Origin of the sequence: Kitasatospora sp. NPDC097691 (assembly GCF_040302665.1) — a bacterium.
GTDB lineage: Bacteria > Actinomycetota > Actinomycetes > Streptomycetales > Streptomycetaceae > Kitasatospora.
This window is the reverse complement of sequence record NZ_JBEORY010000013.1, coordinates 1-115,343: the sequence shown is the minus strand read 5'-3', so window position 1 is coordinate 115,343 and position 115,343 is coordinate 1. Positions and strand designations below refer to the sequence as shown.

At 74.2% G+C, this 115,343-nt stretch carries 87 protein-coding genes, 2 tRNA genes and 1 pseudogene; 50 read left to right on the top strand and 40 right to left on the bottom strand.

The genetic code is table 11. The features are described 5' to 3' along the window. Positions 1-32 precede the first annotated feature (32 nt). Positions 33-554, top strand: a pseudogene (locus ABTY56_RS12370) (LacI family transcriptional regulator); the annotation flags it as partial. A gap of 116 nt (positions 555-670) precedes the next feature. Here ABTY56_RS12370 and ABTY56_RS12365 read toward each other — a convergent pair. From ABTY56_RS12365 to ABTY56_RS12340, 6 genes are all read right to left on the bottom strand, one after another. Beyond that, positions 671-744 (bottom strand) — tRNA-Pro (locus ABTY56_RS12365). A 100-nt stretch (positions 745-844) separates the two neighbouring features. Then, the gene (locus tag ABTY56_RS12360) at positions 845-1,789 is read right to left on the bottom strand and encodes a metallophosphoesterase (RefSeq protein ID WP_350628589.1); all 945 of its coding nucleotides are present in this window, start codon (positions 1,787-1,789) and stop codon (positions 845-847) included. A 256-nt stretch (positions 1,790-2,045) separates the two neighbouring features. After that, the gene (panD, locus tag ABTY56_RS12355) at positions 2,046-2,417 is read right to left on the bottom strand and encodes an aspartate 1-decarboxylase (protein WP_350628587.1); all 372 of its coding nucleotides are present in this window, start codon (positions 2,415-2,417) and stop codon (positions 2,046-2,048) included. Positions 2,418-2,507: 90 nt separating this feature from the next. Continuing rightward, positions 2,508-3,767, bottom strand: coding sequence for a beta-ketoacyl-[acyl-carrier-protein] synthase family protein (locus ABTY56_RS12350; protein WP_350628586.1), 1,260 nt, complete (start codon positions 3,765-3,767; stop codon positions 2,508-2,510). Then, a complete protein-coding gene (locus ABTY56_RS12345) occupies positions 3,764-3,982 on the bottom strand; it encodes an MbtH family protein (protein ID WP_350628585.1) in 219 nt (72 codons plus the stop codon). The genes ABTY56_RS12350 and ABTY56_RS12345 overlap by 4 nt, the downstream gene beginning before the upstream one ends. 151 nt (positions 3,983-4,133) lie before the next feature. Beyond that, positions 4,134-10,778, bottom strand: a complete 6,645-nt coding sequence (locus ABTY56_RS12340) for a non-ribosomal peptide synthetase (RefSeq protein ID WP_350628584.1) — start codon at positions 10,776-10,778, stop codon at positions 4,134-4,136. A 427-nt stretch (positions 10,779-11,205) separates the two neighbouring features. Here ABTY56_RS12340 and ABTY56_RS12335 point away from each other — a divergent pair, with 427 nt between their 5' ends. Beyond that, positions 11,206-11,730: a hypothetical protein gene (locus ABTY56_RS12335; protein WP_350628583.1), complete on the top strand. Its 525-nt coding sequence runs from the start codon at positions 11,206-11,208 to the stop codon at positions 11,728-11,730. A gap of 155 nt (positions 11,731-11,885) precedes the next feature. Here ABTY56_RS12335 and ABTY56_RS12330 read toward each other — a convergent pair whose 3' ends face one another. Beyond that, positions 11,886-13,505, bottom strand: a complete 1,620-nt coding sequence (locus ABTY56_RS12330) for an AMP-binding protein (RefSeq protein ID WP_350628582.1) — start codon at positions 13,503-13,505, stop codon at positions 11,886-11,888. 276 nt (positions 13,506-13,781) lie between these two features. Between ABTY56_RS12330 and ABTY56_RS12325 the strand changes: the two genes are divergently transcribed. The 4 genes from ABTY56_RS12325 (at position 13,782) to ABTY56_RS12310 (ending at position 28,691) form a co-directional block, all read left to right on the top strand. Beyond that, complete coding sequence (locus ABTY56_RS12325) at positions 13,782-20,102, top strand: non-ribosomal peptide synthetase (protein WP_350628580.1); 6,321 nt, start codon at positions 13,782-13,784, stop codon at positions 20,100-20,102. Beyond that, the gene (locus ABTY56_RS12320) at positions 20,099-26,587 is read left to right on the top strand and encodes a non-ribosomal peptide synthetase (protein WP_350628579.1); all 6,489 of its coding nucleotides are present in this window, start codon (positions 20,099-20,101) and stop codon (positions 26,585-26,587) included. The genes ABTY56_RS12325 and ABTY56_RS12320 overlap by 4 nt, the downstream gene beginning before the upstream one ends. Before the next feature lie 144 nt (positions 26,588-26,731). Next, positions 26,732-27,790 carry a guanitoxin biosynthesis L-enduracididine beta-hydroxylase GntD gene (gntD, locus tag ABTY56_RS12315; protein ID WP_350628578.1) on the top strand — a complete coding sequence of 353 codons (1,059 nt, stop codon included), beginning with the start codon at positions 26,732-26,734 and terminating at the stop codon, positions 27,788-27,790. Between the two features lie 124 nt (positions 27,791-27,914). Beyond that, positions 27,915-28,691: an SDR family NAD(P)-dependent oxidoreductase gene (locus tag ABTY56_RS12310; protein ID WP_350628577.1), complete on the top strand. Its 777-nt coding sequence runs from the start codon at positions 27,915-27,917 to the stop codon at positions 28,689-28,691. A 90-nt stretch (positions 28,692-28,781) separates the two neighbouring features. On the opposite strand, the gene ABTY56_RS12305 is transcribed toward ABTY56_RS12310, so the two are convergent. Next, positions 28,782-30,518 carry an acyl-CoA dehydrogenase family protein gene (locus ABTY56_RS12305; protein ID WP_350628575.1) on the bottom strand — a complete coding sequence of 579 codons (1,737 nt, stop codon included), beginning with the start codon at positions 30,516-30,518 and terminating at the stop codon, positions 28,782-28,784. A gap of 202 nt (positions 30,519-30,720) precedes the next feature. On the opposite strand from ABTY56_RS12305, the gene ABTY56_RS12300 reads away from it, so the two are divergent. After that, positions 30,721-31,737, top strand: a complete 1,017-nt coding sequence (locus ABTY56_RS12300) for a ferritin-like domain-containing protein (RefSeq protein ID WP_350628574.1) — start codon at positions 30,721-30,723, stop codon at positions 31,735-31,737. A gap of 33 nt (positions 31,738-31,770) precedes the next feature. Beyond that, positions 31,771-33,030: a beta-ketoacyl-[acyl-carrier-protein] synthase family protein gene (locus tag ABTY56_RS12295; RefSeq protein ID WP_350628573.1), complete on the top strand. Its 1,260-nt coding sequence runs from the start codon at positions 31,771-31,773 to the stop codon at positions 33,028-33,030. Positions 33,031-33,179: 149 nt separating this feature from the next. Here ABTY56_RS12295 and ABTY56_RS12290 read toward each other — a convergent pair whose 3' ends face one another. Continuing rightward, positions 33,180-33,515: an acyl carrier protein gene (locus ABTY56_RS12290; RefSeq protein WP_350628572.1), complete on the bottom strand. Its 336-nt coding sequence runs from the start codon at positions 33,513-33,515 to the stop codon at positions 33,180-33,182. A gap of 303 nt (positions 33,516-33,818) precedes the next feature. Here ABTY56_RS12290 and ABTY56_RS12285 point away from each other — a divergent pair, with 303 nt between their 5' ends. Continuing rightward, positions 33,819-34,394, top strand: coding sequence for a hypothetical protein (locus ABTY56_RS12285; RefSeq protein ID WP_350628571.1), 576 nt, complete (start codon positions 33,819-33,821; stop codon positions 34,392-34,394). An 87-nt stretch (positions 34,395-34,481) separates the two neighbouring features. Here the strand turns inward: ABTY56_RS12285 and ABTY56_RS12280 are convergent, their stop codons facing one another. The 3 genes from ABTY56_RS12280 to ABTY56_RS12270 form a co-directional block, all read right to left on the bottom strand. Next, positions 34,482-35,495: a class I SAM-dependent methyltransferase gene (locus tag ABTY56_RS12280; protein WP_350628570.1), complete on the bottom strand. Its 1,014-nt coding sequence runs from the start codon at positions 35,493-35,495 to the stop codon at positions 34,482-34,484. 67 nt (positions 35,496-35,562) lie between these two features. Further along, complete coding sequence (locus ABTY56_RS12275; RefSeq protein WP_350628569.1) at positions 35,563-36,732, bottom strand: class I SAM-dependent methyltransferase; 1,170 nt, start codon at positions 36,730-36,732, stop codon at positions 35,563-35,565. 216 nt (positions 36,733-36,948) lie between these two features. Then, complete coding sequence (locus ABTY56_RS12270) at positions 36,949-38,211, bottom strand: helix-turn-helix domain-containing protein (RefSeq protein ID WP_350628656.1); 1,263 nt, start codon at positions 38,209-38,211, stop codon at positions 36,949-36,951. 611 nt (positions 38,212-38,822) lie between these two features. On the opposite strand from ABTY56_RS12270, the gene ABTY56_RS12265 reads away from it, so the two are divergent. Next, the gene (locus ABTY56_RS12265; RefSeq protein WP_350628568.1) at positions 38,823-39,275 is read left to right on the top strand and encodes a GatB/YqeY domain-containing protein; all 453 of its coding nucleotides are present in this window, start codon (positions 38,823-38,825) and stop codon (positions 39,273-39,275) included. A 189-nt stretch (positions 39,276-39,464) separates the two neighbouring features. Here ABTY56_RS12265 and ABTY56_RS12260 read toward each other — a convergent pair whose 3' ends face one another. Beyond that, positions 39,465-41,723 carry a transglycosylase domain-containing protein gene (locus tag ABTY56_RS12260; RefSeq protein ID WP_350628567.1) on the bottom strand — a complete coding sequence of 753 codons (2,259 nt, stop codon included), beginning with the start codon at positions 41,721-41,723 and terminating at the stop codon, positions 39,465-39,467. 501 nt (positions 41,724-42,224) lie between these two features. Here ABTY56_RS12260 and ABTY56_RS12255 point away from each other — a divergent pair. Next, complete coding sequence (locus tag ABTY56_RS12255; protein WP_033333275.1) at positions 42,225-42,548, top strand: WhiB family transcriptional regulator; 324 nt, start codon at positions 42,225-42,227, stop codon at positions 42,546-42,548. 109 nt (positions 42,549-42,657) lie between these two features. Here the strand turns inward: ABTY56_RS12255 and bagB are convergent, their stop codons facing one another. Further along, complete coding sequence (bagB, locus tag ABTY56_RS12250; RefSeq protein ID WP_350628566.1) at positions 42,658-43,827, bottom strand: ATPase BagB; 1,170 nt, start codon at positions 43,825-43,827, stop codon at positions 42,658-42,660. After that, positions 43,824-44,912, bottom strand: coding sequence for an ATPase BagA (bagA, locus tag ABTY56_RS12245; RefSeq protein ID WP_350628565.1), 1,089 nt, complete (start codon positions 44,910-44,912; stop codon positions 43,824-43,826). The genes bagB and bagA overlap by 4 nt, the downstream gene beginning before the upstream one ends. Positions 44,913-45,125: 213 nt before the next feature. Here bagA and sp36 point away from each other — a divergent pair, with 213 nt between their 5' ends. The 5 genes from sp36 to ABTY56_RS12220 all read left to right on the top strand — a co-directional run bounded on the left by sp36 (position 45,126) and on the right by ABTY56_RS12220 (position 47,833). Next, positions 45,126-45,284, top strand: coding sequence for a Sp36 family protein (sp36, locus tag ABTY56_RS12240; protein WP_094743074.1), 159 nt, complete (start codon positions 45,126-45,128; stop codon positions 45,282-45,284). After that, entirely contained in the window at positions 45,281-45,748 is a 468-nt protein-coding gene (locus ABTY56_RS12235) for a RidA family protein (RefSeq protein ID WP_350628564.1), read from the top strand. Before sp36 ends, ABTY56_RS12235 begins: the two co-directional genes overlap by 4 nt. A gap of 63 nt (positions 45,749-45,811) precedes the next feature. Continuing rightward, positions 45,812-46,696 carry an NUDIX hydrolase gene (locus tag ABTY56_RS12230; protein ID WP_350628563.1) on the top strand — a complete coding sequence of 295 codons (885 nt, stop codon included), beginning with the start codon at positions 45,812-45,814 and terminating at the stop codon, positions 46,694-46,696. 86 nt (positions 46,697-46,782) lie between these two features. Then, entirely contained in the window at positions 46,783-46,956 is a 174-nt protein-coding gene (locus tag ABTY56_RS12225) for a hypothetical protein (RefSeq protein WP_350628562.1), read from the top strand. A gap of 43 nt (positions 46,957-46,999) precedes the next feature. Further along, entirely contained in the window at positions 47,000-47,833 is an 834-nt protein-coding gene (locus ABTY56_RS12220) for an MBL fold metallo-hydrolase (RefSeq protein ID WP_350628561.1), read from the top strand. A 108-nt stretch (positions 47,834-47,941) separates the two neighbouring features. Here ABTY56_RS12220 and ABTY56_RS12215 read toward each other — a convergent pair whose 3' ends face one another. Together ABTY56_RS12215 and ABTY56_RS12210 are read right to left on the bottom strand one after the other, a co-directional pair. Then, the gene (locus tag ABTY56_RS12215) at positions 47,942-48,616 is read right to left on the bottom strand and encodes a Crp/Fnr family transcriptional regulator (protein WP_030240972.1); all 675 of its coding nucleotides are present in this window, start codon (positions 48,614-48,616) and stop codon (positions 47,942-47,944) included. Positions 48,617-48,799: 183 nt separating this feature from the next. Continuing rightward, positions 48,800-49,816: an ArsR/SmtB family transcription factor gene (locus ABTY56_RS12210; RefSeq protein WP_350628560.1), complete on the bottom strand. Its 1,017-nt coding sequence runs from the start codon at positions 49,814-49,816 to the stop codon at positions 48,800-48,802. A gap of 111 nt (positions 49,817-49,927) precedes the next feature. Between ABTY56_RS12210 and ABTY56_RS12205 the strand changes: the two genes are divergently transcribed. After that, positions 49,928-50,752, top strand: a complete 825-nt coding sequence (locus tag ABTY56_RS12205; protein WP_350628559.1) for an isocitrate lyase/PEP mutase family protein — start codon at positions 49,928-49,930, stop codon at positions 50,750-50,752. 102 nt (positions 50,753-50,854) lie between these two features. On the opposite strand, the gene ABTY56_RS12200 is transcribed toward ABTY56_RS12205, so the two are convergent. Together ABTY56_RS12200 and ABTY56_RS12195 are read right to left on the bottom strand one after the other, a co-directional pair. Continuing rightward, positions 50,855-51,472, bottom strand: coding sequence for an RraA family protein (locus ABTY56_RS12200; RefSeq protein ID WP_350628558.1), 618 nt, complete (start codon positions 51,470-51,472; stop codon positions 50,855-50,857). Positions 51,473-51,566: 94 nt separating this feature from the next. Continuing rightward, entirely contained in the window at positions 51,567-52,355 is a 789-nt protein-coding gene (locus ABTY56_RS12195) for an alpha/beta fold hydrolase (RefSeq protein WP_350628557.1), read from the bottom strand. A 165-nt stretch (positions 52,356-52,520) separates the two neighbouring features. Here ABTY56_RS12195 and nth point away from each other — a divergent pair, with 165 nt between their 5' ends. The 4 genes from nth to ABTY56_RS12175 all read left to right on the top strand — a co-directional run bounded on the left by nth (position 52,521) and on the right by ABTY56_RS12175 (position 56,267). Next, positions 52,521-53,417, top strand: coding sequence for an endonuclease III (nth, locus tag ABTY56_RS12190; protein ID WP_350628556.1), 897 nt, complete (start codon positions 52,521-52,523; stop codon positions 53,415-53,417). Continuing rightward, positions 53,414-54,148, top strand: coding sequence for an NUDIX hydrolase (locus ABTY56_RS12185; protein ID WP_350628555.1), 735 nt, complete (start codon positions 53,414-53,416; stop codon positions 54,146-54,148). Before nth ends, ABTY56_RS12185 begins: the two co-directional genes overlap by 4 nt. A gap of 64 nt (positions 54,149-54,212) precedes the next feature. Further along, complete coding sequence (locus ABTY56_RS12180; RefSeq protein WP_350628554.1) at positions 54,213-55,397, top strand: MarP family serine protease; 1,185 nt, start codon at positions 54,213-54,215, stop codon at positions 55,395-55,397. 171 nt (positions 55,398-55,568) lie between these two features. Next, complete coding sequence (locus ABTY56_RS12175) at positions 55,569-56,267, top strand: metal-dependent hydrolase (protein WP_350628553.1); 699 nt, start codon at positions 55,569-55,571, stop codon at positions 56,265-56,267. Between the two features lie 64 nt (positions 56,268-56,331). Here ABTY56_RS12175 and ABTY56_RS12170 read toward each other — a convergent pair whose 3' ends face one another. From ABTY56_RS12170 to ABTY56_RS12140, 7 genes are all read right to left on the bottom strand, one after another. After that, complete coding sequence (locus ABTY56_RS12170) at positions 56,332-56,541, bottom strand: hypothetical protein (RefSeq protein ID WP_350628552.1); 210 nt, start codon at positions 56,539-56,541, stop codon at positions 56,332-56,334. A gap of 155 nt (positions 56,542-56,696) precedes the next feature. Continuing rightward, positions 56,697-57,785, bottom strand: a complete 1,089-nt coding sequence (locus ABTY56_RS12165) for an alpha/beta fold hydrolase (RefSeq protein WP_350628551.1) — start codon at positions 57,783-57,785, stop codon at positions 56,697-56,699. Positions 57,786-57,874: 89 nt separating this feature from the next. Beyond that, on the bottom strand, positions 57,875-58,351 hold the full coding sequence (locus tag ABTY56_RS12160) for a phage holin family protein (RefSeq protein WP_350628550.1): 477 nt from the start codon (positions 58,349-58,351) through the stop codon (positions 57,875-57,877). Between the two features lie 271 nt (positions 58,352-58,622). After that, positions 58,623-60,134 (bottom strand): Na+/H+ antiporter NhaA, encoded by a 1,512-nt coding sequence (gene nhaA / locus ABTY56_RS12155; RefSeq protein ID WP_350628549.1) that lies wholly within the window; start codon positions 60,132-60,134, stop codon positions 58,623-58,625. A gap of 441 nt (positions 60,135-60,575) precedes the next feature. Next, entirely contained in the window at positions 60,576-62,534 is a 1,959-nt protein-coding gene (gene acs, locus ABTY56_RS12150) for an acetate--CoA ligase (RefSeq protein WP_350628548.1), read from the bottom strand. 242 nt (positions 62,535-62,776) lie between these two features. Further along, complete coding sequence (locus ABTY56_RS12145) at positions 62,777-65,212, bottom strand: SulP family inorganic anion transporter (protein ID WP_350628547.1); 2,436 nt, start codon at positions 65,210-65,212, stop codon at positions 62,777-62,779. A 506-nt stretch (positions 65,213-65,718) separates the two neighbouring features. Continuing rightward, positions 65,719-66,726: an ATP-binding protein gene (locus ABTY56_RS12140; RefSeq protein ID WP_350628546.1), complete on the bottom strand. Its 1,008-nt coding sequence runs from the start codon at positions 66,724-66,726 to the stop codon at positions 65,719-65,721. A 222-nt stretch (positions 66,727-66,948) separates the two neighbouring features. On the opposite strand from ABTY56_RS12140, the gene ABTY56_RS12135 reads away from it, so the two are divergent. Continuing rightward, the gene (locus tag ABTY56_RS12135; protein ID WP_350628545.1) at positions 66,949-67,839 is read left to right on the top strand and encodes a Fic family protein; all 891 of its coding nucleotides are present in this window, start codon (positions 66,949-66,951) and stop codon (positions 67,837-67,839) included. A gap of 408 nt (positions 67,840-68,247) precedes the next feature. Here the strand turns inward: ABTY56_RS12135 and ABTY56_RS12130 are convergent, their stop codons facing one another. Then, complete coding sequence (locus tag ABTY56_RS12130) at positions 68,248-69,045, bottom strand: HAD family hydrolase (protein ID WP_350628655.1); 798 nt, start codon at positions 69,043-69,045, stop codon at positions 68,248-68,250. A gap of 829 nt (positions 69,046-69,874) precedes the next feature. On the opposite strand from ABTY56_RS12130, the gene ssd reads away from it, so the two are divergent. The 7 genes from ssd to ABTY56_RS12095 all read left to right on the top strand — a co-directional run bounded on the left by ssd (position 69,875) and on the right by ABTY56_RS12095 (position 75,916). Then, positions 69,875-70,999 carry a septum site-determining protein Ssd gene (gene ssd / locus ABTY56_RS12125; RefSeq protein ID WP_350628544.1) on the top strand — a complete coding sequence of 375 codons (1,125 nt, stop codon included), beginning with the start codon at positions 69,875-69,877 and terminating at the stop codon, positions 70,997-70,999. Positions 71,000-71,088: 89 nt separating this feature from the next. Continuing rightward, entirely contained in the window at positions 71,089-72,492 is a 1,404-nt protein-coding gene (locus tag ABTY56_RS12120; protein WP_502893092.1) for a TadA family conjugal transfer-associated ATPase, read from the top strand. 386 nt (positions 72,493-72,878) lie between these two features. Continuing rightward, the gene (locus ABTY56_RS12115) at positions 72,879-73,715 is read left to right on the top strand and encodes a type II secretion system F family protein (RefSeq protein ID WP_350628542.1); all 837 of its coding nucleotides are present in this window, start codon (positions 72,879-72,881) and stop codon (positions 73,713-73,715) included. A gap of 209 nt (positions 73,716-73,924) precedes the next feature. Beyond that, positions 73,925-74,494, top strand: a complete 570-nt coding sequence (locus ABTY56_RS12110) for a type II secretion system F family protein (protein ID WP_350628541.1) — start codon at positions 73,925-73,927, stop codon at positions 74,492-74,494. A 42-nt stretch (positions 74,495-74,536) separates the two neighbouring features. Beyond that, entirely contained in the window at positions 74,537-74,809 is a 273-nt protein-coding gene (locus ABTY56_RS12105; RefSeq protein WP_350628539.1) for a DUF4244 domain-containing protein, read from the top strand. Positions 74,810-75,014: 205 nt separating this feature from the next. Then, positions 75,015-75,359, top strand: a complete 345-nt coding sequence (locus tag ABTY56_RS12100) for a TadE family type IV pilus minor pilin (RefSeq protein WP_350628538.1) — start codon at positions 75,015-75,017, stop codon at positions 75,357-75,359. Continuing rightward, positions 75,347-75,916, top strand: a complete 570-nt coding sequence (locus ABTY56_RS12095; RefSeq protein ID WP_350628537.1) for an Rv3654c family TadE-like protein — start codon at positions 75,347-75,349, stop codon at positions 75,914-75,916. The genes ABTY56_RS12100 and ABTY56_RS12095 overlap by 13 nt, the downstream gene beginning before the upstream one ends. Here the strand turns inward: ABTY56_RS12095 and ABTY56_RS12090 are convergent. Continuing rightward, complete coding sequence (locus ABTY56_RS12090; RefSeq protein WP_350628536.1) at positions 75,911-78,340, bottom strand: DEAD/DEAH box helicase; 2,430 nt, start codon at positions 78,338-78,340, stop codon at positions 75,911-75,913. The genes ABTY56_RS12095 and ABTY56_RS12090 overlap by 6 nt on opposite strands. 222 nt (positions 78,341-78,562) lie before the next feature. Here ABTY56_RS12090 and bldG point away from each other — a divergent pair, with 222 nt between their 5' ends. The 13 genes from bldG to ABTY56_RS12025 all read left to right on the top strand — a co-directional run bounded on the left by bldG (position 78,563) and on the right by ABTY56_RS12025 (position 96,237). Further along, a complete protein-coding gene (bldG, locus tag ABTY56_RS12085; RefSeq protein WP_049659132.1) occupies positions 78,563-78,904 on the top strand; it encodes an anti-sigma factor antagonist BldG in 342 nt (113 codons plus the stop codon). 160 nt (positions 78,905-79,064) lie between these two features. Continuing rightward, positions 79,065-79,487, top strand: coding sequence for an ATP-binding protein (locus tag ABTY56_RS12080; protein WP_350628535.1), 423 nt, complete (start codon positions 79,065-79,067; stop codon positions 79,485-79,487). 131 nt (positions 79,488-79,618) lie between these two features. Further along, a complete protein-coding gene (locus ABTY56_RS12075; protein ID WP_350628534.1) occupies positions 79,619-79,987 on the top strand; it encodes a cyclophilin-like fold protein in 369 nt (122 codons plus the stop codon). A gap of 196 nt (positions 79,988-80,183) precedes the next feature. After that, complete coding sequence (locus tag ABTY56_RS12070) at positions 80,184-80,957, top strand: hypothetical protein (RefSeq protein ID WP_350628533.1); 774 nt, start codon at positions 80,184-80,186, stop codon at positions 80,955-80,957. A gap of 357 nt (positions 80,958-81,314) precedes the next feature. Beyond that, entirely contained in the window at positions 81,315-82,847 is a 1,533-nt protein-coding gene (locus ABTY56_RS12065) for a DUF7059 domain-containing protein (protein WP_350628532.1), read from the top strand. 156 nt (positions 82,848-83,003) lie between these two features. Beyond that, positions 83,004-83,462, top strand: a complete 459-nt coding sequence (locus ABTY56_RS12060; protein WP_350628531.1) for a DUF3592 domain-containing protein — start codon at positions 83,004-83,006, stop codon at positions 83,460-83,462. Positions 83,463-83,830: 368 nt separating this feature from the next. Continuing rightward, a complete protein-coding gene (topA, locus tag ABTY56_RS12055; RefSeq protein ID WP_350628530.1) occupies positions 83,831-86,701 on the top strand; it encodes a type I DNA topoisomerase in 2,871 nt (956 codons plus the stop codon). A 259-nt stretch (positions 86,702-86,960) separates the two neighbouring features. Then, positions 86,961-90,584: a dTMP kinase gene (gene tmk, locus ABTY56_RS12050; RefSeq protein WP_350628529.1), complete on the top strand. Its 3,624-nt coding sequence runs from the start codon at positions 86,961-86,963 to the stop codon at positions 90,582-90,584. Between the two features lie 255 nt (positions 90,585-90,839). Then, positions 90,840-92,051, top strand: a complete 1,212-nt coding sequence (locus ABTY56_RS12045) for a DNA polymerase III subunit delta' (RefSeq protein WP_350628654.1) — start codon at positions 90,840-90,842, stop codon at positions 92,049-92,051. A gap of 275 nt (positions 92,052-92,326) precedes the next feature. Next, entirely contained in the window at positions 92,327-93,487 is a 1,161-nt protein-coding gene (locus ABTY56_RS12040; RefSeq protein ID WP_350628528.1) for a hypothetical protein, read from the top strand. A gap of 150 nt (positions 93,488-93,637) precedes the next feature. Beyond that, positions 93,638-95,326: an alpha/beta hydrolase gene (locus ABTY56_RS12035; RefSeq protein ID WP_350628527.1), complete on the top strand. Its 1,689-nt coding sequence runs from the start codon at positions 93,638-93,640 to the stop codon at positions 95,324-95,326. Between the two features lie 105 nt (positions 95,327-95,431). Beyond that, positions 95,432-96,082, top strand: coding sequence for a leucine efflux protein LeuE (gene leuE, locus ABTY56_RS12030; RefSeq protein ID WP_350628526.1), 651 nt, complete (start codon positions 95,432-95,434; stop codon positions 96,080-96,082). A gap of 81 nt (positions 96,083-96,163) precedes the next feature. Continuing rightward, positions 96,164-96,237 (top strand) — tRNA-Thr (locus ABTY56_RS12025). A 126-nt stretch (positions 96,238-96,363) separates the two neighbouring features. Here the strand turns inward: ABTY56_RS12025 and ABTY56_RS12020 are convergent. From ABTY56_RS12020 to ABTY56_RS11995, 6 genes are all read right to left on the bottom strand, one after another. Further along, a complete protein-coding gene (locus ABTY56_RS12020) occupies positions 96,364-96,936 on the bottom strand; it encodes a YbaK/EbsC family protein (RefSeq protein ID WP_350628524.1) in 573 nt (190 codons plus the stop codon). A gap of 358 nt (positions 96,937-97,294) precedes the next feature. Then, positions 97,295-98,908, bottom strand: coding sequence for a hypothetical protein (locus tag ABTY56_RS12015; RefSeq protein ID WP_350628523.1), 1,614 nt, complete (start codon positions 98,906-98,908; stop codon positions 97,295-97,297). Further along, positions 98,902-99,798, bottom strand: a complete 897-nt coding sequence (locus ABTY56_RS12010; protein ID WP_350628521.1) for an ABC transporter ATP-binding protein — start codon at positions 99,796-99,798, stop codon at positions 98,902-98,904. The genes ABTY56_RS12015 and ABTY56_RS12010 overlap by 7 nt, the downstream gene beginning before the upstream one ends. Before the next feature lie 126 nt (positions 99,799-99,924). Next, positions 99,925-100,509 carry a TrmH family RNA methyltransferase gene (locus tag ABTY56_RS12005; protein ID WP_350628519.1) on the bottom strand — a complete coding sequence of 195 codons (585 nt, stop codon included), beginning with the start codon at positions 100,507-100,509 and terminating at the stop codon, positions 99,925-99,927. Beyond that, the gene (locus tag ABTY56_RS12000; protein WP_350628517.1) at positions 100,506-101,150 is read right to left on the bottom strand and encodes a class I SAM-dependent methyltransferase; all 645 of its coding nucleotides are present in this window, start codon (positions 101,148-101,150) and stop codon (positions 100,506-100,508) included. Before ABTY56_RS12000 ends, ABTY56_RS12005 begins: the two co-directional genes overlap by 4 nt. A gap of 210 nt (positions 101,151-101,360) precedes the next feature. Then, a complete protein-coding gene (locus tag ABTY56_RS11995; RefSeq protein WP_350628516.1) occupies positions 101,361-101,828 on the bottom strand; it encodes a carboxymuconolactone decarboxylase family protein in 468 nt (155 codons plus the stop codon). 241 nt (positions 101,829-102,069) lie between these two features. Between ABTY56_RS11995 and ABTY56_RS11990 the strand changes: the two genes are divergently transcribed. Continuing rightward, entirely contained in the window at positions 102,070-102,267 is a 198-nt protein-coding gene (locus tag ABTY56_RS11990; RefSeq protein ID WP_350519837.1) for a hypothetical protein, read from the top strand. Between the two features lie 56 nt (positions 102,268-102,323). On the opposite strand, the gene ABTY56_RS11985 is transcribed toward ABTY56_RS11990, so the two are convergent. Further along, entirely contained in the window at positions 102,324-105,089 is a 2,766-nt protein-coding gene (locus ABTY56_RS11985) for a lysylphosphatidylglycerol synthase transmembrane domain-containing protein (RefSeq protein ID WP_350628514.1), read from the bottom strand. A gap of 56 nt (positions 105,090-105,145) precedes the next feature. Beyond that, entirely contained in the window at positions 105,146-105,907 is a 762-nt protein-coding gene (locus tag ABTY56_RS11980; protein WP_350628512.1) for an SDR family oxidoreductase, read from the bottom strand. A gap of 241 nt (positions 105,908-106,148) precedes the next feature. Between ABTY56_RS11980 and ABTY56_RS11975 the strand changes: the two genes are divergently transcribed. From ABTY56_RS11975 to ABTY56_RS11960, 4 genes are all read left to right on the top strand, one after another. Beyond that, positions 106,149-107,072 carry a helix-turn-helix transcriptional regulator gene (locus ABTY56_RS11975; RefSeq protein ID WP_350628510.1) on the top strand — a complete coding sequence of 308 codons (924 nt, stop codon included), beginning with the start codon at positions 106,149-106,151 and terminating at the stop codon, positions 107,070-107,072. A gap of 107 nt (positions 107,073-107,179) precedes the next feature. After that, on the top strand, positions 107,180-107,446 hold the full coding sequence (locus tag ABTY56_RS11970) for a UBP-type zinc finger domain-containing protein (RefSeq protein ID WP_350628509.1): 267 nt from the start codon (positions 107,180-107,182) through the stop codon (positions 107,444-107,446). 128 nt (positions 107,447-107,574) lie between these two features. Continuing rightward, positions 107,575-107,847: a hypothetical protein gene (locus ABTY56_RS11965; protein WP_350628507.1), complete on the top strand. Its 273-nt coding sequence runs from the start codon at positions 107,575-107,577 to the stop codon at positions 107,845-107,847. A 174-nt stretch (positions 107,848-108,021) separates the two neighbouring features. Further along, positions 108,022-109,014 (top strand): sigma-70 family RNA polymerase sigma factor, encoded by a 993-nt coding sequence (locus ABTY56_RS11960; protein ID WP_350628506.1) that lies wholly within the window; start codon positions 108,022-108,024, stop codon positions 109,012-109,014. Here the strand turns inward: ABTY56_RS11960 and ABTY56_RS11955 are convergent. Beyond that, the gene (locus tag ABTY56_RS11955) at positions 108,907-109,401 is read right to left on the bottom strand and encodes an STAS domain-containing protein (protein ID WP_350628505.1); all 495 of its coding nucleotides are present in this window, start codon (positions 109,399-109,401) and stop codon (positions 108,907-108,909) included. The genes ABTY56_RS11960 and ABTY56_RS11955 overlap by 108 nt on opposite strands. A gap of 97 nt (positions 109,402-109,498) precedes the next feature. Here ABTY56_RS11955 and ABTY56_RS11950 point away from each other — a divergent pair, with 97 nt between their 5' ends. Beyond that, positions 109,499-109,990: an NUDIX domain-containing protein gene (locus ABTY56_RS11950; RefSeq protein WP_350628503.1), complete on the top strand. Its 492-nt coding sequence runs from the start codon at positions 109,499-109,501 to the stop codon at positions 109,988-109,990. A gap of 54 nt (positions 109,991-110,044) precedes the next feature. On the opposite strand, the gene ABTY56_RS11945 is transcribed toward ABTY56_RS11950, so the two are convergent. The 3 genes from ABTY56_RS11945 to ABTY56_RS11935 form a co-directional block, all read right to left on the bottom strand. Next, a complete protein-coding gene (locus ABTY56_RS11945; protein WP_350628501.1) occupies positions 110,045-110,803 on the bottom strand; it encodes a Clp protease N-terminal domain-containing protein in 759 nt (252 codons plus the stop codon). A 122-nt stretch (positions 110,804-110,925) separates the two neighbouring features. Next, on the bottom strand, positions 110,926-111,669 hold the full coding sequence (locus ABTY56_RS11940; protein ID WP_350628499.1) for a tyrosine-protein phosphatase: 744 nt from the start codon (positions 111,667-111,669) through the stop codon (positions 110,926-110,928). 129 nt (positions 111,670-111,798) lie between these two features. Next, positions 111,799-112,545 carry a VC0807 family protein gene (locus tag ABTY56_RS11935; RefSeq protein WP_350628497.1) on the bottom strand — a complete coding sequence of 249 codons (747 nt, stop codon included), beginning with the start codon at positions 112,543-112,545 and terminating at the stop codon, positions 111,799-111,801. Between the two features lie 559 nt (positions 112,546-113,104). On the opposite strand from ABTY56_RS11935, the gene ABTY56_RS11930 reads away from it, so the two are divergent. Both ABTY56_RS11930 and ABTY56_RS11925 read left to right on the top strand, forming a co-directional pair. Then, the gene (locus ABTY56_RS11930; protein ID WP_502893091.1) at positions 113,105-113,944 is read left to right on the top strand and encodes an RNA polymerase sigma factor; all 840 of its coding nucleotides are present in this window, start codon (positions 113,105-113,107) and stop codon (positions 113,942-113,944) included. Next, complete coding sequence (locus tag ABTY56_RS11925) at positions 113,941-114,987, top strand: hypothetical protein (protein WP_350628495.1); 1,047 nt, start codon at positions 113,941-113,943, stop codon at positions 114,985-114,987. The genes ABTY56_RS11930 and ABTY56_RS11925 overlap by 4 nt, the downstream gene beginning before the upstream one ends. Positions 114,988-115,343 lie beyond the last annotated feature (356 nt).

Sequence of the window (115,343 nt, the reverse complement as noted above, 5' to 3'; positions counted from 1 at the left end):
GTCCGGGCTGGGTCGGTCCGGCAGGCTGCGGCACCCGGCTCCGGGTGGAGAAGGCCATGGCCGATCTCGGCTACGTCCGCTGGCAGGCGTCCGGGGAGAACGCGGCGCACTGGCGGAGGAACGGGTTCGCCACCTGGCTGTTCCACCCGGCGGCCACCGGCTGGTACCCGAAGAAGGCTCCGGAGGAGGCCCGCCCGGTGCCGGTGCTGGCCGAGCCGTGGCCCGGCATCCCGGCCCGCGGCCGGGGAGCGGCCGGCCGCGCGCAGGCCTGCTGGCTGCCGATCGCGCCCGGTCTCACCCCGCACGGGTTGCGGCACGCGCACAAGACGATGATGGACGAGCTGCGGACGCCGCCGAAGCTCAAGGACGAGCGGATGGGGCACGAGGACGGCTCGGTCCAGGCCCGCTACTCCCACATCACGGCGGAGATGCGGCGGGACCTCATGGAGGGGCTGACCCGGATGTGGCTCGCGTCACTCGGCGCCCGCCGGCGGATGTCGCCCGGCTCGCCCGTGGCGGTTCTCGACGCCTTGCTGAGGGTGCCTCAGCGGTAACCCCGGGAGATCGGTTTTCCGGAGGATTTCTCCCAGGATTCTCCCGAGAGTGCCCGGAAAGCCAGTCAGGGCCGGTCTCCCTTGCGGGAGACCGGCCCTGAGCTGGTCTTACTGGGTCGGGGTGGCGGGATTTGAACCCACGGCCTCTTCGTCCCGAACGAAGCGCGCTACCAAGCTGCGCCACACCCCGGTCTTGCGGTTTGTCGCTCCGTCTCCTTCGCGACGAGTAGAACTCTACCGGACGCTCGCCGAGACACGAAATCCGGTTTCGGGCGGGCGTCCGGTGGGGGTCAGTGGGGGGCCGGGGTGAGGGTGAGGAGGGTGGCTTCGGGGGGGCAGGCGAAGCGGACGGGGGTGTAGCGGTTGGTGCCGCAGCCGGCGGAGACGTGGAGGTGGGAGCGGTGGCCGCCGGCGGTGTGGGTGGAGAGGCCCTTCACGCGGCGGGTGTCGATGTCGCAGTTGGTGACCAGGGCGCCGTAGAAGGGGATGCAGAGCTGGCCGCCGTGGGTGTGGCCGGCCAGGATCAGCGGGTAGCGGTCGGCGGTGAAGGCGTCGAGGACGCGCAGGTAGGGGGCGTGGACGATGGCGAGGGAGAGGTCGGCGTCGGGGGAGGGGCCGCCGGAGACCTCGCTGTAGCGGTCGCGGCGGATGTGCGGGTCGTCGAGGCCGGTGAATTCGAGGTCGAGGCCGTTCACGGTGAGGCGGCCGCGGGTGTTGGTCAGGTCGAGCCAGCCGGCTGCGTCGAAGCCGTCGCGGAGCTTCTCCCACGGGTTGTGGACGGCGCCGCTGATGCCGCGCCCGGCCGTGCCGTCGGGGTTGTTCATGCCGTGGATGCCGCTGCGCATGGCCTGGAGGTAGCGGGCCGGGTTCTTGCGGGCCGGGCCGTAGTAGTCGTTGGAGCCGAAGACGTAGACGCCGGGGAACTCCATGAGCGGCCCGAGCGCGTCGAGGGTGGCGGGGACGCCGAGCGGGTCGGAGAGGTTGTCGCCGGTGTTGACCACGAGGTCGGGGCGCAGGGCGGCCAGGCTCTTCAGCCAGCGCTGCTTCTTGCCCTGGCCGCTCACCATGTGGATGTCGGACACCTGCAGGATCCGGAGGGGGCGGGCGCCGCGGGGGAGGACGGGGACCTCGACCCGGCGGACGCGGAAGGCCCGCACCTCGTACCCGGCGGAGTAGGCGAGGCAGGCGGCGCCGGCGGCGGCGATGCCGAGGGGAACGGAGTACAGCGGTCGCATCAGCCCATGCTCTCAGACGGTCGATCAGCCGGTGACGTCCGGCTGCGGCGGCGGCGAGCGGGGGATGAGCGGCGGGGTTGTCGGGCCGGGGCGGCACCTCGTGGCGGGCGTACGCGCCGGGGCCGCCGGTGGTGAGCGGGCGAGGCGGCGGTGTCGGGGTCGAACCGGCTCGACGGGTTACGGCATCCGGGGGGCGGGGGGAAGCAGAGGTGCCCGCCGGAGTGTGTGCGGCGGGCACCCGGGGACGGGGCGGCGGTCAGGACGCCGGGTCGACGCCGACCTTCACCACCGCGTTGGACTTGTCCACGAAGACGACGGCCGGCTTCAGGTCCGCGGCCTCGTCGTTCTCGACCGAGGCGTAGGCGATGATGATCACGGTGTCGCCCGGGTGGACCAGGCGGGCCGCGGCGCCGTTGATGCAGACCACGCCCGATCCGCGCTCGCCCTCGATGACGTAGGTCTCCAGGCGGGCGCCGTTGTCGACGTCGACCACGTGGACCAGCTCGCCGGGCAGCAGGTCGGCGTTCTCCATCAGGACCGGGTCCAGGGTCAGGGAGCCGACGTAGTGCAGTTCGGCCTGGGTCACGGTGGCGCGGTGGATCTTCGACTTCAGCATGGTGCGTCGCACGTTCTCAACCTCACAGTGTGGTTTTCGGCAGGGCACGGAACAGGGCGGTACGGAGGTACGGAGGTACGGGGGCCGGCGGTCCGGCGGGTTTCAGCGGGTGAAGGCGAGCGACACGTTGTGACCGCCGAAGCCGGAGGCGTTGCAGAGGACGGCGGCGGGCCCGGCGGGCAGCTCGCGCGGGGCGTCCCGGACCAGGTCCAGGTCGAGGCCCTCCTCCGGGTGCTCCACGTTGACGGTCGGCGGGACGACGCCGTCGGACAGGGACAGGACGGCCGCGACCGCCGCGAGCCCGCCGGCGGCGCCCAGCAGGTGGCCGGTCATCGACTTGATCGCCGAGACCGGGACGGCCCCCGGCCCGAACACGGTGCGCAACGCCGCGGCCTCGGCCGCGTCGCCGGCCGGGGTGGACGTGGCGTGTGCCTGGACGTGCCGGACCTCGGCCGGGTCGAGCCGGGCGTCGGCCAGGGCCCGGCGCAGCGCGGCGGCGAGGCCGCCGCCGTCCGGGCGCGGGCCGGTGGGGTGGTGCGCCTCGGAGGACTGGCCGGCGCCCGCGAGGACGCCGTACCGGTGCGCCCCGCGGGCCCGGGCGTGGCGCTCGCTCTCCAGCACCAGGACGCCCGCGCCCTCGCCGAGGACGAAGCCGTCCCGGTCCCGGTCGAACGGGCGGGAGGCGCGGTGCGGCTCGTCGTTGCGGCCGGAGAGCGCGCGCATGGCGGCGAAGGCCGCGGCGACCAGCGGGTGGACGCCCGCGTCCGCGCCGCCCGCCACCACGACGTCGGCGCGGCCGAGCCGGATCAGGTCCAGCGCGGTGGCGATGGCGTCGGCGCCGGCCGCGCAGGCGGTGACCGGGGCCGACGCCTGCGCCCGGGCGTTGACGTCGAGGGCGGCCAGCGCGGCGGTGTGATTGCCCATCAGCATCGCCACGGCGTGCGGCGAGACCCTGCGCGCCCCGCGGGTGCGCAGCTCCTCGTGGTTGTGCACGACGGTGTGCACGCCGCCGATGCCGGTGCCGAGCACCACCGCGACCCGCTCCGGGTCCGGCGTGTCGGGGGTGCCGGCCGGCCCGGCGTAGCCCGCGTCCGCCCAGGCCTCGCGGACGGCGGCCAGGCCGAAGGCGCCGACCCGGTCCACCCGGCGGGCGAGCACCCGGTCCAGCAGCTCCCCGGGTTCGGCCGCGGCCCGCGCCGCGATCCGGACCGGGAGCTCCGCCGCCCAGGGGTCGTCCAGGGCCGCAACGGCTCCGCGCCCGGCGAGCAGCGCCGGCCAAGTGTCCTTGACCGTCGCTCCGAGGGGGGTGACCGCGCCGAGTCCGGTCACCACCACGGCTCCACCGCTGCGGTCGTCCGTCATGCCGGCTCGGACTCCATGGCGGCGACCAGGCTCTGCGGCCGGATGTCGGTCCAGTTGTGCTCGATGTAGTCCAGGGCCTCCTGGCGCCCGGCCTTCTCGTGGGCCACCGTCCAGCCCGCCGGGACCTCGGCGAACGCCGGCCAGAGGGAGTGCTGCCCCTCCTCGTTGCGCAGGACCAGGAACGTGCCGTCCGGGTTGTCGAAGGGGTTCTGCATCAGACTCGTGCCTTTCGTTGCGGGTCGCTCTGGGGGCTTGTCGCGTTGCGGGGCTTGTCGCGTTCCGGAGGGTGCGGTCTGCCGGTCTGCCGGTCTGCCGGTCTGCCGGAGTGCCGGAGTGCCGGAGGTGCCGGAGGGGACGGTGGTGCGGTCAGTCGGCTTCGGGGTCGGTGAAGCCGGGGGAGGCGGGGGAGCCGGAGGGGACGGCGGCCGGGACGCACAGTGCGGCCAGGCGGCGCGGGGTGCGCTGCTGGAAGACCGCGCGGATGTCGACCGGGGAGCCGAACGCGGCCTGGATCCGGCCGGACAGCCGCAGCGCCGCCAGCGAGTCACCGCCGCGGGCGAAGAAGTCGTCGTCCGCGTCCAGGGGTTCGACGTCGGCGGTCGGGCCGGACGTGGCCGCGATGGCCTCGGCCGCCAGCACCGCCAGGGTGTCCCGGGCGGCCCGCAGGGTGTCGGAGTCCGGCAGCAGCTCGCCGACCTTCGCCGTCGGCCGCTCCGCGATGGCGTGCAGCAGCGCGAGCAGCAGTTCGCCGGCCCGCTCCGCGAGCGCGGTCGGGACCAGCTCCGGCCGGTGGCTGAGCGCGAGGTGCAGCCGCTGCTCCGGGGTGACGGTCAGCCGGACCGGGTAGTGGTACGGGTCGTGGCCGTGGGTGTCGGTGATCCGCAGGCCGCCTGACGGGCCGGATGAGCCTGCCGAGTCCGCCGACCCGCCTGATACACCGGACGAGCCCGCCGACCCGCCGGACCCCGACCCGACCGGCTCGGCGGCCGCGTAGTTCTCGAACACCAGGCAGCTGTCGAAGAGTTCGCGCTGACCGGCGCGACCGGCGGCGCGCAGGATCTCGCCGAGCGCCAGGTGCCGGTGCGGGGCCAGTTCGGTCTGGTCCCGGTGGAGGTCACGCAGCAGGGCGTCCAGCCCGGAGTCCGGGTCCAGCCGTACCGGGACCGGCGTGGTGTTGACGAGCAGGCCGACCAGGTCCTCGTGTCCGGGCAGGTCCGGGGTGCGGATCGATCCGGTGGCGCCGAAGACCGGCCTGCGGGCGCCGGTGAGCCGGTGCAGGGTGAGCGCCCAGGCCGCCTGGACCACGGTGTTGAGGGTGACGCCGTGGCCGCGGGCCGCCCGGCGGAGCGCCTCGGTGGTCTCCTCGGGGAGTTCCGCGGTGCGCCGCAGCGGCTGGGCGTGCACCCGTGCGGGGTCGGCGTCGGGGGCCAGCAGGGTCGGTCCGGCCCCGGACAGCGCCTTCTGCCAGGCGGCGCGCGAGGCCTCGCCGTTCTGCCGCTCCAGCCAGCCGAAGTGCCGCCGGTAGGGGACGGTGTCGGGCAGGCCCGTGTCGTCGCCGCGGTGCCGGTACAGGTGCGCCAGGTCCCGCAGCACGATCGCGCTGGACCGGCCGTCGACCAGGATGTGGTGGAGCGTCAGCACCAGCAGGTGGCGGCGCTTGCCGAGGCGCACCAGCAGGCCGCGGACCAGGGGGGAACGGGCCGGGTCGAACGGCTGCCGCCGTTCCGCGGCGAGCGTCTCCCGCCGCCGGGCCGCGTCGGCGCGGCGCAGGTCGAGTTCGCGCCAGGGGGCCTCGACGTGCTCGTCCAGGACCTGTACGGGCTCGCCGGAGGGCAGGAGCTCGAACCGGGCGCGCAGTGCCTCGTGGCGCCGCACCACCGCCTGGAAGGCGGTGCGCATCCGGTCGGCGTCCAGCTCGCCGTCGAGCTCCAGCACGGTCTGGACGGTGTGCAGGTCGGGGGCGCCGTGCTCGTAGCGGGCGTGGAACAGCAGGCCCTGCTGGGTGGGGGTGAGCGGGAGGACGTCCGCGACCGGGCCGTTCTCGGCGAGGGCGTCCAGCTCGTCCTGGGTGATCCGGACCAGCGGTACGTCCGAGGGGGTGATCCCGTGCGCGGCGGGCCGGCCGGCGAAGGCGGCCAGGGCGCGCAGTGCGGCGGTCCACTCCTCGGCCAGGGCCCGGACCTCGGGTTCGGCCAGCAGACCGGGGGCCCAGGACCAGGTGGCGGTCAGCCGCAGACCCTCGCCGCCGTCCTCGGCCACCGCGTTGACCTCCAGCGGGTGGGCCATCGGCTGGTCGGGGTGGACGGGCGGGGCGGCGGTCTCGCCGGCCGGGCGCCAGTCCGCCTCGGGGCCGGCGGTGAACCGGCCGAGGTAGTTGAAGGCGAGCTGCGGGTGGGGGAGGCCGCCGAGGGCGGCGCGGCCCCGCTCGTCCAGGTAGCGCAGCAGCCCGTAGCCGAGGCCGTGGTCGGGTACGGCGCGCAGGTGTTCCTTGACCGCCTTGAGGGCGCGGGCCAGGCCGGCGTCGTCGAGTGTCGCGGTGCCGGGGTAGGCGTCGGTGTCGGTGCCGGCGGCGCCGGGGGTGAGCAGGACGGGGTGCAGGGTGGTGAGCCAGCCGACCGTCCGGGTGAGGTCCAGGCCGTCGAGGTCCCGGCGGCCGTGGCCCTCCAGGTCGACCAGCAGCCCGTCGGTGCCGCGCGCGCGGGCGGCGGCCAGCGCCAGCGCGGTCAGCAGGACCTCGTCGGGGCCGGCCCGGAAGGCCGCGGGCAGCGTGGTGAGCAGCGCTTCGGTCTCGGCGGGGGTGAGCTCGACGGTCAGGCTCCGGGCGGTGCCGTGCACGTCGCGGGCCGGGTCGGCGGCGCGGTCGGTGAGCTGGGGGCCGGCCTCGGCGAGGGTGCGCCGCCAGTGCTCCAGCTGCGCCGCGACGTGCGGGCGTCCGGAGGCGTCGGCCAGCGTCTCGTACCAGCGCCGCAGCGAGGTCGGCACCGGGTCGAGCCGGGCCGGGGCGCCGGTGCCGGCGGCCAGCCAGGCGGCGTGCAGGTCGGGGAGCAGGACGCGCCAGGAGACGGCGTCCACGGCCAGGTGGTGGACGACGACGAGGAGGCGGCCGGAGGCGGTGCCGGCGTCGAACCAGATTGCCTGGAGCAGGTTCCCGGTGCGCGGGTCCAGTCGGCCGGCGGCGTCGGCGGCGTGCTCGGTGACCGCCGCGGCCAGGGCGTCGGGGGCGAGCCCGGCGACGTCGACCCGGCGGACCCGGTCGGCGGCGATGTCGGCGGCGGTGCCAGTGCCGGCTCCAGTGCCGGCTCCAGTGCCTGCGCCGACCGCCGGGACGGTCAGCGACCAGTCCTCGGTCAGTCGCATGCGGAGCGCGCCGTGCCGGTCGAGCAGGGCCTGCACCGCGCCGGTCAGCCGTTCCAGGCCGAGCCCGGCGGGGACGGTGAGCAGCGTGGACTGGTTGAACGAGTCGACGGGGCCGCCGAGTTCGCGCAGCCGGTGGACGATGGGCGGCGCCGGGAAGTCGCCCACCCCGTCGTCGTGGGTGACCGGGGCCGCCGTGCCGGCCGTGGTGCCGGACAGCGTGGCGAGCGCGGCCGCCGTCCGGTGCTCGAAGACCTGCTTGGCGGTGAGTTCGAGGCCCGCACCGCGCGCCTTGGCGACCAGCTGCAGCGAGGTGATGGAGTCGCCGCCGAGCTCGAAGAAGCCGTCGTGGACGGAGCGCACGTCGCGGTTCAGCACCTCGCCGAACAGCTTGACCAGCAGCTTCTCGACCGGGTTGCGCGGCGCGCGGCCGGTGGTGCGGTCCTCGGCCCGGTCGGGGACGGGCGGCAGCGCGGCGCGGTCCAGCTTGCCGTTGGGCGTGAGCGGGATCTCCGGGACGGCGACGAAGGCGTCCGGCACCATGGCGGCGGGCAGCCGTGCGGCGACGTGCTCGCGCAGCTCCTCGGCCCCGGGCGCGCCGCCCGAGCTGCCTGTGCCGCCCGAGCTGCCTGTGCCGCCCGAGCTGCCTGTGCCGTCCGTGCTGCCTGCGCCATCCGTGCTGCCCGTGCCGCCCGCGCCACCCGCGCCGTCCGTGCTGCCCGTGCCGCCCGCGCCGTCCAGGACGAGGTAGGCGACCAGCCGGTCGGCCTGCGGGCCGCTCCGGACGACGACCACGCAGTGCCGCACCGCCGGGTGGCGGCAGAGCTCCGCCTCGATCTCGGCGGGTTCCACCCGCTGGCCGCGGATCTTGACCTGGTCGTCGGCGCGGCCGAGGTAGACGAGTTCGCCGTCGGCGCCCCACCGGGCGATGTCGCCGGTGCGGTACATCCGCTCGCCCGGCGCGCCGAAGGGGTTGGCGACGAAGCGCTCGGCGGTCACACCGGGGCGGCGGACGTAGCCGCGTGCCAGGCTCGGCCCGGCGATGTACACCTCGCCGGGCACGCCGACCGGGACGGGGCGCAGCCAGGTGTCGAGGACGTGCATCGCGGCGCCCGGGATCGCCCTGCCGATCGGGACGGCGCCGGGGGCGATCCGGTCGTCGGGCCCGCTGCGGAACTCCATGCAGCCGACGGTGGCCTCGGTCGGGCCGTACTCGTTGACGGCGGTGGCGGTCGGGTTGCCGGTCCGCCAGGCGCTCAGCATCGCGCCGGACAGCTGCTCGCCGCCGACCACCAGGTCACGGGTGGGCGAGAGCCAGGCGTGGGTGTCGGCGAGCAGCGGCATCTGGCTGGGCGTCACCTTGGCGAAGGTGGCCGGGCCGAGGTCGGTGGGCGCGGCCTCGGTGAGCTCCGCCATGTGCACCCGGCCGCCGGCGGTGAGGCCGCCCCAGACGCCGGTGACGGTGAAGTCGAAGGAGATCGGCGACTGCACGATCGCGGTCCCGGCCAGGCCCGGGTAGGTGTGCCGGGCGAACTCCAGGTAGACGCCGACGGAGCGGTGCTCGACCTGGACGCCCTTGGGGCGGCCGGTGGATCCGGAGGTGTAGATCAGGTAGGCGCCGTTGCCGGGGCGCAGCGGGCGGACGCGCTCGGCGTCGGTGACGTTCCCGTTCGGGTGCGGCTCGGCCAGCAGGTCGGCGGGCCGCAGGTGGGCGATCGGGGGGTCGGTGGCCGGCGGGTCGGTGGGCCGTGGGTCGGCGGGCTGCGTGCCGTCGGCCGGGAGGTCGGCGGGGTCGGCGGGGTCGCGGTCGGTGAGCACCGCGGCGGGCCGGGCGTCCCGGAGCATGAAGGCGACCCGCTCCGCCGGGAGCGCCGGGTCGATCGGCAGGTAGGCGGCGCCGGACTTCAGCACGCCGAGCAGCGCGACGACCAGCTCGGCGTCGTGCGGCAGCAGGACGGCGACCACGGACTCGGGGCCGATGCCGCGGGCGATCAGGGCACGGGCGATCCGGTTGGCGGCCGCGTTGGCGTCCCGGTAGCTGAGTGCGCGGTGCCGGTCGGAGAGCGCGACGGCGTCCGGTGCCCGGTCGACCCGGGCCTCGAACAGTGCGGGCACGGTGGTCTCGGGTGCCGGGCCGCGGGCCGGGACACCGGGGACGGGCAGGGCGGCCCGGGCGGCGTCGTCGAGCAGGTCGAGGGCGGCCACCGGGGTGTCCGGTGCGGTGGCGAAGGCGGTGAGCGCGGCCTCCAGCCGGCGCAGCACGCCGCGGGCCGTGTCGGCGTCGAACACCTCGCGGCGGTGGGTGAGTTCGAGGATCAGCCGGTCGCCGGGGACGACCACCAGGCTGAGCGGGTAGTGGGTGGAGCCGTGGGCGCCGTCCGGGTCGGCGGCCGCCGGGTCGTCGGCGAGCGGGGAGATCCGCAGGCCGGCCGTCGGCCGGGCGGCACCGTCGTCGCTGCCCGGGTCGGCGAGGGCCAGGAAGGTGTCGAAGAGGGTGCCGTGCCCGGCGGACCGCTGGATGTCGGGCAGCGGGAGGTGGTGATGGTCGGTGAGCGCCGACTGCTCGCGCTGCACCCGGTGCAGGAGGGCGTGCAGTGGCTCGGCCGGGTCCAGGCGCACCCGCACCGGGACCGAGTTGATGAGCAGTCCGACCATCTCCTCGACCCGCGGGGCGGCGGCCGAGCGCACCGAGACGGTCTGCCCGAAGACGACGTCGGTCTTCCCGGTCAGTGAGGCGAGGGCGAGCGCCCAGGCGGTCTGGGCGACGGTGTTGAGGGTCAGGCCGCGGGCGCGCGCGGCGTCCCGGACGGCCGCGGTGAGCTCGGCGGGGAGTTCGGCGGCGACCAGGTCGGGGAGGTCCTCGGCCGCGCCGGTGTGCTCGGGGCCGGTCAGGGTGGGCGCTTCGAGCCCGGCGAAGGCCTGCTGCCACGCCTGCTCGGACGCCCGGACGTCGCGGTTGGCGAGCCAGGCCAGGTAGCCGGTGGGCGGGACGGCCTTCGGCAGGGCGGTGTCGTCGCCGCCGGCCGCGTAGATCGTCACCAGGTCGCGCAGGACGGTCGACAACGACCAGCCGTCGAGCAGGATGTGATGATGCGTCAGGATCAGGACGTGCGACTCTGGGGCCGTCCGGACGATCGAGAAGCGGATCAGCGGCGGGGCGCCGAGGTCGAAGCCGCGCAGCCGCTCCGCGGCGAGGTGCCGGGCCAGTTCGGCGTTCGTCCCGCGGGCCGGCTCGGCGTCCGCGCCGGCGTCCGTCCCACGGCGTGCTTCGGCGCCCGCCTCGACGCCCACCGCGGTGCCCGCCTCGACGCCCACCGCGGTGCCCGCCTCGACGCCAGGGCGGCCACCCGCTGCGGCCTCCGCCCCACCGGACAGGTCGAGTTCGGTGATCGGCACGGTGACCTTGCGGTGCACCAGCTGCACGCCCTGCCCGTTCTTCCGCTGCTGGAAGGAGGCGCGCAGCGCGGTGTGCCGACGGACCACGGCCCGGCAGGCGGCGCGCAGGCGGTCGCGGTCGAGCGGGCCGTCCAGGCGCAGCGCGGCCTGGCTGACGTACTCGTCGATGCCGCCCTGGCCGAGCAGCGAGTGGAAGAACAGCCCCTCCTGTAGGGGCGCGAGCGGAAGGACCGCTTCCAGCGGTGAGTCGTGGGCAGGCACTGGGTGATCTCCAACCGGGGCGGGTTGCGGTCGCACGGTCCGCGGGCGACGTCCGGCACGGACCGGCCGGGATCGCCGGGGGGACGGGAACTGCAGGGCCGTCCGGCCGGCCCGCGTCGGCCATGCTTCCGGCTGTCGTGCGGCCCGGCCAGGCAAGTGCCCGGCAATCGAAATTGCATTCCAGCTGCCGATCGGGTGTAACGGTCTCCACCAGGGGAATTCGGTTCTGCGGAGGCGTCCGGAAGGCCTTTGCGAGGCCTCCGGGAGGCGTTCGGAAGACTTCCGCAGGACGTCCCTGTCCCACCGGCGGGGGCTGCAGTAGGGTGCCTCTGCGCCGTTCCGGCCGATGTTCCGGCCGCCGCTTCGATCGCCTTTCCGATCGCCTTTCCGATCGCTTTCCGATCTCCGTTCTGACGAGGCCGCGCCCGTGCTCACGGCGCCGGCGCCGCCGCGGGCGCCTCACACACGATGGGATTTCCCCGTGAAAGACAACATGGTCGAGATTCTGACCGCAGCCGTTCTGGTGTTCGGGCTTCTCCGCGAGTTCCGGGATCAGAGACTGACCCTCGCCCCGTGGCTGCTTCCGGTGATTCCGATCGTGGTCGGAGCCCTTCAGGACGACCTGATCGACCACGACAGGAGCGGCGCCTCGATCGGGCTCGGCGCCGCGATCACCGGCGTCGGTCTGGTGCTCGGCGTGGCGTACGGCGCGCTGCTGCCGCTGAGCCGGGACGCCGCCGGGCACACCGTGTTCAAGGGCGGCCTGTACGCCGTGGCGGTCTGGGCGGGCCTGTTGGTCTCCCGGACGGCCTTTTACAAGCTCGGGCAGAACCAGGACATCGAGACCGGGTTCGGCTTCCTGGCCATCTCGTTCGGCGCAATGCTCCTGGCGCGCACGCTGGTTGTGGCCGTCCGGTCCCGGAAGGGCCTCCCCGCCGGCTCGCCGGCCTGACGCGGCGGGCCGGCGCCCAAGGGTCGGCGTTCACGGCCCACCCGGGGCCGGCGGCTCACGTCGCCCCCGGGGCCGGCCGCTCACGTCGCCCCCGGGGCCGGCCGCTCACGTCGCCCCCGGGGCCGGCCGGTCGAGCCGCCCCGGGGGTCGGCCGGTCAGGCCGGCGTGAGGCTCCGGATGTCGCCGCCCAGCTCGCCGGCGGTCAGCGCCGCCCACATCACCCGGCGGCGCGGCTTGCCGCTGGAGGTGACGGCGAGGCCGCCGCGCGGCACCTCGACCGCGAGCAGGTCGGCCTCGTTGCCCAGGGCCTCGGAGAGCACCGTGTGCGCGGCGGCCTGCCACTGCGGGTCGGGCTTCTCCAGCACGACCACGCCGGTCGCGCGGTCCTCGCGGTGGCCCAGCAGGACCGCCACCCGCCGCTGGGGGATGCCGAGTTCGTGCAGCCGGGCCTCCAGGCTCTCGGCGAAGACCATCTTGCCGCGGACCTTGACGCCGTCGCCGAGGCGGCCGACCACGTAGAGCTGGCCCTCGTGCAGGAAGCCGGCGTCGCCGGTGTGCAGCACCCCGCCGTCGAGCACCGTGCCGGAGGCCGTGCCGGCGGCGCCCTGGTAGCGGGTGCCCAGGGTGTTGCCGCTCACCAGCACCTCGCCGACGACGCGGTCCGGCACCTCGGCGCCCTCGTCGTCCACGACGGTGACCCGGACGCCGCGCAGCGGGCGGCCGCAGCCGACGAAGCGTCCGGCCTGGTCGCCCTCCAGGGTGACCTCGCTCCAGCCCTCGCCGATCGGCAGGCCGGTGACCGCCAGGGTGGCCTCCGCGCCGCCGTACGCGGGCAGCAGTGCGCGCCGGTCGAAGCCGTGCGGGCCGAGCAGTGCCTCGAAGCCCTCCAGTACCTGCGGGTCGATCCGCTCGGCGCCGAGGATCAGTGAGCGGAAGGACGAGAAGTCCAGGCCCTCCAGCTGGGCCGGCTTCACCCGGTGCAGGATGTACGCCAGGCCGAAGTTGGGCATGGCGGTGAGGCCGACCCTGTTGTCGCTGATGCACCGCAGGTAGCGCAGCGGGGAGCGGATGAAGTCCTCCGGCTGCATCATCCAGCCGTCGCAGCTCATCGTCACGAAGTTGACCATGCAGCCGATCAGGCCCATGTCGTGGTGGACCGGCAGCCAGGAGACGCCCGAGTACTCCGGGAACCACTCCAGCCAGCGGTGCATCGCGTTCACGTCGTTGGTCAGCGCCTCGTGGCCGACCAGCACGCCGCGGGAGCGGCCGCTGGAGCCGGAGGTGAACTGCAGCAGCGCGAACTCGGCCGGGGGGTACGGCTTCGGGGCCGGCTCGACGCCGTCGATGAACGCGTCGAAGACCACCGGCTCGGGCAGGTCGAGGCCTTCGGTGACGGTGCGCACCGAGGCCTGCGACTCCTCGTCGCAGACGATCACCCGGGGCTGGGCGGTGTCGAAGAGGGCGCGAGCGTGCTCGGCGTACTCGCTGCCGCGCTGGAACGCGAACGGCGGCGCGATCGAGCACGGCGTGCAGCCGGCCGCGATGGCGCCGAAGAACGTCGCCACGAAGCCGGGGCTGCAGCGCTGGACGACCGCCACCACGTCGCCGTCCTGCGCGCCGGCGGCGCGCAGCGCCTCGGCCGTGCGCAGCACCTTGTCGGCCAGCTCGGCGTAGCTGTGGAACTCCCAGGAGTCACCCGGACCGGCGAAGTGCAGGCCGCGATCCTCCGAGGCCTCCTCGACCCAGTCCAGCAGGGCCCTGTCGGGGATGCTCATTGACCGATTCCTCCCAGATCCTTGCATTCGTCGGAGCAACGTGGCTGCCGCCCACGGCCGCATCCTCCGGTTCGTACGGGCCGGAGGCCAGGAATCGAGCGGGCAACTCCGGTCCGCCGCACGGCCGGTACCAGCAAGGTCGATTGCCGGTCAGTTTCCTGGCCGTATCACTGCGCGCGCGCAAGCATCGGCGGCGAGAACCGTCAGCGCGGTCCCCGGGCAGCGGCCGGGGGGCCGCCCGCGCCGCCGGCCGACCGCCGTGGAGAGGAGCCAGGTGTGTACCGGGAAAGCGATCGAGAAGGATCCGGTTCGCACTCGTCGACCCGCGGGGCCGGGAACCGCACACCGCTGACCGCCGCCGGCCGGGCGCTGTGGCTCGCCCAGCAGTTCGCGCCGGACTCGCCGAGGTTCAACCTGGTTCGCCGCTTCGAGATCCGCGGCCCGCTCGACCCCGAGCTGTGGCACCGGGCGATCCGGCAGGCGCACGCGGAGAGCCAGGCCTTCGAGGTGCGCCTGGGCGAGGGCGCCGACGGCCCGTACCAGGAGCACCTGGGCCGCTCGAACGCCGGCTGGGACGTCGTCGACCTCTCCGACCGGGCCGACCCCGAACTGGCCGCCCACCGGTGGATCGCCGACCGGATGAGCACCACCTACGACCTGCGGCGCGGCCCGGTGGGCGAGGACGTGCTGCTGCGGCTCGGGGCCGCCCACTGGTTCTGGTACAGCAGCTACCACCACGTGCTGACCGACATCCAGGGCCTGGCCATCCTCACCGAGCGGATCAACGAGCTCTACAAGGCGATGGCGGCCGGCGCCGAGCCGGGCGGCCGCCCACTGCCGTCCTCCCTGCTGCTGCCCCTGGAGGAGGCCGCCTACCTGGCCTCGGAGCAGTACGAGGCGGACCGCGCGTACTGGCTGGAGCGGATGGCCGACCGGCCCGAGCCGGTCACCGTGGCCCCCCGCGCCGCCGACTGGGTGGGCGACGTGCTGCGCGCGCAGACCCTGCTGACCTCGACCCGCGCGACCGCCCTGCGCAAGCTCGGTCGGCGCCGGCGCACCGACTGGACAGCGGTGGTCGCGGCCGGGGTCGCCGCCTACCTCGGCGGGCTGAGCGGCCACCAGGACCTGGTCCTCGGCCTGACCGCGACCGTCCGGCGCACCGACACGGCCCGCGCCACCCCGGGCATGCTCGCCAACGAACTGCCGCTGCGCGTCCGGCTGGAGCCGGACATGACGGTGGGCGAGCTGATCGACCACACCTCCGCGCGGCTCGGCGAACTGCTCACCCACCAGCGCTTCCCGCACGAGCACATCCGCCGCGAGCTGGGCATGCGGGACGCGGGCGACCGGCTGTTCCACGCGGCGCTCAACCTGGTGCCCACCGGCGACCGCACCGAGCTGGCCGGCTTCCCGGCCACCGTGACCGGCCTCAACGCCGGCCAGGTCCCCGACCTGGTGCTCACCCTGTTCCCCGACCCGGCCGGCGGGCAGCACGTCCGCCTGGAGGGCAACGAGGCCCGCTACGACCAGGCGGACCTGGACGCCCACACCGTACGGCTGCTGGCCTTCCTGCACCGCCTGGCCGAGGCCGACCCGGACACCCCGCTGGCCCGGCTGCAGCTGGCGACGGCCGTCGAGCAGGACCGGGTGCTGAACGACTTCAACGACACCGAGTGGCCGACCGAGCGGATCACCCTGCCCGGGCTGTTCGAGCGCCAGGCCGCCCGCACCCCGGACGCCGACGCGGTGGAGTTCGAGGGGCGCACCCTCACGTACCGGGAGCTCGACGCCCGGGTGAACCGCCTGGCGCGGATGCTGCTCGAACGCGGGGTGCGCCGCGGCGGTTTCGTCGCCGTCGCCCTGCCGCGCGGCCTGGACAACCTGGTGGCGCTGCTCGCGGTGATGAAGGCCGGCGCCGTCTACTTCCCGGTGGACCCCGGCTACCCGGCGGACCGGGTGGACGGGATGCTCTCCGACGCCCGGCCCGACCTGATGGTCACCCGGCACGCCGACGGGCTCCCGGTCCGCGACGGCCTGGCCGCGGTGCACCTCGACGACGCCGGGGTGGCCGCCGAGCTGGACGCCGCCGACCCCGCCGAGCCGGCGCCGCCGACCGCGCCGACCCCGGCCGACATCGCGTACATGATCTACACCTCGGGCTCCACCGGCCGCCCCAAGGGCGTGCTGGTGCCGCACACCGGCCTGGCCGACTTCGCCGAGTCCCAGCCCGGCGTGCTGGCGCTGCGCGCGGGCGAGCGGGTGCTGATGATCAGCTCGCCCAGCTTCGACCCGTCGATGTGGGAGCTGTCGGTCTGGCTGATGAGCGGCGGCTGCGCGGTGATCGCCCCGCCGAAGCTGCTGCCCGGCCCGCAGCTGGCCGAGTTCATCGCCGAGCACCGGGTCGGCTGCGTGGGCACCGTGCCGTCGGTGCTGGCCGCCTTCCCGCCCGGCTCGCTGCCGGACGACCTGGTCATCGCGGTCGGCGCGGAGGCGCTGCCCGCCGAGCTGGTCCGCCGCTGGGGCGGCGCGCACCGGCTGCACAACGTGTACGGCGCCACCGAGAGCACCGTGTTCACCACCATGACCGGGCCGCTGAGCGGCCCCGGCACGCCGTCGATCGGCTCGCCGCTGCACAACGCCCGGGTGTACGTCCTGGACGCGCTGCTGCGCCCGGTGCCGCCCGGTGTCACCGGCGAGATCCACCTGGCCGGCCCCGGCGTCTCGGTCGGCTACCACCGCCGGCCCGACCTCACCTCGCAGCGCTTCGTCGCCGACCCGTGGGGCCGGCCCGGCAGCCGGATGTACCGGACCGGCGACAACGGCTCCTGGGGCCCGGACGGCAAGCTGCACTTCGTCGGCCGCAGCGACCACCAGGTGAAGATCCGCGGCTTCCGGGTCGAGCTCGGCGAGGTGGAGTCCAGACTCGCCGCGCACCCCTGCGTCGCCCGGGCCGCGGTGGTGGCCCGCGCCGCGCAGGGCAGTGCGCGCCGCCTGGTCGCCTACGTGGTGCCCGCGCCCGACGCCGAGGTGGAGCCCGCCGAGCTGCGCGCCTGGGTCGGCCGGACCCTGCCGGAGCACATGGTGCCCGCGGCGGTCGTCGCCCTGGACGCGTTCCCGCTCACCTCCAACAACAAGATCGACCGGGACGCGCTGCCGGAGCCCGACATCCGCGGCGGCGCCACCCGCCGGCCGCCGCGCACCCGCACCGAGACCGTGCTGTGCGAGCTGCTGCACGAGGTGCTCGGCGCGGAGGAGATCGGCATCGACGACGGCTTCTTCGACCTGGGCGGCGACTCCATCGCCGCCGTCCAGCTCGCCGCCCGGGCGGTCAACCGCGGGCTCGCGCTCACCCCGCAGGACGTCCTGACCTACCGCACGGCCGCCACCATGGCCGCGGTCGCCGACGGCGGCCGGGCCGCGGACCTCGACCGGTCGCTGCTGACCGACGCCGGCGGCCCGGCCGAGGGCCTGCCGCTGACCCCGCTGCAGCGGGGCATGCTGTTCCACTCGCTGTACGCCGACGACACCGGCGCCGACCCGTACATCGGCCAGATGGTGTTCGACCTGACCGGCGGGATCGCACTCGACCGGCTGCACGCCGCCTGCGACGCCCTGGTCGCCCGGCACGACGCGCTGCGCGCCCGCTTCGACCTCGACGAGCTGGGCGAGGCCCGCCAGACCCTTCCGGCGCGGGTCACGGTGCCCTGGGCCGAGCACGACCTGCGCGGGCTCGACGCCGAGGAGCAGCGCACCCGCACGGCCGAGCTGCTGGCCGCCGACAAGGCGACCCGCTTCGACCTGGCCCGGCCGCCGCTGCTGCGGTTCGCGGTGATCAGCACCGCCGACGACCGGCACCTGCTGGTCTTCACCAGCCACCACGTGCTCTTCGACGGCTGGTCCGTCGGGATCATGCTGAAGGACCTGTTCGCGGCCTGCTCCGACGGCTCCGAGCCGTCCGAGCAGGTGTCCTTCGCGGCCTACCTGCGCTGGCAGGACCGCCAGCCGAAGGAGACCACCGCGGACGCCTGGAAGCGCGCGCTGGCCGGGGTCGAGCAGCCCTGTCTGGTCGCCCCCGGGGCCGCGCTGACCACCGAGATGCCCGCGCTGACCCGCCGGGCGCTGTCCGAGGAGCTCTCCGCGGACCTGGCCCGCACCGCCCGGACGGCCGGCCTGACCGTCAACACCGTCTTCCAGGGCGCCTGGGCGGCCCTGCTCGGGCAGCTGACCGGCCGGGACGACGTGGTCTTCGGGACCTCGGTCTCCGCCCGGCCGCCGCAGCTGGCCGGGATGCAGGACCTGGTCGGCCTGGTGATGAACACCGTCCCGGTGCGGGTCAGGCTCTCCGCCGAGCGGGCACTGGCCGAACTGCTCACCGAGGTGCAGGCCGAGCAGGCCGCGCTCGGCGCGCACCACCACCTGGGCCTGGCCGACATCCAGCGCGGCCTCGGTCTCGGCGAACTCTTCGACACCACCATGGTGTTCGAGAACGCGCCGGCCGACCGCGAGGCGATCCGCCGGGCCCTGCCGGGGGTGGAGATCGCCGTCGCCGAGTCCGACCGCACCGGTGTCACCCACTACCCGCTCAGCCTGATCGTCCACCCCGGTCCGCGGCTGCGCCTGGAGCTGACCCACCGCCCCGACCTGTACCCCGCCGAGCAGGCCGAGGCGCTGCTGGAGCGGTTGGAGCGGTACCTGACGGCCTTCGTCGCCTCGCCCGAACTTCCCCTCGGGCGCGTCGAGTTGGTCGACGCCGAGGAACGCCGCGCGCTGGTCGGGGCCTGCAACGAGACGGCCGTGGCGCACGAGGAGGGCACCCTGCACGGGCTGTTCACCGCGCAGGCCCGCCGCACCCCGGACGCCGAGGCCGTGGTGTACGGCGAGCGCCGGGTCGGCTACGGCGAACTCGACGCGCTCTCCGGCCGGTTGGCCGCCACGCTGGCCGCCGACGGGATCGGCCCGGGCGACGTGGTCGCGGTGGCGCTGCCGCGCGGCGTGGACCTGGTCGTGGCGCTGCTCGCGGTGCTGCGCACCGGCGCCGCCTACCTCCCGCTGGACCCGGAGTACCCGCCGGAGCGGGTGCGGGCGATGACCGAGGACGCCCGCCCGGCGCTCACCCTGGACGAGCGCACCTTCGCCGAGCTGTCGGCGCGCGAGACCGCGGGCCCGGCGCCGGACCGCGCGGTCGACCCGGCGCACACCGCGTACGTGATCTTCACCTCCGGCTCCACCGGCCGCCCCAAGGGCATCGTGGTCGCCCACCGCGGCATCGTGAACTACCTGCGCTGGATGCAGCGCCGCTTCCCGCTGGCACCCGGCGACCGGGTGCTGCAGCGCACCTCGATCAGCTTCGACCCGTCGGTGTGGGAGATCTTCTGGACCCTGCACGTCGGCGCGACGATGGTGGTCGCGCTGCCGGAGGCCGACCAGCACCCCGGCTACCTGCCGGAGCTGATCCGCACCGAGCGGATCCACACCGCGCAGTTCGTGCCGTCCACCCTGGAACTGTTCCTGCTGGAGCCCGGCGCCGCCGCGTGCGACAGCCTGCGCCAGGTGTTCTGCGGCGGCGAGAAGATGACCGCCGGTCTGGTGGAACGTTTCCGCAAGGCCAGTGACGCCGGCCTGCACAACCTGTACGGCCCGACCGAGGTCTCGATCTACACCACCACCTGGCAGGCCGGGTCGGAGACCGGCACCGCCGACGTCCCCGTCGGCAGCCCGGCCGACAACCTGCGGGTGTACCTGCTGGACGGCGCCCTGCGCCCCGTCCCGGCCGGCGTGCCCGGGGAGATCTACATCGCCGGCACCGGCGTGACCGACGGCTACACCCGCCGGCCGCTGCTGACCGCCGAACGGTTCGTCCCCGACCCCTTCGGCCCGCCCGGCACCCGGATGTACCGCACCGGCGACCTCGGCGTGCGCCGCCCCGACGGAGCGGTGCGCTACCTCGACCGCGCCGACCACCAGGTGAAGATCCGCGGCCACCGGATCGAACTCGGCGAGATCGACTCGGCGCTGTCCGCCGTGGACGGCATCCGGCAGGTCGCCACGGTGGTCCGCGAGGACGTCCCCGGCAGCCCGCGGATCGTCTCGTACGCGGTGCCCGAACCCGGGGCGCTGCCCGACCTGGAGACCGCCCGCAAGCAGGTCGCGGAGCACCTGCCCGAGTACATGGTCCCGACCGCGATCGTGTCGCTGACCGCCCTGCCGCTCACCCCCAACGGCAAGCTCGACCGGACCGCCCTGCCCGCCCCGCAGGCCGGCCGACGGGAACGGCGCGAGCCGCGCACCGACCGCGAGCGCCTGCTGTGCCGCCTCTTCACCGAGGTGCTCGACGGACAGCAGGTCGGCATCGACGACAACTTCTTCGACCTGGGCGGCGACTCCATCGCCTCCACCCGGCTGGCCGGCCGGGCCCGGATCGCCGGCCTGTCCCTCACCCCGCGGGACGTGTTCCGGCACCGCACCGTGGCCGCCCTGGCGGAGGTCGCCACCGGGATCGAGCCCGAGACGGCCGCCGCCCCGCCGGCGGCCCCGCAGCTCGAACTCGACGCCGACGAGCTCGCCGAACTCGAAGCGCACTGGAGAAGTGGGAAATGAAGCCGACCTCGTTCGACGCGATCTGGCCGTTGACACCGCTGCAGGAGGGCATGCTCTTCCACGCCCTGTACGACGGCGGGCAGGAGGGCGTCGACCACTACAACATGCAGCTCCCGATCGAGCTGACCGGAACGCTGGACCGCGCCGCGCTGCGCCGAGCCTGCGAACTGGTCGTGGCCCGGCACCCCGCGCTGCGCGTCGGGTTCCTGCAGCGCCGCTCCGGTGAGCCGTTCCAGGCCGTGGCGTCCCGGGTGGAGCTGCCGTGGGCCGAGGTCGACCTCACCGGGCTCGACCCGGCCGACCGGCAGACCCGGCTGCGGGAGGTGCTCACCGAGGAGCGCCACCGCCGCTTCGAGATGACCCAGCCCCCGCTGCTGCGCTTCACCCTGTGCGCGCTGGCCGCCGACCGGCACGTCCTCGTCCTCACCAACCACCACATCCTGATGGACGGTTGGTCGATGCCGGTGGTCGTCGAGGACCTCTTCCGGATCCTCCACCACGGCGGCGACGCCACCGCCCTGGACCCGGCGGCCTCCGTCGGCGACTACCTCGGCTGGCTGGGCACCCGCAACCGCGAGGCCACCGAGGCCGCCTGGGGCAAGGCACTGGCCGGCCTGGAGGGCCCGACCCTGCTCGGCCGCGGCGCCGAACTCGCCGGCGGCGACGTCGCCCAGCACCGGATCCGCCTGGAGCTGGACGAGGAGCGCTCCCGCGCGCTGGCCGCGGCCGCCCGCGGCCGCAACCTCACCGTCAACACCGTGATCCAGGGCGCCTGGTCGCTGCTGCTCGCGCTGATGACCGGCAGCGACGACGTGGTCTTCGGCTGCACCGTGGCCGACCGGCCGGCCGCCGTCCCCGGCGTGGACCGGGTCGTCGGCCTGCTGATCAACACCGTCCCGGCCCGCGTGCGGATCGACCGCACCGAGCCGTTCGGCGCGCTGCTCGACCGCGTCCAGGACGAGCAGGCCGCACTCGCCGAGCACTCCTGGCTCGGCCTCGCCGACATCCACCGGATCAGCGGGCACGACAGCCTCTTCGACACCACCGTCGCCTTCGAGAACTTCCCGCTGCCGGCCTCCGCCCGCGGCGTCGAGGTTGCCGGTCTGCGCCTCGCACTTGCCGGTGACGCCGTCGACGAGGTGCCGGAGGGCACCCACTACCCGCTCAGCCTCGCCGTCTTCCCCGGCCCGACCACCGTCTTCGAACTCAACTACCGCGCCGACCTGTACCCGAAGGCGCGGGCCGAGGCGCTGCTGGAGCGCCTGAGCCTGCTGGTCGGGCACGCCGTCGAGCGGCCGGACACCCCGGTCGGCCGGCTGCCGCTGCTCACCGAGCAGGAACGGCACCGCATCGAGCGCGCCGCCGCCCCGGCCCCGGTCGCCACACCGCCCGGCACCCTGGTCGAGCTGTTCGAGCAGCAGGCCGCCCGCACCCCGGACGCACCCGCGGTCAGCTGCGGCGCCGAGCGGCTCACCTTCGCCGGGCTCGACACCGCCGCCAACCGGCTGGCCCGGCAGCTGGTCGCCCGCGGCGCCGCCCCCGAGCGGCCTGTGGTGATGGCCCTGCCGCGTACTGCCGAGGCCGTCGTCACCCTGCTGGCGATCCTCAAGTCCGGTGCGGTGTACGTGCCGGTGGACCTCGAACAGCCCGCCGAGCGGATCGCCGCCGTCCTCGCCGAGCTGCGCCCGCACCTCGTGGTCACCACCGGCGTGTCCGCCGCCCGGCTGCCCGGGGGCACCGAGCGGGTACTGCTGGACGAACTGCCGCACGAGCCGAACGGCACCGCCCTCACCGACGACGAGCGGCTCGCCCCGCTGCGCCCGGAGAACCTGGCCTACACCATCCACACCTCCGGCTCGACCGGCCGCCCCAAGGGCGTGGCGATCGAGCACCGGTCGCTGGCCAACATGTTCCACAGCCACCGCAACCACCTGTTCGAGCCCGAGCAGGCCGCCGCCGGCCGTCCGCTGCGCGCCGCGCTGACCAACTCCCTGGTGTTCGACGCCTCGTGGAGCCAACTGCTGTGGATGGTCGGCGGACACGAGCTGCACATGATCGAGGAGGAGCTGCGGGCCGACCCGCACGCCCTGCTCGACCACGTCACCCGGCACGGCATCGAGGTGCTCGACACCACGCCGAGCTTCGCCCGCCAGCTGATCGCCGAGGGACTGCTGGACGAGGGCCGTACGGTCCGCGTCCTCGCGCTCGGCGGCGAGGCCGTCGACGAGCCGCTGTGGCAGCGGCTGCGCGCCGCCGAGGGCCTGTCCGCGTACAACCTGTACGGCCCGGCCGAGTGCACCGTCGACCCGATGTACGCCCGCTTCGCGGCGCACGAGCACCCGGTGATCGGCGGCCCGGCCGACAACCTGCGCGCCCACCTGCTGGACGACGCGCTGCGGCCCGTCCCGCCCGGCGTCACCGGCGAGCTGTACCTGGCCGGCGCCGGCCTCGCCCGCGGCTACCTCGGACAGCGGGTGCTCACCGCCGAGCGCTTCGTCGCCGACCCGTTCGGCGAGCCGGGCGCCCGGATGTACCGCACCGGCGACCGCGCCCAGCGGGACGACGACGGCACCCTGGTCTTCCTCGGCCGTACCGACGACCAGATCAAGATCCGCGGCTTCCGGGTCGAGCCGGGCGAGGTCGAGGCCGTGCTGGCCGCCGACCCCGGCGTGCGGCACGCCGTCGCGGTGGCCCGCGAGGACGGCCCCGGCTCCCCGATGCTGGTCGCCTACGTGGTCGCCGCGCCCGGCGCCACCGCGGACGGCGGGGCGCTGCGCGCCCGGGCCGCCGAGGTGCTGCCGGGCTACATGGTGCCGTCCGCCGTGGTCGTGCTGGACGAGCTGCCGGTGACCGTCAACGGCAAGGTGGACAAGGCGGCGCTGCCCGCGGTCCGCTTCGACGGCGGCGGCGAGGGCGGCGAGCCGCGCGACGAGCAGGAGGAACAGCTCCGCGGGCTGTTCGCCGAGGTGCTGCGGGTCGAGCGGATCGGCATCCACGACAACTTCTTCAACCTGGGCGGCGACTCGCTGCTGTCGATGCGGCTCTCCGCGCTGGCCCGCCGGGCCGGGCTCGCGCTGAGCCCCCGGGACGTCTTCCTGCACCGCACGGTGGCCGCCCTGGTCGCCGCCGCCCGGGACGCCGATGCCCGCGCTGCCGACCCCACGGACACCGGTGCCCGGGACACCGGCGCCGGAGAGGCCGCCGAGCCGCCGTCCGAAGGCACCTTGCCCGAGGGCCCGCTGCTCGAACTGGCCGCCGAGGAGCGCGCCGAGATCGAGGCCGCCCACCCCGACGCCGTCGAGGTGTGGCCGCTGACCCCGCTCCAGCAGGGCATGAGCTTCCACGCCCTGCTCGCGCCCGACCGGGTCGACCCGTACGTCACCCAGCAGGTCTTCGACCTGGACGGCGAGGTGGTGCCCGCCGTGCTGCGCGCCGCCTTCGACACCGTCCTCGCCCGGCACGCCAACCTGCGGGCCCGCTTCGTGCGGCTGCGCTCCGGCCGGGCCGTGCAGGTGATCCCCGAGCGGGTCGGGGTGCCGTGGCAGGAGGTCGACCTCGGCGCCCTGGCCGCCCCGGAGCAGGCCCGCCGGGTCGAGGAGCTGGTGGCCGAGGAGCACGACCGCCCGTTCCCGCTCGGCTCCGCCCCGCTGCTGCGGGCGCTGCTGGTCCGGCTCGCCGACGACCGCCACGTGCTGGTCGTGACGGACCACCACCTCCTGTTGGACGGCTGGTCGGTGCCGCTGTTCTTCCGCGAGGTCTTCGCCGCGTACGCCGCCGGCGGCTCTGCCGAGGGGCTGCCGGAGCCGGTGCCGTTCCGCCGGGTGCTCGCCTGGCTGTCCGGCCGGGACGGCGCGGCGGCCGCGCTGGCCTGGGCCGGGGCGCTGGCCGGTCTGGACGAGCCCACGCTGGTCGCCCCGCACGCCGACCTGTCGGTGCTGGCCGGGCAGGGCACCGTTCACGAGGTCCTGGACGCCGGGGCCTCCGCCCGGATCACCGCCGCGGCCCGCGCCGCCGGGATCACCGTGAACACCCTGGTGAACGGCGCCTGGGCGATCGCCCTGGAGCGGCTGACCGGCCGCGGCGACGTCGTCTTCGGCGCCGCGGTGTCCGGGCGCGCGCCCGAGCTGCCCGGCGTCGAGGACGCGATCGGCCTGGTCATGAACACCGTGCCGTACCGGGCCGTGCTCGACCCGGCGGAGCCGCTGGACGCCGCGCTGGTCCGGATGCAGACCGAGCAGTCCGAGCTGATCGCCCACCACCACCTCGGGCTGCCGGAGATCCAGCGGGCCGTCGGCCTCGGCGAACTCTTCGACACCATCGTCGGCTTCGAGAACGCCGGGATCCACCACCCCGAGGTGCGCCGGCCGGTGGCCGGACTCGGCATCGGGCTGCGCGAGCCGTCCGTCGCCGGCTCCGCCCACTACCCGCTGCGCCTGCTGGCGCGCCCGGGCGAGCACCTGGACCTCAAGCTCCACTACCGCACCGACCTCTACGGCGAGGCCGAGGCGGGCGACCTGCTGGCCTCGGTGCTGCGGGTGCTGGAGACCTTCGCCGAGGCGCCGCGGACCCCGCTCGCCGCGCTGGACCTGCTCTCCGCGACCACCCGGGAGACCGTCCTGGAGCGGTGGGCCGCGACCGCCCCCGCCGCGCCCGCGGCCACCATCCCGGCGCTGTTCGCCCAGCGGGTCGCCGAGCACCCCGAGGCGCCGGCCGTGCTGACCGGCACCGAGGAGCTGAGCTACGCCGAACTCGACGCCCGGGCCAACCGGTCGGCGCGCGTCCTGCTGTCGCACGGGGCCGGCCCGGAGCGCATCGTCGCGGTCCTGCTGCCCCGCAGCGCCGAGCTGGTCACCACCATCCTGGCGATCTGGAAGAGCGGCTCCGTCCACATGCCGGTGGACACCGACTACCCGGCCGACCGGATCGCGTTCATGCTCACCGACGCCCGGCCGGACCTGATCCTGGCCGCGCCCGACGCCGTCGCGAAGGTCCCGGCCGAGCTGCGCGACCGGGTCGTGACCACCGACCGGCTCACCGCCCCGGCCGACACCCCCTCCGGCGAGGTGACCGACGCCGAGCGCGGCCGCCCGCTGCTGCCCGCCTGCGGCGCGTACGTCATCTTCACCTCGGGCTCCACCGGCCGCCCCAAGGGCGTCCTGGTCACCCACGCCGGCCTGGCGAGCTTCCTGGCGACCCAGCGGCGGCACCTGGACCTCGGCCCCGGCCGCAAGGTGCTGTGGTTCGCCTCGCCCAGCTTCGACGGCGCCATGGGCGAGCTCAACACCGCGCTGCTGAGCGGCTCCTGCGTGGTCGTCGGCAGCTACGAGGAGATGCTGCCCGGGCAGCCGCTGGCCGACTGGGTGGCCCGGACCGGGGTGCAGACCCTGACCGTCCCGCCGTCCTCGCTGGCCGCGATGGCCGACGGCAGCCTGCCGGAGGGGATCACGATCGTCACCGGCGGCGAGGTCCTGCCGCCCGAGCTGGTGGCCCGCTGGGCCCCGGGCCGGCGGATGCTGAACATCTACGGCCCGACCGAGACCACGATCATCGCGACCGTCGGCGGGCCGCTGGAGCCCGGCGTCGCCGTGTCGATCGGCGTCCCGGTCGTCGGCGCCCGGATCCGGGTCCTGGACCACTGCCTGCGCCCGCTGCCCGCCGGGGTGCCCGGCGAGGTGTACATCTCCGGCGCCGGCCTGGCCCGGGGCTACCTGCACCGCGCCGACCTCACCGCGAGCCGCTACGTCGCCGACCCCTTCGGCGGGCCCGGCGCCCGGATGTACCGCACCGGCGACGTCGCCCGCTGGCTGCCGGACGGCCGCCTGGACTACGTGCGCCGGGCCGACGACCAGGTGAAGCTGCGCGGCTTCCGGATCGAGCCGGGCGAGATCGAGGCCGTGCTGGCCGCCGACCCGGGCGTGCGGCACGCCACCGTGCAGCTGCGCGAGGACATCCCCGGCGCACGGCAGCTGGTCGCGTACGTCGTCCCGGCCGGGCCGGACGGCACCGACCCCGCCGCGCTGCGCGACCTGGTCGCCGCCCACCTGCCCGAGTACATGGTGCCGGCCGCCGTGGTCGAGATCCCCGAGCTGCCCACCACCCCGCACGGCAAGCTGGACCGGGCCGCGCTGCCCGCCCCCCGCTTCGCCGCGGCCGAGGGCAGCCGGGCGCCGCGCACCCCGCGCGAGGAACTGCTGCGGCAGCTGTTCGTCGACGTGCTCCGGGTCGAGCGGATCGGCATCGACGACAGCTTCTTCGCGCTCGGCGGCGACTCGATCACGTCGATCAAGCTGGTCACCGCGGCGCGCGAGGCCGGGCTGGAGATCTCCCCGCGGGACGTCTTCACCCACAAGACCGTCGCCGAACTGGCCGCCGTGGTCACCGAATCCGCGCCGGAGGCCGCCGTGGAGGAGGAGGGGGAGCCGCTCGTCGACCTCGACCAGGACGAACTCGACGAGTTCATCGCCAGGTTCGCCGAAGAGGACTGACCGACCCGGGCGGAGGAGCCGGCCGGGACCCTGCTCGGCCCTCCGCCCGTGACACCACCCCGCCGCCCGCCCCGCGCGGACGGCACAGGACCATCCGCCCGCCCACCCGGCCGAACCGGTCGGAGAACAGCAAGGGAACACCTGATGATCCGTCAAGAATCTTCCACTGCAACCGCTCCGACCCCGTTCGAAGGCCGGCCCGCCGAGTACGTCCTGAGTCCGGACGAGGCCGCCGAGCTCGCCCGGGCCGCCCACAAGATCGCCGACGACTGCGGCAACCCGCTGGACGAGGAGTTCTACGACCGCGCCTGGCAGTTCGACCGGATGCTGCCGGTCGGCCTGCAGTCCTTCCTGGCCGACTTCCGCCGCCACGAGCCCGCCGCCGCCTGCCTGGTGCACGGCCTCCCGGTGGACGACGTCGAGCTCGGCCCGACCCCGGCGCACTGGCGCGACGCCATCGCGGCGGAGACGGCCCGCACCCAGGAGGCCATGCTGGCGCTGGTCGGCCTGGCGCTGGGCGAGCCCTTCGGCTGGGCCACCCTCCAGGAGGGCAGCATCATCCAGAACGTCCTGCCGATCCGCGGCGACGAGGACCGGCAGAGCGGCTACGGCAGCGAGGCCCTGCTGGAGTTCCACACCGAGGACGGCTTCCACCCCAACCGCTGCGACTACCTGATCCTGCTCGGCCTGCGCAACGCCGACCGGGTGCCGACCATCGTCGCCTCCGTCCGGGACGTCGAACTCGACGACCGCACCCGGGAGGTGCTCGCCCAGGACCGCTTCCACATCCTCCCGGACACCGAGCACATCCGGCAGCTGGAGACCTCCGACCCGGACCACCCGGCGCTCGCCAAGCTCCGCCGGATGGCCGACGACCCCACGGCGACCAGCGCGCTGTTCGGCGACATCCTCTCCCCGTACCTGCGCATCGACCTGCCGTTCATGCGCTGCGTCGGGGACGACCCGGAGGCCGTCGAGGCCCTGGACCGGCTGATGGCGGAGCTGACCCGGGTCCAGCAGGAGGTGGTGGTCGGCCCCGGCACCCTGCTGGTCGTGGACAACTACCAGGCCGCGCACGGCCGGCGCTCCTTCAAGGCCCGGTACGACGGCACCGACCGCTGGCTGAAGAAGATCACCGTCAGCCGCAACCTCCGCCGCAACATGGCCGGTTACGCCCCCGACCGGCACCGCGTCATCGTCTGATCGCCCCGGGCCCCGGTGACCCCGGGCCCGACCGCACCCGCACACCCGGCACCCCGCACACCCAGCCGGGGCCCGGCCGCCCCAGAGCGCCCGGGCCCCGGCGTCCTCTGAAAGGCCCCCGCCCATGCGCACAGTCATCGTCTCCGGAGCCTCCAGCGGCATCGGGAAGGCCACCGCCGAGCGGTTCGCCGCCTCCGGCGACCACGTGGTGAACCTCGACGTCACCAAGCCCGCGGCCCCGGCGGCGGGCCTGGACGGCGGCCCCGGATCGGTGAGCCACCTGGAGGTCGACGTCGCCGACTGGCAGGCCGTCAAGGAGGCCGTCGACACCGTGCACACCACCCGCGGCGGCCTCGACGTGGTGATCGCCAACGCCGGCATCAGCATCCGCAGCGGGGTGCTCGAACTGACCGAGGCCGACGTGCGCCGCGCCATCGACGTCAACCTGGTCGGCGTGCTGGCCCTGTGGCGGCACTCGGCCCCTCACCTGCTCGGCCAGGGCCACGGCGTGCTGCTCGCCACCGCCTCGGTCAACGGCAGCCGCGGCTACCCGCTCTACGCGCCGTACAACGCCACCAAGGCCGGCGTCGCCTCGCTCTGCCAGACCTTCGCCATGGAGCTCAGCCCGCTGGTGCGCACCGCGTGCGTCACCCCCGGCGCGGTGCTGACCCCGATGCAGCGCGCCGAGTACACCGACGCGATGCTGGACGAGGTCAACGAGCGCATCCCGGCGCGTCGGCACGCCTCTCCGGAGGAGATCGCCGAGGTCTTCCACTTCCTCGCCTCCGACCAGGCGAGGTTCGTCACCGGCCAGGAGTTCGTGGTGGACGGCGGCGAGACGGCCGGCGCCACCACCGCGTTCTTCCCCGGCCCGCTCGTGCCCGGCCAGGCGCAGCGGTAGGGCAGTCCGCCGGACAGGAGGCGGCGCCGGCCCCGGCGCCGCCTCCTGCGGTTCTCCCGTCGTCCTGCCGCCGTCCTCCGCCGGCCCGGATCAGACCCGCGCGCCGTGCTCCAGCACGGCCTCCAGGCCGAAGTACCGCCGGCTGACCCGGCACTCCTCCATGACGGCCTCCAGCCCCGGCAGGTACGTCTCCCGTTCGTCCGGTACCACGTCCCGGTCCAGCCGCTGCAGCAGTCGGCGGAGCACCAGGACGAGCCAGCCCGCGTCCGGTGCGGAGTCCCGGTTGTGCAGCCAGACGTGCACGCAGGAGGAGGCGGCGTGGAAGACGCAGTGGTCCTCCGCGATGCGCGAGCCGGCCACCGAGGCCGCGTCGATGCCGTGCTCGGCGACGCGGCCGTAGAGCGCGGCCCGGCGGCGGTCCAGCTCGGCGACCACCTCGGCCAGGTCGCCGGCCTGCCCGGGGGCGCACTCGGCCGCGGCCACCCGGGCCAGCCGCTCCACGGCGGTGCGCCAGCCCCGGGTGATCTCGTCCTGCCCGTTGGTCGCCAGGGCCAGCCTGTTGCCGTCCGGCTCCCAGACCGGGGCCTCGACGGAGAGGTCGAACAGCCGCTCCAGCAGTTCCCCGGAGCCCTCGGCGGCCCGGTCCGCGAGCGGGGCCAGCGCGGCCAGCTGGGTCGCGATGTTGAACAGGTTGACGTGCGTGGTGCCCTCGAAGATCGAGGTGATGCAGTGGTCCCGGCGGATCTTCTGGAAGGCGCCGGAGGCGACCAGTTCGCGCAGGTAGCCGCGCGCCGCGAGCACCTTGGACATCTGCTCCATGGTCTCCTCGCCGATCACCGGCACCAGGTACTTCACCACCGAGGACCAGAGGGCCAGCCGGGCCGGGGCGAGGGTCAGCGCCCGGGCCACCGGGATCGTCACGCAGTCGGCGACCAGCAGGTCCAGGTGCGCGTCGACGAGGTGCCGGCGGACCACCGGCAGCCGGTGGATCGGGGCACCGTACAGCCGGCGCTCGTGGGCGTAGTCCAGCCCGATCCGCAGCACGGCGTCCATGCTGCCGAGGGACATGCCGCCGATCGCGGTGCGGGTGATCTGCAGGGTGCGGACGGTGTCGATCAGCGCGCGGCCGGGCCGGCCGACGACCGCGCCGGCGGCGGGCATCCGGGAGCCGGTGAACCGGATGCCGCTCACGTCGTGGCCGCGCAGGCCGAGGGCGCGGACGATCGGCTTCGGCTCGACGCTGTCCGGGTCCAGCTCCCGCCGGTCGACCAGCAGCAGCACCGGCCCGCGCGGGCCCTGGGCCAGCACCGTGTAGAACCGGGCCCGGTTGCCGTTGCCCACCGGCCACTTCTCGCCGTCCAGCACGTAGTCCTCGCCGTCGGGCACGGCGGTGGTGGCCGTGGTGGTGAGGTCGCTGCCGACCTCGGCCTCGGAGACGGCGAAGCACAGCTTGTCCCCGGCGGTCACCGCCTCGGCGATCCGCTTCTGCTGGTCGGGCGTTCCCCACAGCCAGACCGGCTGGCAGCCGAGCATGCTGGAGCCGAACATCACCGCCATGGTCAGGTTCCGCCGGGCCAGCGAGCGGGTCACCGCGAGCACCGATTCCAGGTTGAGCATCCGCCCGCCGGCCACCGCCGGGACGAGGCGCTCCGGCAGGCCCCAGTCCAGCAGCAACCGTTCGGCGCCGGGCGGGACTTCGCCGAGTTCCTCGTGCTCCACGACCTCGGCGAAGGCGAACGGTCCGGACGCGGCCAGCGGGTCTCCCAGCAGCGCCTCCAGCTCGGCGGTCAGCCGACGGGTCGGGCGGGGAACGGAATTCGGCTCCATACGACTGGCTCCTGTGCACGGGAATACGGAACGCCCAGCGTGTTCCGGTGCAGTGTCGTCAGGAGGCCTTCCGCACTTCCAGGCAGCGGCGCAGGCAACTCGTCATGCCTGCAAGTTGCCCAGTGAGTGCCTAGGTTCTGCGGGTGTTTCGCCCGAGAGTATCCGGTGTGGCAGTACGTCAATCCGAAGGAGCCCGGCGGCGATGAACACCGAATTCCACGACGAACGGGAAACCGTGCTGTTCACCCTGGACCGGACCAGGGAGAGTCTGATGGAGGTCGACGCCGCGTTCAAGGCCAATCTCAACTGGAACTACGGAGAGCGCAACAATCGGCTCTGGGCGCTCTACGAGAAGAGCAAGATCGCGCAGTGGAATGCCGCGACCGATATCGACTGGAACCACGAGGTCCGGTTCGGTGCGCGCCTGGACGAGGGCCAGAGCACCGGTCTGCAGAACTTCCGCGGCCCGGGCAGCCCGGTGCCCGAGGAACTGATCAACCAGTTCCGCTGGGAGTACCTGTCCTGGATGATCAGTCAGTTCCTGCACGGTGAGCAGGGCGCCCTGGTGACCACCGCCCGGCTGGTGGAGACCGTGCCCGACATGGAGGCCAAGATCTACGCGGCCGCCCAGGTCGCCGACGAGGCGCGGCACGTCGAGGCGTACGCCAAGTACATCGACGAGAAACTGGGCAACTGCTACCCGATCAACCCGGGTCTCAAGTCGCTGCTGCGCGACCTGCTCTCGGAATCCGACTGGGACATCGTCTACCTCGGCATGCAGGTGATCGTCGAGGGCCTCGCCCTGGCGGCGACCCGACTGGCGGGCACCGGATTCGGTGAGCCGATCATCACCCAGATCACCCGGATGATCGCCCGCGACGAGGCGCGGCACATCGGTTTCGGCGTGGTCTCGCTCACCGGCATGTACGAGCAGATGAACAGCAAGGAGCGCGCGGAGCGGGAGGAGTTCCTGCTGGAGTCGATCTTCCTGATGTCCCGCCGTTTCCTGCTGCGCGAGGTGTGGGAGCGGATGGAGCTGGACGTCGAGGCCGGCATCACCTTCGCGATGAACGACCCGATGATGTTCGGCTACCGCCAGCTGCTGTTCCAGCAGGTGATCCACATCCTGCGGCAGGTCGGCCTGCTCAGCCCGAAGCTGCGCGACCTGTTCCTGAGCGAACAACTGGCCAAGCCGGAAGCCTTCGTCGGCGTCAACTGACCCGGAACGACGAGAACGAATCGGAGGAGCCGCGTGCCTGCGCAGCGCGACGACGTCGTCATCACCGGGCTCGGCGCCACCACGCCGCTGGGCGGCGACGCCCGGTCCACCTGGAAGGCACTGCTCGACGGGGTCTCGGCGGCGGTCGCGATCACCGACCCCTGGGCCGAGGGCCTGCCGGTGCGGATCGCCGCCCCGGCCGCCGTGGAGCCGGGCCCGCTGATCGACCGGGTCCAGGCCCGGCGGACCGACCGCTCCGCGCAGTTCGCGCTGCTGGCGCAGCGGGAGGCCTGGCAGGACGCGGGCTTCAGCGCCGCCGCGGGCGCACCGGGGCACCCGGAGTCCGAGCGCCTCGCGGTGGTCGTCGGCAGCGGCATCGGCGGCCTGGGCACCCTGTTGCCGGCGCACGACCTGATCCGGGCCGGGGACACCCGCCGGGTCTCGCCGTTCACCCTGCCGATGCTGATGAACAACGCCGCGGCCGCGCTGTGCGCGCTGGAGCTGAACGCCACGGCGGTGGCCCACGCGCCCTCGACGGCCTGCGCGGCCGGCGCCGACGCCATCGCGGCGGGGCTGGACCTCATCCGCCTGGGCCGGGCCGACGTGGTGGTGGCCGGCGGCACCGAGGCGGTCATCAACCCGATGGCGATCACCGCCTTCGCGGCGATGAAGGCGCTGTCCCGCAACAACGACGCCCCGGCCTGCGCCTCCCGGCCGTTTGACAAGAAGCGGGACGGCTTCGTCCTGGGTGAGGGTGCGGCGGTGCTGGTGCTGGAGTCCGCCGAGCACGCCCGGCGGCGCGGCGCCCGGATCTACGCCGGGTTCGCCGGGGCCGGGGCGAGCGCCGACGCGCACCACATCACCCGTCCGCATCCGGAGGGCGAGGGGATGGCGCGGGCCATCCGGCGCGCGCTCGCGGACGGGGGGGTGGAGCCGGCCGAGGTCGGCCACGTCAGCGCGCACGCCTCCTCCACCTCGGTGGGCGACGCGGCCGAGGCGCTGGCGATCCGGACCGCGCTCGACGGCGTGCGGCCGGCCGTGTCGGCCGTCAAGTCGTCCGCCGGGCACCTGATCGGCGCCTCCGGCGCACTGGCCGCGCTGACCACCGTCCTGGCCCTGCACCACCGCACCGCGCCGCCCACCATCAACCTGGACGACCTGGACGACGCGATCGACCTGGACGTGGTCCGGGTCGCGCCCCGCCCGCTGCCCGCCGGGCCGCTGGCGGCGCTCACCCAGAGCGCGGGCTTCGGCGGCCACAACACCGTGCTGGCCTTCCGCGCCGGGGCGTGATCCCCGCCCCGCGCGTGAGTCCGCGGGTGCGCCGACCCGGGGCGTGAGCCCGTCCCGCGCGCGAGTGCGCCCCCGGGCCAGGTCGGCTCCTGGCCCGGGGGCGGTGGCGGGGCGTGCGGGGGCGTGCGGGTGCTCGCGGTGTCCCGCGGTCAGGACGCCGGCGGCCAGTCGCCGCCGAGCGGGACGACGATGGACTGCAGGTGGTCGACGGTCGGCAGGGCGCCCTCGCCCTCGTCCAGCAGCTCCCGGACGAGCTCGACGATCTCGTGGACGGTCTCCAGCGACGAGGCACGCTCCTGGGGCAGGCTGTCGAACTCGAAGACGTCCTCGATGGTGAGGCCCAACTGGACCATCGCGAGCGAGTGGTAGCTCAGTTCGCTGACGAGCTTGGTGTCCGGACCGATCGGGTCCTTCTTGGTCGGCGCGATGAGGAGGACCAGTTGGCTGATCACATCAGGGATCTGGTCGGAGGCGATGTCGGTCATACATGGATCGTCGCCGCGCGGGGGTCCGACATTCCAGGCATCGCCTCCGGCAACGACTCGGCAAGATCGCACCTTGGGTGACCGCGCCGACCCGTCGAGTGACCGGATTGCCCTCGGTTTGCCTGGAGATCGGCCGGGTCGGCCCCCTATGCTCGGAGCATGGGCACCCGTGCTTCATCTGAGTCACCGTCAACATCATGGACGGTCAAAGGTGTTGAGACTCGGCGGCGCCGACTGCGGGGGGTCCGTCTGCCGCACGGCACGTGGCCCGATCATCATCCCTGACACCACCGAGGTGGCTCTATGACGCTGTTGGCATCCTGGGGATCCCTGGCCGCTCAGCACTCGCCCACGGACGACACGCTCTTCGCCGTGATCAACGTGGCGTTCATCGTCCTCATCACGGCGATCGTCCTCGTCTCCCAGTTCAGCGTCCGCGACGTCAGGGCCCAGACCTTCCTGTGGGTCGCGATGCTCGTGCTGCGCGGTTTCCTGCCGCCGGGTCCCGCGGAGGCGACGGCGAGCAGCGTCGTCTTCCTGGTCGTCGGCCTGGCGTTCTCGCTGGTCTTCGGCTACTACCGCGGCCTGACGATGCCCATGTGGCGCGACCAGACCGGCCGGCTGCTGCGCAAGGGCGGCCGGACCACCGCCAAGCTGTGGGTGGCGAACCTGGCCGAGCGCCTGATCGTCGGCGGCGTCGAAGTGGTGTTCTTCCACGGCCGGTTCAACGGCAACGGGGTCTGGCTCGGGGTCGGTGTGACGCTGGCCGTCCAGCAGGCCGTGATGATGCGCCGTGCTCCCGGCATCACCGAGGTGCGGCCCACCGGTCCGGGCCACACCATGCCCGCGATCGAGCAGCCCGACGCCCGTACGAGCTGATCGGGGGCCCGGCCGGCCGCGGGCCGGATTCACCGCGCGTAGCGAGAAGTGCTCCGAGGCCCACGGCCCCGGAGCACTTCCGTGTCGTCAGTCGGCGAGCGGTTCGAGCTCAAAGATCACGCTGTCCGCCGGGGTCACCACGCGGTGCGCCTCGACCAGGCGCCAGCCGCCCTCCTCGAACACCCCGTTCCATTCCTGCAGGGTCGGCAGGTAGGCACCCATCATGCGGTGCGCGACCTCGAAGCCCAGGGTGAAGACCGGGATCTCGGAGTCCGGGATGTCGGTGGTCATCGCGGTGTCACCGAGCAGGAAGCGCTTGACGTTGGGGAACGCCTTGCGCAGCCCGCGCAGGGAGGTGACGCAGTTCTCCCGCGGCCAGAAGTCGTGGCCCATCAGGAAGGAGGTCAGGAGGTCGACGTCGGCGAACTCCGGGTGCGGTTGCGGGTTGGTGGCGTCGTCCTTGACGAAGGACACCTTGCCCTCGAAGCCGGCCTCCTTGGTCGAGGCCCGGGCCACGCCCAGCGCGCCCTCGGCGATGTCGATGCCGAGGCCGGTCGCGTTCGGGTTCTGCCGCAGCACGCTGATGATGCGCTCGCCGCTGCCGCAGCCGAGGTCGGCGATCTTGCTGAACTCGCCGACCGAGCCGAGGGCCTTCCTGAACACCGGGTCGAAGAAGTTGGCGTTGATGTCGCGGCAGGCGATCGCGATGGCGGCGGAGTCACGGCGGTAGAAGCTGCCGACCCGGTTCTCGTTCTTCAACACGGCGGGCATGTCGGCGAAGAGCGCCGCGCAGCCGCGGGACAGCCAGTGGTAGAAGGCCTTGGCGCGGTACACCTCGGCGAAGTTCACATCGCTGGTGATCAGGGCGTCCTGCCGCTGGACGATGCGGACGCTGGCCAGGGCCTGGAACATCCCCTCGACCGCGTACTGGTCGAGGCCGTTGCGTTCGGAGAACTCGGCGACGTCCAGCTTGTCCAGGTCCGCCAGCTCGTCGAGCGCTCCGACCTCCCAGGCGGCGCCGATCGCCGAGGAGGCCACGGTGGCGTTGAAGATGTCGGCAGCGGTCATTCTCGCCGCGCCGAGCACGAGGTTGTCGGTCACGTGCTTGTCCCCTCTGAGGAATGGAATCCGGCAGGCCGGACGGGAGGTCCGGCCGGGCTGGTGGTGATCACGGGCGCCGGGCGAGCAGGATCCGGTGCATCGGGGTGTCGACCAGCGCCGTCCTCACCAGGCCGGCCCGGTCGAGCCATTGGTCGTAGTCCGCCAGGGAGAAGGAGTCTCCGCCGCCGGTGACGAGCATCGACGCGGCGAACAGTCGGAAGAAGCGGTTCTGGATCGACTGGGCGTCGGTCTCGTCGTCCACGATGTGGTCGACGACGGCGACCACACCGCCCTCGCGCACCGCCTGCGCCGCCCGTCGCATGAGCTCCTCGGAGCCCTCGGCGGTCTGCAGGTGGAAGATGTTCACCAGCAGGACGAGGTCCTGACCGGTGTTCCACTCCTCGGTGAAGAAGTTGCGCTCCACCGGTTCGAACCGGTCCCGCACGCCCAGCCGTTCCGCCTGTCCGCGGGCGATGGGCACGATCCGCGGGTGGTCCAGGCCGGTGGCCCGCAGTCCCCGGAAGCGCTGCAGGAGCAGCTGGCTGTAGATGCCGGTGCCGCAGCCGACGTCGAGCATCGAGCGGTCCGCCTCGCCCTTCCAACCCTCTTCTTCCGCAAGGAGGTTGGCGAGTGATTCGACGATCGGCGGGGCCCAGAAGTTGATGCCGCGGGCCACCTGCTCGTAGTCCTCGGCGGACAGCTGGTTGGCCTGGTAGTCGCCGTCCGCGCCGCGGGCGGGCCGCTTGACGTGGTCGGCGAGGTTGCGCCACACGTCCCAGCCGATCGCCCGGTCGTAGCCGATCCGGCCGGCCAGGCTGTAGAGGCCGCCGGGCAGCAGGCACTCGGCCATGCCGTCCACCAGCCGGTAGACGTCCTGACCGTCCTCGGTGCGTTCCCGCTGGACGATCTCGTAGCAGTACAGGCCGTCGAGCAGCACCCGCAGGCCGTGGGTGTCGGCGTCGAGTCGGGCGGCGAGGTCGGCCGGGGTGGCCGGCCCGTCCGCCAGGGCGACGAAGACGCCGAGGTCGAACGCGGCCTCGATCATGCCGGGCGCGAACATCGCGATCAGGTGTTCGTAGACGCGATGCGAGGCCCGGACGACGGCGCCGTCCCGGGGATCACCGATCAGTTTCGAACCGTCCACCAGGGGCGCCACACCGGTGTCCGGCAGCGGAGTGTTCTCGTCCGACGTTTCGCCGGTTCTGTCGTCGTGGACGGAGGCGTCTATCGTGGTCATCGATCCCCATTTGCGCTCAAGGCATTTAGCCGGGCAGTGCTGAATGACCCGCGGAGGAGTTTCCCGAATGGACCGGAGAAGTTAACCCGTCGATTCGATCGAATTCGATCGCCCGTCGGCCGGGTCGTTACCCGGAACCGATTCCGGGCACGACAGTGCGGCCGACGCGACGGAAAACTCCCCGACGAGCGGACGGTGTGAGTGTGTGGGTCGGCCTCAGGCCGGAATGGCGTTGACGTACTCGCGCATCATCCGGGGGACCCGGTACGCGTACTGGTGGCCGCGTTTCACCTGGACGACTGAGAAATCCACGAGATCGGCCAGCACATCGATATTGCGGGAGGGCTCCCGGCCGCCGTCGACCGGTTCCTGCCGGACATCGTCGATGGAGAATTCGTCGGGAAAGCGGGAGAGTTGTCTGAGGGCTCGGCGCTGCCGGTCGTCGAGCAGTCCGTAGGCCCAGGCGAGGCTGCGGTGCAGCGAGCGGTGGTGGGACAGCCCGCCCACCTCGTCCTGGCCCAGGATCGGCAGCACCTGGCACTCGTCCACCAGGACGTGCAGGGGCACCGAGCGCATCCGGAAGGCGGCGTTCTCGATGGCGAGCGCGAGACCGCCCAGCCGGCGGCAGAGCTCGACCACCTGCGGCATCTGGTCGCCGAGGTCGAGCGTCGGGACGACCGAGTGCACCCGGCGGCAGAACAGCTCGGCGGCGGGCGGGCAGCCGTAGCTGCCCTCGGGGTAGTCGACCGACAGCGGCGACACCTCCCACAGGTCCGCCGGGATGGAGGCCGGCGCCCGCAGCGAGGTGATCAGGATGTGGAGCGCCGGATGCCGCTCCAGCATCATCCTGACCTGCCTGGTCACCGCGCCGATGACGTGCTCGGCGTTGTCGATGACGACCATCATCTGCAGCTCGGGGTTGGTCCGCGGGTCCCGTTCACAGCCGTGCAGCAGGGTGTCAAGCGAGCGCTGCACCTCCGCCGAGGCCGCGGCGGCGTCGACGCTCTCGGGGGTCACCGAGCCGAGTTCGAGCACCACCACGCCGTCCCGGAAGCGGTCGAGCAGGTGCGCGGCGGAGTCCAGTGCCAGCCGGGTCTTCCCGACGCCGGCCGGCCCGGTGAGCACCAGCGGCCGGCCCGGCCGCAGGGTGGTCACCACGTGCAGCAGGTCGGCCTGGCGTCCGACGGTGATGTCCGTCTTGGGGCGAAGCCCCTGCCACCGGGCGTTGTCCGGGACCTCGACGACGTTGGTCAGCAGACCGGGCTCCAGGCGGGAGGAGAGCATTCCGGTCGGGGTGCCCGCATTGGCGACGTGGGATATCAGCGTGTCCTGGCTGGTCGCCGCGGACAGCAGGGCGCCGACCAGGAGTTCCACGGAGCTGCGCCGCGGATTCTTGATGGCGCCGGTTTCCAGATTCCGAATGGTCCGCACACTGACATTGGAATGCTCGGCTAACTGCTCTTGGCTCCAGCCGACCATCTTCCGTTGGGTTACTAACATGGAGCGAAGCTGATTGTTGTCCATTCCCCCGCGCTTCCTGCTGTTGTGAGCAGAATTCAAGTCAGAACTTAACACGCCGACTTGCGGCGCCAATCACTCCAAAAACGATCATTACGTGCCACGCGGTCATGGCGGAGCGCATGCGAGAGCGCCCGCGCCGAGCGTGGGTCGTGATGTGTCAGAACCGTGGAAAAATGAGTTGGGGACGTTGCGCTGCTGCTTGGGAGCGGCCTTTGGCGGTGAGGTGACCACAGCCCGTTAGGCTACTCAAGCTACATGTGAACGAGTGTACTACGCGGACTATTTCTGCGAACCTGCCGCTACGTTCGATTTGCCCCTTTTGGCACCGGCAACTCCTCGGTGCTCCCGGCAATTTCCGGCTGTTCTGCCGAGAGTGTGCAGGCATTACCGGCCAGGTTGGCCGGATCCCACTGCCCTTTCCCGGCCGCGATCGACCACCGGCCTGACGCTGCGTCACGCGACGACCGCCCGCTCTTGACACGGCATACTCGTTCACCTGCGCAGACCGCAGTGGATACCCGGTGGAAACCTGGTTGAGACCGCCCACAGCCGAAGGATAAGAAGAGGAAATGACAACGCTCAAGGAGCAGCTGCAGGAGGACCTCACGGCTGCCATCAGGGTCCGGGACGAGCTCCGCTCGTCCACCATCCGGCTCACGCTGGCCGCCGTCACCAGCGAAGAGGTGGCGGGCAAGCAGAAGCGCGAGCTGTCCGACGCCGACGTGCTGAAGGTGATCGGCCGCGAGGCGAAGAAGCGCCGGGAGGCCGCCGAGGCCTTCGACGGGGCCGGTCGCACCGACCAGGCCGCCCGGGAACGGGCCGAGGGTGAGGTGCTGGCGACCTACCTGCCCAAGCAGCTCTCCGACGAGGAGCTCGCCGCGATCGTGGCGGCCGCCGTGGCCGAGAGCGGTGCGACCGGCCCGCAGGCGATGGGCGCCGTGATGAAGCTGGTGAAGCCCAAGGTGGACGGCCTGGCCGAGGGTGGCCGGGTAGCCGCCGCCGTGAAGGCCGCGCTGTCCTGACCGCGGACGGCCCGGGTCCGTCGGGTCAAGCCGGCTCTGGCCGGAATCGAGTGGCCCTGTAGGGCCCCGTGAGGGGCTCTCGCGGCCCCGACGGACCGTCACCCGGCAACACGGATGCCGAAGGGGCGCCCTCCGAACCGGAGGGCGCCCCTTCGTCACTGCTGCGCGGGCTCGGCCCGGGCGGCGCGGTCAGCCGTTGCCGTTGCCGCCGCCGTGCCTGCCGCCGTTCCCGCCGCCGATCATCCCCGGCGGGAAGGTGAACCCGCCGCCGATCATCCCGCCGGGGCCGCCGCCCCCGGGGTTGCCCCCGCCCTGCTGCGGCGGGGGGTTGCCCGCGGGCGGCTGGGGGTTCGGGTCGGCCGGCTGCTGCGGTGCGGCCGGCGGGGTGGCCGGCTGCGGGTCCGGGATGTCGATGGTCTGGATCGGCTCCATCGGCGTGCCCTGGAGCGCCTGGTTCATCGCCATCTGCCAGATCGGGCCGGGGCCGTCCGCGCCGAACACCTCGTCGAAGTGCTTGCCGCCGATGTTGATGTTCTTCATCTTGACGCCGCCGGCCGGGCCGCCGAGCCAGACCGAGGTGGCCAGCGACGGGGTGTAGCCGCTGAACCAGGCGGCCTTCTTCTCGTCGGTGGTACCGGTCTTGCCGGCGATCTTGCGGCCCCCGTCCAGGCCGAGCGCGGCCGCGGTGCCCTTCTCGGTCACGTTCAGCAGGACGGTGTTGAGCTTGTCCGCGGTGTCCTCGGAGAAGGCCTGGCCGCACTGGGTCTGCGGGACCTGGAGTTCCTTGCCGTCCACCGTGCTGATCTTGTTGATCGCGATCGGGGTGCAGTACTTGCCGCGCGCGGCGAAGGTCGCGTAGACGTTCGCCATGGTCAGCGGGGAGAGCTCCAGGGTGCCCAGGACCATCGAGGGCACCTCCTTGAAGGCGTCGCCCTTCGCGGACTGGGTGATGCCCAGCTTGTTCGCCATCTGCTTCATCGCGCAGAGGCCGACCTGCTGCTCCATCTGCACGAAGTAGGTGTTGACCGACAGCGCCATGGCCTGCTTCAGCTGGTACGGGCCCTTCTCGGACTCGGACTCGTTCTTCACCGTGGCCTTGCCCTCGCCGGGCGACGGGACGTTCTTCCAGGTGCCCGAGCAGGTGGACATCTGCGGGTACTCGATCTTGTTCTCGGACGGGAACGCCTGGGTGGGCGCCATGCCCGACTCCAGCGCCGCCGCGGCCAGGATCGGCTTGAAGGTCGAACCGGTCTGGAAGCCGTTGCCGCCGCCCATCGAGGCGTCCACGTTGAGGTTGACGACGGTCTGGTTCTTGTTCGAGTCCAGGCCGTACGGGCGGGTCTGGGCCATCGCCAGGATCTTGCCCGTGCCCGGCTCCATCATGGTCGCGGCCGCCGACACCTGGTCGGTCACGTTGACCTTCTTGGTGACGGCGTTCTGGGCCGCGGCCTGCTTGTCCGGGTCCAGCGTGGTGTAGATGTTCAGACCGCCGGTGTCCCAGAGCTTCTTGCGCTCGTCGGCGCTCTTGCCGAACGCCGGGTCCTGCTTGACCACGTGGCGGACGTAGTCGCAGAAGAAGCCCATCCCGGCCTGGGCGGTGATGCAGCCGTTCTGCGGGTCCTTGTACTTCAGACCCAGCGGGGCGGCCTTCGCCTCCTTCGCCTGGTCCGCGGTGATGTGCTTGTTCTCCAGCATCTTGTCGATCACGACGTTGCGGCGCTTGACCGTGTTCTCGGGGTAGCGCACCGGGTCGTAGGACGACGGGTTCTGCACCATGCCGGCCAGGGCGGCGGCCTCGGCGATGGTCAGGTCCTTGTTGCTCTTGCTGAAGTAGCGCTGGGAGGCGGCCTCGACCCCGTAGGCCTGGTGGCCGTAGAACGTGATGTTGAGGTAGTTGGTGAGGATCTGATCCTTGCTCAGGTCCTCCTCCAGCTTGATCGCGACCTTGAGCTCCTGGATCTTGCGGCCCAGGGTCTTGCGCTGCGCCTCCAGGACGGCGGCCTGGTCGTCGCCGGCCTTCTCCACGTTGACGTTCTTCACGTACTGCTGGGTCAGCGTCGAGGCGCCCTGGGAGGCGGTGCCGCTCTCGGCGTTCTTGCTGGCCGCGCGGAGGACGCCCTTGAGGTCGACGGCGCCGTGCTCGTAGAAGCGGGCGTCCTCGATGTCCACCTGGGCGTGCCGCATGAACGGCGACATCTGGTCGGCGGTGAGGACGGTGCGGTCGCGCTCGTAGACCTTGGCGATCAGGCCGCCCTTGGCGTCGAAGATCTGGGTGGCCTGGGTGAGCGGCGGGGTCTTGAAGTCGTCGGAGATGTTGTCGAAGCTCTCCGCCGTGTCCTTGGCGGTCAGCCCGATGGCGCCGACGGCGGGCAGGGCGAGCCCTGCCAGCAGGACTCCGGAGAGCACGCTGACGCCCAGGAACTTCACGCCGTTGCCGATGTGGTCCAACGGTGATCCGCCGCTCCCGCCGCGCGGAGCTCCGGTGTTGCCTGGGGGCTGGGATGCCTGTGGGCGCTTCGGTGCCATGGGGAGAACCCTACGTCGCGGATTCCCATACATAGGGGCACCTGTTCGCCTAGGCTTGTCACAAGCTTGGTACAGCTTCGGTGCGTCAACATCATTCACTCTTGTGGGCGAGGAGAGTTGCCCGAATCGCCCAGGAATGTCCGGCTTTTGAGGCAGCTGGGGCCTGCTGTGCCCGTGTGAACGGTTGCGCTCCGTGATGACGCCTGCGGTGAGAGTGGGGGCTCCGCCCCTGGCAAGGTGTGCGACCTGCGATCACTCCAACGAGTGAGCTGACCGATACCCATAGTCCAATCGGGTCATTCGAGATTGAGCCCGAAGGGGCTGTTGCAAGCTGTCGTTCTTCCGTAACGTCCTCAACTGGCAACGGTGAATATGCCGTTGCCGCCGTGGGGGAGCCTCGATACGGGAGAGGACGGCGCCGGCATGGGCTGGGTTGACGACTGGAGTGCGCAGGCCGCCTGCCGCACGAGTGATCCGGACGAACTGTTCGTCCAGGGGGCGGCGCAGAACCGCGCGAAGGCGGTGTGCAGCGGCTGCCCGGTGCGGACGGAGTGCCTCGCGGACGCCCTGGACAACCGGGTGGAGTTCGGAGTCTGGGGCGGGATGACGGAGCGCGAGCGCCGGGCGCTGCTGCGCCGCCGCCCGACGGTCATGTCGTGGCGGAGGCTGCTGGAGACGGCCCGCACCGAGTACGAGGAGTCCCTCGCGACCGGTGTGATACTGACGGACTACGCCCAGGCCGGCTGAGCCGGGTACACGGGCTGTACAGGCCGAACCGGCCGCACCGGGGGGTCCGGGCCGGTCGGCCCCGGGCGGGCTCCCACACCGCACCGCCCGTTGCCGTCCCTACGCCGTCCTACGCCGTGCCGCTGAGCCGGTCGCCGATGGCCCGCAGGCCGTCGAGGTCGTGCACGTCGCCCGGCAGCGCGGGGACCTCCACGATCGGCACGTCCGGGTAGACCGAGACGAAGCGGTCGCGGGTGCGGCGCTCCCGCCCCATGATCTGCATCCGCTCGGCGTGCAGCCGCAGCAGCCCGGCCGCGAGGAGCTCCGCCTCCGGCGAGGAGTGCTCCGAACCGTTCTCCTCCAGCGCCTCGGCCGCCGCCCGCGCCCGCTCCGCCGTCAGCTGCGGGGCGCCCGTGCCGTGCACCCGGTTGAGCACCAACCCGGCCAGCGGCATCCGGTCCGCGGCCAGCCGGTCCACGAAGTACGCCGCCTCCCGCAGCGCGTCCCGCTCCGGCGCGGCCACCACCAGGAACGCCGTGCCCGGCGCCTTGAGCAGCTGGTACGTGCGGTCCGCGCGCTCACGGAAGCCGCCGAACATCGAGTCCATCGCGCTGACGAAGGTCTGCACGTCGGTGAGCAGCTGGGCGCCGAAGATCTTGCCCAGGGCGCCGGTGAGCAGGCCCATCCCGGCGTTCAGGAACCGCATGGCGCTGCGCCCGCCGACCTTGGCCGGGGCGGTCAGTATCCGGATCACCCGGCCGTCCAGGAAGGACCCGAGCCGGTTGGGCGCGTCCAGGAAGTCCAGCGCCGAGCGGGAGGGCGGGGTGTCCACGACGATCAGGTCCCACTCCTCGGCGTCGCGCAGCTGCCCGAGCTTCTCCATCGCCATGTACTCCTGCGTGCCCGCGAAGCCGGCCGACAGGGACTGGTAGAACGGGTTCTCCAGGATCGCCCGGGCCCGTTCGGGCTCCGCGTGGGCCAGCACGACCTCGTCGAAGGTCCGCTTCATGTCCAGCATCATGGCCTGGAGCTCCCCGTCGCCGGTCACCCCCTTGACCACCCGGGGGGTGTTGTCGAGCTCGGTCAGGCCCATCGACTGGGCGAGCCGGCGGGCCGGGTCGATGGTCAGCACCACGACCTTGCGGCCGCGTTCGGCGGCCCGCAGGCCGATCGCCGCGGCGGTGGTGGTCTTGCCGACGCCGCCGGAGCCGCAGCAGACGATGATCCTGGTCCCCGGATCGTCGATCAGCTCGTCCACCGCGAGCCGCTTCCCGGTGCTCCGCACCCCGTTCGAGGTCATGCCGCCCCCTGCCGCTTCAGGTCGCCCGCCAGCCGGTACAGCCCGCCGAGGTCCACGCCCTCGCCCAGCAGCGGCAGTTCGTACGTCGGGATCCGCAACTGCTGCAGGTCGGCGCGCTGCTCGCGCTCCAGCTCGACCCGCTCGGCGTGCTCCCTGGCCTGCTCCAGCAGCGGGTCGATCAACGGCTCCACCGCCGCCCGGACCGTCTCCGGCTTGCGCGAGCGGCCGCCGAGCCCGGCCTCCCCGAGCGCCAGTGCGACCTCCTCGCGGTGGTTGCCGTCCACCGCGGCCACCGCGGCCGCGTCCAGCACCGGCGGGCGGACCATGTTGACCATCACCCCGCCCACCGGCAGCGTCGCCTCACGCAGCTCCGCGATGCCGTCGACCGTCTCCTGCACCGGCATCTCCTCCAGCAGGGTCACCAGGTGCACCGCGGTCTCAGGTGACTTCAGCACCCGCATCACGGCCTGCGCCTGGGTGTGTATCGGGCCGATCCGGGCCAGCCCGGCGACCTCGGCGTTGACGTTCAGGAACCGGGTCAGCCGCCCGGTCGGCGGGGCGTCCATCACCACCGCGTCGTAGCGGCGCCGGCCGTCGGGGTCCTTGCGCCGGGTCGCCTCGCAGGCCTTCCCGGTGAGCAGGACGTCCCGGACGCCGGGTGCGATGGTGGTGGCGAAGTCGACGAAGCCGACCTTCTGCAGCGCCTTGCCGGCCCGGCCGAGCTTGTAGAACATCTCCAGGTATTCGAGCAGCGCCAGCTCGGTGTCGATCGCCAGCGCGAACACCTCGCCGGGCTGTGGCCCGTCCGAGGGCGCCTCACCGGCCGGGAGCCCCAGCTGCCGACGGGAGACCGAGGCGATCCGGCGCTCCTCGTAGGGCAGTGCGGCGATCCCGAACAGCTCGGCGATGCCCTGCCGGCCCTCGACCTCGATCAGCAGGACCCGACCGCCGTCGGCGGCGAGTGCCAGGGCCAGCGCGGCGGCCAGCGTGGTCTTCCCGGTGCCGCCCTTGCCGCTGACCACGTGCAGCCGGACGCCCTCCCAGTCGGGGTCGCGCCGGTCCGCCTGGCCGGGGGTGCGTGCCACGCTCCGTCTCCGTCCGTCTCCGTCCTACGGGCGTCCCCTCCTGGCGAGGGTGCCCCTCGCCAGGGTGCCCTCCCGCGAGGGTAACCAGGGACCGCGCCGGATGCCCGGAGCACCTGGGGTTGCCAGGCCTGATCATGCCCTCTTTGTGCCCCACCTCACACGCCGCCCGCCGCACGGCGCCGATCCTCGCGGCGGCTCGTCTAGAGTCTGGCCATGACCAAGTGGGAATACATGACGGCGCCCCTGCTCGTGCACGCCACCAAGCAGATCCTGGACAACTTCGGCGAGGACGGCTGGGAGCTCGTCCAGGTCGTGCCCGGCCCGAACCCGGAGCAGCTGGTGGCCTACTTCAAGCGGGAGAAGAACGCATGAGCACCGTCGAGTCGAAGCTCGCCGAGCTGGGCCTGACCCTGCCGCCGGTGGCCGCGCCGGTCGCCGCGTACGTGCCGGCCCTGCAGTCCGGCGAGTTCGTCTTCACCTCCGGCCAGCTCCCGGTGGTCGGCGGCAAGCTGCCGAGCACCGGCAAGGTCGGCGCCGAGGTGTCCCCGGAGGAGGCCAAGGAGCTCGCGCAGATCTGCGCGCTGAACGCCCTGGCCGCCGTGAAGTCGGTGATCGGCGACCTCGACCGGATCGAGCGGGTCGTGAAGGTCGTCGGCTTCGTCGCCTCCGCCCCCGACTTCACCGGCCAGCCGGGCGTCGTCAACGGGGCCAGCGAGCTGCTCGGCAAGGTGCTCGGCGCCGCGGGCGTGCACGCCCGCAGTGCCGTCGGTGTCGCGGTGCTCCCGCTGGACGCCCCGGTCGAGGTCGAGCTGCAGGTCCGCGTCAAGACCGTCTGAGTCCGATCACGAAGGCGGGATCGGCCCTGGCCGAGCCCGCCTTCGTGCGCTTAGCATCCGGGCATGGACCATCGAGCAACGACGCTCCCGATGCCGCCCGGCTGGCCTGCCCGGATCCGGGCGGTCGACTCCGGCGTGCTGACCCCGCCGGTGCCCAGGCAGGCGGCCACCGTGGTGCTGCTGCGCGACGCCGCCGCCGGGCCGGAGGCCTACCTGCTGCGCCGGCGCACCTCGATGGCCTTCGCGGCCGGGATGTACGCCTACCCGGGCGGCGGGGTGGACCCGCGGGACGCCGAGGTCGAGCCGGGCTGGGCCGGGCCCTCGCCCGAGGAGTGGGCGGGCCGGCTCGGGGTCGACGTCCGGACCGCCCGGGCGGTGGTCTGCGCGGCCGTCCGCGAGACCTTCGAGGAGGCCGGCGTGCTGCTGGCCGGCCCGGACGCGCGGAGCGTCGCCGCGCCGCGCGACTGGTCCGCCGAGCGGGCCGCGCTGGAGGCGCACGAGCTGTCCTTCGCCGAGTTCCTCCGTGACCACGGCCTGGTGCTGCGCAGCGACCTGCTGGGCGGCTGGGCGCGCTGGATCACCCCGGAGTTCGAGGAGCGCCGCTACGACACCTGGTTCTTCGTGGCGGCCCTGCCGGCCGGCCAGCGCGCGGCACTGGAGGTCGGCGAGGCCGACCGGGTCGCGTGGCTGAGCCCGGCCGAGGCGGTCCGGGGCTACCGGGAGGGCCGCTTCGGCATGCTGCCGCCGACCGTGACGGTGCTGCGCGAGCTGTCGCCGGTGCGTACCGCCGCCGAGGCGCTGGCCGCGGCCGCCGGCCGCCGGCTGGAGCCGGTCCTGGGCCGGGCCGAGGTCCGCGGGGACCGCATGACGGTCCGCTGGCCCGGGTACGACGAGCTGACCATCGACGGGGAGTTCCCCGAAGACCCCGAGCACCCCGAGGACTCCTGAACCGTCGGTCCTGAAGACGATCCATCCGGACAGGACCCATCCGAACAAGACCCACCGCGCCACCGCAGAGAAAGGACCGACGCCCGATGACCCACAACGACGTGGCTCGCCGGACGGCACCCGAGATGCCCGCCCGCCGCCTGACCCCCCGTATCCCGGCCTGTGACAGCCCGGTCCCGTTCGTCGAGGTGGCGCAGCGCGCCCTCGTGCGGGCGCTGCCGCTGCGCGCCCTCCATCGCGACGGCGAGGGCAGCCGGTGAGCGAGCGTAGTGAGCGGACCACCGAGCGCAGCGAGGTGGGCGCGTGAGCGGACTCCTGCCGGGTGACCCCGCCGCCGTCGTCGGCGGCGAGGCCACCTCCCGGGCGCTGTGCGTGCTGGCACCGAACCCGTCGCCGATGACGCTGGACGGCACCAACACCTGGCTGCTCTCCGAGCCGGGCTCGGACCTCGCCGTGGTGATCGACCCCGGTCCGCTGCACGAGGAGCACCTGCGCCGGGTGATCGACCTCGCCGAGGAGCGGGGCAAGCGGATCGCGCTGACCCTGCTCACCCACGGCCACGCCGACCACTCCGAGGGCGCGGCCCGTTTCGCCGAGCTCACCGGCACCGAGGTCCGGGCCCTGGACCCGGCGCACCGGCTGGGCTCCGAGGGCCTGGTGGGCGGCCAGCGCCTGGACGTCGGCGGTCTGGACCTGCGGGTGGTGGCCACCCCCGGCCACACCTCGGACTCGCTGACCTTCCACCTGCCGGACGACGGCGCGATCCTCACCGGGGACACCGTGCTCGGCCGCGGCACCACGATGGTCGCCCACCCCGACGGGCGGCTGGGGGACTACCTGGACTCGCTGCGCCGACTGCACACGATGGCCTCCCGGCACGGCGTGCGGACCGTGCTGCCCGGGCACGGCCCGGTGCTCGCGGACGCGCTCGGCGCCGTCGACTACTACCTGGCGCACCGGGCCGCCCGGCTCGCGCAGGTGGAGACGGCGGTCGAGGCGGGCTGCCGGACCGCTCCCGAGGTGGTCGCGCGGGTCTACGCCGACGTGGACCGGGCGCTCTGGCCGGCCGCGGAGCTGTCCGTCCGGGCCCAGCTGGAGTACCTGGAGGACCACGGGCTGACCCCGGAGCCCGACTGACCGGGGCCCGGATGACCCGGTGCCCGGCTGACCCGGTGCTCCGCCGGAAGGCCGGTGAACGCCGAAGGGCCCGTCCGTCCGGACGGGCCCTTCGCGGTGTTCGGGGTGTCAGCGCGAGCGGCGGGACAGCCGCTCGACGTCCATCAGGACCACCGCGCGCGCCTCCAGCTTCAGCCAGCCGCGGCCGGCGAAGTCGGCGAGCGCCTTGTTGACCGTCTCGCGGGAGGCGCCGACCAGCTGGGCCAGCTCCTCCTGGGTGAGGTCGTGGGCGACGTGGATGCCCTCCTCGGACTGCACGCCGAAGCGGCGGGAGAGGTCCAGCAGGGCCTTGGCGACGCGGCCGGGCACGTCGGAGAAGACCAGGTCGGACATCACGTCGTTGGTCCGGCGCAGTCGGCGGGCGATGGCCCGCAGCAGTGCGATGGAGACCTCGGGGCGGGCGTGCAGCCACGGCTGCAGGTCACCGTGGCCCAGGCCCAGCAGCTTGACCTCGGTCAGCGCGCTGGCGGTCGCGGTGCGCGGGCCCGGGTCGAACAGCGACAGCTCGCCGATCATCTCGCTGGGGCCGAGGACGGCGAGCATGTTCTCGCGGCCGTCCGGGGAGGCGCGGTGCAGCTTGACCTTGCCCTCCGCGACGACGTACAGCCGGTCGCCCGGGTCGCCCTCGTGGAACAGCGACTCCCCACGGGCGAGGGTGACCTCGGTCATGGAAGCGCGCAGCTCGCCGGCCTGTTCGTCGTCGAGTGCCGCGAAGAGTGCGGCGCGCCGCAGAACGTCGTCCACGTGCTTCCTCCTTCTCGGCCGTACGGCGGGTGGGCCGTCCGGCGCAAGTTCCGTTCAGTGTTCTGCATCACCAAGCATGGCGCATGTCGCTCCGATCATATGAGGAGGGGGTGTGCCGAGGTGTGCCGTGCGGGGCCATTCGTACCGGTTGGTCATCGGGCGGGGCGGGCCGCGGGAGCGCCCTCACACGCTCAGGTCGAATGTCTGTTCGTCTTGAGCGAACAGCGAATCGCCGACCGCGGTACGGGCGTGCAGGACGGCGTGGCCCGCGCGGTGGGCGCTGGTGAGGCCCGCCGTGCGCAGCGCGGTGAGGTGCTGCGAGGCCCCGGCCGGGGAGAGCCCGGTGCGGTCGGCCAGCTCGGTGGTCGAGGCCGGGGAGCCCAGCTCGGCCAGCAGCCGGGCGCGGGAGCGGCCGAGGACGCCGGCCAGCGCCTCCGTGCGGGCCGGCGTGCCCGGCCGGCGCTCCCACAGGACGGCCGTGCCGCGCGCCGGGTAGATCAGCTGCGGCGGGTCGGGCGGCAGCACCCGGGTGAGCACCCGCGGCCAGGCGAAGGCCGAGGGCAGGAGCACCAGCCCGGAGCCGGCGGTCAGCCGGGTGACCGCGCAGTGCCGCTGCTCCAGCAGCAGCGCAGCGCCGTCCCAGCGGACCGTGTCGTGCAGCTCGCCCAGCATCCGCGCGGTGCCGTGCTCGGCGGCCTGCCGGGAGCGGTGGAAGACGTCCGCCGAGAGCACCGCCCGGATCCGGGCCCAGTAGGGGGCGAGCGCCAGCTCCCAGTACACCCGGAGGTCGGCGGCCAGCCGGGGCAGCTGTGCGGCCGGGTCGCGGTGCAGCGGCGCGAGGACGGCGGGCAGCCGGCCGCCCGCCTCGGCGGCCATGATGTCGAGGTCGGCCCGGACCTGTTCGGCGCCGGTGGCGGTGATCGCGGCCAGCTCCTCGGCGAGCGTGGCGGAGAAGCGGGCCGGGGTGGGGTTGAGGAAGTCCGGCAGGTGGCCGGTGGGCGGCACCAGGGCGGCCAGCCGCTCCAGGGCCGGCCCGGCGGCGGCCAGTCGCTCGCGGACCTCCCCGGCCCAGCGGCGGTGCAGCGCCGGCACGGGGTGCCGCGCGAGGGCGCGCAGGCTGGTCACCACCTCCTGCATCGGCGAGACGGCGAACCGGGTCAGCGCCAAGTCCTGCGCGGAGAAGTGCAGTTCGGATCGCATGTGGCCCCCTCCGGGAAAGATTCGGCCTCAGCTTAATCACTGGTCGGGGCGGGGGAGCCGGGCGCAGGATGCCTGCGTTCCCACCGATCCGTACGAAAGCCGGTGACACCCATGTCCACCACCCCCGAGTCCCGCGAGCGGGCGCTGCGGCTGCGCGAACTGGTCGCGGACGGCGTGCTTGTCCTGCCCAACGCCTGGGACGCGGGCAGCGCCGCCGTGATCGCCTCGGCCGGTGCCCCGGCGGTCGCCACCACCAGCGGCGGCGTCTCCTGGTCGCTCGGGCGCGGCGACGGCCAGCGGCTCGACCGGGCGGCCGCGGTCGAGGCGGCCCGCCGGATCGTCGCGGCGGTGGACCTGCCGGTCACCGTCGACGCCGAGGGCGGGTACGGGCCGCAGCCGGCCGACGTGGCCGAGACCGTGACCGCCCTGGTCGGCGTGGGCGCCGTCGGCGTCAACCTGGAGGACTCGACGACCGTCGGCGGCCCGCTCTTCCCGGTGGCCGAGCAGGCCGAGCGGCTGCGCGCGGCCCGTACGGCGGCCGCCGCCGCAGGGCTGCCGGAGCTGGTGGTCAACGCCCGGACCGATGTCTTCCTGTTCGGACTGGGCGGCCTCGACGACGTGCTGGTCCGGGCCGAGGCCTACGCGCAGGCGGGTGCCGACGGCCTGTTCGTGCCCGGGCTGCTGGACCTCGAAGCCCTCACCGAGCTGTGCGGGCGCTCGGCGCTGCCGGTGAACGCGATGGCCGTTCCGGGCGGGCCGACCGTCGCCGAACTCGCCGCCACGGGGGTGCGGCGGATCAGCCTCGGTACCGGTCTCGCCCAGCTCGCGTACACCGCGGCCCGCCGCGCCGCCGCCGAGCTGCTCGGCGCCGGGACACTGACGCAGCTCGACGGGGCGCTGGGCTTCGGGGAGCTGAACGGGCTGTACCGGGGCTGACGGCGCCGGTGGGGGCCGGTCCGACGCCCCCCGACGCGGGCCCCTGCCGCGGGCCGGCCCGCGGGCCGGCCACCGCGGGCCGGCCTGCGGGTCAGCCACGGGTCAGCCCTGGAAGCCCAGCTCGACGAGGGTCCGCTCGATCCGGTCGCGGTGCTCCGCCGCCCACTCGTCCAGGGTCTGGGCCGCCTCCTTGGCCAGCTTCGCCCGGGCCGCCTCCAGGACCCGGTCCCGCTCGGCGGCGGGCACCGCCACGACACCCTCCTCGTCGGCCACCACGATGTCGCCGGCCGCCACCAGCACGCCGCCGCAGCGCACCGGGGCACCGTGCGTGCCCAGCGCCTTCTTCGCCCCGGGGATCGGGATGACCCCGCGGGCGAAGACCGGGAAGCCCGCCTCCCGGACCTCGCCGAGGTCCCGGATCAGGCCGTCGGCCACGAAGGCCACCACGCCCCGGCGCTGCGCCACGGCGCACACGTTGCCGCCGGCCAGCGCGTAGTCCAGGTCGCCGGACTCGACCACGATCACCGAGCCGGGCTCGGCCCGGTGGATCGCGGCGTGCAGCATCAGGTTGTCCCCGGGCGGGCACTGCACGGTGAAGGCCGGGCCGGCCACCCGGGGCATCCCGTCCCAGAGCGGACGCAGGCCGATGTCCATGACCCGGTCGCGGCCCAGGAGGTCGGCCAGGGTGGTGGTGGGGATGTCCTTGAAGTCCGCGTCCATGCTTCCTCGTTCTCCGATCGTCGGTTCGTCACTTCGTCGGTTCGTCGGTTCGTCGGAAGACTAGTGACCCCGGGGCCGGGCCCCGGGCCGACGGTCAGGCGAAGAACGTCACCAGTTCCGGCACCAGCGCCCCGGCCGCCACCTCGTGGGTCTGGTCGGCCAGCGTCCGGTACTCGGCGCCCGGCACGGCCGCGGCCACCGCGGCGGACGGTGCCCGCAGCAGCTCAGGGCTGGCGCCGCCGTCCAGTACCAGGGTCGGCGCCGCGATCCGGGCCAGTACGTCGACCGGGACGGTCCCCCCGGTCCGCGCGCCGAGCGCCGCCGCGTCGTACGCCAGGGTCGGCGCGACCGCCTCGAACAGCGGCCACACCGGGGCGGCGCGCATCCCGTCCACCGCCTCGGCGGGCATCCCGACGAAGGTCATGAAGGCCGCGACGGCGTCCCCGCGACGTCCCTCGGCGAGCGCCTCCTCCAGTTCGCCGACGTACCCGACGAAGCGCTCGCTCTGCCCCTCCTCGGTGCTGAACGGCGGCTCGTAGACGGCGAGTCGGCGCACGCCGACCCCCGCGGCGGCCGCCCGCAGCGCGAGCGCGGCGCCCGAGGAGATGCCGAAGACGGCCGCCGAGCCGCCGGCCGCCGCGATCACCGCGGCCAGGTCCTCGATCTCGCGCTCCACCGCGAACGGCGCGGTGTCCCCGCTGCCGCCCCGGCCGCGCCGGTCGTACGCCCACACGGTGTGGTGGGCGGAGAGCTGCTCGGCGACGGCGACGCCCGGGTCGAAGGCCCGGTGGCCGATCGCCCCGTCCACCAGCACGACGGCCGGGCCGGAGCCGGTGACGGTGCAGGCGATGGTGGTGCCGTCGGTGGAGACCACGGTGCTCATGGGAGTTCCTTCTGTCGTCGTGCGATCCGGTCACAGGGGTAGACCGGCGCCCGCCGCAGAACTCATCGCTCCCGCCGAGGATTCTTCCGAGGAACACGCCCTGCCGGGTCTGCCGGCCCGCATGATCGCCCCCGAGTCACCCCCCGGTCGGCGTAGCCTTCGTGCATGGCAGAGAGCAAGGTCCGGAAAGCGGCGGCGCCGAAGGCCGAGCCGGCGGTGAAGCGGGCGGCGAAGAGGCCCGCCGTGAAGCCGAGGAAGCCCGAGTCGCACCTGGCGATGGTGCGGCGGGCCCGGAAGATCAACCGTGAGCTGGCGGAGCTGTACCCGTACGCGCATCCGGAGCTGGACTTCGAGAACCCCTTCCAACTGCTGGTGGCCACCGTGCTGTCGGCGCAGACCACCGACCTCCGGGTGAACCAGACCACCCCCGCGCTGTTCGCGAAGTACCCGACGCCGGAGGACATGGCGGCGGCGAACCCGGAGGAGCTGGAGGAGATCATCCGTCCGACCGGCTTCTTCCGGAACAAGGCGAAGTCGCTGATCGGCCTCTCGATCGCGCTGCGTGACGGGTTCGGCGGAGAGGTCCCCGGCCGCCTGGCCGATCTGGTGACCCTGCCGGGCGTCGGCCGCAAGACCGCCAACGTCGTGCTGGGCAACGCCTTCGGGGTCCCCGGGATCACCGTCGACACCCATTTCGGCCGCCTGGCCCGACGGTTCGGCTGGACGGCCGAGGAGGACCCGGTGAAGGTCGAGGCCGCCGTCGCGGAGATCTTCCCGAAGTCGGAGTGGACGATGCTCTCGCACCGCGTGGTCTTCCACGGCCGCCGGATCTGCCACTCCCAGAAGCCGGCCTGCGGCGCCTGCCCGATCGCGCCGCTCTGCCCCGCGTACGGCGAGGGCGTGACCGACCCGGAGCAGGCACGCAAGCTGCTCAAGTACGAGATGGGCGGCCGGCCCGGACAACGGCTGAGGCCCCCGGCGGACTACCCCGGCGAGGCGGCCGCCCGCGCGGACGCCGCCGCCCACCACGGGCAGGTCGCGGACCTGGCGGTGGCGGAATGATCACGCGCGGGATCGAGCGGGACGACCTGCCGGCCTGGCTGGAGCCGGTCCGGGAGGCGGCCGAGCGGGTGCTGCCGGAGCAGCTGAGCCGCTTCCTGCCGCCGGCCGACGGCGGCCGGGCGGCGGCCGTGCTGATGCTGTTCGGCGAGGGCCCGGAGGGGCCGGACCTGCTGCTGATCGAGCGGGCCCGCTCATTGCGCTCGCACGCCGGCCAGCCGTCCTTCCCCGGCGGCGCGCTGGACCCGGAGGACGGCGACCCGGACGGTCCGGGCCCGATCGCCGCGGCGCTGCGCGAGGCGTGGGAGGAGACCGGCCTGGACCCGGCCGGGGTGCAGGTGTTCGCGGCGCTGCCGCGGCTGTACATCCCGGTGAGCCGCTTCGTGGTGACCCCGGTGCTCGGCTGGTGGCGCGAGGAGTCGCCGGTGCACCCGGTGGACCAGGGCGAGACCGGCGCGGTGTTCCGGGTGTCGATCGACGACCTGGCCGATCCGGCGAACCGGGTGCGGCTGCGCCACCCGTCGGGGCACATCGGTCCGGCCTTCGCGGTCGCCGGGCGGCTGGTCTGGGGCTTCACCGCCGGGGTGATCGACCGGGTGCTGCACCACAGCGGACTGGAGCTGCCCTGGGACCCGTCCCGGATCGTCGACCTCTCGGACGACGCGCTGGCGCTGGTCCAGGGCGACCTCGAGCACTCCCGCGTGCTGCCGGGCGGCGACGCCGGAGCCCCGTGAGGCGGCGGCGCCTCGTGACAGGTCGTCGGTACACCCGGCCGCCGGGCCGTGGGAGGGTGTCGTGGTGAACGTCCTGGATGTCCTGCTGATCGCCGCTGCCGTCGGATTCGCCGTGTCGGGCTACCGGCAGGGCTTCGTGGTCGGTGTCCTCTCGCTGGTCGGTTTCCTCGGCGGCGGCCTGCTGGCCGTCGAACTGCTGCCGCTGCTGCTGGACCACCTGAGCCCCGGCACCACCGCCTCGGTGGTGGCGGTGGTGGTGGTGATCGTCTTCGCCGCGATGGGCCAGGCGATCACCGCGCACTTCGGCTGGAAGCTGCGCGGCCACATCGACCGCCGTCCGGCCCGGGTGCTGGACGCGGCCGGCGGGTCGGTGGTGAACGTGGTCTCGATGCTGCTGGTGGCCTGGCTGATCGGCTCGGCGCTGGCCGGTGCCTCGCTGCCGACGGTGTCCAAGCAGGTCCGCTCCTCGGCGATCCTCGGCGGCGTGCAGAACGCGCTGCCCTCCGACGCGCCGAACTGGTTCTCGGACTTCTCCAAGGTGCTCGCCCGCAACGGCTTCCCGCAGGTCTTCAACCCGTTCGAGCACGAGCCGATCACCCAGGTCGACACCCCGGACCCGGCGCTGGCCGCCAGCCCGGCGGTGGCGCGGGCCAAGCAGAGCCTGGTCAAGGTGGTCGGCACCGCGACCTCCTGCGGCAAGACCCTGGAGGGCAGCGGCTTCGTCTTCGCCCCGCACCGGGTGATGACCAACGCCCACGTGGTCGGCGGGGTCAACGAGCCGACGGTGCAGATCGGCGGCGTCGGCCAGCTGTACGACGCGACGGTGGTCCGCTACGACTGGCAGCGCGACATCGCGATCCTGGACGTGCCCAAGCTGAACGCGCCAGCCCTCACCTTCGCGGGCGAGGCGAAGACCAACGACAGCGCGATCGTGGCCGGCTTCCCCGAGAACGGCGCCTTCAACGTCCAGCCCGCCCGCATCCGCGGCCGGATCCAGGCCAACGGCCCGGACATCTACCACCGCGGCCAGGTGGTGCGCGACGTCTACTCGGTGCGCTCGACGGTCCGCCAGGGCAACAGCGGCGGCCCGCTGCTCACCCCGGACGGCCAGGTGTACGGCGTGGTGTTCGCCAAGTCCCTGGACAGCGCCGACACCGGGTACGTGCTGACCGCGGCCGAGGTCCGCGAGGACGTCCAGCAGGGCAGCGCCGCGACCGCCCGGGTGGACACCCAGGGCTGCGCGCTCTGACGGGGGCGCCCCGGCGCGGGACCGGCGGCGATCGGGCCGGTCCCGCGCCGGGCCGGGCCGAGCGATATCCGTCGTCCCGTCAGCCCGCCCTGGTAGCGTCGGCCGCGCTCACCCGTTCGGCTCAACCGGGTGCCGTCCCGGAGTGGGCCGACGGGAGGACGTGGCAGTCCGATGATGGGTCATTCGCACGCGGTGAGCGGGGCGATGCTGTACGCGGCGTCGGCCCCCTTCCTGCCCCCGCTGCTGCTGCACACCACGCTGCAGCCGGCGGACATACTGATGGGCACGGTGCTGTGCGCGGGGGCGGCCCTGCTGCCGGACCTCGACCACCACGACGGCTCGATCGCCAACTTCCTCGGCCCGGTCTCCAAGGCGCTCTGCCGCGTCGTGGCCTGGGCCTCCGGCGGTCACCGGCACGCCACCCACTCGCTGCTGTTCGTCGGGCTGATGGGCGCCGGCACCTGGGCCGGCGTCACCTACCTGGGCCGCAACTTCACGCTGGCACTGACCTTCTTCCTGCTGGCGCTCGCGATCCGGGCGCTGCGGCTCTGCCCGCCGGGCGACGGCCCGCAGACCTGGATCACCGTCATCGGGCTCTCCGCGCTCGGCACCTTCGGGATGAACACCTGGATGCCCAACTCGCCCGGCTGGCTGCCGTACGCGGTGGCGCTGGGCACGCTGGCGCACCTGCTGGGGGACTGCCTGACCAAGAAGGGCGCGCCGCTGCTCTGGCCGCACAAGGAGCGCTACGAGGTCGTGCTGATCAAGCGCAGCGGCAACAGCGTGGAGACCAAGGTGCTGGTGCCGATCATGTCGGTGGCGACCTTCGTCCTGCTCTGGTTCACGGCGCTGTCGCCGATCACGAACTGAGCGGTGCGGGCCGGGCGGCCGCCGACCGGCCGCCCGCCACTGCCGACTCACGCGGCGCGAGGCCTCAGGTCTCGCGCCGCAGTCGTGCGCCCACCCAGCGGGCGCGCCGGCCGAGGATGCGCGGGATGCCGAGCTCCCGCCGCTCCGTGCGCTGACGGCCGTCGAGGCCGTCGAAGCCGAGGTCGTCCGCCCGGTCGGGGCGGTGGGCGGAACGCTGGGGGCTGTTCTGGCGTCGGCCGCGCGGGGCGGCGCCGCGATCGGGCATCCAACTCATACCGGAATGGATGCCCCTGGGCCGGTGGGGGTAACCGCCCGGGCTGTGCCGAAATTGGCCTATGCGATTGTCATATGAACCCAACGTCGGGGCAGTTGGACCCGGGCGCCCCTCCGTGACGTCGCACGGGCGGCCGCCCCGGGAGCCCGCGTCCGTCACTCCTTGTGGCGCCCGACCCAGTCCAGCAGCTCGGCGGTGAACTCCTCCGGCGCCTCCTCGTGCGGGAAGTGCCCGACCCCCGGCAGCAGCCGCCAGCGGTACGGCGCGGCCACGTACTCGCCGCCGCCGAGCGCGGTGTGCGACAGCAGCACCGGGTCCGCCGCGCCCTGGACGTGCAGGGTCGGCGCGGTGATCGGCTTCTTCATCCGGCGGGCGAACTGGATGCCGTCCGGCCGGGCCATCGACCGCATCAGCCAGCGGTACGGCTCGATCGAGCAGTGCGCGGTGCTGGGGATCTGGATGGCCTGCCGGTACGCGTGCACCGCGGCCTCGTCCAGGCCGTTCGGGCCGGTCCAGGAGGTCAGGTAGCGGCCGACCAGCGCGGCGTCGTCGGCCACCAGCCGGCGTTCCGGTATCCACGGCCGCTGGAAGCCCAGCACGTGCTCGAAGGCGGCGAACTGGCGGCGGTCGGTCAGCAGTGCCCGGCGCAGGTCCCGCGGGTGCGCGGCGGAGACCACGGTCAGGCTCTGGATGACGGACGGGCGCATCACCGCCGCCACCCAGGACAGGGTGCCGCCGGAGGCGTGCCCGACCAGGTGGGCCCGGCGCTCACCGAGCGAGCGGATGACCCCGGTGATGTCCAGGGCGAGGTTGCCCGGGTCGTACCCGCGCGGGGTGCGGTCGCTGCCGCCGATGCCCCGCAGGTCGAGCGCCACCGCCCGGTAGCCGGCCTCGGCGAGCGCGGTCAGCTGGTGGCGCCACGCCCACCAGTACTCGGGCCAGCCGTGCACCAGCAGCACGAGCGGGCCTGAGCCCAGCTCGGCGATGTGGAAGCGGGCGCCGTTGGCCGCGAGGTCGCGGTGCGTCCACGGGCCGGCCTGCCGGATGCTCCACGCCTCGGCCCCGGCCCCGGCCCTGACTTCGCCTCCGGCCGCTGGATCGGCCCCGGCGCCCGCCTCGACGGCCGCCCCGGCGGGCCCCCGCCCGGGGGTCGGGCCGACGCCTTCGGGGACGAGGCCGGGCCCGGAGTCGGGGCCGGAACCGGCGGACGGCTGCGCGGGTACGGGCTTCTGGTCAAGCGGCATACCGAGAGCGTGTCACATCCGCGCGCCGGACACGTGCCCGGCACTCACTGTCGGGGGGCGCCGGCGGGGCGGCCGTTGACGCGAGCGCTTTACGGGATGCGGCCCAGGGCCCGGTCGATCTCCTCCTTGGTGGCCGGGCGCGGCCGGGCGTTCTTCAGCACGTCGGCGGTCTTCTGGGCGCCCTCGATGGTGCGGTGCGGCGGCTCGATCTTCTTGAACGAGCGGTACGCCAGCATCCCGAGCAGTGCCGCGAGCAGCAGGTAGGCGCCCGCCACGATGAGGAAGGACCAGCCCAGCGACAGACCCAGCGCGTGGATGCCGTAGGCCGCGGCGGCGCTCAGCATCGGGATCGAGAACAGCGCCACCACACCGGCGACCGTCAGCGAGACGCCGCCGGAGACACCGCGCTTGACGTCCGCCCGGATCTCGGCCTTGGCGAGCGCGATCTCGTCGTGGACCAGCGCGGACAGGTCGGCGGTGGCCGCCGCGAACAGCTGCCCCACCGAACGCTCGCCCTCGTAGGGCGCCCGGCCGTTGCTGGACGGGTCTGCGGCTCCTGCGGGCATCAGCGGTTCTCCTCTGCGGCTGTGCGGCATGACGCCACCGCGGTCTGCGGTTCCGGGGGCCGGTGGGGGGTCCCCGAGGCGTCAGTGGATTGTCGACAGCTCAGAATCATGCCCCTACCGGTCAGTCGGACACCACTCCGGGGCCCCGCCGGAGGGACGTGTCCCGGCCGCGTGAGGCCTCCGGGGGCTTCCGGGAGGGGCTCCGGGGAGGTTCTGCGGCCGGGCTCCGGGGCGGGCCCGGAGGCCGTGGCGCGGAGCTCCGGAGGGACCGTCAGCGGCCCGCCGAGGAGTCCCCCGGGTCCCGGGAGCCCTGGGAGTCCCGGGGGTCCCGGGAGCTTTCGGAATCCAGGGTGGCCCCGGTGGCCCCGGAGGCCTCGCCGGGCAGCGGTCGGGGCCGCTCCGAGGCGTGGGCCCGGCCCGAGGGGTGGGCCCGGCCCGACGTCCGGGCCCGCTCTGCGATCCGGGCCTGCCAGGCCGGGTCGTCCTCCTGGTAGATGTCCGGGACGCCGTCCTCGTCCACGTCCCGCTCCTCCTCCTCGCACAGCGCGCGGTAGTGCTGGTTGCGCAGCTTCAGCAGCACGGTGGCGATCGTCGCGCAGAGCAGTGAGCCGACCAGCACGGCCGTCTTGGCCCGGTCGGCGAGCGCCGGATCGTCCGGGAAGGCGAGCTCGCTGATGAGCAGCGAGACGGTGAAGCCGATGCCCGCGAGTACCGAGACGGCCACCATGTCGGCCCACTTGAGCTGCGGGTTCAGCTCGGCCCGGGTGAACCGGGCGGTCAGCCAGGTGCCGCCGAATATGCCCACCGACTTGCCGACCAGCAGACCGACCACGATGCCGATCGGCACGGCCTGGGTGAACACCTCGCGCAGCGCCGTGCCGGAGATCGTCACCCCGGCCGAGAACAGCGCGAACAGCGGGACGGCCAGACCGGCCGAGAACGGGCGCACCAGGTGCTCGATGTGCTCGCCGGGGGAGTGCTGCTCGTCGCCCTCCCGGTGGCAGCGCAGCATCAGGCCCATCGCGACGCCCGCGACCGTGGCGTGGATGCCGCTCTCGTGCATCAGGGCCCAGGTCACCAGCGCCAGCGGCACGAACAGGTACCAGCCGTGCACCCCGCGCCGGTGCAGGAACCAGAACAGCACCAGCCCGGCTAGGGCCAGCCCGAGCGCCCAGAACTTGATGCCGGAGCTGTAGAAGATCGCGATGATCAGGATCGCGATCAGGTCGTCCACGACGGCCAGGGTGAGCAGGAAGGCGCGCAGCGCCGAGGGCAGGTGGCTGCCGACCACGGCCAGCACGCCGAGGGCGAAGGCGATGTCGGTGGCGGTCGGGATCGCCCAGCCGCTGGGGTGTCCGCCACTGCCGGAGTTCACCAGGGCGTACAGGATCGCGGGCAGTGCCACCCCGCAGACGGCGGCGATGACGGGCAGCACCGCGGCGCTCGGTGTGCGCAGCTCGCCCGCGACGAACTCGCGCTTGAGCTCGATCCCGGCGACGAAGAAGAAGATCGTCAGCAGCCCGTCCTTGGCCCAGGTGGCCAGCGAGAGGTCGAGGTGCAGCGGGGAGGAGGGGCCGACGGTGTAGTCGAGCATGCTCTGGTACGCCTGCGGCCAGACGTTGGCCCAGATCAGCGCGATGACGGCGGCGCCGAGCAGCAACACTCCGCCGACCGTCTCGGTGCGCAGGGCGTCGGTGATGAAGGTGCGCTCGGGCAGTGGCAGCCGGCCGAGGAACTGCCGGCGGCGGGTCGTCGGCTCGTGGACGGACGGCTGGTCGGTCACGCGGGACCTCCTGGGGCGGGGAGCGGCAACGGATACACGGGTGGTGCAGTTGCCGACCAGACTTCCCGGCTCGCCCTGTGACGCCCGGATCCCCGGTGGGGGGATCTTGATGCGTCCTTAACAGTCTAACGGGGTGTTCGGGTGACATCCGGATTGTCCTGTTAAAGGACTTAAGCCCTGTGGGCCGGTTCTGCACTCCGGCGGACCAGCGGCCCGGCGCCCGCACGGCCTCGGCCGCCTGCACTCGGGTGAACGTGCGCCCGTCGCCCGTCGCCCGTCGTCCGTTGTCCGCCCCCCGGGCGCCGGAGGAACCCCACACCCTCACGCCCGGAGGCATGTCCGTTGCCTCCTCGCCCCCTGTCGACGACCGTGCCCCGGGTGTCGACGACTGTGCCCCGGGCGGTGATCACCGCCCGGGGCACAGTCGCTGTCTCCGCCGGATCAGCCGTTGCCGTTGTCCGAGGGCGGCAGCTGGGCCTGGATCTGGCTCATGACCGAGCTGTCGGCCAGCGTGGTGGTGTCGCCGACCTCGCGGCCTTCGGCGATGTCGCGCAGGAGGCGGCGCATGATCTTGCCGGAGCGGGTCTTGGGGAGTTCACCGACGACCTTGATCTGCTTGGGCTTGGCGATGGGGCCCAGGGTGCGGCCGACGTGGGCGCGCAGTTCGTCGACGAGTTCGGGGGTCTCGGTGACGCCGCCGCGCAGGATCACGAAGGCGACGATGGCCTGGCCGGTGGTGGCGTCGGTGGCGCCGACGACGGCCGACTCGGCGACGGAGGGGTGGCCGACCAGGGCGGACTCGACCTCGGTGGTGGAGATGTTGTGGCCGGAGACGAGCATGACGTCGTCGACGCGGCCGAGGAGCCAGATGTCGCCGTCCTCGTCCTTCTTGGCGCCGTCGCCGGCGAAGTAGCGGCCCTCGAAGCGGGACCAGTAGGTGTCGATGTAGCGCTGGTCGTCGCCCCAGATGGTACGGAGCATGGAGGGCCAGGGCTCGGTGAGGACGAGGTAGCCGCCCGAGCCGTTGGGGACCTCGGCGGCGTTGTCGTCGACGACGGTGGCCGCGATGCCGGGCAGGGCGCGCTGGGCGGAGCCGGGCTTGGTCTCGGTGACGCCGGGCAGCGGGCTGATCATGATGGCGCCGGTCTCGGTCTGCCACCAGGTGTCCACGATCGGGGCCTTGCCGGCGCCGATGTGCTCGCGGTACCAGATCCACGCCTCGGGGTTGATCGGCTCGCCGACGCTGCCCAGCACCCGCAGGCTGGAGAGGTCGAACTTCGCGGGGATGTCGTCGCCCCACTTCATGAAGGTGCGGATCGCGGTGGGCGCGGTGTAGAGGATGGTCACGCCGTACTTCTGGACGATCTCCCAGAACCGGCCCTGGTGCGGGGTGTCGGGGGTGCCCTCGTAGATGACCTGGGTGGCGCCGTTGGACAGCGGTCCGTAGACGATGTACGAGTGGCCGGTGACCCAGCCGATGTCGGCGGTGCACCAGTAGACGTCGGTCTCCGGCTTGAGGTCGAAGACCGCGTGGTGGGTGTAGCTGGCCTGGGTGAGGTAGCCGCCGGAGGTGTGCAGGATGCCCTTGGGCTTCCCGGTGGTGCCGGAGGTGTAGAGGATGAACAGCGGGTGTTCGGCCTCGTGCGGCTCGGGGGTGTGCTCGGTGGACTGGCGGGCGGTGATCTCGTGCCACCACACGTCGCGGCCCTCGGTCCAGGCGATGTCCTGGCCGGTGCGGCGGATGACCAGGACGTGCTCGACGCCGTCGGCCTTGGTGAGGGCCTCGTCGATGGCGGGCTTGAGGGCGGAGGGCTTGCCGCGGCGGTAGCCGCCGTCGGCGGTGATGACGAGTTTGGCCTGGGCGTCCTGGATGCGGGAGGCGACGGCGTCGGCGGAGAAGCCGCCGAAGACCACCGAGTGGGTGGCGCCGATGCGGGCGCAGGCCAGGATCGCGACGACGGCCTCGGCGATCATCGGGAGGTAGACGGCGACGCGGTCGCCCTTGCGGACGCCGAGTTCGAGCAGGGCGTTGGCGGCCTGGGAGACCTCGTCCTTGAGCTGGGCGTAGGTCAGGGAGCGGCTGTCGCCGGGCTCGCCCTCGAAGTGGATGGCGACCCGGTCGCCCAGGCCGTTCTCGACGTGGCGGTCGACGCAGTTGTAGGCCACGTTGAGGCTGCCGTCGGCGAACCACTTGGCGAACGGCGGGTTCGACCAGTCCAGTGTCTCGGTCGGCTCGACGGCCCAGCTGAGGCGGCGGGCCTGCTCGGCCCAGAACGCCAGGCGGTCCTCGGAGGCCTGCGCGTACGCGGCCGCGGTGACGTTGGCGGCTGCGGCGAGCTCTGCCGGCGGAGCGAAGCGCCGCTCCTCCTTGAGCAGGTTGGCCAGGCTCTCGTTGCTCAACACGCACTCCTCATCGAGTCATGATCGGGGACGCTCCCGTGCGTGGGGATTGTCCCGTGTGTCCCAGCGCACAGCTCACCAGGCGAACGGGGCAGTTGACAAGAGGCTCCTTGAAATTGGTGTAGACCTTTGACTGTCGGCCGGGTGGAGACCCGTGCGGTCCGCCGCCCGCGAGCGGGAGACCGCACGAGGGCCGGTGGGCCCGTGCCCCGGCCCGCCCGGCGGGGACACGGACCCGGCTCTCAGGCGGCCAGCTGGGGACCCTCCTCGCCGCCGCCGGACGGAACCAGACCGTCCTCAATCACCCGTTCGGCGGATGCCTCGCCTGTCCCGGCCCCGGGTCCGGTCCCAGTCCCAGTCCCGGTCCCAGTCCCCGCCCCGGTCCGGGCGCGGCCGTCGGCGCGGGCCTCGATCGGGCTGAACGTCCCGGCGGCGCGGTCCAGGACGTAGGCCTGGGCGGTCGCGAAGTCGAAGTACATCCCGACCAGTCGCAGGTTGCCCTCCTCGACCCGCCGCTCCACTGCCGGGTTCGCCATCAGCTGGTCCAGTTGCTGCACCACGTTGGTGATGCAGAGCTGCTCCACCGGGTCCACCACGGCCCGGGTGGAGAACTCCGCGGGCGCCCGTCGGAGCCGGTCCAGCGAGCCGCGGCCGTTGCGCAGCCAGCGGGCCAACGGGGTGGGCGGACCGGGGTGCTCGTGCACGCCGTCCAGCAGGGCCTTCATCGCACCGCAACCGGAGTGGCCGCAGACCGTGATCGAGCGCACCTCCAGCACCTCGACCGCGTACTGCACCGCAGCGGCCACCGAGTCGTCGGCCGCGCCTGGCTCGAACGGGGCCGGCACCAGGTTGCCCACGTTGCGGACGGTGAAGAGGTCGCCCGGGCCACTGTTGGTGATCATGCTGGTGACCATCCGCGAGTCCGCGCAGGTCAGGAACAGCTGGGAGGGCGTCTGCCCCTCCCGTGCCAGCCGGGCGAGTTCGGGCCTGATCAGCGGGGCGGTGTGCAGCTGGAACACCCGGACCCCGTCCAGCAGGCGACCGTGCGGGTCCTCCTGCTGGTCGATGCAGTGGTGGCCGACCCAGGGTGTCCAGGCCCGGCAGCGGTGCGGCCCCGGTGAACTGCCCGCGCGCACCGTGCCGTCGGGATCGAGCACCTCGTCATCCTGGCGCTTCGTCACCAGCGAGACCCGGCCGCCCGCGTCCTGGTGTCCGGCGCGCCAGGTGTGCAGCGTCTCGTACGCGGCGTGGTCCAGGAAGGAACCGTCGTGGACCACGGTGACCTCGGCCCCGGCCGGGATGCCGGCCAGTGCCCGGCTGAGCCGGGGCACGGCGGTGAAGGTGAGCGGGCCGTGCGTCTGGACGGTGACCGAGCCGGCCGGCCCGGTCTCGACGTCCACCCGGGCTCGGGTCAGCCGGTAGAGCGCGAGCAGGACGGCGGTGCCGGCCCCGATCGCGACGCCCCACAGCACCCCGGCCGCCACCACGGCGATCACGGTGGTGAGGTACACGGGGAACTCGCGGTGCCGGTGCACGTTGCGGATGTGCGCGAAGCTCACCATCTGCAGCCCGACCACCAGGACCAGCGCGGCGAGCGCGGCCAGCGGGATCCGGCGCAGCCCGCCGGTCAGCGCCAGCGCGGCGGCCAACACCCAGACGCCGTGCAGTACCGAGGCCCACCTGGACTGCGCGCCGGCCTGCACGTTGGCGGTGCTGCGCACCGCGCCGCCGGCGATCGGCAGCCCGCCGACCAGGCCGCTCAGCAGGTTGGCGAGGCCCTGGCCGCGCAGCTCGCGGTCGAGGTCGCCGGTGCGGCGGGACATCCGGTCGATCGCGACGGCGGACAGCAGCGACTCCACACTGGCCACGGCGGTGACGGTGAGGACGGCGGCGATCAGGCCGAGCACCGGACCGTGCGGCAGGGCGGGTGCGAGGGAGTGCGGCTGCCAGGCGGGCAGCTCGATGTGGGCGAGCCGCAGGTCCAGGGCGAGCGCCAGGGAGGTGGCCAGGGCGACGGCGGCGAGCGGGCCCGGCACCCGGGCTGCCCGGGCGCCCAGCCGGCCCGCGCGGCCGGGGAGTCGGCCGAGCCGGGGCCAGCCGAGCAGGACGGCCACGGTCACCGCGCCGACCAGCAGTGCGGACGGGTGCGGACCGGCCAACTGCGCTGGCAGGGCACGGAGGTTGGCGATCGCGGAGCTCTGCGGCGAGCCGCCGAGCACGACGTGCAGTTGCGCGATGGCGATGGTGAGGCCGACCCCGGCCAGCATGCCGTGCACGATCGCGGGCGACACGGCGAGCGCGGTTCGGGCGACCCGGCGTGCGCCGAGCAGGAGTTGGAGCAGGCCGGCGGCGAGGGTGATGGCGCAGGTGGCCTGCCAGCCGTACTGGGTGATCAGCCCGGCGGTGATCACGGTCAGTGCCGCCGAGGGGCCGCTGACCATGAGTGTGGTGCCGCCGAACAGTCCGACCGCGATGCCGCCCACGGCTGCGGCGGCCAGCCCGGCGGTGAGCGGGGCGCCGGTGGCCAGTGCGATGCCGAGGGAGAACGGCACGGCGATCAGGAAGACCACGAGCGAGGCGGAGAGGTCCTGGGCCCAGCGGATCCGGGCACCGGGGCCCGGTGGTGCGTGGTCGGTGGTGTCGGAGGCGATGGGGGCGCTGGAGATGTCGAGGGTCATTGTCTTCCCGTCTGTCCGGGGGAACGAACGCAGTCAGGTCCGGCGGTGAGTCCGGGGTGGGGCTCCGGGCGGATCGGCTGTCGTGGGTCGCGACGGTGTGGCGGGATGGCGTGGGCACGGCGGGGAGTGCGGGTGTCACCGGCCGGCGTTGACCATCAGGCCCGCCAGGGGCCCGGGCGAGGCGCGGGATGTCTCGCCGAGGGCCCGTCGGGACGGACCATCAAGACTCGGTAAACCGAGGGTAATGAAAGCTTTGCACAGCGTGGTTGCGGGTGGGAAGCGGAAAACCCCCTGGTTCACCCCAACGGGTGGTGTTCGAACCGCAGGGAATCTGCTGGTGGGCCCGTGGGCGGCCGGGCTCCGGGGTGCTGGGGGTGCCGGTGCGGTGCGGTGGGGTGTCGGTGCGGTGCGGTGTGGTGAGCGGTGGGGCCGGAAACGGCGAACGGGCCGCGGCCTCCCCGGGGTGGCGGGAGGCCGCGGCCCGTCCGGGCGCGGTGGCGCGCGTGTCAGGCGTGGGCGCCCGCCGGGGTCCGCTGCTCGCGGTCGTCCGCGAACCCGCCCGGAACGAAGCCCTCGTCCACCTGGGTCGCCAGGTCGATACCGACCTTGGCGTTGGCCCAACTCTCTGCGTTGCGGCGGTGGAAGAGTACGGCCTGCTCGGTGTAGCGGTGCGCGTCCCGCCGCCCGTACGCCGCGTCGGCCTCGGCCCGCAGCTGCTCCAGTACGGCGCGGTTGGCCGGCTCCAGGGACCTCAGCGGCGGCTCGGCGCCCTGCTCCAGGCGGCGCACCCAGTCCGACTGCCCGAAGGTGGTGAGCAGGTCGTCGCCGACCTCGCGGCGCAGGAAGGCCAGGTCGTCCGGCCCCTGCACCTTGTTGCCGACCACCCGCAGCCGGACGCCGAAGTCACTGGCGTAGTCCCGGTACTGGCGGTAGACGGACACGCCCTTGCGGGTCGGCTCGGCCACCAGGAAGGTCAGGTCGAAACGGGTGAACAGTCCGGAGGCGAAGGAGTCCGAGCCTGCCGTCATGTCGGTGACCAGGTACTCGTCGGGGCCGTCCAGCAGGTGGTTGAGGAGCAGTTCCACCGCGCCGACCTTGGAGTGGTAGCAGGCCACCCCGAGGTCCTCCTCGGTGAACGCGCCGGTCGCCAGCAGCCGGACCGAGCCCTCGTCCAGCGCGATCGGGCGGGCGCAGGCGGCGTAGACCGGGTTCTCCTCGACGATCCGCAGCAGCCGCGAACCGCGGCCGGGCGGAGTGGTCTTGATCATCTCCTCGGCCGAGCGGATCAGCGGATTGCTGCCGCGCAGGTACTCCTTGATCTCCGGCAGGTGCGCGCCGAGCGAGGGCAGGTCGGCGGCCTGGCTGTCCGTCAGCCCGAGGGCGGGGCCCAGGTGCTGGTTGATGTCGGCGTCCACGGCGATGACCGGCCGACCGGCGGCGGCCAGGTGGCGGATGAACAGTGCGGACAGCGTGGTCTTCCCGCTGCCGCCCTTGCCGACGAAAGCGATCTTCATCTGGGGACTCCGGCTCTCGCTCTGGGCCCTCGCTCGGGGCCGCCTGTCCAGGGGCGCGGGTGGTGGGGGCGCCCCGCTAGTTGGAAATCGTTATCGTCTCCGATAGTGGCCATGCTAGCCGGGGTTTGGGCCTCGCCGGGGGAGGGGAGTGAGGATTGCCTCTAACGGGTGATGCGGGGTTGCTGTTCCGGGAGGGGCGGCCCGTTCATTACTCTCGGGTAGGTGAGCACTGGAACAGATCCCCTCGCCCCGCTGGCCCAGCTCCCCGGGGTGCCCGATGCGGTGGCCGAGGTGCGCAAGGCCGTCGACCGGCTCTACGGCCACCGGGTGATGCGCCGCCGCGCGGCCGAGGTCACCTCCGAGTCCGCGCTGCGCGGAGCCCGTGCGTCGGCGGCCCTGGCCGGGGCCGACTGGCCGCTGGAGGAAGTCCGCCGCCGTACCGACTTCAGTGCGGACGCGGAGTCCCGCACGGTCGGCGCGGCCCTGCGGATCGCCGCCGAGGCCGGTCAGCTGCTCAGCATCTGGCGGCACTCGCCGCTCCAGGTGCTGGCCCGGCTGCACCTGCTCGCGGTCGGCGACGGAGACCCGGCCGCCGGGCGCCCGCGCCGGGCGGGGGAGGGTGCCGAGGTGCTGTTCCCGCTGGAACTGGCACCGGTGGAGAGCGTCCGGGTCGAGGCCGTGGACGGGCCGCTGCCCGAGCTGCCGCCCGCACCGGGCGCGGAAGAGGTCGCGGCCCGGCTCGACCAGCTCTCCCGGCTGCTGGTGGCGCGCGCGGAGGGGCAGGGCGTGGGCACGCCGGCCCTCGTCGTGGCCTCGGTGGTGCACGGCGAACTGCTCGCGCTGCGGCCTTTCGGTGCCCACAACGGGGTGATCGCGCGGGCCGCCCAGCGGATCGTGCTGATCGCCGAGGGGCTCGACCCGAAGGCGATCTGCCCGGCCGAGGTCGGCCTGGCGGAGCTCGGCACCGACACCTACCGGCGGGCCCTCGCGGGCTACCTCGCCGGTACGGCCGAGGGGATGGCGGCCTGGATCGCGCACTGCGGTGCGGCGCTGCGGCTCGGCGTGCGGGAGAGCACGGCGGTCTGCGAGGCGATGCAGCGCGGCATGGCCTGAGCGGCCGGAGCGGTTGACGGGTCGGTGAACGGACTCGCGCACACACGGATGCGGCGGCACCTGATGTTCCAGGGTGCCGCCGCTGGTGCAGGTACCGGGTGACCATGCATGCACCGGAAGTGCCGATCAGACGGGGATCCTGCCCGTTCGTCTGGTCCGGCGGCCCGACAGCGGGTCGGCTGCATGTGGGTGCTCGGATACCTGTACACGCGGTCCGTGGGGCCTGAACTGCGTTGTCGGTTTGACCTCTTCGGTCCTGACCGGGTCTCGCGGGCCGTGCTTCATTTGTATCGCGTTTCGGGCGAAAGGGGAACCCGAAACAAGAAGTCTGTGCCGATTGCCCGTTTTGTCCGAGGCGGGCCGAGAGCAGGGCCAAGAGCAGGGCCGGAGCAGAGCCGGAGCGGGGCCTCAGACGGGCGGGCGGCGGCGACGGGCCAGGTACCAGATCACCCCGGCGGTCACGGCGGCCGTCCCGACCGCCACCGCCGTCAGCACCGAACCGCTCGGAGCGGAGAACTCGGGCAGCCGCCGCCGCAGTTCCACCGGCTTGTCGAAGACCAGCACCGGCCACTCCCGGGCCTGCGCCTCCTTGCGCAGCGCGCGGTCGGGGTTGACGGCCGACGGGTGGCCGACCGCCTCCAGCAGCGGCAGGTCGGTGGAGGAGTCGCTGTAGGCGTAGGAGGCGGCGAGGTCGTAGCCCTCGACCGCGGCCAACTCCCGGATGGCGGCGGCCTTGTTCTCGGCGTAGGCGTAGTACTCGATCTCGCCGGTGTAGCAGCCGCCCTCGACCTTCAACCGGGTGGCGATCACGTGGTCCGCGCCGAGCAGGGCGCCGATCGGTTCGACCACCTCGGAGCCGGAGCTGCTGACGATCACCACGTCCCGGCCGGCCGCGTGGTGCTGCTCGATCAGCGAGGCGGCCTCGTCGTAGATGATCGGGTCGATCAGGTTGTGCAGGGTCTCGGCGACGATCTCGCGGACCTGCTGGACGTTCCAGCCCCGCGTGAGCGCGGAGAGGTACTCCCGCATCTTCTCCATCTGGTCGTGGTCCGCACCGCCGACCAGGAAGACGAACTGCGCGTACGCACTGCGCAGTACGGCCCGACGGTTGATCAGGCCGCCCTGGTAGAAGGGGCGGCTGAAGGCCAGCGCGCTCGATTTGGCGATGATGGTCTTGTCGAGGTCGAAGAAGGCCGCCGTGCGCAGCCCGCCGGAGCGGGTGGGGGCGGGTGCGCGGAGCTCTTCGGGCCCGCTGGTGCCGCCCGGGGACTCGTCGGCGTGGTCGTCGGCGTTCTCGGTGGTGTCCACGGGAACCGAGGATAGAGGGAGCCACAAAACACCCCGCCATTCGGCGTACTCGCGGGCGTGCGGGTTTGTGTTTCTGGCCGCTCGGGTACACCATGGAAGTCACGGATCGTTCGCGACCGTGCTAACCCGGTCCGGCTCCTCCCCCCCGAGTCGGGCTGTGGATAGACGACCCCCGCTCTCCCCCCCGGCGGGGGTCGTCGCACGTCCGGGGCCATTTTCGGGGCTTGAAGGCACTTCGAGGCGCATTGCGCCCGCGCCTTGCCGACGGTGTACAGGGGGTGTCGGCACCCCGGTCCGTCGACCACCTTTGGTCACTCTGCGTTGCTGTTTGCTCATGGCTGCCGAGGAACGAACGGCTGGTTCCGATCGTCGGGGCTGGGCCGCTCCGAGCGGGTGGCGTTACGCGCGCGAGGGCCGCCGGGAGATCCTCCGATCCCGTCGCGACCGGCAAGCCGGTTCATCTCCGTGACCCCCTTTCGTCAATTCTTCGCCGATTAGCCCCCCGCCCGGGTGAACGTTTTCATCCACAGCCCACGAGTTATCCACAGGCAATCGGAACGTGGATGACGGAATCCGGATCTCCCCCCACCGTGATGGTCGGCGGCGGTCGCCGGGCAGGCCTCATCTCCTTCCTCTTCCAGAGGTCTGCCGGGCGGCCGTCCGCCGGAACCGTCCGACGTGCGTCGCCGGCCGCCCCGGTGGCCGGCGACGCGGAGGGGAGACCACCATGTCGACGCCGATCGCCGACCACGTCACCGCCGAGATCCCCGGCCCCGCCGGGCCGCTCGTCGTCACCGAGGACGACGGCCTGGCCGAGCACCTGTTGCGGCTCTGCGCGGCGGCGGGCACCGAGCCGAGGCTGATCCGGGGCGCGCCGCCGACGCGGGAGCTCTGGGAAGGGGCCTCGCTGGTCCTGGTCGGGGACGATCAGGCCGTCCCCTGCTCCGAGTTGGGTCGGCGCGGCGGAGTGCTGCTGCTCGGGCTGGACCTCGACGACCCGGGTGTGTGGGTCCGGGCCGTCCGACTCGGCGCCGAGCACGTGCTGTTCCTGCCCGACGCGGAGGCCTGGCTCCTCGATCGGATCGCCGACGCCGCGGAGGGCGGCGGGCCCCCGGCGGTCACCGTCGCGGTGCTCGGCGGCCGGGGCGGGGCCGGAGCATCCACGCTGGCCTGTGCGCTGGCGGTCACCTCCGCGCGGGCGGGCCGGCGGACCATGCTCATCGACGGTGACCCGCTGGGCGGCGGCCTCGACATCCTGCTCGGCGGCGAGACCGCAGGCGGGCTGCGCTGGCCCGATCTGGCCGGCTCGCGCGGTCGGGTCAGCGGGGCCGAACTGGCCCGGGCGCTGCCGGCGCTCAAACGGCTCTCGGCGCTGGCCTGCCTCTCCTGGGACCGCGGCGACACCCTGACCGTGCCGCCGGAGGCCATGCGCAGTGTGCTGGCCGCCTCCCGGCGGCGCGGCGGGCTGGTGGTGGTCGACGTGCCCCGTCATCTCGACGCGGCTGCCGGGCAGGCGCTGGAGCAGTCCGACCTGGCACTGCTGGTGGTGCCGGCCGAGCTGCGCGCGGTGGCCGCCGCCGACCGGGTCGCGGCGGCGGCCCGGATGCGGCTCGGGGACGTCCGAGCCGTGGTCCGGCCGGTCCGGGCCGGCGGGCTCCCGGCCCAGCGGATCGCCCGCGGACTGCGGCTGCCGCTGGCGGGGGAGTTGGAGTCGGAGCCCGGTCTGGCCCCGGACGTCGAGAAGGGCGTCCCGCCCGGGATCCGGGAGAGCGGCCCGCTCGCGCGCTTCTGCGCGACCTTCCTGAACGAGGTGCTGCCGCCGGTTCCGGCGGTCGGAGGAGGTGTGTACTGATGGTCCGTCTGCGCAGAGCAGGCCTTCGGGGCGGCGAACCCGGTCCGGGTGCCGGTACGCGGGAGCACCGGCCGCTCCGGAGCGTGCCGTTGCCCGAAGGGCCGCCGGAGGCCGAGCACGGGCCCTGCCCGTACGGCCGGACGGCCCGTGAGCAGCGGGCGGCGGCCCTGGTGGACGCGGTGCGGCTGCGGCTGGCCGAGTCGGGGGCGGCCCCGACGGCGGGCTCGGTCGCGGCCGCGTTGCGGGCGAGCCGACCGCCGCTCGGCGGGGACGAGGTCCTGGACACCGTGCGCTCGCTGCGCGCCGAACTGGTGGGTGCGGGCCCGCTGGACCGGCTGCTGGCGGCCCCCGACGTCACGGACGTCCTGGTGAACGGACCGGAGGAGGTGTGGGTCGACCGTGGCGGCGGCCTGCACCGGGCCACCGGAGTCCGCTTCGCCGACGCCGAGGCGGTGCGGCGGCTGGCCCACCGGCTGGCCACCGCGGCCGGGCGGCGGTTGGACGACGCCCGGCCCTGGGTGGACGCCCGACTGCCGGACGGCACCCGGCTGCACGCCGTGCTGCCCCCGATCGCGGCCGGCTGCACGCACATCTCGTTGCGGGTGTGTCGGCCCCGGCCGTTCACGCTCGACGAGCTGGTGGCGGGCGGCGCGCTGCCGCCGCAGGGCGCCGACCTGCTGGCCGGCATCGTGCGGGCACGGCTGTCGCTGCTCGTCTCCGGTGGGACGGGCTCGGGCAAGACCACGTTGCTCGCCGCGTTGCTCGGGCTGGTCGGGCCGGACGAGCGGGTCGTGGTCGCCGAGGACTCCGCCGAGCTGCAGCCGGCCCATCCGCACGTGGTCCGGCTGCAGAGCCGGCCGCCCAACCAGGAAGGGCTGGGCGAGTTCACGCTCAGGGACCTCGTCCGGCAGGCGCTGCGGATGCGCCCGGACCGGCTGGTGATCGGCGAGGTGCGCGGCGCCGAGGTGTCGGACCTGCTGGCCGCGTTGAACACCGGACACGAAGGCGGCTGCGGCACGGTCCACGCCAACACGGCGGCGGACGTGCCGGTCCGGCTGGAGGCCCTGGGCTCACTCGCCGGACTCGACCGGCCGGCGCTGCACAGCCAACTGCGGGCCGCGCTGGACGTGGTGGTGCACCTGGCCCGGGATCCGGGCTCGGGGCGGCGCCGGGTGACGGAGATCCACACCCTGGCCGGGGACCGCGCCGGGCTGGCGGTGACCACCCCGGCGGTGGCCTTCCCGCCGGCGGGCGGCCTGGTTCCCGGGGCGGGCTGGGAACGGCTGGTCGGGTTGCTGGCGGCGCGTGGGGTGGCTCTCGGGCCGGGGTTCGGATCAGGACCTCTCGGACCGGGACCTCTCCGATCGGGACCTCTCGGATCGGGACCTCTCGGACCGGGACCTCTCGGACCGGGACCTCTCGGACCGGGACCTCTCGGACCGGGACCTCTCGGACCGGGACCTCTCGGATCGGGACCCGGAGGGCCGTCGTGACCGCGGGCGCGTGGGCGCGGGCGGTGGAACTTGCCTTCGTCCTGCTGCTCGGCGGCTGCGCCGCCGGCGCCCTGGCGTTGCTCGGGGCCTGGAGGAGAAAGGAGTGACGGCGACATGGCGATGGACGTCGGACTGGTGATCAGGGAACGGAGGTCGGGCTGGTGATGAAGGATCAGCTCGCGCTCTCCTGGACGGTGGCGCTGTGCCTGGTGGCTGCCGCCGGGTGGCGAGCGCTGCAGGATCGGCTGCCGGGCGGACGGCGCTCCAGGCTGGTGCTTGCGGGCAGCGGACCTCCCGTACGGGGGCCGGGCCCGGCTCGGGCGAGACGGCTGAGGCCCCGGCCCCGGCCCCGGCCCCGGCTCAGGCTCCGGCGATCGGAAGTCCTCGTGCCCGAACTGCTGGCCCTGCCCGTGGGGTTGGCGGCAGGGCAGGCCACCGCCTCGCCGGTGCCGGTGCTCGCGGCTGCCCTGGCCGTTCTACCGCTGCGGCGGTGGCGGTCGCGACGGCGCCTGGCGGCCGAGGCCCGGCAGCGGGCCGCCGCCGTGGTGGAGCTCTGCGCCGGGCTGGCCGGGGAGTTGCGCGGCGGGGCGACACCGGAGCGGGCGCTGCACCTGGTCACCGGTCGGCTCGCCGACGACCCGGCCGGGCGGCGCAGGCTCGGCGAGGAGCCGGTGGCCCGGCTCGCGGCCGGCCGCTACGGCGGGGACGTGCCCGCCGCGTTCCACCTGCTGGCCGAACTGCCGGGCGGGAGCGGGGCGGCGGCTCTCGCGGCCTGCTGGCGGGTCGCCGCAGACAGCGGGGCGGGGCTGGCTGCCGCGCTGGACCGGGTCGCGGAGGCATTGCGCGGTGAGCGGGCGCTGGCGGAGGAGATCGCCGGGGAGCTGGCCGGGCCACGGACGACGATCGCCGTCCTGGCCGCGCTGCCGGGAGCCGGGCTGCTCCTCGGTGCGGCACTCGGGGCCGACCCGCTGGCCGTCCTGCTGCACACCCCTGCAGGCTTGGGCTGCCTTGCGGCGGGGGCGGCCCTGGAGGGGCTGGGCGTGCTCTGGACGGCGCGCATCGTCCGGTCGGCGGCCAGGGGCGCCCTGGAGGCGCCTCCGGGGCGTGGTGAGCCCCGGCGGGCTCCCGACAGTCCATCGCCCGCTTCCCGTTCGGGTGGGCGGAGTTGCGGGCTGTCGCGACTGCGGTCGCGGGTGCTCGGCGAGGAAGTGGTGGTCGGGTGATGCGGGGGGCCGAGTGGGCGGCAGCCGGCGTACCGGCGGGGGCGGCCGCCGTGGCGCGGGTGCGGGCGCTGGTGCGGGACAGGGCGAGGCGGCGGCGGGCGTTCGCCGGGGCCTGTGAGCGGGAGGAGGGGTGGCGGCCGGCCGGGCCGACGAGTCCGGGCGCCCGACGCCGACGACGGACGACGTCGGCCGTCGGGGCCGGGATTGCGGTGGCCCTGCTGATCGGTGGCGGCACCGGGCTCGTCGCCGGGTCGCTGGCGGCGGCGGCCGTCCACCGCTGGTGGGCCAGGGCGCAGTCACCGGCGGATCGCCGGGCGGCGCTGGAGGAGGAGCTGCTGACCAGGCAACTCCCCTTGAGCGCCGAACTGTTGGCGGCTTGCCTGGGCTCGACGGCGCTGCCCTCCGAGGCGGTGTCGGCGGTCGGCCGGAGTGTGGGCGCGCCGATGGGCCCACGGCTGACGGCGATCGGGGCCGAACTCGCCCTCGGCGCCCCGCCGGAGCTGTGCTGGAACCGACTTGGCGAGCAGCACCCGTCGCTGGCGTCACTGGCGCGCTGCCTGGTGCGGACGAGCCTCGGCGGGACCCCGGTCAGCGGGCCGCTGATCGGGCTGGCCCAGGGTCTGCGGACGGCGGCCGCCCGCGCGGCCCACGCCAGGGTCCGCCGGGCGGCGGTGCTTGCCACCGCGCCACTCGGGCTCTGCTTCCTGCCGGCCTTCGTGCTGATCGGGGTGGTGCCCGTGGTCGTCGGCCTCATGGGCCGCTTCGAGCAAGTGATGTGACTGGAAGTCAGAAGTGCGGACATCGAGAGACAGGAGGGATCCATGACTGCAGTGATCGCGATCAGGCCCGTCGGCGGGCGCCCGCTCCGGAGGTTGCTCGGGACGTGGCGGAGGAAGAGCCGCTGGGCGGCCTGCCGGATGCGCGGGGTGGCCCGGCGCCGGGGTCGGTCGGACGCGGGGATGACCACGGCCGAGTACGCCGTCGGGACCTTGGGCGCGTGCGCCCTCGCCGCGGTGCTGTACAAGGTGGTGACCAGCGATGCCGTCGTCGGCGCGCTGACCGACACGCTCCAACGGGCGCTCCATGCGGCGTAGTTCCAGCCCCCGAACCCGCGTGGGCGCGCCGTTGCTCCCACACCCCGGCGGCAGGGAGGCGCCCCCGCTCTCCGCCGTGCCTGGCGCGGACTTCGACGCAGCCGTGCTCACCGGTCCGGGGTCTCCTCCGGGCCCCGGGGTGACGCGGGGCGGCGGTCGGCCGGGGCGGCGGGGTGACGGCGGCTTCGTCACGGCGGAGACGGCGGTGGCCCTGCCGGCGCTCGTCCTGCTCGCGGCGATGCTGATCTGGGGCGTGCTCGCGGCGGCCGCGCAGATCCGCTGCGTGGACGCCGCCCGGGTCGGGGCCAGGGCGGCCGCGCGTGGCGAGGCGGATGCCGCCGAACTCGCCCGCGCGGCGGCCCCGGCGGGCGCGCGGGTCCGGGTGACCCCGGCGGCCGACACCGTACGGGTGGAGGTGGACGCACCGTGCGCGGCGCCGGGCCGGCTCGGCGGGCTGCTCGCGGTACGGGTCGGGGCGGCGGCCGTGGCGGCGCGGGAGGACGTACTGGTGGGAGTCGTGGAGGGAGGTGGCTCCCCATGGCCGGCCTGAAGGGGCCGACGGGTCCGGCCGGGTCGATCGTCCGGTCCTGGCCCTCCGCCCTCGCGGGGCTGCCCGTCCGGTCCGGGCTGCGGGCGGCGGTGGAGCGGGCGGCCCGGGCCCGTACGGAACGAGCGACGGCGGGCGGGCGGGGGCCTGACACCGGCTCGGCGACGGTCTGGCTGCTCGCCCTGGCGATGCTGGGCACAGCGGTGTTCGCCGCGACCATCGCGATCGGCTCCGTGGTCGCCGCCCGGCACCGGGCCGAGTCGGCCGCCGACCTCGCGGCCCTCGCGGCGGCGGACCGGCTGTTGCTGGACGCGGACGGCGGCTGCGCCCGGGCCGCGGGGATCGCCGGCGCCCAGGGCGCCGATCTGGTGTCCTGCACGGTGGACCGGTCGGCGGACGCCGTCGACGTGGTGGCCGAGGTGAAGGTCGGCCGGCTCCCGGTGCGCGTGCTGGTCGGCCCGGCGCGGGCGAGGGCCCGGGCCGGGCCGGTGCGGGCTCCGGTCACAGCTGCCGGCGACGGCCTCGACGGCGCTCCGGGCGGTCCGGAGGTGGCCTCATGACGCGCTCGGCGCCCCACCGTCCGGGCTCGCTACGGCCTCCGCCGACTCGGACGCCCCGGACTCGTCCTCGGTCCCCGCCTCTGCCCCAGCCCCGTCCTCCGCCCCCGCCGCCTGGGGTGCTCCGGCCAGCAGGACGTCCAGCAGCCGGACGGCGGCCGCCTTGTCCAGCGGGTCGTTCCCGTTGCCGCACTTGGGCGACTGGACGCAGGACGGGCAGCCGCGTTCGCATTCGCAGGAGGCGATCGCCGCGCGGGTGGCCGTCAGCCACTCGACCGCCCGCCGGAAGCCGCGTTCGGCGAAGCCGGCCCCGCCCGGGTGGCCGTCGTAGACGAACACGGTCGGCAGCCCGGTGTCCGGGTGCAGCGGGACGGAGACGCCGCCGATGTCCCACCGATCGCAGGTGGCGAACAGCGGCAGCAGTCCGATCGAGGCGTGCTCGGCGGCATGGGCGGCGCCGGGCAGCTGGTCGGGCGGGATGTCCGCGTCGAGCAGCTGGTCCTCGGTGACGGTCCACCAGACCGCGCGGGTGCGCAGTGTGCGGGGCGGCAGGTCGAGTTTGCTCTCGCCCATGATCTCCCCGGTGGAGATCCGTTTCCGGAGGTAGCCGACCACCTGGTTGACCACCTCCACCGAGCCGAAGCTGAGCCGGCCCTCGCCCCAGTCGGCGGTGGTGTCGGTGTCGAGGACGGAGATGGAGGTGATGTCGCGGGCGGCCGTGGTGTACGGCGGATCGGCCGGCTCGACCAGGGCGACCGAGTTCTCCAGGTCGAACTCCCGGACCAGGTAGGTGCGGCCCTGGTGGAGGTGGACGGCCCCGGTGTGGACGGTGGTGTGCGCGGCCGCGGCGTCCACCGTGCCGAGCAGCCGGCCGGTGTCGGCCTCGACGATCTGGACCGGGCTGCCGCCGCTGCCGCGCAGGTCCACGGCGTCGGCCGCGCGCTCGCGACGGGTCCAGTACCAGCCGTCGCCTCGCCGGCGCAGCAGTCCGCGCCGTTCCAGGACCGGCAGCAGCGGTGCGGTCGAGGGCCCGAACAGCTCCAGGTCGGCTTCGGTGAGCGGCAGTTCGGCGGCGGCCGCGCACAGGTGCGGGGCGAGTACGTGCGGGTTGTCGGGGTCGAGCACGGTGGCCTCGACGGGCGCCGCGAACAGCGCCTCCGGGTGGTGCACCAGGTAGGTGTCCAGGGGGTCGTCGCGGGCGATCAGGACGGCCAGCGCGCCCTGGGCCTCGCGGCCCGCCCGGCCCGCCTGCTGCCAGAGCGAGGCCCGGGTGCCCGGGTAGCCGGCCATCAGGACGGCGTCGAGGCCGGAGATGTCGACGCCGAGTTCGAGGGCGGAGGTGGAGGCGAGGCCGAGCAGCCGGCCGCTGTGCAGGGCGCGTTCCAGGGCCCGGCGCTCGTCGGCCAGGTAGCCGCCGCGGTAGGCGGCGACCCGGTCGGCGAGCGGTCGGCCGAGCTGGTCCTGGGCCTGGAGGGCGACGAGTTCGGCCGCGCGGCGGGAGCGGACGAAGACGACGGTGCGGGTGTCGCGTTCGACCAGGTCGGTGAGCAGGTGCGCGGCCTCGGCGGTGGCGGTGCGGCGCACGGGCGCGCCGTGCTCGCCGACGTTCTCGGTCAGCGGTGGTTCCCAGAGGCCGAAGACCATCGGCCCGCGCGGCGAGGCGTCCTCGGTGACGGCCACGGACGGCAGGCCGGTGAGGCGCTCGGCGGTCGCGGCCGGGTCGGCGGTGGTGGCGGAGGCCAGCAGGAAGGTCGGTGACGAACCGTAACGGGCGCACACGCGGCGCAGTCGGCGCAGCACCTGGGCGACGTGCGAGCCGAACACGCCCCGGTAGCTGTGGCACTCGTCGACGACCACGTAGCGCAGCGCCTTGAGGAAGGAGGACCAGCGGGCGTGGCCGGGCAGGATGCCCCGGTGCAGCATGTCCGGGTTGGTGAGCACGTAGGAGGCGTACTGGCGGACCCACTCGCGTTCCTCGGGCGGGGTGTCGCCGTCGTACAGCGCGGCGCGGACCCTCGGCGGGGCGAGTTCGGCGGCCCGTCGCCGCTGGTCGGCGGCGAGGGCCTTGGTCGGCGCCAGGTAGAGCGCGGTGGCGCCGCGGCCGTTGCGGGCCTCGGTGCCGTCCAGCAGGTCACTGAGTACCGGGGCCAGGTAGCCCAGCGACTTGCCCGAGGCGGTGCCTGTGGCGATCACCACAGTCTGACCGCTTTTCGCCAGGTTCATCGCTTCTGCCTGGTGCGCCCAGGGCTGTTCGACACCGACCGCGAGTGCCGAGTCCACGATCTCCGGACGGATCGACTCGGGCCAGGGTGAATAACGCGCAGGTCGGGCGGGAAGGTGCTCCGTATGGGTGAGCCGGTCGGACCGCCCCCGGGCGGTGGTCAGGGTCGTCAGCAGTGCCTCGGGCGGGCTGTGTCGGGGCGGCATGAGGACCCAGTGTGTCACCGGCGTGACGGAGAATCGTCGTAAGCCATCGTGCGGGCATGGTCGCAGGTGGTTGAATGTGGCCGTGACGGCCGTACGGCCGTGGGTCGCAGCGCTGAGGCTTGCCACGCATTGGCTGGGCGCGCCCGGGCTCGCGACCATGCGGTGGCGGCCGTCCGGCCGAGGATCGCACATGACGTAGCAAGGCAAGGTGCTGGAGGTTCCGTGGACCTGTCCCTGTCGACCCGTTCAGTCGGCGATCGCACGGTCGTCGAGGTTGGCGGCGAGATCGATGTGTACACCGCCCCGAAGCTGCGCGAGCAGCTGGTCGAGCTCGTCAACGACGGCAAGTACCACCTCGTCGTCGACATGGAAGGCGTTGACTTCCTGGACTCGACCGGTCTGGGTGTGCTGGTGGGCGGTCTGAAGCGGGTGCGCGCCCACGAGGGCTCGCTGCGCCTCGTCTGCAACCAGGAGCGCATCCTGAAGATCTTCCGCATCACCGGCCTGACCAAGGTCTTCCCGATCCACACCTCGGTGGACGACGCGGTCAACGCGACCGACTGACGCGGCCGGGCCGGTCCTCGTGGCCGGCCCGCCCCGTTTCCTCGCGTCCGGGGTGCCAGGCCCCTGCGGGCCCGGCGCGTCCCGGTCGCCTCTGGGCCGGTCCTGCCGGCCCGTTGGGGCCGTACTTCCGGCCCCGGTCGGAGCACCCCGAGGGGGAGAGATGGCAACCGTCGAACTTCGATTCAGCGCGCTTCCCGAGCACGTGCGGACGGCCCGCCTGGTCGCCGCGGCCGTCGCAAGACGGGCCGGGGTCGACGAGTCGGTGCTCGACGAGGTACGGCTCGCGGTCGGCGAGGCGTGTTCCCGCGCGGTCGGCCTGCATCAGCGGGGCGGCATCGGCGGCACGGTCAGGGTCGCGTTGACCGACCAGGAGAAGCGTTTCCTCATCGAGGTCGAGGACGAGGCCGGCCCCGTGGCCGTCCCGGACTCCGGCGCCGCCGAGGGCGGTGAGCCCGAGGAGGAGGACACCCTGGGCATCGCCGTGATCACCGGCCTGGTCGAGGACCTGGAGGTCACCAACGGCACGGACGGTGGCCTGATCCGGATGAGCTGGCCGGTCTCGGTCGCCTCCGTCTCGGTCTGAGGGCCCGCTCGCACGTGAGCGGGGTCCGGTTCCCGGGCGTGCGTTGACAAACTGTTGAGCACCGCGGTTCGCTGCTTCCGGCACGACCGGGTCCGATCGCTGATCGGACCTCGTCGCGGAAGAGGAAGTCCATGCGGATCCGCATCCTGTGGCCGGCCGGGCAGGCGACTGCCACGCTGACGGCCACCCCCACCGCCGAGGCGCTCTGGGCCGAGCTGCCGATCAGCTCGTCGGCGAGCACCTGGGGCGAGGAGGTCTACTTCGGCACGCCCGTGAGCGTGCCACGCGAGGACGGCGCCCGGCAGGTCGTGGAGTCGGGCACGGTCGCTTTCTGGACGGACGGCGACAGCCTCGCGCTGCCGTACGGGCCGACGCCGATCTCGCGCGAGGGCGAGTGCCGGCTGGCCAGTCCCTGCAACGTCCTGGGCGCGTTGGACGGGGACGCCGCCGTGCTGCGCACCGTCCGACCGGGTGATCCGATCCGGGTCGAGCGGGCCTGAGCCATGGCTGCGGCCGCAGCGGTGAGCGGGCCCGGAGCGGGCCCCGGGACGGCCTGCGGGCGGTCCGTAGGTGCTCCGTGAGCGGTCCGGCGGGGGTTCGGGCAGGAGGTCGGAGACGGAACCGGGAACCGGGCGGCGGGAACCGGCCGTGTAGGTTCGACGACCGATGACGACCGAAACCGAAAGGCTTCTCCCGGTGAACAAGCGACTGCTGGCCGTACCCGTCCTCGGTGTGCTGCTGGCGTTCGGCGCCGTCGGCTGCGGCGGTGGCGACGACAACAGCAAGCAGCTGGACTCCTGGGCGTCGAACGTCTGCGGCGCGGCCAAGGACCCGATCGCCCAGGCCCAGACCGCGCTCGCCGACACCGCCCAGGTGAAGACCGGCGAGGCCCCGGCGGACCTGCAGAAGCGGCTCTCCACGGACATCGGGCGGCTGGCGAAGACCAACCAGGACATAGCGGCTGCCATCGACTCGGCCGGTGCCCCCAAGGTGCAGGACGGTGCGGCCCTGCAGAAGGACACCGTCGACGAGCTGAAGAAGGCGGCCGACGGCTACCAGGAGGTCCAGAAGAAGCTGGACGCGCTGCCCACCGTCGACCAGGCCAAGTTCGCCGACGCGCTGCGCAGTGTCGGCGACCAGCTGCAGCAGCTGTCCTCGCTCTCCACCCAGGCGCAGAGCAAGCTCCAGCGCGGCGACCTCGGCGCAGCGATGGCCAAGCAGGAGGGCTGCAAGCCGTCCTCGACCGCCGCCCCGACGGGCGGCGCGACCGGCGGCGCGACCGGTGCCCCGACCGGCGCTGCCAGTGGCACCCCGGCCCCCGCCGGCGCGACCCCGACCCCAGGTGCGACCGGCACCCCGGGTGCCCCCGCCACCACGTCCGCGCCCGGCGCGACCGACACCGCGAGCCCCGCCGCCGGAGCCACCACCCCGGCCGCCCCGGCCACCACCCCGGCTCCCACCGCGAGCTGACCGGGCCGATCCCGCCCTTCCCGACGGGGGAGGGAAAGCAGTAGCAGCCGGTGCCGCTCGCAGGAGCGGCACCGGCTGCTGCGCGTCGCGTCGCGGGCGGGGTGGGCCAGGTCGAGGCAGAGGTCGAGGCAGAGGTCGAGGTCGAGGAGCACCGACCAGGGAGTCGCCCGGCAGAGAACCGTTGCGCCTGAGCTCCGGGGCGTACAACCGGGCGCGTGGAAGCCCGGTGGGGCGCGCGGTGCGGCTCGGGCTCCCGATGGGACGCTCTCGTTCGGCCGACTCGGAGACGTGCGGTGCGGCGCGGGGCGCTCGGGCCCGCAGGCGGGCGGCGCGGGATCGGCGGGGGACAATGGCGGGGTGATCAGTAGCCCCGTTCTCGACCCGACCCGCCTCGCCAAGCTGCGCGAGGCGCTGCTCGCCGCCTCGTTCACCGCCGACGGGTGCCTGGACCTGCTCGGGCCCACCGGCTATTCGGCGCTGGCCCGCAGCGAGGCGGTTCCGGCGCTGCGTGCGACGCGCGGAGGCAGTCCGCTGGAGACGCTGGTGCGGCTGTTCCTGCTGCAGCAGCCGGTGCCGTACCGGGCGGCTGCCGCCGCGTTGCCGGTGGAGGACTGCCTGGCGGACGGCTGGCTGCGCCCCGACGGGGAGCTGGTGCGCGCCACCGTCGACGTCCGGCCGTACGCCAACGAGGTGGCCGGGATGCCCAGTTCGGATGCCTGGGTGGTCTCCGACCTGGGCTGCGCGGTCGGTGGCGCGGGCGGCATCGGCTCCGGCGAGACCGCGCACGGCGTGGCCCGGCAGGACCTGGTGCTGGGTGTCGGCGGTGCCTCCACCACGCTGGCCAACATCACCGTGCGCCGCTCGGTCCGGGCCGCGCTGGACCTCGGCGCGGGCTCCGGCGTGCAGGCGCTGCACGCGGCCCGACACGCCGGCACGGTCACCGCCACCGACCTCAACCCGCGCGCGTTGCGCTTCACCGAGCTGACCCTGGCGCTGTCCGGTTTCGACCACACCGAGGTGCTCTCCGGCAGCCTCTTCGAGCCGGTCGGGGAGCGGAAGTTCGACCTGATCGTCTCCAACCCGCCGTTCGTCATCTCGCCGGCGGGCCGGTTCACCTACCGCGACGGCGGCATGGCCGGCGACGACCTGTGCCGCAGCCTGGTCCGCTCGGCCGCCGACCACCTGGAGCCCGGCGGTTACTGCCAGCTGCTCGCCAACTGGCAGCACGTCAAGGGCGAGGACTGGCACGAGCGGCTGGCCGGCTGGGTCGCGGGCACCGGCCTGGATGCCTGGGTCGTCCAGCGCGAGGTCCAGGACGTGGCCCAGTATGCCGAGTTGTGGCTGCGCGACGGCGGCGACCACCGAGGCCCCGGCGGCGACTACCAGGCCCGCTACGGCGAGTGGCTGGACGCCTTCGAGGCGGGCGGGGTCGAGGGTATCGGCATGGGGTGGATCACCCTGCGGGCGAGCGGCGCCGAGCGTCCGACCGTGCGGGTCGAGGAGTGGCCGCACCCGGTGGAGCAGCCGCTCGGCCCGCACATCGAGGCCTGGTTCGACCGTCAGGACTTCCTCCGTACGCACGACGACGCGGGCCTGCTCGCGGCCCGCTACGTGCTGGCCGACGAGGTGGTCCAGGAGCAGGTCGGCGCGCCGGGCGCGGAGGATCCGGAGCACGTGATCCTGCGTCACAACCGGGGCATGCGACGGGCGACCAAGGTCGACACGGTGGGCGCCGGATTCGTCGGCGTCTGCGACGGCACGCTGGCCGCGGGCGAAATCGTGGACGCCATCGCGCAGCTGCTCGGCGAGGACCGGGTGGTCCTGCGCGACCGGGTGCCGGAGTCGCTGCGGCTGCTGACCGAGCAGGGGTTCATCGAGCCCGTCCGCTGACAGCCGGGCCCGTCGAGCCGGGCCCGCCGAGCCCGGTTCACCCGCCCGTACCCCCTGGTTCGTCCGGCGGTCTCCGAACGGCTGCCCCGCGTTGGCCCTCCGCTGTGAGGCTCTGTCCACAGGCTGTGGACAGAGCTGGGGAGCCGGGGGCCAGGAGTGGACACGACGACGGCGACGGTGGGTGGGCTGGTGCTCGCCCTCTTCGGTGGCGTACTGCTGCTCTGGTGCGCCGCCGAAGTGCGCCTTCGCCACCGGGTGCGCCGTCGGGGGGTGGCGGCGGTGGCCACGGTGGTGGCCGACGACGACGCGCACGGCCAGCTGGACAGCGCGCCGCTGCTCTCCTTCTCGGTGCCGCCCTCGGTCGGCGGCTCCGGCGCGTGCCGGGTGGCGGGACTCGTGCACACCCGTCCGCGCGGGCACACCCCGCTGCGCCGTCCGGCCCGTTTCGCGCCCGGCACCCCGGTCCGGATCTGTTACGACCCGCAGCGTCCGAGCCGGGTGGTGCTGGCGGCCGGGGAGATCGGCCGGGCCGCCGTCGCCGACCTGCTGTGGAGCGCCCTGGGGGTGGCCTGCCTCGCGGCCGGTGCCGGGCTCCTGGCCGCGGTCGGCGGCTGAGCGGTCCGCCCCACTCGTGCCGACGTCGCCACCCACTCGCGCCGACGCCCCGACGGGACCCGACCCGGCCGTCGATTTTTCCGTTGACAGATCTTGAAATCCGTCATTCCATCCTCCGGAACCTGCCGAAGCCCGGCCTCCACGGGGCGCGAACCTCCGTCATCGGGTTACCGTTCGAGTGGCGTCGGTGAGCCCGGCAAGTGAAAAAGCGGGATCCGTCCGTTTGACAAGGGTGGCCGGGGTACGGTCACACTCCGCTGGTGGGGTGTCGTACAGCGGCGACCCCGGGACGGTGGAGGGGTCGGGCGGAGCGCAGCCCGTGCTGCCGCGCCGACCAGCCACATAAGGACCGGGAGAGAAGAGCGAAGGTGTCCCCGAGCAGCGAGACCGCGCACGGACAGCGACTCGTCATTGTCGAGTCGCCGGCCAAGGCGAAGACGATCAAGGGCTACCTGGGCCCCGGCTACATCGTCGAGGCGAGCGTCGGGCACATCCGCGACCTCCCGAGCACCGCGGCCGAGGTGCCGGACAAGTACACCGGCGAGGTTCGCCGCCTCGGAGTGGACGTCGACCACGACTTCGCGCCCATCTACGTGGTCAACGCGGACAAGAAGTCCCAGGTCAGCAAGTTGAAGTCGCTGCTCGCGGAGTCCGACGAGCTCTTCCTCGCCACCGATGAGGACCGCGAGGGCGAGGCCATCGCGTGGCACCTGCAGCAGGTGCTGAAGCCCAAGGTGCCGGTGCACCGGATGGTGTTCCACGAGATCACCAAGTCGGCGATCCAGGAGGCCGTGGCCAACCCGCGCGAGCTCAACCAGCGTCTGGTCGACGCCCAGGAGACCCGCCGCATCCTCGACCGCCTCTACGGCTTCGAGGTCTCGCCGGTGCTGTGGAAGAAGGTCATGCCGAAGCTCTCGGCGGGCCGGGTCCAGTCCGTCGCCACCCGGCTGGTGGTCGAGCGGGAGCGTGAGCGGATGGCCTTCCGCACCGCCTCGTACTGGGACCTGGTCGGCACCTTCGGCACCGGCCGCACCCCGGCCGACGCCGCCAACCCGGAGACCTTCGGCGCCCGGCTCGCCTCGGTCGACGGCAAGCGGATCGCCAGCGGCCGCGACTTCGGCTCGGACGGGCAGCTGAAGGCCGGCAGCGCCAACACCATGCACCTGGACGAGCAGGCCGCCCGGCAGCTGGCCGTCGCCCTCGAGCAGACCGCGTTCAGCGTCCGCAGCGTCGAGTCCAAGCCGTACCGCCGCTCGCCGTACGCGCCGTTCCGCACCACCACGCTCCAGCAGGAGGCCAGCCGCAAGCTGGGCTTCGGTGCCAAGCGGACCATGCAGGTGGCCCAGAAGCTGTACGAGAACGGCTTCATCACCTATATGCGTACCGACTCGACCACGCTGTCGGACACGGCGATCACCGCCGCCCGCGCCCAGGTCACCCAGCTGTACGGTGCCGACTACCTGCCGGACGCCCCGCGCACCTACGCCAGCAAGGTCAAGAACGCGCAGGAGGCGCACGAGGCCGTCCGCCCCTCCGGCGACCGCTTCCGCACCCCCGCCGAGACCGGCCTGACCGGCGACGACTTCAAGCTGTACGAGCTGATCTGGATGCGCACCGTCGCCTCCCAGATGAAGGACGCGGTCGGCCAGTCCGTCACCGTCCGGGTCGGCGGCAACTCCGCCGACGGCCGGGACGTCGAGTTCTCTGCCTCCGGCAAGATCATCACCTTCCACGGGTTCCTCAAGGCCTACGTCGAGGGCGCCGACGACCCGAACGCCGAGCTCGACGACCGCGAGCGCCGGCTGCCGCAGGTCACCCAGGGCGACCCGCTGGGCGCCGAGCGGATCACCCCGGAGGGCCACGCCACCAAGCCGCCGGCCCGCTACACCGAGGCCTCGCTGGTCAAGGAGCTGGAGGACCGGGAGATCGGCCGTCCCTCCACCTACGCGTCGATCATCGACACGATCATCCAGCGCCGGTACGTGTTCAAGAAGGGGACGGCGCTCGTCCCGTCCTTCCTCTCCTTCGCCGTGGTCAACCTGCTGGAGAAGCACTTCGGCCGGCTGGTCGACTACGACTTCACCGCCAAGATGGAGGACGACCTCGACCGGATCGCCGCCGGTGAGGCGAAGTCCGTGCCGTGGCTGAAGCGCTTCTACTTCGGCGAGGGCGAGGGCCACGCCGCGGGCGGCGCCGCCGAGGCCGGCAACGGCGACGGCGACCACCTGGGCGGCCTGAAGGAGCTGGTCACCGACCTCGGCGCGATCGACGCCCGGGAGATCAGCTCGTTCCGGATCAGCGACGACCTCACCCTGCGGGTCGGCCGCTACGGCCCGTACGTCGAGCGCGCCTCCGACGTCGAGGGCGAGCCCGGCCGACGCGCCGACATCCCGGACGACCTGCCGCCGGACGAGCTCACCGTCGAGCTGGCCGAGGAACTGCTGGCCAAGCCCAGCGGCGACTTCGAGCTCGGCCCGGACCCGGTCAGCGGCAACATGCTGGTCGCCAAGGACGGCCGCTACGGCCCGTACGTGACCGAGATCCTGCCCGAGGGCACGCCCAAGACCGGCAAGAACGCCGTCAAGCCGCGCACCGCCTCGCTGTTCAAGACGATGTCGCTGGACACCGTCACCCTGGAGGACGCGCTGCGGCTGCTCTCGCTGCCGCGCGTGGTCGGCACCGACGCCGAGGGCGCGGAGATCACCGCGCAGAACGGCCGCTACGGCCCGTACCTCAAGCGCGGCACCGACTCCCGCTCGCTCACCAGCGAGGACCAGCTCTTCACGATCACCCTCGACGAGGCGCTGGCGATCTACGCCCAGCCCAAGCAGCGCGGCCGGGCCGCCGCCGCCCCGCCGCTCAAGGAGCTGGGCAACGACCCGGTCAGCGAACGCCCGGTGGTGGTCAAGGACGGCCGCTTCGGCCCGTACGTGACCGACGGCGAGACCAACGCCACGCTCCGCAAGGACGACGACGTCGAGACCATCACGCCGGAGCGCGCCTACGAGCTGCTCGCCGACAAGCGGGCGCGCGGGCCGGTGAAGAAGGCGGCGAAGAAGGCCCCGGCGAAGAAGACGGCGGCCAAGAAGGCGACGGCGACCAAGACCGCCGCCACCAAGACCGCGGCCGCGAAGAAGACCGCCGCCAAGAAGACCACCACCACCAAGACGGCGGCGGCGAAGAAGACGGCGGCCAAGAAGACGGCCGCGAGCAAGACCACGGCGACCGACGAGGGCTGATCCCCGGTCACCGCCGACGGGCCCGCGCCCCCGATCCCGGGGGTGCGGGCCCGCGCGCTGTCGGCGGCCGGGCGAGCGGCCGGGTGGGCGGTCGGGCGAGCGGTCGGGCGAGCGGCGGGCCGGGGCGGCCGGAGTCGGGCGGAGTCGGGCGGCGCGGCGATCCGGGATCTGTGCGGGGAACGTCACAACCCGGTGATGAGCGGGATCCGGAAGCCCGTTCACCACATTCCGGCCAAGCCCCGCCCGCTACGCTGACCGTATGACGAGCGAGGAGCAGCCCACCCCCAGCGCCGCCCCGGCTGCCAGAGCCTGGGCGTCCGACCTGCCCGAGGTCGCACCCGCCGGGACCGCGGTGGACCGGGCCCGGGCACTGCTGCGGACACGCGCCTACCGGCGTCTGTGGACCACCCAGCTGATCAGTGGCACCGCCGACCGGCTCGGCCTGCTGGTGCTGCTCGCGCTCACCGTGATCGCCGCCGCCCTGGGCGGCCGGTTCGGCGACCTGCCGCGCAGCCTCTCCTTCGCCGTCGCCGCGGTCCTCGGCGTCCGGGTGGTGGCCACCGGCCTGGTCGGCGTGGCGCTGCTCGACCCGGTGCACCAGCTGGTCGCGGGCAAGCTCGACCGGCGCTGGACGCTGTTCGGCGCCGACGCGCTGCGCGCCCTGCTGATCGGCCTCGCGCCCTGGTGGACCATCTGGCTGAGCTCCGGCTCGAAGCCCTCCGGCGCCGCCACCTACGTCCTGCTCGCCACCGTGTTCGTCACCGGCGCCGTCGAGCGGGTCCGGGAGATCGCCAAGGCCGCCGCCGTCCCCGGCCTGCTCCCGGCGGCCGACCCCTACGCCCCGGCCGCCGAGCGGCGGCCCGCCGCCGCCAACCTGGAGACCGTCCAGGTCATCGACCGCTTCACCGGCTGGGTCACCGTTCCGCTGGCCGCCGTCGGCCTGGTCGGCTTCACCCTGCTCAACAACATCGGCGCGGCGTCCGGCTCGGACTGGCTCCGCGCCCACCAGCTCACCTTCGCGGCGCTCGGCGCGGCCGGCCTGTTCGCCGCCGCGGCGACCCGCGGCTACCTCCAGCAGCTGCCCGGCGGTCCGGTGGCCGTCGCCCCGGTCTCCCCGCTGCAGGGCCTGCGCGCCCCCACCGACGCCGCCCAGCCGTCGCCCACCACCACCCCCGCCGGAGACGCTGCGCGTCGCACCTCTCGGTTCCCCGCGCTGAGCAAGGGCCGCACCGGCAGCGCCCCCTACTTCACCTTCGCCGTCGCCGCCGCCTTCGCCTCGATGGCGGGCGTCGCCGCACTCGCGCTGCTCACCGCCGCCGAGCACCGGGCCGGTCCGATCGGCTACGGCCTGCTGGTGCTCGCAGCCACCGGGGCGCCCGCCCTCGGCGCCCGGCTCACCCGGGCCACGCTGCCCACCTTCTCCCGCCGACGGCTGCTCGCGCTGGCGCTGCTCACCCAGGGCGTCGGGCTGATCCTGGCCGGGCTGGTGCTGGACTTCGTGCTCGTCCTGCTGCTCACCGTGCTGGCCGCCCTGGCTGCCGGGATCGTCCTCTCGGCCGGGCGCACCCTGCTCGCCCAGGAGGTCGAGGAGGCCCGGCTGCCGAAGGTCACCGAGCACCTGTTCGCGGTGCTGCGGACCGTCGTCGCCGCCGCGCTGGTCGTCGTCCCGCTGATCGCCGCCGCCTACGGGGACGTCGAGTACGGCACCGTCGAGCCCGGTTCCTTCACCTTCATCCACGGCGGCGCGGCCCTCGCGGTGGCCACCGCGGGGCTGCTCACGCTGGTGCTCGCCGCCGTCGTGCTGCTGCGCACCGACGACCGCCGGGGCACCGTGCCGTTCGCCCGGGACCTGGTGGACGCGCTGCGCGGCGCCGCCGGCCCGGTGCCGCACCGGGGCGCGGGCACCGGCTTCTTCATCGCCCTCGAGGGCGGCGACGGCGCCGGCAAGTCCACCCAGGCCCAGGCGCTCGCCGAGTGGATCCGCAGCAAGGGGCACGAGGTCGTGCTCACCCGCGAGCCCGGCGGCAGCCCGGTCGGCCAGCGGCTGCGCGGCCTCGTCCTGGACGTCGGCAACACCGGCCTGTCGCACCGCGCCGAGGCGCTGATCTACGCCGCCGACCGCGCCGAGCACGTCGAGAACGTCATCCGTCCGGCCCTCGCGCGCGGCGCCGTGGTGATCACCGACCGGTACATGGACTCCTCCATCGCCTACCAGGGCGCCGGGCGCGACCTGGCCGCGACCGAGGTCGCCCGGATCTCCCGCTGGGCCACCGGCGGGCTGCTGCCCGACCTGACCGTCGTCCTGGACGTCGACCCGACCAGGGCCAGGGAGCGCTTCACCGAGGCGCTGGACCGGCTGGAGTCCGAGCCCACCGAGTTCCACCAGCGGGTCCGGGCCGGCTTCCTCGCCCTCGCGGCCGCCGACCCGGCGCGCTACCTGGTCGTGGACGGCAGCCAGGCCCCCGGCTTCGTCACCACCGCCATCCGGCACCGGCTCGACCGCGAGCTGCCGCTCTCCGAGCAGGAGAAGGCCGCCCGCGCCGAGCAGGAGCGCCTCGCCCGTGAGGAGGCCGAGCGCCGCGCCGCCGAGGAGGCCCGCAAGAAGGCCGAGGAGGAGGCCGCCGAGCGCAAGCGGCAGGAGGTGCTGGCGCAGCTGCGTGCCGAGCAGGCGGAGAAGGAACGGCTGGCCAAGGAGGAGGCCGAGCGGGCTGCCGCCGAGGCCCGGCGCAAGGCCGAGGAGGAAGCGCGCCGTCGGGCGGAAGAAGAGGCCAAGCGGCGCGCGGCGGAGGAAGCCAAGCTCCGCGCCGCCGAGGAGGCCCGGCTGGCGGCCGAGGCCGCCGAGCGCAAGCGGATCGCCGACGAGGCGGCCGCCCAGGCCGAGCTGCAGCGTCAGCGCGAGCTCGCCCGCGAGGAGCAGCGCCGCCGGGCGGAGGAGGCACTGCAGCGGGCCGAGGAGGCCCGGCTGGCGCAGGCCGCAGCCCTGGCGGCAGCGGCTGAGGCGGCCGAGACGGCGGCGGACCGGGCGGCCGGGCGGCCGGGGTCGACGGGCGGGGACGCCGTGACCACGGAGCTGCGGGCGGTCCGGGAGACGCCGCAGGGCGCTCCGGCTCGGGACGCTGCGGACCAGGGCGCTCCGGGGCAGGGTGCTGCGGGTCAGGGTGCTGCGGACCAGGGCGCTCCGGGTCAGGGTGCTGCGGACCAGGGTGCTCCGGTTCGGGACGGCGTGCCGGTTCGGGATGTGCCGCAGGCGTCGGGGCAGGGACCGGCGGACGGGCTCGGGGACGAGGCGACGCGCGAGCTGTCGCTGCGGGACCGACAGGCTGCGGTCCGGGCCGCCGATGCCGCCGAGGCGCGAAGGGCGGCCGGGGCGGTCGACGAGACCGCCAAGCTGCCGGTGGTGCCCGCCTCGGCGGTGGACCGGACGGCCGTGCTGCCGAAGGTCCCGGCGGAGGCCGACCGGACCGAGGTGCTGCCGCGGGTCGAGCCGGGCCGTCCGGTGGACAGCACGCGCGAGCTGCCGGTGGTCGGCGGGGAGCCGGCCGCGCAGCGGCCCCAGGCCGGCGCCCAGCCGCAGCGGCCTCAGGCCCAGCAGCCTCAGGCCCAGCCGTCTCAGGCTCAGCCGAAGCCGGAGCCCCAGTCGGCCGCCGAGCGGTCTCGACCGGAGTGGGCCGAGGAGACGCCGATGGACGACCTGCCGAGCCTCACCGACACGCTGCTCGGCTCGCACGACGAGTGGGCGCGTTGGGAGCACGGCGGCAGCCGGAGTCAGGGCGCCCCGCAGCAGGGTGCGGACCCGCGCGGCGGGCTCGGCCAGGAGGAGCAGGGCGAGCAGGACGGGGGCGACGGCAAGGGCAAGGGCCGTCGCTGGGGCCGTCGGGGCTGACCGGACACGATGTGGGCGGCGCCGTCGGGGCGGGTCCCCGGCGGCGCCGCCGTGCTGTCGGGCGCCGGCCCGGTCGGTGGTGCTTCTGCCGTCCGCCCGCCGGCGCCTCCCCGCTGGTGTCCGTTTCCGGGCCCGCCCGTTTCCGAGCCGGTCCGTCGTGACCCGGACGGAGCAGTGGCTGTCAGGGCGGAGACGTATGCTCGACGGCGGGGAAGAGGCGCCGCGCGCGCTGCCGTACGGAGCTTGGGAGCAGCAGTGGCCGTCTGGGACGACCTGGTGGGCCAGGAGCGGGTGGTCGAGCAGCTGACCGCCGCGGCCCGGGCGGCCGGGGCGACGGTCGAGGCCGGTCGCGGGGCAGCGCCGGTCGGGGGCGGGAACGCCTCGCTGATGACGCACGCCTGGCTGTTCACCGGTCCGCCCGGCGCCGGTCAGGTCACCGCCGCGCGAGCCTTCGCCGCCGCCCTCCAGTGCACCAGCCCCGACCTCGCGCTCGGCGGCACGCCCGGCTGCGGATTCTGCGACGGCTGCCACACCGTGCTGGCCGGAAGCCACGCCGACGTGAAGTACGTCCGGACCGACGGCCTGTCCATCGGCGTCGGAGACATGCGTGACCTGGTACTGCGCGCCTCCAGCTACCCGACCGGCGGCCGCTGGTCGGTGATCCTCGTGGACGCCGCCCACCGGCTCACCGAGGCCGCCGCGAACGCGCTGCTCAAGGGCGTGGAGGAACCCTCGCCGCGCACCGTCTGGCTGCTCTGCGCCCCCTCCGTCCAGGACGTGCTGCCGACCATCCGCTCGCGCTGCCGCCTGCTGGTGCTGCGCACCCCCGCCGCCGAGGCGGTCGCCGACACCCTGGTCCGCCGCGACGGCGTCGACCCGGAGACCGCCCGGCTCGCCGCACTCGCCGGACAGGGCGACATCGAGCGCTCCCGCCGCCTCGCCGTCGACGAGCAGGCCCGCTCCCGCCGGGCGGAGGTGCTGCGGATCCCGCTGGAGGTCGGCGACATCGGCGGCTGCCTGGCCGCCGCCCAGCGCCTGGTCGACACGGCCAAGGCCGACGCCGAGGCGCTCGCCGAGACCCAGGACGCCAAGGAGACCGACGACCTCAAGGCGGCCTACGGCGCCGCCGAGGGCAGCAAGGCGCCGCGCGGAATGGCCGGGGCGGTCAAGGAGCTGGAGAAGCGGCAGAAGAGCCGCGCCACCCGCACCCGCCGGGAGACCCTCGGCGTGGCCCTGCTCGACCTGCTCGGCTTCTACCGGGACGTGCTCGCGATCCAGCTCGGCTCCACCGGCGCGCTCGCCAACGAGGACCAGCGGCAGGCGCTGAACCGGGTCGCCCAGGCCGGTCCGGCGGAGGGCACGCTGCGCCGGATCGAGGCGGTGCTGGCCTGCCGCGAGGCGCTGGACCGCAACGTGGACCCGCTGCTCGCGGTCGAGGCGATGACGGTGGCGCTGCGCGCGGGCTGAGAGCTTGGTTGAGCGCGGGCTGAGCCAGCCGCCCGCTCCGACCGCTCCGGCCAACGGCGCTGCCCTGCCGCTCCACCGGCCGACGGCCGTACGGCGTCCGGAGCCGGTGCGCTGTCCCACCTTCGAGTGAACGAGCGATACGCGCCGGGCACACCCGCGTGTGACCGTCCGCCGGTTGTGCACGCTGGGGGCCGACTGCGCCCGGACGGGCCGGTCGCCTCCCGTACGCGCCGGGTCCGGTCCGGCGCCGGCCCTCCTCCGAGGCGGTGCGTCGCATGGTTCGTTCGCTCCTCGTCATCCCCCTGTTGGCCGCCGCACTCGGCGGGCTCTGGCTTGCCCGCGGGGCCCTCCAGCGCTGGCGCGACCTGCGGGCCGCCGAGACCTACGAGCTGGCCGGAGACCGGTGGCCGATGCTGCTGCGGGCAGGCGGCGCGATGGTCTGCGGGGTGTGCGTCACCGGATTGACGCTGCTCACCGCGCTCGGCGCCTTCGGCGGCCTCGGCCGCGGCGACCGGCAGCCGGACCGGCCGGAGCCCGTCGCTGACACGGCCGGCGAGGGATCGGCCGCCGGGGCGGCCGTCCGACAGCAGGCGGCGCCGCCCGCAGCCACCGAGTCGGCCGCTGCCGCTGCCACCCCGGCCGGCACCGCAGCCGCCACCTCGGCCCCCGCCGTGGCCAGCCGCTTCGACAGCGTCGGCCACCCGGGCGGCGGCGAGCTGCTCCAGTCCGCCGTGCTCGGCCCCGACGGGCGTCCGCGCAACGTCCGGGTCTGGCTGCCGCCGCAGTACGCCAAGGAGCCCAACGCGCGCTTCCCGGTCGTGGTGATGCACGCGGCCGCGCCGCGCAAGACCGCCGACGCGGAGGTGCCCGATGTCTTCGAGGGCATCGGCTCGGCGCTGCAGACCGGCAAGTCCCGTCCGTTCATCCTGGTCGCCCCCGAGGCGCCCAACGGCACCGCGCACCCCTGTGAGCTGGTCGCCGCCGCGCCGGCCGCCGTCGCCGACGACGCGGCGCTGCGCACCACCATCGCGGCCTCCTTCCGCACCCTGCCGCCCGGCCCGGCCTCCTGGGGCGCCCTCGGCGTCGAGGGCGGCGCGCCGTGCGCGGCCGCCGCCGGGCTGGCCCGCCCCGACCTGTACGGCGCGGCCGCGGCGGTCTCCGGCCGGTACGACGCCGCCGCGCTCACCCAGACCGGCGCCGAGGCCCCGACCGGCAGTGCGGCCAAGCTGCTGCTGGCCGCCGCCAAGGCCGACTCCGCCGGGCTGGACGCGGCCCGCAAGCTCCAGGCCTCGCTCAAGGCGGGCCCCGGTCCGGCGGCCAAGGCCGATGTGCGGATCTCGGACAACGTGCAGGACTTCACGCCCGACCGGGAGCGGTTGCGGCTGGTCCGGCAGGCGGCGCAGTTCCTGGCCGAGGCGCTGGCCAAGTCGTCCTGAGGGAGCGCCGAGCGGGCGTTACGCTGCCCGGTACCCCGCGGTGGGTACCGGGCAGCTCGTCGTGTCTTCCCGTCTTCCCGTCTTCCCGTCTTTGTGTCTTCGAGTCTTCGCGTTTTCGTTCCTTCGATCCCTTCTGAGGAGAGCTACCGGATGAGGGCCTTCGGGCGGGTTCGGGTACCGGCCGCCACGATGCGGCTGTCGGCCGCGGCGCTGGCCGTCGGACTGCTGGCGGGCGGGTGCAGTTCGGGCCCGGCCGGGGTGCCGGGTCCGGCCGAGTCCGACCCGGCCGGACCCGGTGGGTCCTCCACCCCGGCCCTCGGCGCGTCGGGGGCCACCCCGCTGGAGCCGCTGCCCGCCGCCGTCCCGGCCGAGCTCGCGCCGTACTACGCGCAGCGGCCGGCCTGGCAGTCGTGCGACGGCGGGTTCGAGTGCACGACGTTCCGGGTGCCGCTGGACTACGACCGCCCGGGGGACGGCGACCTCACTCTGGCGGCCGCCCGCGCGGTGGCCGATCCCGCCGCGGCCGGTGTGGTCACCGACGCCAGCGCGCTTCCCGGGAGCGGCGCGCCGGCTGGCGGCGGCGCCCAGGCCCCGCGGCTCGGGTCGCTGCTGCTCAACCCGGGCGGGCCCGGCGGCTCTGCGGTCGAGTACCTGGAGTCCACCGCACGGACGTACGACAGCGGGGTGCGCGCCCGGTACGACCTGGTCGGCCTCGACCCGCGCGGGGTGGGCCGCAGCAGCCCCGTCACCTGCCTGAGCGGCGACCGGATGGACGCCTTCACCGCCGTCGACCTGACCCCCGGCGACCAGCGCGGGATCGACGCGCTGGTCGCCGCCGACAAGGAGTTCGCCGAGGGCTGCCGGAAGCAGGCCGGGCCGGCACTCGGCCACGTCAGCACCGTCGAGGCCGCCCGGGACATGGACGTGCTGCGCGCCCTGCTCGGCGACGAGAGGCTGAACTTCGTCGGCAAGTCCTACGGCACCTTCCTCGGCGCCACCTACGCCGGGCTCTTCCCGAGCCGGGTCGGCCGAGTGGTGCTGGACGGCGCGATGGACCCGGCGCTCGACTCGGTCACCGGCAACCGCACCCAGGCCGGCGGCTTCGAGACCGCCTGGGCCGCCTTCGCCAAGGACTGCGCCAAGCGCGAGGACTGCCCGCTCGGGCGTACCGAACAGCAGGCCGGCGAGCGGCTCACCGCCCTGTTCGCGGCCGTCCGGACCGGTTCGCTGCCCACCGCCGACAAGGGGCGGCGGCTCACCGAGTCCCAGGCGACCACGGGCGTCATCGAGGCGATGTACGCCGACTTCCTCTGGCCCAAGCTGCGTGCCGCGCTCGCCGACGCCACGGCGGGCGACGGCACCGGGCTGCTGAAGCTCTCCGACGCCTACTACGGGCGTGAGGCGGACGGCTCCTACCCCAACCTGATGTTCGCCAACACCGCGGTGAACTGCCTGGACCTGCCCGCCCCGTTCGGTGGGCCGGACGACGTCCAGCGGGCGGTGCCGGACTTCGAGCAAGCCTCGCCGCACTTCGGGCGGGACATGGCCTGGATGGCGCTGACCTGCGCGTACTGGCCGGTCCGGGCCACCGGCGCGGCGCACACCATCCGGGCGGCCGGTGCCGCCCCGATCGTCGTCGTCGGCACCACCCGCGACCCGGCCACCCCGTACGCCTGGGCGCAGTCCCTGGCCGGACAGCTGGAGTCCGGCCGCCTGCTCACCTTCGACGGGGACGGCCACACCGCGTACGGCCGGCACAGCGCCTGTGTGGACGGCGCGGTGAACCGCTTCCTGCTCACCGGGGAGGCCCCCGAGCAGGGCAAACGCTGCGACCGGTAGGGCAGGGCTCCGGGTGGGTCGGCAGGTAGTTTTCGCTTCAATCGATTGCCGGTACGACGTTACGATGAGCGCCCCCGCCGCCCTTCCCCCACACAGGAGCGCATCGTGCTCGGAGTCAACGACCTGGCGACGTACGTCCTCGGCGCCCTCGTCATCGTCCTGCTGCCCGGCCCCAACTCCCTGTACGTGCTGTCCGTCGCCGCCCGCAAGGGCATCCGGACCGGCTACCGGGCCGCGGCCGGCGTCTTCGTCGGCGACCTCACCCTGATCAGCCTCACCTCGATCGGCGCGGCCTCCCTGCTGAAGGCCAACCCGGCCGTCTTCGCGGTGATCAAGTTCGGCGGCGCCGCTTACCTGCTCTGGATCGGCTACGGCATGCTCCGCGCCGCCCGCCAGCTCTGGCGCGAACGCCGGGCCGCGGCCGACCCCACCACCGAGACGCCCGCCGAGTCCGCCGAGAACCCCTTCCGCCGCGCCCTGGTGGTCAGCCTCCTCAACCCGAAGGCCATCCTCTTCCTGCTCTCCTTCTTCACCCAGTTCGTCGACCCCTCCTACGGCCGGCCCGCCCTGTCCTTCGGCCTCCTCGGCGGCATCCTGCAGACCTTCAGCGTGCTCTACCTCTCCCTGCTGATCTTCGCCGGCACCACCCTCGCCACCGCCTTCCGCCGCCGCAAGCGCCTCTCCGCCACCCTCACCAGCGGCGTCGCCGTCCTCTTCGCCGGCTTCGCCGCCAAGCTCGCCGTCTCCTCCGCCTGATCCGCCCCCCAGGTATCCGAGTACGGATCACCCGCGAACCTGTGTAGACTGGCCCGCGTTGCCGCCACACACGGCAACGGTGCCGCCTTAGCTCAGTTGGCCAGAGCAACGCACTCGTAATGCGTAGGTCGCGGGTTCGAATCCCGCAGGCGGCTCGGTGAAGGCCCAGGTCAGACATTGTCTGACCTGGGCCTTTTTTGTGTTCGTGGGATGGGAGTGTGCCGGGGTGGCGCCGGGTGGGGTGGCTGTGAGGGGATGGGTCCGGCCCGGGAGTCGGGAGGCTAGGCGGCGATGGTGCGGATCTGGGGGTGGGCGAGGGTGCGGTAGGTGGTGGTGCACAGTGCGATCGAGCGGTCGAGTCGCGCTGCGTTGAAGTAGAGGTGGTCGTGGGTCAGGAGGTCGTGGTCGACGAGGAGTTCGAGGTCGGGGTGGAAGGAGAACGGGATGATCGAGCCGCTCGTGCAGCCGCTCAGCCGTTCGGCGGTGGTGCGGTCCGCGAAGCCGACCCGGTCGGATCCCAGGGCGTGGCCGACGGCGTCCAGGTCGACCCGGCGGTCGCCCGGCACCACGGCGAGCGCGTAGCGGCCGCCGCCGTCCTGCTTCGGGCGTTTGGCTCGGAGGACGATGGACTTGGCGGCCTGTGCCAGTGGGTGGCCGCGTAGTTCGCTGGCGAGGGCGGTGTTTCCCTCCGGCTCGTGGCAGATCGTGCGGTAGGCGGCGGGGTTGGTCGCCAGGAGGCCCAACAGTCTGCTGTAGGTGGAGAGTTCGGCGGAGGGGGCGGGAGTGGAGGAGTCGGTGATCCCGGTCGGGCGTCCGCCGGTGGCCGGGCTCGTGGTGGACAGGGCAGGGGTCATGGGTGCGTCCTCACAGACGGGCATCGGGGCGTGGCGCGGCCCGTCGCCCTGCCTGCGCAGCACGACGGGCCGTCGTTCTGGGCCTTGCCTGGTGCTGTGGTGCGGTTGACGGTCCTGGGGCCGCGCGGCCCTGCCCCACCGCGCGCCGGGAGGATCGCTTCGGCGAGGGTCGGGCCCGCGGGGGCGCTCGTGTGTTCGGCGCCTCCGGGACCGGGCCATCGTACTCCGGGGCTCCGGCCCCTGGCCGGGCCCAATCTGCCGGTTGACCGGCAGCTTTGCGGGCCGGGGCGGGTGTGAGGACCCCCTGTTGCCGGAGGCGTCGGGCGCACGCGGGGGCGCGCTCCCTCCACTCGGCGGCTCAGCGGGCGGCGTGGCGTATCGCGTCCACCGCGAACACGCCCAGGGCCAGTGCGGCGGCGAGGCCGGCGACCGCTGCGGGCGCGGGGGCGCGGTCCCCGGAGACGCCGAGGAAGTCCAGCCCGCCGACGTGGTTGACCATCCCGTACCAGAGCAGCGGGTAGACGGTCTGGAACAGCCGGGGGCCGCGGGTGACGGTGCCGCAGAGCATGGCCAGGGCCGGGATCAGCAGCGCCCCGGCGAGGGCGCCCGCGGCGGCGCGGGGCTCCCCGGCGCCGAGCAGCCGGACCACCGATCCGGCCACCACGGCGAGTGCCGGGACGATCCCGGCGAGCAGTGCGGCCAGCCCCCGACGGAGCGGGGACGGGCAGGCGCCGAGCAGTTCGGCGGTGCTGCCGCCGCCTGCCCGGTGGCCCATCCGGGACCAGAGCAGCACCGGCCAGAGCATCGCGACCGGCAGCACCGCGTGGCTCGGTCCGTGCGGTGCGACGCTCAGCGCCGCTGCCGCGATGACGGCGGCCCCCGCCCACCACCACTGCTGTCCCTGCAGCAGGATCCGCAGCTCACCGGCGAGCGCGGCGACCACCGTGCCGCCCTGGCGGGCCGTGGTCTGCCGGGCCGGATCCAGGACGAAGGCGGCCGCTCCGGCCTCCGGTGCCGCGTCGGCCCCGCCGTCCTTTCGCACGGCCCTGCGGCCCCACCCGCCCGGGCGCACCCCCGTCGCGCCCGGGCGGAGCCCCGTCGGGGCTGGTCGGGCCTCAGGCCCGTCGAAGCGCCGGAACCACAGCGCCCCGAGCAGCGCGAGCCCGACCGCGACCGCGATCAGCAGCAGCCCCGTCGCGGCCGGCCCGCCCGCCTCGCCCGGGCCCAGACCGGGCCAGTCGAAGGTGCCGAGCACCCGGTTGTCCGCCGTCAGCCCGACCCCGAACTCCACACCGTCGACCGGCCGCCCGCCCGCCGCGAGCACCTCCCGGATCGACGCGGTGATCCGCCGCATGCCCAGCAGATCCAGCCCGCCGCTGGTCTGCGCGCCCAGGACGAGCACCAGCCAGACCGCGAACCAGACCATCGACCCCAGCCCGCCGCGCAGCCCGGGCACGGTGTCGAAGAGCACCGCGCACCCGGCCACCGCCGCCAGCAGCGGCAGTGTGATCAGGACGTACGGCAGCAGCAGCCGCACCACGTCCACCCGGTCCGAGTCCCCCTTGAGCAGCTGCACCGCGAGTGCCGTCCCGGCCAGGGCGAGCAGCATCGAGCCGAAGAGCAGCAGATTGCTGCCGAACTTGCCCGCCAGGTAGGCGATCCGGCCCGTCGGCGTGGCGGCGAGCAGCCGGCCCACGCCGCTCTGCTCGTCCCGGGGGATCGCCCCGCGCGCGATGCCGAAGCCCGCCAGCGAGAGCCAGACCGCGCCGCCGAGCGCCGTCACCGTCCCCACGTAGCCGCTGGTGTAGCGGCCGTGCAGGTCGGTCACCTGGAACACCTCCCAGCGGGAGTCGCCGACCGGCGCGGCCAGCAGTCCGAGGGCGAGCGCGCCGAGCAGCACGACGAGGTATCCGGGCCGCCGTCGGCGCTCCCGGAAGTCGGCCAGCGCGAACGCCCCGACGCGCGTCACCACGCCGCCACCTCCTCGGCCGCGGCCGGGGTGGCGGTGAGCAACAGGTACGCGTCCTCCAGCCGGGGCGTGACGGGCCTCGCCTCCGGTGCGGGCCGGGCCCCGGACAGCACCCGCACCCGGACGCCCTCCGGGGTGCGGGTGGTGCCGCCGAGCAGGAACCGCGAACGCAGCGACGGGAGTCGGTCCGCCCCGACGGTCAGCTCCCACACCGAGCCCTCCGCGCGGCCCAGCAGCTCCTCCGGCGTGCCGTGGTGCAGCAGCCGGCCGTGCCCCATGACGGCGATCCGGTCCGCGGTGGCGGCCACGTCCGGGACGATGTGGGTGGACAGCACGACGATCCGGTCGGCGCCGAGCGCACTCAGCAGGCCGCCGAAGCGCAGCCGCTCCTCCGGATCCAGCCCGACCGTCGGCTCGTCCACGATCAGCAGCGCCGGGTCGTTGAGCAGCGCCTGGGCGATGCCGACCCGCTGGCGCATCCCGCCGGACATCGCTCCGAGCCGCTGCCCGGCCGCGCCCGACAGGTTGACCAGGTCGAGCAGTTCGTCGATCCGGGCCTTCGCGGGGCGGCGCCGCATCCCCTTGGCGGCGGCCAGGTAGCCGAGGAACTCGCGGGCGGTGAGCTGCGGGTAGACGCCGAAGTCCTGCGGGAGGTAGCCGACGGCACGGCGCAGCGGCCCGGGGCGGCGGGCGGTGTCGACGCCCTCCCAGAGCACCCGGCCCGAGGTGGGCCGGGTGACCGTGGCCAGGATGCGCATCAGGCTCGACTTGCCGGCGCCGTTGGCGCCGAGCAGGCCGAGCACGCCGGGCCGTAGCGTCAGCGAGAAGGAGTCCACCGCGCGCTTGCCGCCGCGGTACTCCTTGGTCAGGTCGAGGATCCGGAGTTCGGTCACGCCCGGAATGCTTCCGGGCGGGGGCCGTTCACACATCTGCCGTTCGGCAGAGATGTACGGGGTTTCCGGGCGGAAACGGCGGGAGGGGTGGGCCTTTCGGCACACCCCTCCCGCCGTTCACCCGACTCAGTCCTCGTCGCCGCCGAAGTCGCCGAGGTCGCCCGCGAGGTCGCCGTCCGGGGTGCCGCTGATCGCGTACCCCTGCCGGCGCGCCTCGTAGCAGGCCACCGTCGCGGCCGCCGACACGTTCAGCGAGCCGACCCGGCCCAGCTGCGGCACGAACACCACCTGGTCGCAGAGCGCCAGCGCCTCGGGCGTGATCCCGCGGTCCTCGTGCCCGAGCACGAAGGCCACCGCCGGGGTCAGCTCGGCGGCGAACATCGGCACCGCCTCGTCCGCCAGCTCCAGGCCGACCACCTTGAAGCCGTCGGCCTTCGCCGCCGCCACCGCCTCGGCGACGGTCGGGAAGTGCTCCACCTTCAGGTACTTGTCGGTGCCCATCGCGGCCTTCTGCGCGCCGGACGAGCGCACCGACGGGGTGTCCCCGGTCAGGTACAGCTTCTCGGCGCCCATCGCCGCACCGGTCCGGACCACCGAGCCGACGTTGAACGGCGACTGCAGGTTCTCCAGGATGATCGCGAGCCGGAACTCGTTGCTGCGCCGCCACGAGCGGTGCAGTCGCTTCAGTTCGGTCCCGCGCAGCTGCTTCACGTCGTCGTACCTCGTCCGCTCTCGGAGCCCTCGCCCGCCTCGGGGCGGGGCCGCACTTCCAGAATCCGGCTCCCGTTGACCGACGTGACCCGGCTGGTCGGGTAACCCTGCTCGTTCAGCCACTTCTGGAGCGAGTCCGAGCCCAGGTGCTTCTGCACCACCAGGAACGCCGAGCCGTCCGGGGTCAGCCGGCCGAGCCAGTGCGTGAGCAGGCGGCGCAGCGCGGCCTTCCCGATCCGGATCGGCGGGTTGGAGTAGATGGTGGCGAAGCGGACGTCCTCGGGGACGTCGTCGGGCAGGGCGGCGTGGACGTTCCCGAGCTCCAGCGCCTCGGCGTTCAGCCGGACCAGCTCCAGGGCGCGCTCGTTGACGTCCACCGCCCAGACCGGGAGGCGCTTGCGCCGGCTCGCCCAGGTGAGCGCGATCGGACCGTACCCGCAGCCGATGTCCAGGATCGGGCCGCGCACCCGCGGCGCGGGGGCGTGCTCCAGCAGGATCCGGGTGCACGGGTCGAGTCGGTTGCGGGAGAACACCCCGGTGTCGGTGGTCAGTTCCAAGGTGAGGTCCGGCAGGGAGACCGTGATCGGCCGGCGGTCGCTGGCGACCTCGGGTGCACCGGTGAAGTAGTGCGAGCCGGACATGATTTCCCCGTCGTTCGTATGGGCCTCGGGGCCACCGGGTGGGTGTGGGTTAGCCCTTTGTACGGCACCGATCGTACCCCCGGTGGCCTCGGCGGCGTTCCGGGCGGGCGGGCCGGCAGGCGTTGCGGCGGGCGGTGCGGGGGACCTCGGGGCGGGCCGAGCGGCGCGCTGAGCGGCGGACCGAGCGGCGGGCCGAACGGCGGGCCCCGCTCAGGCGGTGCCGGGGCTGTTGCGGGTGGCCACGTTGATGCGGTTCCAGGCGTTGATGGTGAAGCAGACCGAGATCAGCTGTGCCAGCTCGGCCTCGGCGAAGTGCGCGGCTGCCCGGGCGTACACCGCGTCCGAGACCCCGCCGTCGATCCGCGCGATCTCCTCCGCGAGCGCCAGGGCGGCCCGCTCGCGCTCGTTGTACACCCCGGTCGGGGCCTCCGGCCAGACCGGCAGCAGGTAGATCCGCTCGTCGCTCTCGCCGGCCTTGCGGGCGTCCTTGGTGTGCATGTCCAGGCAGTACGCGCAGCCGTTCAGCTGCGAGGTGCGCATCTGGACGAGCTCGACCAGTGCCGGGTCCAGGCCCTCGCGGGCGGCGGCGTCCAGGGCGATCATCGCGCGGAACACCTTCGGGACGGTGCGGGCGTAGTCGAGGCGGGCGGGGGTTCCGGTGGTCTCGTTCGTCGTCATGGCTACGACCCTAGGGGCAGAATGCACCCGGTATCTGGGCCATTCGAGCGCATGATTCGCGGGTCAATCAGGGGGCCGGGCGGGGTTCGGACGCCGGGTCCGGGCGGGGTCGGGACGGGGTGTCGCGAGGCCTCCGGCAACACGCCGGGGCGGACCCGGCGCTTCGCGTCTGGGCGCCGGGCGGCGGATACTGCCAGTACGCCACCCGAGCCCAAGCCTCCGAACAGTGAGGACGGACGCCATGCCGCAGGATCACGAGGAGTACCTGATCGACGAGACCGTCGAGACCGTCGAGCCCGACGAGGAGGCGCCCCAGGTCGACGAGTACGACGAGGTCGCCGAGCGCCGCGCCCTCGGCGCCGACCCGGCCACCGACGTCGCGGACGCCGCGGAGCAGTCCCGGGTGGTCCAACTCGACGAGGACGAGTACCGGGAGTAGCCGCCGGGCGGTGGTCCTCCCGGGCCCACCGCCTCCCGGCCCCTGGCCTCCCGGGCCTACAGCGCGCGGCGGCGCTGCAGCCAGGCCATCGCGGCCCACCCCGGGAGCACCGGCAGGATCAGCGTCAGCAGCCGGTACAGCGCCACCGCCGCCAGTGCGCCGCCCTTCTCCATCGACGCGGTCTGCTGCAGCAGCGTGATCAGCGCCCCGTCCACCGCGCCGGCCCCGCCCGGGGTCGGCGCCGCGCTGCCCGCCGCGTTGCCCACCAGGAACACCACCGCGACCGAGGCGAAGGACGGTTCGCGGCCGATCGCCCGGGCGCAGCAGTAGAGGCAGGAGATCAGGCAGATCGACACCAGCAGCTGGCCGGTCACGCCCACCGCCAGGCGGGTCGGGCTGCGCAGCAGGTCCAGCAGCCGGGGCAGCACCTCGGTCGTCAGCGGCCGCAGCCGCGCCGCCAGCCACCGTCGGGCCACCGGGATCGCCGACACCAGCGCCAGCAGGGCCGCCGCCCCCGCCAGTCCGCCCACCACCGCGGGCAGCGCGTCCAGCTCGGAGCCGCCCGGCTGCAGGTCCAGCAGGTAGACGAAGGCACCCAGCTGCAGGAGGTGCAGCACCAGCCCGATCATCGTCCCCACGCCGACGCTGGACAGCGCCTGCGCCGTCGGGATCCCCGCCTGCTGCAGCAGGCGGGTGTTCAGCGCCACCCCGCCGACCCCGCCGGGCGACACCAGCTTCACGAACGACCCGGCCAGCTGCGCCAGCACCGCGTTGCGGAAGTCCAAGCGCTCCGGCACGAAGCCGACGAACCCCATCGCCGCCGTGACGTGGCTCGTCGCGGCCGCGGCCAGTGCCAACAGCAGCCACCACGGATCGGCGTCCGCCAGGGCGGAGACCGGATTGTCCTCCGCCGCGAACAGCTGCGGGATCAGCAGCCACCCGGCCACCACCCCGCCCACGACGGCCAGCAGCGTCCGCGGCCGCAGCCGCTCCAGGCGCACCGGCCGGCCCACCACCTGTGGCCGTGCCCGCAGCACCTCGGCCCGGATCTCCTCGAGCAGCCCGCCGGGCGCGGCGGCGTTCTCGGGCGGCGCTCCGTCGCTGCCGGAACCGGGGGCCGGGGTGGGCGCGGGTGCCGCGGCCACGGTGTTCGCGCCGTTGTCGGCGGTGGGGCGACGGCCTGCCGCGGCGGAGGAAGCCAGGGCTGCGGCGGGCGAGGGTTCCGGGTGGGCCGGGGCCGGGCCGGCGGGTTTCCCGTGGCGTTTGAGGGCGCGGCGGGTGGTGTGGGTGAGGGCGATGGGTTGGAGGAGGGGGAGGACGGCGTCGATGGGGTCGGGGCCGAGGACGGCGGTGGCGGTGCGGACGGAGCGGGCGGCGCCGGTGCGCAGGGCGAGCGTGGTGAGGAGCTGGGCGACGTCGCAGCGCAGGACGAGTTCGGTGGCGGCGATGTCGCCGTCGGCGAAGTCGACCAGGTGCACCGCGCCCGAGTCGTCCACCAGCAGGGAGGAGGGGACGAGGGCGCGGTGGGCGATCTCGCGGCGCTGGAGGAGGGCGAGCTGGCCCCAGGCGTCGGTGAGCAGCTCGTCGGTGATCTCCTCGTCGGCGAGCTGGTCCAGGGTGCGGCCGTCCAGCCGCTCGTACGCGATGAGGGCGCTGTCCTGGCCGAGGCCTGCGGTGGCGGCGATGTCGCGGGTGCGGACGCCGGCCGCCAGGGCCGCGTACGTGACCAGGGCCTCGTGCTCCAGCCCGGTGCGCGGGGAGCGCAGGGCCCGGGGGTCGGGGGCGGTGCGCAGGCGCAGTCGGCGCCAGGCCCGTCGGACGGCGGCGGCGGTGACGGCCTGCCGGTCGAGGAGCTGGACGTCGAGGTCGGGGCGGTCGTCGGCCTGCCGGACCCGGTAGCGGTCGGGCCCGGTCGGCTGGGCCTCGACCGGGCGCAGGCCGCTCTCACGCAGGGCGCGCAGGACCTCGCCGGGCCGGGGGCAGGGGTCGGGGCTGCCGACCGCGTACAGGGTGCCGTGGGCGCCGGTCCAGCCGATGAGCAGGCCGAGCAGCAGCGCGGTGGGGGTGGCGAAGCCGCAGGCCAGTCCGGCGAGGCCGGAGAGGGCGAGGACGGTCCAGGGCAGGCGGCGTTCGCGGCTGCCGGAGGCGGTCATGAAGGCGAGGACCGGGGCGAGGTAGCCGTACACCGGCTCGGTGCGTCCGAGGACGTTGCCGGGCAGCGGCTGGGTGAGCGCGGTGAGCAGCGAGTGCGGGGCGAGGCTGTCGGCCCACAGGTCCACGCCGAGGGTGGCGCCGTACGCGAGGACGGCGGCGAGCAGTCCGTCGGAGACCTGCTGGAGGGCGCGCCGCCGGTCGGGGCCGAACAGGCGCCGCACGGCGAGGCCGACCGGCAGCAGCAGGACGGCGGCGGTGGTGAGACCGCCGGCCAGGCTCGCCAGCGGTCGCGGCACCAGGCCGGCGGCCTCGGCGACGTCGGCGGCGATGCCGCCGGTGGTGGCGCGGGCGTAGTCGGCGAGCAGCAGGGTCAGCGCGATCGCGAGCAGGCCGCCGAGCAGCCGGATCAGTGCGACGGGTTGCCGCAGCCGGCCGGTGGCGGGCAGCGTGCGGGCCAGGAAGCGGCCCGGTCCGGCCTGTCCGGGTATGCCGGCGGTGCTCCTCGCGTCGGCACCTCTCGCACCGCTGCCCGCAGCGCCACCGCCCGCAGTGCCACCGCCCGCAGCGCCGCCGTCCGGCGCCCCCGCACCGCCGTTCCGCTGCGCGGGCACACCGCCGGTGTCGCCCCCGTCGGTGTCGCCGTTCGTTCTCCCCGTCACGATCGCCACGGGTGGCATGCTCCCATGCCACCCGTGGGCGCGGAGCGGGGACGCCGCCGGGCCGGTCACGCCTGCCGGGTCGGCAGCACGACGAGGTGACGCAGGTTGACGTGCCGGGGGCGGCTGACGGTGTACGCGACGAGGTCGGCGACGTCCTCGGCCGCGAGCGCCGGGATGGCGGCGAACATGCCGCCGAGCTGTTCGCGCAGCGCCGGGTTGTCGATGTGCCCGCCGAGTTCGGTGTCGGTCAGGCCGGGCTCGATCGCGCTGACCCGGACGTCGCGCGGGCCGAGCTCGCTGCGCAGGGCGGCGGACAGCTGGGTGAGCGCGGCCTTGGTGGCGCCGTACACGGCGTAGTCGGGGAAGACCACGTGCGAGGCGATCGAGGAGACGTTGACCAGGTCGGCGGTGCGGCCCTCGGCGGCGGCCGCGGTGAGGTCGGCGGTGAAGGCGCGGACGATCCGCAGCGCGCCGGTGAGGTTGGTGTCGACCATGCGGGTCCACTCGTCGATCCGGCCGTCGGCGAGGGGGTTGGGCAGCATCACCCCGGCGTTGTTGACCACCAGGTCGACCTGTCCGTAGGCGTCGTGGACGGCCTTCGCGGCGGCGTCCACGGAGGCCTGGTCGGTGATGTCGGCGGTGACGGCGAGCGCCTGTCCGCCCGCGGCGGCGATCTCGGCGGCGAGGGCGTCCAGCCGCTCGGTGCGGCGGGCCAGCAGGGCGACCCGGGCGCCCTGGGCGGCGAGGGTCCGGGCGGTGGCGGCGCCCATGCCGCTGGCGGCTCCGGTGACGACGGCGGTGCGGGTGGCGAGGGTGGCGAGGCTCATCGGGCGCTCCAGGGCTCCTGGTTCGGGTCGGGCTGACGTCGACCACTCTGCGCGGACCGCGACAGCCGACCCAGGGCTGTGCGCTTCCCGGGTACCGCCTTCCCGGGTACCGCCTTCCTGGGCACCGGTGTCCCGGGTACCGGCTTCCTGGGAACTCCCTTCCGGGGACGGCCTTTCCTGGGAACGGCAGTACCACCCTCGCGCCGCCCTCACGCCGCCGCACGCGGCTAACCTGCCAGGCATGGAGAACACCCTGGGGGACTTCCTCCGCTCGCGCCGGGCCCGGATCCTGCCCGAGGAGGTGGGCCTGCCCTCGCACGGCCGCCGCCGGGTGCAGGGCCTGCGCCGGGAGGAGGTGGCGCAGCTCGCCGGCGTCAGCGTGGACTACTACGTCCGGCTGGAGCAGGGCCGGGGCGGCAGCGCCTCGGACGCGGTGCTGGACGCGGTGGCCCGGGTGCTGCGGCTGGACGAGGTGGAGGCGGCGCACCTGCGCTCGCTCGCCCGACCGCCCAAGGCCCCGGCCGGGACGGTCGCCGGCCGGGGGCGGGCACGGCAGCAGGTCCGGCCGGGGACGAGGCTGCTGCTGGACCTGATGACCGAGGTGCCGGCCTTCGTCCTGGGCCGCCGGATGGAGGTCCTGGCCTGGAACGCCCTGGGCGAGGCGGTGAACGGTTTCTCCACGCGCACGGGCGGCGGCGCGGACGGCCCGCCCAACCAGGCCCGGCACGCCTTCCTCGACCCGGCGGCCCGGGAGTACTACCGGCAGTGGGACGCGGTCGCCGCGGAGACCGTCTCCTACCTGCGTCGGGATGCCGGACTGCACCCCGACGACCCGGTGCTGAGCGCCCTGGTCGGCGAACTGTCGGTGCGCAGCGAGGAGTTCGGCCGACTCTGGGCGGACCACCTGGTCCGGGAGAAGACCCACGGCGTCAAGCTGGTCCGGCACCCGCTGGTCGGCGACCTGGACTTCGGCTACGAGACCCTGGGCGTCAACGGTTCGCCGGACCAGCTGCTGGTCGTCTACACCGCCCCGGCGGGTTCGCCGACCGCGCAGAAGCTGGCCCTGCTGGCGAGTTGGACGGCCCCGGGCGGGACGTCCCAGGTCGCCGGCGCCTCCGGGGCGTCCGAGGGTGCCGACGCCTCCGGGGCGGCAGAGGCGTCCTGAGCGGGCCGGCCGTGGGCGGCTCGTCCTCGACGGGTCCGCCGTCGAGCGTCCTCGAACGGCCCGGTCCTGAGCGGGCGGGGCGGACCGGAGCGGCTTAGCCTGCACTCATGAGCGCCTGCGAAGACCTCGCTCTGGCCCCGCGGGACATCGATCCCCTCCCGCCCGCCGGAGGCTGCGCCGAGTGCCTGGCGCAGGGCCGCAGGGACTGGGTGCACCTGCGGATCTGCCTCGACTGCGGCCACGTCGGCTGCTGCGACTTCTCGCCGCAGCGGCACGCCGCCGCCCACTTCCACAACACCTCCCACCCGGTGATCCGCTCGTACGAGCCGGGGGAGGACTGGCGCTGGTGCTTCGTCCACGAGGTCATGGGCTGAGGCGGGCCTCCGCACGGGCTGCCCCCGGTGGCACCGGCGCGCAAGCCGGATAAAATCCGGACATAACGACCGTGCGGCCCCTCCGGTCGGCATCCGTCCGGCCGGTGACCGCCGAAGGGAGGCCCACGATGACCAAGCGAACCCCGGGCAGCACCGCCCAGCTCCGTCAGGGCACCCAGGAACTGCTCGAACGCCGCGGCATGGCGAGCGCACCCACCCGGATCGCGCCGAAGCTGCGCACCGGTGCGATGTCCGCCGCCGGCGCCGGGTACGGCAGCGACGAGGCGTTCCGCCACGGCGGACGCGACGCGCCGACCACGACCGTCCACGCCGCCCCCGCGATGCACGCCGAGCTCAAGGGCCACCGGCACCGCGGCGCGGAGAAGCACTCCGCGCACTGAGCGGCCGCCCGGCACGCCGTTTCGCCGGGGAACGGGCGCCGAGCCGCCGGTGCCCGCCCCTGACGCACGGTCAGGGGCAGTGCGGGGAGGGCCCGGCGGGCGGCGGGCCGGACTGTCGGTGCCGTGCGCTAGGTTCGTCCCGATCAGCAGGCACGGCAGGACGACGGGGGCACCATGGCCGACGTGATCACGGAGGAGCCGGTCGAGCTCCGGCTGGAGCGGTACCGGACCGAACTCACCGGCTACTGCTACCGGATGCTCGGCTCGGTCTTCGAGGCCGAGGACGCGGTGCAGGAGACCATGGTCCGCGCCTGGCGCGGACACCGGGGCTTCGAGGGCCGGGCCGCGCTGCGCTCCTGGCTGTACCGCATCGCCACCAACGTCTGCCTGGACGCGTTGAACGGCCGCAACGCCAGGGCCCGTCCGATGGACCTGGCCGGCCCGGTCACGGTGGCCGCGGCGCACGGCACCCAGCTGCCCGAGGTGACGTGGATCGGCCCCGCCCCGGACGGCCGGGTGTTGCCCGAGACGGGGGACCCGGCCGAGGTGGCCGCCCAGCGCGAATCGGTGAAGCTGGCCTTCGTGGCCGTGCTGCAGCGGCTCGCACCCCGGCAGCGGGCGGTGCTGATCCTGCGCGAGGTGCTCGGCTGGAAGGCCGCCGAGGTGGCCGAACTCCTCGGCGTCACGGTGGCCTCGGTCAACAGCGCGCTGCAGCGGGCCCGCGCGGTGCTCGCCACGGACGCCCCGGCCGCACGGCCGGCCCCCGCGCTGGACGAGGACCACCGCGCGCTGCTGGACCGCTACGTCCGTGCCTTCGAGGCGTACGACATGGACGGCCTGGCCGCGCTGCTGCACGAGGACGTCACGCTCAACATGCCGCCGTTCTCGATGTGGCTGCAGGGGCAGGACGAGATCCGGGCCTGGATGCTGGGCCCCGGGCACGGTTGTCGGGGCTCCCGGCTCCTCGCGGTGACGGCCAACGGCGGCCCGGCCTTCGCCCAGTACCGGCCGAGTCCGGCGGGCGGGCACGAGCCGTGGGCGCTGATCGTGCCGGAGGTGTCAGCGGGCCGGATCGCCGGGTTCACCAACTTCCTGGACACCGATGTGCTCTTCCCGCTGTTCGGCCTGCCGCCCCGGCTGGACGCCGAGCAGGGCGACACCGTGTAGTCCGGCGCTGTGCAGTCCGGCACCCGCCGGTTCGGCACTGAGCAGTCCGCCACCGGGCAGTTCGGCGCCGGGCGAGGCGACACCGGGCGGCCCGATGCCGAGCAGCCCGGCCGGGGCGAGTGGATCGGCCGGGTCGAGTGGATCGGCCGGGTCGAGCGGACCGGTCGCGTCCGGCAGCAGCGCCGCGAGCCCGCTGAAGGCGAGCAGTTCCCGTAGCGGGCCGCTCGCGTTCAGCAGCACCACGCCGACCCCGTGCCGGGCGGTGGCGAGCCTCAGTCTGGCGAGCGCGTCGACGACGGACAGGTCGGGAGCGGTCAGCGCGCCCAGGTCGCAGGTTACGGTCGTGCCGGGTGTGGTGCCGGGTGTCGTCCCGGTGGCGGTCGTCATGCGGGTTGGACCGTCGCGAGGGCGCCGACTCATCGGTCCGCCCCGAGATCCGGTGGCAGAGTGGGGGCGTCGAACCCACCGCCCCAGGAGGACCGTCGTGACGGCTGAGCCCTTGAAGTCCCGCGAGGAATGGCTGGCGTCCCTGCCCAGGATCTACGCGGCGGCGGGCTGCCTGCTGCGGGACGAGTCCGGCCGGATCCTGATCGTGAAGGCCGGGTACCGCGAGCACTGGCAGTTCCCCGGCGGCACGATCGACCTCGGGGAGGGCCCGGTCGAGTGCGCCGTGCGGGAGTTGGAGGAGGAGACCGGGATCGTCGGGGAGGCCGGCGAGCTGCTGGCCATCTCCTGGACCCACCCCTCGGGCGAACTCGACCACCCTGCCGAGCACTTCATGTTCGACTTCGGCACCGTCCCGGACGGCACCCCCGTGACCGTCCCGGCCGGCGAGCTGGACGACCACCGCTGGGCCCCGGTCGAGGAGGCGCTGGAGCTGCTCGGCCCCGCGCGCTCGGCCCGGCTGGAGGCGGCCCTGGAGGCGGCCGAGGACGGCCGGGTCCGGATCGTCACCACCCACGTCTCCGGCTTCTAGCGCGGAGTGCCGTGCCCCGGACGGGAGTTCCGTCCGGGGCACGGCGCCGGTCTCTCAACCCTGCTGCTCGGATTCCGCGTTCCGGGCGGCGATGAGGGCGGCGAGGGCCTCCGAGACGAAGGTCTCCGCCTCGGACTTGTCCACCTTCAGCGCGGTGAGGACGCCCCGGCGGTCGTCCTGCTCCAGCAGCGCGAGCAGGATGTGCTCGGTGCCGACGTAGTTGTGTCCGAGCCTGAGCGCCTCGCGGAAGGTCAGCTCCAGCACCTTCTTGCTCCCGGCGTCGAACGGGATCAGTGCGGGCAGTTCGTCGGCGGCGGCCGGCAGGGCGGCGCTGGCCGCCGCCCGCAGGGCCTCCGGGGCGACGCCCTGGGCGGCGAGCGCCTTCATCCCGATGCCCTCGGGCTCGGCGAGCAGGCCGAGCAGCAGGTGCTCCGTGGTGATCTCGGCGTTGGCCGCCTTCCGGGCCTCCTCCTGCGAGGCGACCACGACGCTGCGGGCCCGGGGGGTGAAGCGGCTGAAGCCCTGGCTGGGGTCGAGGTCGTTCGGGGTGGCCGGGTCCTTGGGGACGAAGCGCTTCTGGGCGGCCTGCTTGCTGACGCCCATGCTGCGGCCGATGTCGGTCCAGGAGGCGCCGGAACGCCTGGCCTGGTCGACGAAGTGGCCGATCAGGTGGTCGGCGAGATCGCCGAGGTGGTCCGCGGCGATGACCGCGTCGGAGAGCTGGTCCAGCGCGTCGGCGTGGACGTTCTTGATCGCCGCGATCAGGTCGTCGAGGCGCAGCGGAGTGGTGTTGGGAACGACGGGATTCTCCATGCGTCAACCGTAGGTTGTCGACCCGAAGGCCGTCAACCATCAGTTGACGATTCTCGTGGAGAATCCGGCGACCCGCTCCGTGCGGTACGCGGCGACCGTCCTGCGCGGCGCGCGGCGGCCGCCTATGCGGTGGGCAGCAGTCGGCCGCGGACGGCGGCGATCCGGTCGGGCGTGACGCCCGCCGCGAGCAGGTAGCCGGCCGGGTCGAACCCGTCGAGCGCGGCCTCCAGCGCGGCCTCGGCGGTGGTCCCGGCCTCGGCGAGCACCGCGTCGATCCGGCGGTACGGGTCGGGCAGGCCCAGCATCCCGTACAGCGGGCGGACGTTGGGGCCGCTCTGCAGGTAGTCCTCGGCGATCGCGGCCCGGTCGACCCCGGCCAGGGCGAGCAGCAGCAGGGCGGCGAGGCCGGTGCGGTCACGGCCGGCGCCGCAGTGCACGACCACGCCTCCGGGGCGGGCGCCGGCGATCGCGGCGATCAGCGCCGCGGCGGCGTGCGGGCAGTGGTCCAGGTACGGGCGGAGTGCGAGCGGGGTGCCGTCCAGCCGGCCGTGGGACTCCCACCAGGCGGGGCCGGCGAGTTCGTCCAGCGGGATGCGGATCAGGTCGATGCCGTCGGGGAGCGGGAGGAGCGGCTTGTACTCCTCGGCGTTGCGCAGGTCGATCACGGTGCGGACGCCGTGGTCGAGGAGGGTGTCCCAGCCCTCGGCGGTGAGGCGGTCCAGGTTGTCCGCCCGGACGATCGCGCGGCGGGCGGTGAGCCGGCCGGAGGCGGTGGGCAGCCCGCCCAGGTCGCGGACGTTCAGGCAGCCGTCCCAGACGAGGGTGCGGTCCTCGATGGTGGTCAGCGCGTCCGTCGTCCGGTACATGGGGTTCCCCGTTTCCTCGTCGGGGGTCCCGTTACCCCCTCGTTATGTAAGGACTCCCGGGGGATCCGGATGGTTCCTGGCCGTTCGAGCGCCCGGAACCGTCTGTTCACGTGCCGGTCGGGGCGGTGCTCAGGCGGCGGTCGGGGCCTCGGCCTCGGCGCTGACCAGCTTCTCCATCGGCTCGACGGCGATCTGACCGAGCATCGAACCGGCCGCGATCGCGCCGACCAGGAACACGGTGGACAGCCAGGCCATGGTCGACACCGGCAGGGTGAAGGCACCGACCACCCGGGCCACGCACTCGGCCAGCAGCGCGGTGCCCCAGATGCCCGAGAACAGGCGCTCGTGGCGGCGGAAGGACCGCGACGCGGCCGCCCGGCCCTCGGCCAGCCGCTGCCAGGCGGCGGTGCGGTCCCGCTTGCCCTTGGTGACGAAGGGCATCAGCATCGGGCTCATCACCGGCCGGCCGATCAGCGCGGAGGCCAGGATCGCGAGCGCCACGGTGCCGCTCAGCCCGCCGTCCTTGGCGATCATCAGCCGGGCGTCGCCGGTGACGAAGGTCAGGGCGAGGCCGGCCAGGTTGACGGTCAGCATCAGCGTGGCCCACAGGTTGAGCTTGCGCTCCCGCAGCAGGCCGACGACGGTGCGGGCGGCCGGGAAGGCGCTGCTCCAGGCCAGCGCGGCGAACTCGCTCAGGCCGTAGGCCGAGTGCAGCAGGTAGTAGCCGGCCAGCGGTGCGGCGACGTCGAGGGCCAGCGGGCGGAGGCCGGAGACCAGCGGGTTGGGGGCCTTGGCGTGGGCGGAGCCGGCGCTGGAGGGCAGCGCGGGAGCGGCGACGGTGGCGGTGACGGCGGCGGCGCTGACGGTCTGGCTCACGGTGGGTTCCTCCCCGGCTGGTGGCCGCGGGCCGCTGCCCGCGTCGTGCCTCCAGTCTTTCCGCCCGGCCCTCCGTCAGAGCAGTGTCGTCCGTTGCGGGATCCGCGTGACAGTTGTCATGGTGCGCGCCGTGACACCCCCTCCGACCTGCGGTTTCCCAGCCGCCCAGGGGGAAGGTCCACAGCTCGCGGTCCGGGGTGTCCCGGCAGTGGACGGTGTCGAACCGCTCGTCCCCGGCGGACGGGAAGCCCGTGCGGCCCCGCCCGGCCGCCCGGCCGCCCGCCCGCCAGGCCGCCCGCCCGCCCGGCGCGGTCGGCAGGCGCGGTCGGGGCCGGGTGTGTGACCCGGGGCACGTCGCGCGGGGGCGCGCCGGTTGACCGGGCTTCCGGTGGACCCCATCTCCGGGTGCGTCGGCGGCCCGGACTGATTCGTCTACGGACAACGCGGGCGGGGAGGGCCCGCCGGGTCCGCGGGCGAACGGCAACTCCGCGCGGGACCCCGGCCCCGGGATGGTCCGGTCCTTCGATCGGAGCCGACCCGATCGTCCGAATGGCGCATCATGTGGCGGGTGCAGAATGCAGAGCGCCCCGGAGCGGGCACCGGCAGCCACGTCGGCCGGTCCGGACCAGTACCGACCACCGGCCCACCACCGGGACCGGCCGCCGCTCCCGTCGATCTGACCGAGGCGGTCCGAGCCGCGCAGGGCGGGGACGAGGAGGCGTTCCGGCTGCTCTTCCGGACCGTCCAGCCCGGCCTGCTGCGCTACCTGCGGGTGCTGGTCGGCGGCCGGCCGGAGGACATGCAGGACGCCGAGGACATCGCCTCGGAGGCCTGGCTGCAGATCGCCCGCGACCTGCGCGGCTTCTCCGGCGACGGGGACGGCTTCCGCGGCTGGGCCGCCACGATCGCCCGCCACCGGGCGCTCGACCACCTGCGCGCCCGCCGCCGCCGTCCGGTCGCCGACCTGCCCTTCGAGTACCTCGTGGAGCTGGCGGCCGGGGACGACACCGCGGGCGCCGCGCTGGCCACGGTCGGCACCGCCGACGCGCTGGCACTGATCTCCCGGCTGCCGCGCGACCAGGCCGAGGCGGTGCTGCTGCGGGTGGTCATGGAGCTGGACGCGGAGAGCGCCGCCCGGGTGCTCGGCAAGCGGGCCGGCAGCGTCCGGATGGCCGCCCACCGGGGCCTGCGCCGGCTGGCCAAGCTGCTGGAGCAGCCCTTCGCGTCCGGGGGCGGGATCCCGGCCGCGCGGACGGGTGACCGGGATCCCGCCCCCGGCGGGACCGCGGGAGGGAGCGCCGGGAAGGCCTCCGCGCAACCCGCGGGGAAACCGCCGAAAAAAATTTCTCCGCAGGGTGTGACAGAACGCCGGGCCGCGACGCTGAAGGACATGAGATGAGCACCAACCGATCCCGTCGGATCGACCGTGATGCCGCCGAGCAACTGCTCGGCGGTGCCGTGGCCGCCCCGTCGGCCGGGCAGGGCGCCTCGCTCACCGGACCGGACGGAGGTCCCGGGCAGCTCGCCCGGGTGCTCGCCGCGGCCGCCGCTCCCGCGACGGTCGGCGAACTGGCCGGAGAGGAGGCCGCGCTGGCCGCGTTCCGGGAGGCGAGTCTCGCGCCCGCACCCGTAGTGACCCCCGTCCGGAGACGATCGATGGCAACCGCCGCGCTGGCCAGGGCCTTCAGCACGAAGGCCGCTGCCGCCGTGCTCGGCGCCACGGCGCTGTGCGGGGTCGCGGTCGCCGCCGGCACCGGCAACCTGTCGTCCGCGCTGGGCGGCGGCCCCGCCGAGCCGGAGCAGACGCTCGCGGCCCAGGGCGCCGCCTCCGGCACCTCGCCGGGCGCGTCGGCCGCCGGTTCCCCCGGCGGCGCCCCGTTCGCCCCGCCGTCCGGCTCAGCCCGTCCGTCCGACGGCGCCTCCGCGCGGCCGCAGACGCCCGCCCCGTCCGGCACCTCGACCCCCGGCACCCCGTCGGCCGAGGGCCGTGGCGACCGTCCCGTCGTCCCGCCCGCACTGCTCGGCCTGTGCCGGAGCTTCGCCGACCGGATGGCCAAGGGCGAGCGCCAGGGCCGGCTGGTCACCGATCCGATCTACGGCCCGCTGGTCACGGCGGCCGGGGGTGCGGACCGGGTGGCGGAGTTCTGCGCCGGGGCCTCCGGCGCGGGGGACGACGACCACCAGGGCACCGACGCCCAGCCGCGCGACCCCGCCAGGACCGGCACCGCGCCCGCGCCCGGCTCCGGCAAGGGCAACACCGACGGCAAGAGCGGCGGGGGCGGCAACGCCAACGGCGGCAGCAACGGCGAGGACACCGGAGGCAGTGGCGTCAAGCCCGGCAAGGGCGGGGTGACCGTACCGGCCGTGCCCGCCACACCCGCGCTGCCCGACGTCCGGGCGAGCAAGTCCGGGCACGCCGACGACCAGAACACCGAGAGGTAACCCCCAGGACTCCGGGTGGGCGGCGAGCGACTCCCCCCGGGCTCGCCGCCCACCCGGATCGCACCACCCGCGGGACGCACCACCACCCGCGGGACAGCAGGAAGCAGTACCACCCGAAGACCCCGGGTGGCCGGTCGGCTCCCCCGTGCCCACCGTCCACCCGGCCGGCCCCGGCCGGACCGGCAAGGCGTCTCCCCGGACGCGCCGTCGGCCCGGCCGGCCCGGAACGTGCGGCCCGCCCTCCCGCAGTCAGGGCGGGCCGCACCCCCGCGCCGGCGGCCGGGGGACCGCTGCCCGGTCCCCCGACCGCCACCCTTCCTCCACCCCCGGCCGGGTCGCAGGGCCGTACGGCTATC

Bases quoted from the DNA above. Each gene is read 5' to 3' on its own strand.
- ABTY56_RS12195 (WP_350628557.1), bottom strand. From the start codon at position 52,355: ATGAGCACCGTGGTCTCCACCGACGGCACCACCATCGCCTGCACCGTC.
- ABTY56_RS12105 (WP_350628539.1), top strand. From the start codon at position 74,537: ATGACTGCAGTGATCGCGATCAGGCCCGTCGGCGGGCGCCCGCTCCGG.
- ABTY56_RS12255 (WP_033333275.1), top strand. From the start codon at position 42,225: ATGGGCTGGGTTGACGACTGGAGTGCGCAGGCCGCCTGCCGCACGAGT.
- ssd (WP_350628544.1), top strand. From the start codon at position 69,875: ATGTCGACGCCGATCGCCGACCACGTCACCGCCGAGATCCCCGGCCCC.
- ABTY56_RS11995 (WP_350628516.1), bottom strand. From the start codon at position 101,828: ATGACGACGAACGAGACCACCGGAACCCCCGCCCGCCTCGACTACGCC.
- ABTY56_RS11980 (WP_350628512.1), bottom strand. From the start codon at position 105,907: ATGAGCCTCGCCACCCTCGCCACCCGCACCGCCGTCGTCACCGGAGCC.
- ABTY56_RS12300 (WP_350628574.1), top strand. From the start codon at position 30,721: ATGAACACCGAATTCCACGACGAACGGGAAACCGTGCTGTTCACCCTG.
- ABTY56_RS12225 (WP_350628562.1), top strand. From the start codon at position 46,783: ATGACCCACAACGACGTGGCTCGCCGGACGGCACCCGAGATGCCCGCC.
- ABTY56_RS12345 (WP_350628585.1), bottom strand. From the start codon at position 3,982: ATGCAGAACCCCTTCGACAACCCGGACGGCACGTTCCTGGTCCTGCGC.
- gntD (WP_350628578.1), top strand. From the start codon at position 26,732: ATGATCCGTCAAGAATCTTCCACTGCAACCGCTCCGACCCCGTTCGAA.
- ABTY56_RS12080 (WP_350628535.1), top strand. From the start codon at position 79,065: ATGGCAACCGTCGAACTTCGATTCAGCGCGCTTCCCGAGCACGTGCGG.
- ABTY56_RS11975 (WP_350628510.1), top strand. From the start codon at position 106,149: ATGGAGAACACCCTGGGGGACTTCCTCCGCTCGCGCCGGGCCCGGATC.
- ABTY56_RS12305 (WP_350628575.1), bottom strand. From the start codon at position 30,518: ATGGAGCCGAATTCCGTTCCCCGCCCGACCCGTCGGCTGACCGCCGAG.
- ABTY56_RS12210 (WP_350628560.1), bottom strand. From the start codon at position 49,816: ATGCGATCCGAACTGCACTTCTCCGCGCAGGACTTGGCGCTGACCCGG.
- ABTY56_RS12275 (WP_350628569.1), bottom strand. From the start codon at position 36,732: ATGACCACGATAGACGCCTCCGTCCACGACGACAGAACCGGCGAAACG.
- ABTY56_RS12235 (WP_350628564.1), top strand. From the start codon at position 45,281: ATGAGCACCGTCGAGTCGAAGCTCGCCGAGCTGGGCCTGACCCTGCCG.
- ABTY56_RS12020 (WP_350628524.1), bottom strand. From the start codon at position 96,936: ATGACCCCTGCCCTGTCCACCACGAGCCCGGCCACCGGCGGACGCCCG.
- ABTY56_RS12175 (WP_350628553.1), top strand. From the start codon at position 55,569: ATGATGGGTCATTCGCACGCGGTGAGCGGGGCGATGCTGTACGCGGCG.
- ABTY56_RS11970 (WP_350628509.1), top strand. From the start codon at position 107,180: ATGAGCGCCTGCGAAGACCTCGCTCTGGCCCCGCGGGACATCGATCCC.
- ABTY56_RS11945 (WP_350628501.1), bottom strand. From the start codon at position 110,803: ATGGAGAATCCCGTCGTTCCCAACACCACTCCGCTGCGCCTCGACGAC.
- ABTY56_RS11990 (WP_350519837.1), top strand. From the start codon at position 102,070: ATGCCGCAGGATCACGAGGAGTACCTGATCGACGAGACCGTCGAGACC.
- ABTY56_RS12265 (WP_350628568.1), top strand. From the start codon at position 38,823: ATGACAACGCTCAAGGAGCAGCTGCAGGAGGACCTCACGGCTGCCATC.
- ABTY56_RS12290 (WP_350628572.1), bottom strand. From the start codon at position 33,515: ATGACCGACATCGCCTCCGACCAGATCCCTGATGTGATCAGCCAACTG.
- bagB (WP_350628566.1), bottom strand. From the start codon at position 43,827: ATGACCTCGAACGGGGTGCGGAGCACCGGGAAGCGGCTCGCGGTGGAC.
- ABTY56_RS12035 (WP_350628527.1), top strand. From the start codon at position 93,638: ATGAGGGCCTTCGGGCGGGTTCGGGTACCGGCCGCCACGATGCGGCTG.
- ABTY56_RS11940 (WP_350628499.1), bottom strand. From the start codon at position 111,669: ATGTACCGGACGACGGACGCGCTGACCACCATCGAGGACCGCACCCTC.
- ABTY56_RS12330 (WP_350628582.1), bottom strand. From the start codon at position 13,505: ATGAGCATCCCCGACAGGGCCCTGCTGGACTGGGTCGAGGAGGCCTCG.
- ABTY56_RS12165 (WP_350628551.1), bottom strand. From the start codon at position 57,785: ATGCCGCTTGACCAGAAGCCCGTACCCGCGCAGCCGTCCGCCGGTTCC.
- sp36 (WP_094743074.1), top strand. From the start codon at position 45,126: ATGACCAAGTGGGAATACATGACGGCGCCCCTGCTCGTGCACGCCACC.
- tmk (WP_350628529.1), top strand. From the start codon at position 86,961: ATGACGAGCGAGGAGCAGCCCACCCCCAGCGCCGCCCCGGCTGCCAGA.
- ABTY56_RS11955 (WP_350628505.1), bottom strand. From the start codon at position 109,401: ATGACGACCGCCACCGGGACGACACCCGGCACCACACCCGGCACGACC.
- ABTY56_RS11960 (WP_350628506.1), top strand. From the start codon at position 108,022: ATGGCCGACGTGATCACGGAGGAGCCGGTCGAGCTCCGGCTGGAGCGG.
- ABTY56_RS12160 (WP_350628550.1), bottom strand. From the start codon at position 58,351: ATGCCCGCAGGAGCCGCAGACCCGTCCAGCAACGGCCGGGCGCCCTAC.
- ABTY56_RS12270 (WP_350628656.1), bottom strand. From the start codon at position 38,211: ATGGTCGGCTGGAGCCAAGAGCAGTTAGCCGAGCATTCCAATGTCAGT.
- ABTY56_RS12285 (WP_350628571.1), top strand. From the start codon at position 33,819: ATGACGCTGTTGGCATCCTGGGGATCCCTGGCCGCTCAGCACTCGCCC.
- ABTY56_RS12310 (WP_350628577.1), top strand. From the start codon at position 27,915: ATGCGCACAGTCATCGTCTCCGGAGCCTCCAGCGGCATCGGGAAGGCC.
- ABTY56_RS12145 (WP_350628547.1), bottom strand. From the start codon at position 65,212: ATGACCCTCGACATCTCCAGCGCCCCCATCGCCTCCGACACCACCGAC.
- ABTY56_RS11965 (WP_350628507.1), top strand. From the start codon at position 107,575: ATGACCAAGCGAACCCCGGGCAGCACCGCCCAGCTCCGTCAGGGCACC.
- ABTY56_RS12090 (WP_350628536.1), bottom strand. From the start codon at position 78,340: ATGCCGCCCCGACACAGCCCGCCCGAGGCACTGCTGACGACCCTGACC.
- ABTY56_RS12320 (WP_350628579.1), top strand. From the start codon at position 20,099: ATGAAGCCGACCTCGTTCGACGCGATCTGGCCGTTGACACCGCTGCAG.
- nth (WP_350628556.1), top strand. From the start codon at position 52,521: ATGGCAGAGAGCAAGGTCCGGAAAGCGGCGGCGCCGAAGGCCGAGCCG.
- ABTY56_RS12360 (WP_350628589.1), bottom strand. From the start codon at position 1,789: ATGCGACCGCTGTACTCCGTTCCCCTCGGCATCGCCGCCGCCGGCGCC.
- ABTY56_RS12200 (WP_350628558.1), bottom strand. From the start codon at position 51,472: ATGGACGCGGACTTCAAGGACATCCCCACCACCACCCTGGCCGACCTC.
- ABTY56_RS12040 (WP_350628528.1), top strand. From the start codon at position 92,327: ATGGTTCGTTCGCTCCTCGTCATCCCCCTGTTGGCCGCCGCACTCGGC.
- ABTY56_RS12205 (WP_350628559.1), top strand. From the start codon at position 49,928: ATGTCCACCACCCCCGAGTCCCGCGAGCGGGCGCTGCGGCTGCGCGAA.
- ABTY56_RS12185 (WP_350628555.1), top strand. From the start codon at position 53,414: ATGATCACGCGCGGGATCGAGCGGGACGACCTGCCGGCCTGGCTGGAG.
- ABTY56_RS12170 (WP_350628552.1), bottom strand. From the start codon at position 56,541: ATGAGTTGGATGCCCGATCGCGGCGCCGCCCCGCGCGGCCGACGCCAG.
- ABTY56_RS12095 (WP_350628537.1), top strand. From the start codon at position 75,347: ATGGCCGGCCTGAAGGGGCCGACGGGTCCGGCCGGGTCGATCGTCCGG.
- ABTY56_RS12140 (WP_350628546.1), bottom strand. From the start codon at position 66,726: ATGAAGATCGCTTTCGTCGGCAAGGGCGGCAGCGGGAAGACCACGCTG.
- ABTY56_RS12350 (WP_350628586.1), bottom strand. From the start codon at position 3,767: ATGACGGACGACCGCAGCGGTGGAGCCGTGGTGGTGACCGGACTCGGC.
- ABTY56_RS12075 (WP_350628534.1), top strand. From the start codon at position 79,619: ATGCGGATCCGCATCCTGTGGCCGGCCGGGCAGGCGACTGCCACGCTG.
- ABTY56_RS11930 (WP_502893091.1), top strand. From the start codon at position 113,105: ATGTGGCGGGTGCAGAATGCAGAGCGCCCCGGAGCGGGCACCGGCAGC.
- ABTY56_RS12230 (WP_350628563.1), top strand. From the start codon at position 45,812: ATGGACCATCGAGCAACGACGCTCCCGATGCCGCCCGGCTGGCCTGCC.
- ABTY56_RS11925 (WP_350628495.1), top strand. From the start codon at position 113,941: ATGAGCACCAACCGATCCCGTCGGATCGACCGTGATGCCGCCGAGCAA.
- ABTY56_RS12000 (WP_350628517.1), bottom strand. From the start codon at position 101,150: ATGTCCGGCTCGCACTACTTCACCGGTGCACCCGAGGTCGCCAGCGAC.